This window comes from Gordonia sp. C13, assembly GCF_023218005.1.
Classification (GTDB): Bacteria; Actinomycetota; Actinomycetes; order Mycobacteriales; family Mycobacteriaceae; genus Gordonia; species Gordonia namibiensis.
Genome location: NZ_JALPSY010000002.1, coordinates 57,672 through 173,014, shown reverse-complemented (window position 1 = coordinate 173,014; position 115,343 = coordinate 57,672). Strand labels below are relative to the sequence as shown.

The 115,343-nt window shown below is 67.7% G+C and carries 98 protein-coding genes and 1 pseudogene (2 of these 99 cut by a window edge); 31 read left to right on the top strand and 68 right to left on the bottom strand.

Going from position 1 to position 115,343, the window contains the following annotated elements; all coding sequences use genetic code 11:
• The 3 genes from mftC to mftA all read right to left on the bottom strand — a co-directional run.
• Positions 1-452, bottom strand: the beginning of a protein-coding gene (gene mftC, locus M1L58_RS03255; protein ID WP_006360267.1) for a mycofactocin radical SAM maturase. 838 nt of this gene lie to the left of the window's left edge; 452 of the gene's 1,290 nt are visible here — the first part of the coding sequence; it begins with the start codon at positions 450-452; the stop codon falls past the left edge of the window.
• 69 nt (positions 453-521) lie between these two features.
• The gene (gene mftB, locus M1L58_RS03250) at positions 522-881 is read right to left on the bottom strand and encodes a mycofactocin biosynthesis chaperone MftB (protein ID WP_232718298.1); all 360 of its coding nucleotides are present in this window, start codon (positions 879-881) and stop codon (positions 522-524) included.
• Positions 881-988: a mycofactocin precursor MftA gene (gene mftA, locus M1L58_RS03245; protein ID WP_035753529.1), complete on the bottom strand. Its 108-nt coding sequence runs from the start codon at positions 986-988 to the stop codon at positions 881-883. The genes mftB and mftA overlap by 1 nt, the downstream gene beginning before the upstream one ends.
• Positions 989-1,148: 160 nt before the next feature.
• Between mftA and mftR the strand changes: the two genes are divergently transcribed.
• From mftR to M1L58_RS03230, 3 genes are all read left to right on the top strand, one after another.
• Entirely contained in the window at positions 1,149-1,778 is a 630-nt protein-coding gene (gene mftR / locus M1L58_RS03240) for a mycofactocin system transcriptional regulator (RefSeq protein ID WP_127962524.1), read from the top strand.
• Positions 1,779-1,905: 127 nt separating this feature from the next.
• Positions 1,906-2,964 carry a ferredoxin--NADP reductase gene (locus M1L58_RS03235; protein ID WP_154883278.1) on the top strand — a complete coding sequence of 353 codons (1,059 nt, stop codon included), beginning with the start codon at positions 1,906-1,908 and terminating at the stop codon, positions 2,962-2,964.
• 94 nt (positions 2,965-3,058) lie between these two features.
• On the top strand, positions 3,059-3,388 hold the full coding sequence (locus M1L58_RS03230; RefSeq protein ID WP_248657862.1) for a DoxX family protein: 330 nt from the start codon (positions 3,059-3,061) through the stop codon (positions 3,386-3,388).
• 1 nt (position 3,389) lies between these two features.
• Here M1L58_RS03230 and M1L58_RS03225 read toward each other — a convergent pair whose 3' ends face one another.
• From M1L58_RS03225 to M1L58_RS03180, 10 genes are all read right to left on the bottom strand, one after another.
• Complete coding sequence (locus M1L58_RS03225) at positions 3,390-4,136, bottom strand: DNA alkylation repair protein (protein ID WP_248657813.1); 747 nt, start codon at positions 4,134-4,136, stop codon at positions 3,390-3,392.
• A 5-nt stretch (positions 4,137-4,141) separates the two neighbouring features.
• Entirely contained in the window at positions 4,142-5,347 is a 1,206-nt protein-coding gene (locus tag M1L58_RS03220; protein WP_248657812.1) for an NAD(P)/FAD-dependent oxidoreductase, read from the bottom strand.
• Between the two features lie 70 nt (positions 5,348-5,417).
• Entirely contained in the window at positions 5,418-5,981 is a 564-nt protein-coding gene (locus tag M1L58_RS03215) for a hypothetical protein (protein ID WP_248657811.1), read from the bottom strand.
• The gene (locus tag M1L58_RS03210; protein WP_248657810.1) at positions 5,978-6,664 is read right to left on the bottom strand and encodes a hypothetical protein; all 687 of its coding nucleotides are present in this window, start codon (positions 6,662-6,664) and stop codon (positions 5,978-5,980) included. The genes M1L58_RS03215 and M1L58_RS03210 overlap by 4 nt, the downstream gene beginning before the upstream one ends.
• Positions 6,664-7,173 (bottom strand): hypothetical protein, encoded by a 510-nt coding sequence (locus tag M1L58_RS03205; RefSeq protein WP_248657809.1) that lies wholly within the window; start codon positions 7,171-7,173, stop codon positions 6,664-6,666. The genes M1L58_RS03210 and M1L58_RS03205 overlap by 1 nt, the downstream gene beginning before the upstream one ends.
• On the bottom strand, positions 7,170-7,772 hold the full coding sequence (locus M1L58_RS03200; protein ID WP_374112648.1) for a hypothetical protein: 603 nt from the start codon (positions 7,770-7,772) through the stop codon (positions 7,170-7,172). The genes M1L58_RS03205 and M1L58_RS03200 overlap by 4 nt, the downstream gene beginning before the upstream one ends.
• 8 nt (positions 7,773-7,780) lie before the next feature.
• Positions 7,781-8,680 carry an SDR family oxidoreductase gene (locus M1L58_RS03195; protein WP_248657808.1) on the bottom strand — a complete coding sequence of 300 codons (900 nt, stop codon included), beginning with the start codon at positions 8,678-8,680 and terminating at the stop codon, positions 7,781-7,783.
• A 75-nt stretch (positions 8,681-8,755) separates the two neighbouring features.
• A complete protein-coding gene (locus tag M1L58_RS03190) occupies positions 8,756-9,403 on the bottom strand; it encodes a TetR/AcrR family transcriptional regulator (RefSeq protein WP_006866103.1) in 648 nt (215 codons plus the stop codon).
• Between the two features lie 5 nt (positions 9,404-9,408).
• Positions 9,409-10,746: a cytochrome P450 gene (locus M1L58_RS03185; RefSeq protein ID WP_248657807.1), complete on the bottom strand. Its 1,338-nt coding sequence runs from the start codon at positions 10,744-10,746 to the stop codon at positions 9,409-9,411.
• A 104-nt stretch (positions 10,747-10,850) separates the two neighbouring features.
• Positions 10,851-11,837, bottom strand: a complete 987-nt coding sequence (locus tag M1L58_RS03180) for an o-succinylbenzoate synthase (RefSeq protein ID WP_248657806.1) — start codon at positions 11,835-11,837, stop codon at positions 10,851-10,853.
• Positions 11,838-11,938: 101 nt separating this feature from the next.
• On the opposite strand from M1L58_RS03180, the gene M1L58_RS03175 reads away from it, so the two are divergent.
• Positions 11,939-12,877 (top strand): oxygenase MpaB family protein, encoded by a 939-nt coding sequence (locus tag M1L58_RS03175; RefSeq protein ID WP_248657805.1) that lies wholly within the window; start codon positions 11,939-11,941, stop codon positions 12,875-12,877.
• On the opposite strand, the gene M1L58_RS03170 is transcribed toward M1L58_RS03175, so the two are convergent.
• From M1L58_RS03170 to M1L58_RS03135, 8 genes are all read right to left on the bottom strand, one after another.
• Positions 12,874-13,620: an alpha/beta fold hydrolase gene (locus M1L58_RS03170; protein WP_248657804.1), complete on the bottom strand. Its 747-nt coding sequence runs from the start codon at positions 13,618-13,620 to the stop codon at positions 12,874-12,876. The genes M1L58_RS03175 and M1L58_RS03170 overlap by 4 nt on opposite strands.
• Positions 13,621-13,823: 203 nt before the next feature.
• Entirely contained in the window at positions 13,824-15,014 is a 1,191-nt protein-coding gene (tuf, locus tag M1L58_RS03165) for an elongation factor Tu (protein WP_248657803.1), read from the bottom strand.
• Positions 15,015-15,127: 113 nt separating this feature from the next.
• Complete coding sequence (fusA, locus tag M1L58_RS03160) at positions 15,128-17,233, bottom strand: elongation factor G (RefSeq protein WP_005199939.1); 2,106 nt, start codon at positions 17,231-17,233, stop codon at positions 15,128-15,130.
• Between the two features lie 89 nt (positions 17,234-17,322).
• Entirely contained in the window at positions 17,323-17,793 is a 471-nt protein-coding gene (rpsG, locus tag M1L58_RS03155; protein WP_006434721.1) for a 30S ribosomal protein S7, read from the bottom strand.
• 6 nt (positions 17,794-17,799) lie between these two features.
• On the bottom strand, positions 17,800-18,171 hold the full coding sequence (rpsL, locus tag M1L58_RS03150) for a 30S ribosomal protein S12 (RefSeq protein ID WP_004020596.1): 372 nt from the start codon (positions 18,169-18,171) through the stop codon (positions 17,800-17,802).
• 411 nt (positions 18,172-18,582) lie between these two features.
• Entirely contained in the window at positions 18,583-19,383 is an 801-nt protein-coding gene (locus M1L58_RS03145; RefSeq protein WP_248657802.1) for a hypothetical protein, read from the bottom strand.
• Positions 19,384-19,392: 9 nt separating this feature from the next.
• The gene (locus M1L58_RS03140) at positions 19,393-20,055 is read right to left on the bottom strand and encodes a class I SAM-dependent methyltransferase (protein WP_248657801.1); all 663 of its coding nucleotides are present in this window, start codon (positions 20,053-20,055) and stop codon (positions 19,393-19,395) included.
• A 13-nt stretch (positions 20,056-20,068) separates the two neighbouring features.
• Entirely contained in the window at positions 20,069-20,989 is a 921-nt protein-coding gene (locus tag M1L58_RS03135) for an exodeoxyribonuclease III (RefSeq protein WP_248657800.1), read from the bottom strand.
• 23 nt (positions 20,990-21,012) lie between these two features.
• Here M1L58_RS03135 and M1L58_RS03130 point away from each other — a divergent pair, with 23 nt between their 5' ends.
• A complete protein-coding gene (locus tag M1L58_RS03130) occupies positions 21,013-22,683 on the top strand; it encodes a sigma-54-dependent Fis family transcriptional regulator (RefSeq protein WP_248657799.1) in 1,671 nt (556 codons plus the stop codon).
• 14 nt (positions 22,684-22,697) lie between these two features.
• On the opposite strand, the gene M1L58_RS03125 is transcribed toward M1L58_RS03130, so the two are convergent.
• Entirely contained in the window at positions 22,698-23,849 is a 1,152-nt protein-coding gene (locus tag M1L58_RS03125) for an HPP family protein (RefSeq protein WP_006866112.1), read from the bottom strand.
• Positions 23,850-24,109: 260 nt separating this feature from the next.
• On the opposite strand from M1L58_RS03125, the gene M1L58_RS03120 reads away from it, so the two are divergent.
• Both M1L58_RS03120 and M1L58_RS03115 read left to right on the top strand, forming a co-directional pair.
• On the top strand, positions 24,110-25,606 hold the full coding sequence (locus M1L58_RS03120; RefSeq protein ID WP_248657798.1) for an aldehyde dehydrogenase family protein: 1,497 nt from the start codon (positions 24,110-24,112) through the stop codon (positions 25,604-25,606).
• A gap of 52 nt (positions 25,607-25,658) precedes the next feature.
• Positions 25,659-26,777, top strand: a complete 1,119-nt coding sequence (locus tag M1L58_RS03115; RefSeq protein ID WP_248657797.1) for an NDMA-dependent alcohol dehydrogenase — start codon at positions 25,659-25,661, stop codon at positions 26,775-26,777.
• 37 nt (positions 26,778-26,814) lie between these two features.
• Here the strand turns inward: M1L58_RS03115 and M1L58_RS03110 are convergent, their stop codons facing one another.
• Positions 26,815-27,597, bottom strand: coding sequence for a hypothetical protein (locus tag M1L58_RS03110; RefSeq protein WP_248657796.1), 783 nt, complete (start codon positions 27,595-27,597; stop codon positions 26,815-26,817).
• Between the two features lie 100 nt (positions 27,598-27,697).
• On the opposite strand from M1L58_RS03110, the gene M1L58_RS03105 reads away from it, so the two are divergent.
• The 3 genes from M1L58_RS03105 to M1L58_RS03095 all read left to right on the top strand — a co-directional run bounded on the left by M1L58_RS03105 (position 27,698) and on the right by M1L58_RS03095 (position 29,165).
• The gene (locus tag M1L58_RS03105) at positions 27,698-28,084 is read left to right on the top strand and encodes a hypothetical protein (protein WP_248657795.1); all 387 of its coding nucleotides are present in this window, start codon (positions 27,698-27,700) and stop codon (positions 28,082-28,084) included.
• Positions 28,085-28,235: 151 nt separating this feature from the next.
• Entirely contained in the window at positions 28,236-28,529 is a 294-nt protein-coding gene (locus tag M1L58_RS03100; protein ID WP_248657794.1) for a hypothetical protein, read from the top strand.
• 21 nt (positions 28,530-28,550) lie between these two features.
• On the top strand, positions 28,551-29,165 hold the full coding sequence (locus tag M1L58_RS03095; RefSeq protein WP_248657793.1) for a Pr6Pr family membrane protein: 615 nt from the start codon (positions 28,551-28,553) through the stop codon (positions 29,163-29,165).
• 118 nt (positions 29,166-29,283) lie between these two features.
• Here M1L58_RS03095 and M1L58_RS03090 read toward each other — a convergent pair whose 3' ends face one another.
• The 5 genes from M1L58_RS03090 to M1L58_RS03070 all read right to left on the bottom strand — a co-directional run bounded on the left by M1L58_RS03090 (position 29,284) and on the right by M1L58_RS03070 (position 34,324).
• Entirely contained in the window at positions 29,284-29,928 is a 645-nt protein-coding gene (locus M1L58_RS03090) for a TetR/AcrR family transcriptional regulator (RefSeq protein WP_006866117.1), read from the bottom strand.
• A 10-nt stretch (positions 29,929-29,938) separates the two neighbouring features.
• Entirely contained in the window at positions 29,939-31,111 is a 1,173-nt protein-coding gene (locus M1L58_RS03085) for an acyl-CoA dehydrogenase family protein (RefSeq protein ID WP_248657792.1), read from the bottom strand.
• 47 nt (positions 31,112-31,158) lie between these two features.
• Entirely contained in the window at positions 31,159-32,322 is a 1,164-nt protein-coding gene (locus tag M1L58_RS03080; RefSeq protein ID WP_006866119.1) for an acyl-CoA dehydrogenase family protein, read from the bottom strand.
• A gap of 68 nt (positions 32,323-32,390) precedes the next feature.
• Positions 32,391-33,194: a TIGR03084 family metal-binding protein gene (locus M1L58_RS03075; RefSeq protein ID WP_006866120.1), complete on the bottom strand. Its 804-nt coding sequence runs from the start codon at positions 33,192-33,194 to the stop codon at positions 32,391-32,393.
• A 191-nt stretch (positions 33,195-33,385) separates the two neighbouring features.
• Complete coding sequence (locus tag M1L58_RS03070) at positions 33,386-34,324, bottom strand: PaaI family thioesterase (protein WP_248657791.1); 939 nt, start codon at positions 34,322-34,324, stop codon at positions 33,386-33,388.
• Between the two features lie 103 nt (positions 34,325-34,427).
• On the opposite strand from M1L58_RS03070, the gene M1L58_RS03065 reads away from it, so the two are divergent.
• The 5 genes and pseudogenes from M1L58_RS03065 (at position 34,428) to M1L58_RS03045 (ending at position 39,822) form a co-directional block, all read left to right on the top strand.
• Positions 34,428-34,889, top strand: coding sequence for a hypothetical protein (locus M1L58_RS03065; RefSeq protein ID WP_006360301.1), 462 nt, complete (start codon positions 34,428-34,430; stop codon positions 34,887-34,889).
• 208 nt (positions 34,890-35,097) lie between these two features.
• Positions 35,098-36,687 carry a fatty-acid--CoA ligase FadD1 gene (gene fadD1, locus M1L58_RS03060; RefSeq protein ID WP_248657790.1) on the top strand — a complete coding sequence of 530 codons (1,590 nt, stop codon included), beginning with the start codon at positions 35,098-35,100 and terminating at the stop codon, positions 36,685-36,687.
• A gap of 4 nt (positions 36,688-36,691) precedes the next feature.
• Complete coding sequence (locus M1L58_RS03055) at positions 36,692-37,774, top strand: TIGR03857 family LLM class F420-dependent oxidoreductase (protein ID WP_248657789.1); 1,083 nt, start codon at positions 36,692-36,694, stop codon at positions 37,772-37,774.
• The gene (locus M1L58_RS03050; protein ID WP_248657788.1) at positions 37,771-38,826 is read left to right on the top strand and encodes a phosphotransferase family protein; all 1,056 of its coding nucleotides are present in this window, start codon (positions 37,771-37,773) and stop codon (positions 38,824-38,826) included. The genes M1L58_RS03055 and M1L58_RS03050 overlap by 4 nt, the downstream gene beginning before the upstream one ends.
• Positions 38,823-39,822: pseudogene (locus tag M1L58_RS03045) on the top strand (NAD-dependent epimerase/dehydratase family protein). Before M1L58_RS03050 ends, M1L58_RS03045 begins: the two are co-directional and overlap by 4 nt.
• A gap of 93 nt (positions 39,823-39,915) precedes the next feature.
• Here M1L58_RS03045 and M1L58_RS03040 read toward each other — a convergent pair.
• Genes M1L58_RS03040 through M1L58_RS03005 form a run of 8 tightly spaced genes read right to left on the bottom strand, consistent with a single transcriptional unit; the run spans position 39,916 to position 46,857 of the window.
• Positions 39,916-40,809 carry an SDR family NAD(P)-dependent oxidoreductase gene (locus M1L58_RS03040; protein WP_248657787.1) on the bottom strand — a complete coding sequence of 298 codons (894 nt, stop codon included), beginning with the start codon at positions 40,807-40,809 and terminating at the stop codon, positions 39,916-39,918.
• Positions 40,806-42,074 (bottom strand): hypothetical protein, encoded by a 1,269-nt coding sequence (locus M1L58_RS03035; protein ID WP_248657786.1) that lies wholly within the window; start codon positions 42,072-42,074, stop codon positions 40,806-40,808. Before M1L58_RS03035 ends, M1L58_RS03040 begins: the two co-directional genes overlap by 4 nt.
• 6 nt (positions 42,075-42,080) lie before the next feature.
• A complete protein-coding gene (locus tag M1L58_RS03030) occupies positions 42,081-42,626 on the bottom strand; it encodes a nuclear transport factor 2 family protein (protein WP_040535748.1) in 546 nt (181 codons plus the stop codon).
• Positions 42,627-42,637: 11 nt separating this feature from the next.
• Positions 42,638-42,835, bottom strand: a complete 198-nt coding sequence (locus tag M1L58_RS03025; protein WP_154882151.1) for a ferredoxin — start codon at positions 42,833-42,835, stop codon at positions 42,638-42,640.
• The gene (locus tag M1L58_RS03020) at positions 42,835-44,202 is read right to left on the bottom strand and encodes a cytochrome P450 (RefSeq protein ID WP_248657785.1); all 1,368 of its coding nucleotides are present in this window, start codon (positions 44,200-44,202) and stop codon (positions 42,835-42,837) included. Before M1L58_RS03020 ends, M1L58_RS03025 begins: the two co-directional genes overlap by 1 nt.
• On the bottom strand, positions 44,199-45,032 hold the full coding sequence (locus tag M1L58_RS03015; RefSeq protein WP_248657784.1) for an SDR family oxidoreductase: 834 nt from the start codon (positions 45,030-45,032) through the stop codon (positions 44,199-44,201). Before M1L58_RS03015 ends, M1L58_RS03020 begins: the two co-directional genes overlap by 4 nt.
• Positions 45,032-46,276, bottom strand: coding sequence for a cytochrome P450 (locus M1L58_RS03010; RefSeq protein WP_154882148.1), 1,245 nt, complete (start codon positions 46,274-46,276; stop codon positions 45,032-45,034). The genes M1L58_RS03015 and M1L58_RS03010 overlap by 1 nt, the downstream gene beginning before the upstream one ends.
• Positions 46,276-46,857, bottom strand: a complete 582-nt coding sequence (locus tag M1L58_RS03005; protein ID WP_005201400.1) for a TetR/AcrR family transcriptional regulator — start codon at positions 46,855-46,857, stop codon at positions 46,276-46,278. Before M1L58_RS03005 ends, M1L58_RS03010 begins: the two co-directional genes overlap by 1 nt.
• A gap of 64 nt (positions 46,858-46,921) precedes the next feature.
• Between M1L58_RS03005 and M1L58_RS03000 the strand changes: the two genes are divergently transcribed.
• Genes M1L58_RS03000 through M1L58_RS02980 form a run of 5 tightly spaced genes read left to right on the top strand, consistent with a single transcriptional unit; the run spans position 46,922 to position 51,764 of the window.
• Positions 46,922-48,388: an aldehyde dehydrogenase gene (locus M1L58_RS03000; RefSeq protein WP_248657783.1), complete on the top strand. Its 1,467-nt coding sequence runs from the start codon at positions 46,922-46,924 to the stop codon at positions 48,386-48,388.
• Positions 48,389-48,410: 22 nt separating this feature from the next.
• Positions 48,411-49,151, top strand: coding sequence for an SDR family oxidoreductase (locus M1L58_RS02995; protein WP_005201404.1), 741 nt, complete (start codon positions 48,411-48,413; stop codon positions 49,149-49,151).
• Positions 49,148-50,029 carry an NAD(P)-dependent oxidoreductase gene (locus M1L58_RS02990; protein WP_248657782.1) on the top strand — a complete coding sequence of 294 codons (882 nt, stop codon included), beginning with the start codon at positions 49,148-49,150 and terminating at the stop codon, positions 50,027-50,029. The genes M1L58_RS02995 and M1L58_RS02990 overlap by 4 nt, the downstream gene beginning before the upstream one ends.
• Positions 50,026-50,415: a carboxymuconolactone decarboxylase family protein gene (locus tag M1L58_RS02985; RefSeq protein WP_154882145.1), complete on the top strand. Its 390-nt coding sequence runs from the start codon at positions 50,026-50,028 to the stop codon at positions 50,413-50,415. Before M1L58_RS02990 ends, M1L58_RS02985 begins: the two co-directional genes overlap by 4 nt.
• Positions 50,412-51,764 (top strand): alpha/beta hydrolase domain-containing protein, encoded by a 1,353-nt coding sequence (locus M1L58_RS02980; RefSeq protein WP_248657781.1) that lies wholly within the window; start codon positions 50,412-50,414, stop codon positions 51,762-51,764. Before M1L58_RS02985 ends, M1L58_RS02980 begins: the two co-directional genes overlap by 4 nt.
• 140 nt (positions 51,765-51,904) lie before the next feature.
• Here the strand turns inward: M1L58_RS02980 and M1L58_RS02975 are convergent, their stop codons facing one another.
• Genes M1L58_RS02975 through M1L58_RS02960 form a run of 4 tightly spaced genes read right to left on the bottom strand, consistent with a single transcriptional unit; the run spans position 51,905 to position 56,992 of the window.
• Positions 51,905-53,077, bottom strand: a complete 1,173-nt coding sequence (locus M1L58_RS02975) for an alpha/beta fold hydrolase (protein WP_248657780.1) — start codon at positions 53,075-53,077, stop codon at positions 51,905-51,907.
• Positions 53,074-54,522 (bottom strand): wax ester/triacylglycerol synthase domain-containing protein, encoded by a 1,449-nt coding sequence (locus tag M1L58_RS02970; RefSeq protein WP_248657779.1) that lies wholly within the window; start codon positions 54,520-54,522, stop codon positions 53,074-53,076. The genes M1L58_RS02975 and M1L58_RS02970 overlap by 4 nt, the downstream gene beginning before the upstream one ends.
• A 3-nt stretch (positions 54,523-54,525) precedes the next feature.
• Complete coding sequence (locus tag M1L58_RS02965; RefSeq protein WP_248657778.1) at positions 54,526-56,175, bottom strand: AMP-binding protein; 1,650 nt, start codon at positions 56,173-56,175, stop codon at positions 54,526-54,528.
• Positions 56,176-56,194: 19 nt separating this feature from the next.
• Positions 56,195-56,992, bottom strand: coding sequence for a 1-acyl-sn-glycerol-3-phosphate acyltransferase (locus M1L58_RS02960; protein ID WP_248657777.1), 798 nt, complete (start codon positions 56,990-56,992; stop codon positions 56,195-56,197).
• 193 nt (positions 56,993-57,185) lie between these two features.
• Between M1L58_RS02960 and M1L58_RS02955 the strand changes: the two genes are divergently transcribed.
• From M1L58_RS02955 to M1L58_RS02940, 4 genes are all read left to right on the top strand, one after another.
• Complete coding sequence (locus M1L58_RS02955) at positions 57,186-57,827, top strand: PaaI family thioesterase (RefSeq protein WP_154882140.1); 642 nt, start codon at positions 57,186-57,188, stop codon at positions 57,825-57,827.
• Positions 57,828-57,831: 4 nt separating this feature from the next.
• Positions 57,832-58,869 (top strand): alcohol dehydrogenase catalytic domain-containing protein, encoded by a 1,038-nt coding sequence (locus M1L58_RS02950; protein WP_248657776.1) that lies wholly within the window; start codon positions 57,832-57,834, stop codon positions 58,867-58,869.
• Complete coding sequence (locus tag M1L58_RS02945; protein ID WP_248657775.1) at positions 58,866-59,786, top strand: amidohydrolase family protein; 921 nt, start codon at positions 58,866-58,868, stop codon at positions 59,784-59,786. The genes M1L58_RS02950 and M1L58_RS02945 overlap by 4 nt, the downstream gene beginning before the upstream one ends.
• A gap of 175 nt (positions 59,787-59,961) precedes the next feature.
• Complete coding sequence (locus M1L58_RS02940; RefSeq protein WP_006866146.1) at positions 59,962-60,765, top strand: FadR/GntR family transcriptional regulator; 804 nt, start codon at positions 59,962-59,964, stop codon at positions 60,763-60,765.
• Between the two features lie 4 nt (positions 60,766-60,769).
• Here M1L58_RS02940 and M1L58_RS02935 read toward each other — a convergent pair whose 3' ends face one another.
• From M1L58_RS02935 to M1L58_RS02905, 7 genes are all read right to left on the bottom strand, one after another.
• Positions 60,770-61,516, bottom strand: a complete 747-nt coding sequence (locus M1L58_RS02935) for an amino acid ABC transporter ATP-binding protein (protein ID WP_248657774.1) — start codon at positions 61,514-61,516, stop codon at positions 60,770-60,772.
• Between the two features lie 3 nt (positions 61,517-61,519).
• Positions 61,520-63,301: an ABC transporter substrate-binding protein/permease gene (locus M1L58_RS02930; RefSeq protein ID WP_248657773.1), complete on the bottom strand. Its 1,782-nt coding sequence runs from the start codon at positions 63,299-63,301 to the stop codon at positions 61,520-61,522.
• Between the two features lie 241 nt (positions 63,302-63,542).
• Positions 63,543-64,184 (bottom strand): hypothetical protein, encoded by a 642-nt coding sequence (locus M1L58_RS02925; protein ID WP_248657772.1) that lies wholly within the window; start codon positions 64,182-64,184, stop codon positions 63,543-63,545.
• 112 nt (positions 64,185-64,296) lie between these two features.
• Complete coding sequence (locus M1L58_RS02920; RefSeq protein WP_248657771.1) at positions 64,297-66,501, bottom strand: TPR repeat region-containing protein; 2,205 nt, start codon at positions 66,499-66,501, stop codon at positions 64,297-64,299.
• Positions 66,502-66,694: 193 nt separating this feature from the next.
• Positions 66,695-66,991: a hypothetical protein gene (locus M1L58_RS02915; RefSeq protein ID WP_248657770.1), complete on the bottom strand. Its 297-nt coding sequence runs from the start codon at positions 66,989-66,991 to the stop codon at positions 66,695-66,697.
• 225 nt (positions 66,992-67,216) lie between these two features.
• A complete protein-coding gene (locus M1L58_RS02910) occupies positions 67,217-67,486 on the bottom strand; it encodes a DUF2277 domain-containing protein (protein ID WP_248657769.1) in 270 nt (89 codons plus the stop codon).
• A 57-nt stretch (positions 67,487-67,543) separates the two neighbouring features.
• Complete coding sequence (locus M1L58_RS02905) at positions 67,544-68,512, bottom strand: NADPH:quinone oxidoreductase family protein (RefSeq protein WP_006866149.1); 969 nt, start codon at positions 68,510-68,512, stop codon at positions 67,544-67,546.
• Positions 68,513-68,561: 49 nt separating this feature from the next.
• Between M1L58_RS02905 and M1L58_RS02900 the strand changes: the two genes are divergently transcribed.
• The 3 genes from M1L58_RS02900 (at position 68,562) to M1L58_RS02890 (ending at position 70,979) form a co-directional block, all read left to right on the top strand.
• Entirely contained in the window at positions 68,562-69,254 is a 693-nt protein-coding gene (locus M1L58_RS02900; RefSeq protein WP_248657768.1) for a class I SAM-dependent methyltransferase, read from the top strand.
• A 94-nt stretch (positions 69,255-69,348) separates the two neighbouring features.
• Complete coding sequence (locus M1L58_RS02895) at positions 69,349-70,707, top strand: DUF222 domain-containing protein (protein ID WP_248657767.1); 1,359 nt, start codon at positions 69,349-69,351, stop codon at positions 70,705-70,707.
• A gap of 68 nt (positions 70,708-70,775) precedes the next feature.
• On the top strand, positions 70,776-70,979 hold the full coding sequence (locus M1L58_RS02890; protein WP_248657766.1) for a hypothetical protein: 204 nt from the start codon (positions 70,776-70,778) through the stop codon (positions 70,977-70,979).
• Positions 70,980-71,074: 95 nt separating this feature from the next.
• On the opposite strand, the gene M1L58_RS02885 is transcribed toward M1L58_RS02890, so the two are convergent.
• The 3 genes from M1L58_RS02885 to M1L58_RS02875 are packed head-to-tail and all read right to left on the bottom strand — an operon-like array spanning position 71,075 to position 74,168.
• Complete coding sequence (locus M1L58_RS02885; protein WP_248657765.1) at positions 71,075-71,842, bottom strand: SDR family NAD(P)-dependent oxidoreductase; 768 nt, start codon at positions 71,840-71,842, stop codon at positions 71,075-71,077.
• Positions 71,839-72,780 (bottom strand): alpha/beta hydrolase, encoded by a 942-nt coding sequence (locus M1L58_RS02880; protein ID WP_248657764.1) that lies wholly within the window; start codon positions 72,778-72,780, stop codon positions 71,839-71,841. Before M1L58_RS02880 ends, M1L58_RS02885 begins: the two co-directional genes overlap by 4 nt.
• Positions 72,777-74,168: a flavin-containing monooxygenase gene (locus M1L58_RS02875; RefSeq protein ID WP_248657763.1), complete on the bottom strand. Its 1,392-nt coding sequence runs from the start codon at positions 74,166-74,168 to the stop codon at positions 72,777-72,779. Before M1L58_RS02875 ends, M1L58_RS02880 begins: the two co-directional genes overlap by 4 nt.
• A gap of 181 nt (positions 74,169-74,349) precedes the next feature.
• On the opposite strand from M1L58_RS02875, the gene M1L58_RS02870 reads away from it, so the two are divergent.
• On the top strand, positions 74,350-74,952 hold the full coding sequence (locus tag M1L58_RS02870; protein WP_248657762.1) for a TetR/AcrR family transcriptional regulator: 603 nt from the start codon (positions 74,350-74,352) through the stop codon (positions 74,950-74,952).
• A 25-nt stretch (positions 74,953-74,977) separates the two neighbouring features.
• Here the strand turns inward: M1L58_RS02870 and M1L58_RS02865 are convergent, their stop codons facing one another.
• From M1L58_RS02865 to M1L58_RS02840, 6 genes are all read right to left on the bottom strand, one after another.
• Complete coding sequence (locus M1L58_RS02865; protein WP_248657761.1) at positions 74,978-75,841, bottom strand: mycofactocin-coupled SDR family oxidoreductase; 864 nt, start codon at positions 75,839-75,841, stop codon at positions 74,978-74,980.
• 58 nt (positions 75,842-75,899) lie between these two features.
• Positions 75,900-76,757, bottom strand: a complete 858-nt coding sequence (locus tag M1L58_RS02860; protein WP_248657760.1) for an LLM class F420-dependent oxidoreductase — start codon at positions 76,755-76,757, stop codon at positions 75,900-75,902.
• Between the two features lie 188 nt (positions 76,758-76,945).
• Complete coding sequence (locus M1L58_RS02855) at positions 76,946-78,001, bottom strand: prenyltransferase (RefSeq protein WP_248657759.1); 1,056 nt, start codon at positions 77,999-78,001, stop codon at positions 76,946-76,948.
• The gene (locus M1L58_RS02850; RefSeq protein WP_006866160.1) at positions 77,998-78,726 is read right to left on the bottom strand and encodes a class I SAM-dependent methyltransferase; all 729 of its coding nucleotides are present in this window, start codon (positions 78,724-78,726) and stop codon (positions 77,998-78,000) included. Before M1L58_RS02850 ends, M1L58_RS02855 begins: the two co-directional genes overlap by 4 nt.
• Positions 78,713-79,990 carry a glycosyltransferase family 4 protein gene (locus M1L58_RS02845; protein ID WP_248657758.1) on the bottom strand — a complete coding sequence of 426 codons (1,278 nt, stop codon included), beginning with the start codon at positions 79,988-79,990 and terminating at the stop codon, positions 78,713-78,715. The genes M1L58_RS02850 and M1L58_RS02845 overlap by 14 nt, the downstream gene beginning before the upstream one ends.
• A 2-nt stretch (positions 79,991-79,992) precedes the next feature.
• Positions 79,993-81,681 (bottom strand): FAD-dependent oxidoreductase, encoded by a 1,689-nt coding sequence (locus M1L58_RS02840; protein ID WP_248657757.1) that lies wholly within the window; start codon positions 81,679-81,681, stop codon positions 79,993-79,995.
• A gap of 100 nt (positions 81,682-81,781) precedes the next feature.
• On the opposite strand from M1L58_RS02840, the gene M1L58_RS02835 reads away from it, so the two are divergent.
• The gene (locus M1L58_RS02835; protein ID WP_248657756.1) at positions 81,782-82,615 is read left to right on the top strand and encodes an acyl-[acyl-carrier-protein] thioesterase; all 834 of its coding nucleotides are present in this window, start codon (positions 81,782-81,784) and stop codon (positions 82,613-82,615) included.
• A 14-nt stretch (positions 82,616-82,629) separates the two neighbouring features.
• Here the strand turns inward: M1L58_RS02835 and M1L58_RS02830 are convergent, their stop codons facing one another.
• From M1L58_RS02830 to M1L58_RS02790, 9 genes are all read right to left on the bottom strand, one after another.
• A complete protein-coding gene (locus M1L58_RS02830) occupies positions 82,630-83,181 on the bottom strand; it encodes a DUF3558 domain-containing protein (protein WP_006866164.1) in 552 nt (183 codons plus the stop codon).
• On the bottom strand, positions 83,178-84,062 hold the full coding sequence (locus M1L58_RS02825) for a DUF3558 family protein (protein ID WP_248657860.1): 885 nt from the start codon (positions 84,060-84,062) through the stop codon (positions 83,178-83,180). The genes M1L58_RS02830 and M1L58_RS02825 overlap by 4 nt, the downstream gene beginning before the upstream one ends.
• A gap of 182 nt (positions 84,063-84,244) precedes the next feature.
• Positions 84,245-84,439, bottom strand: a complete 195-nt coding sequence (locus M1L58_RS02820) for a hypothetical protein (RefSeq protein WP_005201466.1) — start codon at positions 84,437-84,439, stop codon at positions 84,245-84,247.
• Between the two features lie 195 nt (positions 84,440-84,634).
• Positions 84,635-86,389: a hypothetical protein gene (locus tag M1L58_RS02815; RefSeq protein ID WP_248657859.1), complete on the bottom strand. Its 1,755-nt coding sequence runs from the start codon at positions 86,387-86,389 to the stop codon at positions 84,635-84,637.
• A gap of 215 nt (positions 86,390-86,604) precedes the next feature.
• Positions 86,605-88,275 (bottom strand): allophanate hydrolase, encoded by a 1,671-nt coding sequence (atzF, locus tag M1L58_RS02810; RefSeq protein WP_248657755.1) that lies wholly within the window; start codon positions 88,273-88,275, stop codon positions 86,605-86,607.
• On the bottom strand, positions 88,272-90,326 hold the full coding sequence (locus M1L58_RS02805) for a 5-oxoprolinase/urea amidolyase family protein (protein ID WP_248657754.1): 2,055 nt from the start codon (positions 90,324-90,326) through the stop codon (positions 88,272-88,274). The genes atzF and M1L58_RS02805 overlap by 4 nt, the downstream gene beginning before the upstream one ends.
• Before the next feature lie 51 nt (positions 90,327-90,377).
• Complete coding sequence (locus M1L58_RS02800) at positions 90,378-91,046, bottom strand: urea amidolyase associated protein UAAP2 (RefSeq protein WP_248657753.1); 669 nt, start codon at positions 91,044-91,046, stop codon at positions 90,378-90,380.
• A gap of 27 nt (positions 91,047-91,073) precedes the next feature.
• Positions 91,074-91,922 (bottom strand): urea amidolyase associated protein UAAP1, encoded by an 849-nt coding sequence (locus tag M1L58_RS02795; RefSeq protein WP_006866171.1) that lies wholly within the window; start codon positions 91,920-91,922, stop codon positions 91,074-91,076.
• A 129-nt stretch (positions 91,923-92,051) separates the two neighbouring features.
• Positions 92,052-93,596: an amino acid permease gene (locus M1L58_RS02790; RefSeq protein ID WP_248657752.1), complete on the bottom strand. Its 1,545-nt coding sequence runs from the start codon at positions 93,594-93,596 to the stop codon at positions 92,052-92,054.
• 218 nt (positions 93,597-93,814) lie between these two features.
• On the opposite strand from M1L58_RS02790, the gene M1L58_RS02785 reads away from it, so the two are divergent.
• Positions 93,815-94,456: a TetR/AcrR family transcriptional regulator gene (locus M1L58_RS02785; protein WP_248657751.1), complete on the top strand. Its 642-nt coding sequence runs from the start codon at positions 93,815-93,817 to the stop codon at positions 94,454-94,456.
• A 59-nt stretch (positions 94,457-94,515) separates the two neighbouring features.
• On the opposite strand, the gene M1L58_RS02780 is transcribed toward M1L58_RS02785, so the two are convergent.
• Positions 94,516-95,499: a hypothetical protein gene (locus tag M1L58_RS02780; protein ID WP_248657750.1), complete on the bottom strand. Its 984-nt coding sequence runs from the start codon at positions 95,497-95,499 to the stop codon at positions 94,516-94,518.
• 101 nt (positions 95,500-95,600) lie between these two features.
• Entirely contained in the window at positions 95,601-113,897 is an 18,297-nt protein-coding gene (locus tag M1L58_RS02775) for an amino acid adenylation domain-containing protein (RefSeq protein WP_248657749.1), read from the bottom strand.
• 880 nt (positions 113,898-114,777) lie between these two features.
• Between M1L58_RS02775 and M1L58_RS02770 the strand changes: the two genes are divergently transcribed.
• A complete protein-coding gene (locus tag M1L58_RS02770; RefSeq protein WP_005201490.1) occupies positions 114,778-115,281 on the top strand; it encodes a MarR family transcriptional regulator in 504 nt (167 codons plus the stop codon).
• Positions 115,282-115,333: 52 nt separating this feature from the next.
• Here M1L58_RS02770 and M1L58_RS02765 read toward each other — a convergent pair whose 3' ends face one another.
• A protein-coding gene (locus M1L58_RS02765) for a type IV toxin-antitoxin system AbiEi family antitoxin domain-containing protein (protein ID WP_248657748.1) crosses the window boundary here: on the bottom strand, positions 115,334-115,343 show its 3' end. The gene runs 899 nt beyond the window's last position; the window shows 10 of its 909 coding nt (coding positions 900-909); its start codon lies off the right edge, out of view; it ends in the stop codon at positions 115,334-115,336.

Below are 115,343 nucleotides of genomic sequence, written 5' to 3'. Positions count from 1 at the left end.
CCGTCGAGGGAGATCTGGACGTCGACGTAGTCCGACGCGGCCAGGCGTGCGGCGACCTTCTTGTCGATGCGCAAACCGTTGGTGGAGAACTTGACTCCCACCTGATGGCTGGTGGCGTAGTCGACGAGCTCCCAGAAGTCGGGGCGCACGGTCGGCTCACCGCCGCCGATGTTCACGTAGAAGACCTGCATGCGCTGCAGTTCGTCGATGATCGCCTTGCACTGTTCGGTCGACAGCTCGCGCGGGTCACGCTTGCCCGACGAGGACAGGCAGTGCACGCATGCCAGGTTGCAGGCGTAGGTGAGTTCCCACGTCAGACAGATCGGCGCGTCGAGGCCGCGCTCGAACTGATCGACGAGGCGGCCGACCTTGGGCACCTGGTCGGCGGGCGCGCTCGCCCGCGGGGAGGTCACGAGTTCGGCTGCGGTGGGCGGCATCTCGATGGTCGTCATCGTGTCGGTCCTAGGGTCGAGGCGGAAGCGGAGCGCCGATCGGGGCTGTCGATCGGCGGAGGTGGTCGGTCAGGCCGCGCGGGGCGTGATCATCGCGCTGTCGGCCAGCGCCGTGAGCGCCTGCACGTACAGGGGCCGCTGAGCAGGCGTGACGCCCGCTGCGAGGAGGGCTGCCTCAGCGGAGTCGTGATCGGCGAGCGACGAGACGATCCCGACCACGGTCAGGTTCTTGAGGAACGAGAGCTTGCGGGTACCGAAGTGGTACAGCAGGGCGCCGAACGGCTCGGGGCGCAGTGCCACCTTCGGGTTGAGTTCCCACGCGGCGAACGTGTCGAAGCCGGCGGGGGCATCGGGGGCTGGGGTGTCGAACCGGACCCCGGCGACCGCAGAACGGTCGCCGGAGGTCGGATTCGATGTCGGGGCTGACATCAGTAGACCCCGCACATCCCATCGATCGACACCTCTTCGACGAGCGACTCGGCGATGAGTTCGGTCTCGTTCGAGTTTGCAGCGGTAACCGCGGACTGGTCGGCCATGATCCATACCTCCTGATCTTCTAAGTGACTCGGATCACGATGGACTATAGTGGCACTCAGTGCAGATTTCTACCACTAGAGCAAAACTGCCCGTTCGGACAGGCGGTTCGGGCCCCTTCGACCCGCTGCGCGCGAACGGATCCCATATGGTGAGGTCTCGATGACTGCGACGACACAGCAGGATGCGGGCCCCGGGCGGGCCGCACCCGGGCGACGCCCGATCTCCTCGCGCGCCCGGATCAGCGCGCTCGCGATCGGCCTGTTCACCACCCGGGGTTTCGAGGAGACCAGCGTGGACGACATCGCCGAGGCCGCGGGCATCGCGCGTCGCACGCTGTTCCGGTACTACTCGTCGAAGAACGAGATCCCGTGGGGAGAGTTCGACGACCATCTGGGCGAGCTACGCGGGCTCCTCGCCCAGATCCCCACCGACATCCCCATGGCCGACGCCCTCGTGGATGCCCTGGTCGTGTTCAACCGGGTGCCACCGGAAGAGCTCGAGAACCACCGCCGGCGCATGTCCCTGCTGCTCGGAGTTCCGGCGCTCCAGGCACATTCGATGATCATGTACGCCGACTGGCGCCACGTCATCGCCGAGTTCTGCGCGGCCCGGCTCGGTCTGGACGAGAACGATCACCTGCCCCAGACCATCGGGTGGTTGTGCTTGGGCGCGGCACTCGCCGCCTACGAGCAGTGGCTGGCCGATCCCGACGCCGACCTCGAGAGACTGATCAGCGACGGCGCGCGGACCGTCGCCACCGGTGTCGCATCACTGACCCGCGTGCCATGATCGGCGGGGCCAACCACACCGGCTCCGAGAGGGCCTCGTGGGACACCCATCGGTTGGTCTATCCTGAAATAGAACGTGTTCTAATTCGGCCGGGTTCGCCCGGTCCTCGACGTCGGAGAGCTGCTACATGCCTGACCTGACCCCTCACGGCTCACGAAGCGTGATCCTCACGGTGGCCGAGGTGATCGATGAGACGTCCGATGCCAAGTCCATCGCATTCGAGGTCCCCGAGACGTCGTCGGCCGCATTCACCGACTACAAGCCGGGACAGTTCCTCACTCTGCGCATCCCGAGCGAGCAGACCGGCTCGGTCGCCCGCTGCTACTCGCTGGCCTCGTCGCCGTACACCGACGCTCGACCCAAGGTGACCGTGAAGCGCACCGTCGACGGATACGGTTCCAACTGGGTCTGCGACAACCTCGCCCCCGGCTCCCAGGTCGAGGTGCTGCCGCCGTCGGGCGTCTTCACCCCCAAGTCCTTCGACGACCCGTTGCTCCTCATCGCCGCGGGCAGTGGCGTGACGCCGGTGATGTCGATCCTCAAGGCGGCGCTGAAGAAGAGCAGCGCGCCGATCGTCTTCTTCTACGCGAATCGCACCGAGAGCGACGTGATCTTCGCCGCCGAGCTGCGCGACCTGCTCCACGCCCACGCCGACCGGCTCACCGTCGTCCACTGGCTGGAGAGCCTGCAGGGGCTGCCCACCGCGGCGGCTCTGGCCTCGGTGTTCGTGCCGTACTCGACCACCCACACCGCCTACATGTGCGGACCCGGCCCGTTCATGGATGCCGTCCACAAGGCCCTGGCACAGGCGAACTTCCCGCACCACAACGTCCACACCGAGGTGTACAATTCGCTGTCCGGCGACCCGTTCGCCGACGTCGAGCTCGAGGAGGTCAGCGAGGAGGACCAGGCGTCCGCCGCCACTGTCGAAGTCGAACTCGACGGTGAGACCCACACGCTGACCTGGCCGCGCAAGCGGACACTCATCGACGTAATGCTGGCGGCCGGTCTCGATGCCCCGTACTCCTGCCAGGAAGGCGAATGCGGTTCCTGCGCCTGCACTCTCACCGAGGGCTCCGTCGACATGGACAACGCCGGCGCCCTCGACCCCGAGGACATCGCGGACGGGTACATCCTGGGCTGCCAGGCCCACCCGACCTCGGACTCGCTCAAGATCGAGTTCTGACCGGCAGTTGGCGAACAACACGAAGGAGCACGACGTGACACCCATCCGGAAGTCCCGACCGAACCCGGTCCACCTCGCTCGCGGCCTGGCGGTGATGCTCCTCGGCATCGGCGTGCTCCATTTCGTCGCACCCAAACCGTTCGACGAGATCATCCCGGAGGAGATCCCCGGCGATCCGCGTACGCTGACCCACCTGTCCGGCGTCGCCGAGATCGGCCTGGGCGCCGGACTTCTCGTGCCGCGGACTCGCCGACTCTCCGGAGCGTTGTCGGCCCTGTTGTTTCTCGCCGTCTATCCCGCCAACCTCAACATGGTGCGACTCTGGTGGAACAAGCCGCTGCCCTACCGGGTCGTCGCCGTGGCACGCCTGCCGTTGCAGTTCCCGATGATCTGGGCGGCCATCCGCGTGGCACGCAGGGGCTGACTCACCTCAGCCCACGGAAGTACGCGCGTTCCTCGGGCGTCCGGTGCTCGATCGCGTAACTCAGTGCCGTGCGGCCCATTCGAGCCGCGTTCTCCTCGAGGTACGTCAGGAGTATCTGCTCGTCGACGCGCTTGCCCGTCTCCCTGAGCATCCACCCGAGAGCCTTCTGGATGAGGTCTCGACGATCGTCGCGGACGAGTGGGGCCACGGCGAGAAGTGCTGATGCATCGCCGTTCTTGATGTGGGCGAAGGTCGCGATGACTCCTACCCGACGGCGCCAGAGATCCTCGTCGGCAGCGTGGGAGAGGATCACCTCCATCCCACCGCGGAGTCTGCAGAACTCGCCCAGGACCGAGTCGGCCGACGAGTCCACGAGATCCCAGTTGTTCACCCGCCCTCGGCGCACCGCGTCGAGGTACAGCTCGACCCACCGCCCGGCCTCGTCCCAATCCGGCTCCGACCTCGGCTTCAGGGTGCGCTCGAACTCACCCCGGAGCAGAAACAGGGCGATGAGCCGATGTTCGTGGACCGGCGAATCCAACAGCGCGCCAACTTCATCGGTGTCGATACCGCGGAAGCGTTTGGCGATCGCACGTTGCTGCGGCACACGTAGGCCGATGAACTCGTCGCCCTCGCCGTAACCGCCTGGGCGGACCTGGAAGAACCTGGCGAGGTCGACGGCACGCTGCGGGTCGGCGACCTCGGCAGCGGCCGCGCGCACCGCCGCAGCCGTCAGCTCGGCACCCACCGGTGCTAGAGCAGGTCGGCGATGGGGGTCGGCGTCTGCAGTTTCGGCCGTGTCTTCATCACCGCACCGACCTTGCCCGCGCCGACGACGCCGGTGAGGATGCCGTCCCGGCTGTAGTAGGCCACGAACTTCTTGCCGTCGTCGGAGACGATGTGCACGGTGTCGTCGGCGCGAGGTGCACCGAGCACCTGGATCTTGACGTCGAACTGGTCGCTCCAGAAGTACGAGACCACCGCGGTCACGGCGTCGCCGCCGGTGATCTGGTGCGCGACGACGGAGGCCTGATCGACCGTGTGATTCCAGTGTTCGACGCGCTGCGGGGTGCCGTCGTCGTCGCGCCAGTTGGCGACGTCGCCGAGGGCGTAGACGTTCTCGGCGCTGGTGTGTCCGGTTGCATCGCAGGCGATCCCGCCGCCCGCCTCGCGCGGCGCCAATTCGATCCCGGAGCCATCCAGGTAGCCGGTGACGGGCGTGGAACCGATGCCGACGACCACGAGGTCGGCGGGGAGTTCGGTGCCGTCGGCGAGCTTCACCGCGTTGACCTTCGGCCCGCTCGCACCGTCGGTGACGACGATCTCGGCCACACCGACCCCCGTGCGCAGATCCACGCCGTTGTCGGTGTGGAGCCGCGAGACCAGCTTCCCGATCTCCTCGCCGAGCGCAACAGCCAGCGGGGTGGGGGCGGGTTCGACGAGGCTGACGCTCAACCCGCGCGAGGTGAGGCTCGCGGCCACCTCGCAGCCGATGAAACCGGCGCCGATGACCACGGCGGTCGAGGCGGAATCGATCTCCTCGCGCAGCGCGATCGCGTCGTCGTAGGTGCGGATCATGTGCACCCCCGCGACGGCATCGGCGAGGCCCGGGAACGGCCGCGGATCGAGACCGGTGGCCAGCACCAGGGTGTCGTAGGCGAGCGTGTCGCCGGACGCCAGGGTGACGGTCCTGTCCGCCGGCGACACGGAGGTCACCGCGGAACCCAGACGCAGGGTGATGTCGGATTCGGCGTAGAACTCCGCCGGTTTGAGGTCGACGCGATCGTCCTTGCCCAGGAGCACCGACTTCGACAGTGGCGGACGATCATAGGGCGGATGGTCCTCGGCGCCCACCAGGGTGATCGGATCGGCGAACCCGTTGTTGCGCAGGTTCTCCGCAACCCTGATCCCGCCCAGGCCCGCCCCGACGATCACGACGCCCGCGCCTGATCCACTCATCTTCCGTCCCCTCTCACCCCGCGCTCACCGTTCGCCTCGGGATGCCTGATGACATCCCGGCGTCGGCGCCTCAGCGGGTCACGTCTCCGACCGGTTGCAGGTCGGACAACAGCCAATTCCCGTCGACCTTACGCATAAGTGCCCACCTCGCGGTAGGGGTCGCCTCACCCTCCGCGTCGGCCGCTTCCCCAGAGCCCGTGGAATTTTCACCGTCCCCGACAGACACCGTCTGGTCCACGAACACGAGGACCCTCGCACGTTCGGCGGAACTGTCGTTCAGACCGGCACCGACGACTCGTCCGACCATCGACACCGAGGCGGCCCGCGCCCCCGGGACCACCACGTCGACGCCGCGATTGCGGTACTCGAGTCGCAACGGATCGGCGAGCAATGCGTCTGTCCGTCGGCGCTGGTCGGGTGGGTCGTCCGGCCCGAACGTCATGAGGGCGGCGACCGCCCCGCCCGCCGCGGACAAGATCGCGGCGCGCTCGTCCTCTCCGGGCTCCGGGTCCGATCGCAGTACCCCGATCCACGCGACCAGCGCGACGACGAGCGCCGTGACCGTGACGGCGGCCAGGACGGCGAGACGGCGACGCTGCCGGCGGGTGGGGCGCGGTTCCAGGAGGTCACTCACGGCTGACGCGCCCCCGCGATCTTCCAACCGTCACCGGTGCTTTCCATGGTGATCAGCGCGGTGATCCGTTCGGCGGTCGTGTCGACGGCCGCGGCCTCCTCGGCCGTTCCTTCGGAACCGAGCAGCAGCGGATTGGTGGCGTCGGCGACGACGAGTACATCCACGGTGACGCCGACTTCGTCCGACGCCGGATCGGTCACCAGCCCGGCCGAGACCACCTGCCCGACACTGCGTCCGGCCTGCGTACGCACCTCGGTGATCAGTGCGTCACGCGCGCTCTCGATGCGGTCGCGCTGCGCGCCGGTGCTCACCGCGAGTACGCCGTCCACGAAACCGACCGGGTCGGCCGGGTCGGCGGTCAGCATGGCCGCGACCCCCGCCCGCGCGGAATCGAGCACCTCGGTCTGGCGATCGACCTCGGCCCGCTGTCCCCGGATCTGCCATCCCAGGACCGCACCCACGACCACGAGGATCGCAACGGCGACCGCCGTGCCGATGAGGACTGTGCGTAGAAGTCGAGTGCGTCGCACGGCACGCGCCCGGAGAGCGGGTGCGGCGGCGATCCGGGTCGCGCGAGCGTCCCTTCGAGCCTCATCGACCCGATCCCGGGCGAGCTGCACTCGTGTGGTGGTCACCGAGTCGGCTGTGGCGGAATCGGTTCTCGCAGCATCGGTCATCGCCATCAACCGACCACATCGGCCGCGGCGAGGAGCCACTCGTCGTCGGCACGGATGAAGCGAGCCAGCACCGACCGGCGGGCCGTCGTCGTAGCGGCGCCGGTCCGGGCGAGGGCGTCGGACCGGACAGTCACCGCCACCCGGAGGAGTGCCTGCCCCTCGGTGGTATCGGCGTCGACCACGCTGACGACCTCGGGCCGCCACACCACGGACGCCGTCCCCTGTTCCGGCGGCCGGGTGAGCTGTGCACCATAGCTGTCGAGGAAGTCTCGGGCGACGAGCGCCCGGGCCCGTGTCCGATCCTGTTGCCACCGCGAGGAATCCACTGAGAAGACGTCGGCGACGATCGTTCCGGCGCGTTCACGCAGTTGTTCGCGGCTCTGCTCGAGCGCATCTCCTGCCGCGTGTACACGCCACGCGAATCCCACGGCGACGAGCGCTGCGGCCAGCACCAGCGCCGCCACCAGCAGCCGGAGGGCCCCGACGCGTACCGAAATGTATCCGGATGTGGTCATGGAAGGTATTGCACCGCCCCGAGTTTCAGTGCACCGTCGTCCGGGGTCACGAGCACACGAAGCCGGAACCGGCGGACCTGCGCTTCCCCGGTGTCTCCGGCGGCGTCGAACACGACGGTCGCCGCGACGAGAACCGTGGCGCTGTCACCGTCCCGGGCGGAGACCCCGGTACCGTCCACCGAGGACCTCGACACGGACCCGTTGGCCTGTACGAAAGCGCTGTAACTGTCGGCGGATTGGGCGAACTCGTCGTAGAAGGTACCGGTGGCACCGGCGAGGATCTTGCGCGCGCGACCCGGATCGCGGTGGTCCGGTGCGATCAGCACGGCCACGCGGTCGGCGGCCGCGCGCTCGAAGTCGTCGTCGGTGGGGGCATTCCGCGTGTCGGACCACGCCATGACCGCGATACCGGCCAGGACCACGGCTACGACCGCCACCAGCGTCGCCAGAATCCACCGGCGCCGCGGCACCCGCCGTCGTAGGCCGGCGTCGACCTCGCGCGCGTGCAACTCCTCGAGTGCCTCGCGCAGATCACGCCGGGCGCTGCGCTCCGCGGCGATCTCCGCGGCACCCGGCCGCGCCTGCCCCCTCAACGACACGCTCTCCTCTACGACGACAGTCGTAGGTTCGGCTTGTCCTCGATCTTCTCCCCGCGGATGCGACTCGCATAGGCGGCGCGCGCCTCCTGGTCGGGACGCAGGAAGATCGAATCCAGCTTGGTGAGTTTGCGGGTGAACCGCTTCATCGCCTGCGGGAACAGCGGACTGGAGTCGGCCCAGCGCATGGACCGCGGGGCGTACACCCGGGTCACCGGGCGGGCGATGGTCTCGACCACGATCGCCGCGACCTCCTCGGGCGCGACGGTCTGGATGAACCTGTTGGTCTGCAGGCCGGAGATCAGGGCGGTACGGGTGAAGGTCGGGAGAACGGCGCTGACGGTGACGCCCTCCGGCTCCAGCTCCGCGCCGAGGGCCTCGGAGAACTCGATCACCGCGGCCTTGGCACCGTTGTAGATGGTCAGACCCGGGGTCGGGATACGGCCGGCCGTCGACGCGATGTTGACGATGTGGCCGGTACGACGCGGGGCCATCCGGCGGGCGGCTTCCTGGCAGCCGATGATGACACCGAGGACGTCGATGTCGTAGGTGCGTCGGATGATCGTGTCGTCGTAGGACAGGAACGGACCGACCGGCATGATGCCGGCGTTGTTGACGAGGACGTCGATCGGTCCGAGTCGGGATTCGACCTCGGAGAGGAAGGCGTCGAAGGACTCCCGCTTGGTGACGTCGACCTCGACGCCCTCGATGCCGAGGTCGGCGGCGGCCTTGCCCACCGCCTCGCCGTCGACGTCCCCGATGGCGACCTTCGCACCCGCCTGGAACAGCTGCGTCGCGGTCTCGAATCCGATTCCGCGTGCACCACCGGTCACCACGACGACCTTGTCCTTCAGCGCCGTTCGGATGGCGTCGTGATCGGGCGTCCGGGACAGCTTGTCGCGCAGGCTCATTGGTTCCCCTCGGGTGGTTGTCGTTGGATCGAAAGCGAGTAACGGCGCCACGGGCCGTCGAAAGTCACGTGCTGATCACCAGATCATCGGGGCGAGGAATTTCGTGGCGAACGCACGGGCCTGTTGCGGATCGGTACGGGCCGGGTCCGACGGCGGGGTCTCCAGGAGCGAGATCACCAGTCGCACATGGATCTCGACGGCCTCGAGCAGGTCCTCCACCGGCATCTGCGCACCCTCGTCGCGCAGGGTGGCGGCGACCCGATCGGTGACCATGTCGATGAACAGCGACGTCATCTTCGCGGTGACGCTCTTGATCTCGGAGTCGGTGAGGACGATCCGGCTCAGCAACGGATCGGACTTGACCAGCTCGGCGCCCACCGCGAAGGCCTCGACCAGGGCATCCTTGGGGCCCATCCCCTTGACCGATTCCTCGAGTTTCTTCATGCCCCGCTCGTAGGCGTCGTTGGCGACGGCGTAAAGGAGGGCCTCCTTGTTGGGGAAGCGGCGGTAGAGCGTGCTGCGGCTGACGCCCGCACGGGCCGCGACCTCGTCGATGTTGGCGCGCCGCACCCCGACCTCGGCGAACTCCGAGCCCGCGGCGGCGAGGATCGCGGCCTCCTGGTCGGCCGGGCTGGCGGTGTTGCGCACCTTGCGGTTGGACGAGCGAACGCCCTTCCCCTTTGCAGCGCTGTTCACGGTGTCCTTCACGAGATTGTCCGACACGCGACTCACCGACGCCGGAGGGTCACGGGGAGCCTGTCCTTGGGCACGGGCAGCGCGCTGTAGTCCATGGGCAGGACGTAGTCGGCCGGAACCGACCACTCGTACCCGCGGAGCAGGTGGTGCATGATCGTCTTGATCTCCATCTGGCCAAAATACAGGCCGATACATTTGTGAACGCCACCACCAAATGGCATCCAGGCGAAGCGGTGGGACTTGTCCTCGGCGCGTTCGGGACCGAACCTCTCCGGGTCGAACATGTCAGGGTTGGTGAAGAACTCGGGATCCCGATGACTGGACAGGGATGACGTGGTGACGATGGTGCCCTCGGGGACGTAGAAGCCCTCGATCGAGGTGTCCTTGACCGCCATACGGGGCTGCGCCGGGACCGGCGGGCACAGTCGGAGCGACTCCTTCATCACCAGATCCAGGGCCGTCATGCCGGCGAGAGCGTCGTAGCCGAGTTCCGGTCCGAGTTCGAGGGACTCGGCGCGGGCGCGGTCCTGCCACTCGGGATGCTTGGCCATGTTGTAGGCCATCTGGCTCATCGTGATGGTCGAGGTGTCGTGCGCGGCCATGAGCACGAAGATCATGTGGTTGACCACGTCCTCGTCGGAGAAGCTGTGCCCCTCATCGCTTTCCGCGTGGCACAGGACCGAGAAGAGATCCGGCGTCTCCCGCGCGCGCTTGGCCGCGATGTTGGCGTAGAAGAACTCCTCGAGGACCTTGCGTGAACGCAGGCCCTTCCACCAGCGTCCACCGGGCAGGGGTTTGCGCACGTAGGCAACGCCTGCGCGGACGGTGTCGATGAATGCCTTGTTGATCCGGTCGGCCTCGTCCCGGGGCAGGTTCAACCCGAGGAAGACCTCGAGCGCGAGGTCGAGGGTGAGCGCCTTGAACTGCTCGAACAGCTTCACCGAACCGACCGGGAACTCCGCGACGCGCTCGGCGATCATCGGCTGCATCTCCTGCATGTAACCCTTGAGCGCAGTGGTGCTGAACGCCTGCTGCAGGATCTGCCGGTGATGACGGTGCTCGTCGAAGTCGAGGAGCATGACACCGCGGTTGAAGAAGGGGCCGATGAAGTAGCTCCACGCCGGGCCGTTGGCGAAGGCCCGGTCCTTGTTCATCAGGAGTTCCTGGGCGGCGCGCGGGTTCCCGGTCATGACCATCTGCACGCCGAAGGCGTTCAGTCCGGAGACGCTGCCGTACTGCGCCCGGCGACGGTCGGCGAAGGCGAACGGGTCACGCCGCATCGACATGATCTCGAGGAAGCTGTTGCGGTCAGAGCACGGAATGGCCTGGAGGTCGCTACCCGCAGGTGGGGTCGCCAGTACCGCTGCCATGACCGTCTCCTTCCATACGGAGCTCCGCTGAATGTGATCCACATCGCATACTAGACCATGTTGAGACAAATCAGCAAAGACGTTCCTAACGCGAGATGGATGCCTCAAATACCGGCGAGCAGTCCATGACACCGCCGCAGCCGATCCCGCCACCAGTTCTTCCGGTCCTCCGTGGCGGCCTGGGCGACGACGTCGACGTCGGCACCCGGACCGAACCACCGCGGTTCGACGACGCCGTCGCGCATCAGGAACGGCGGCGCGACGTCGGCGGTGAACAGCGAGCCGGTACCGAGTCCGCACGCGAGGTCGAGTCGGGGCAGCGCCGCGGCCGCCGCGACCCCGGCCGCGATGCCCACCGCAGAATCGAGGGCACTCGACACCACGACCTCGAGGCCAAGGGTGTCGGCCAGTTCGAGCGTGGCTCGCATCCCCCCGAGGGGTGCCACCTTCACGACCGCGACATCGGCGGCGTCCGCCGCCACCACGCGCAAAGGGTCGTCGGCCTTGCGGATGGATTCGTCGGCGGCGATCGGAACGTCGACCGCACGCCGCACCTGCGCCAGTTCTTCGACCGTGCGGCAGGGTTGTTCGGCGTATTCGACCTCGCCGATCGCCCGTAGGGCGGTGATCGCCTCACCGACCGACCAGCCGCCATTCGCGTCGACGCGGACTCGTCCGATCACCTCGCGCGTGGCCACCACCCGCGCGACGTCGTCGTCGAGGGTCTGCCCCGGTTCGGCGACCTTCACCTTCGCTGTCCCCGCGCCCGGGTACCGCTTCAGTAAATCGGCCACCTCGTCGGCCGGGATCGCAGGCACCGTCGCATTGACCGGCACGGTGTCGCGGACCGCGGGCGGCGGACCGAGATAGGCCGCCTCGATGCCGGCACGCAGCCAGGCGGACGCCTCCGCGTCATCGTATTCGACAAACGGACCGAACTCTCCCCACCCCGCGGGACCGGGGAAGATCATCGTCTCGCGGGCGGTCAAGCCGCGGAACCGGGTCCGCATCGGCAGGCGGACCACGACGGCCGTCGCGAGCAGGTCCTCCACATCCGGGAGCTGCCACTCACCGTTCACGCCGCGGGGCATCCACGTCCTCCTGGGTCAGTCGCGCCAACTTACAACGAGGGTTGTGTGAATTCGATGGAACAACCTTCCAACTTTGTTCCAAGTCCGCTACCCTCGCTCACATGTCAGTCAACCAGGGATTCGATGCCGGTATCCGCGAGGCGGAGCCGATGATCGTCGACGACACCCCGGACACCGCCGGCGAGATCGTGCGGCCTCGGCTCGGAGCCGACTCACTCGTGTGGAAGTTCTACGGCGACTCGCGGGGCATCCTCGGCTTCCAGCGCCTGGCCGGCACCGAGAACTGCATCGAGCAGCTCGGGCAGGCCGTCCTCGACCACTCGGTGATCTTCAGCGACTTCCTCGGCCGCGCCAAGCGCACCGGGCCGCCGGTGATGAAGACCGTGTACAGCACCGAACCCGAGAAATGGGGCCGCACGGTGCGCGACTTCCACCGCGACATCAAAGGCACCATCAGCGACGGCTCGCGCTACCACGCTCTGAACCCCGAGCTCTTCTACTGGGCCCACGCGACCTTCGTCGACCAGGTCCTCTACATCACCGACACGTTCATCCGCCGCCTCAGCTACGCCGAGAAGGTACAGATCTTCGAGGAGAGTAAGGTCTGGTACCAGCTCTACGGCGTCAGCGATCGTGGCCAGCCGGAGACGTACGAGGAGTTCGTCGCCTACTGGGAGGACATGCTCAACCGCTTCATCCCCCACAAGACGATCGTCTACGCGACCGGCTACATCCGTCAGGGACTGCCACGACCCAAGAAGATCCCGGCCCCGGTGTGGAAGGTCCTGTCGGCTCCGCTCAACGCGTTCATCCGCACGGTCATCGTGGGAACGCTCCCCCAGCAGATGCGTGACGTCTGCGACCTGGAGTGGGACGACAAGAAGGAGAAGAACTTCCAGCGCTTCGCCGCGTTCATGCGCGCGATCAACCCGCTGGTGAACCGTCTCCCACTCAAGTACCTCTACGTTCCTTGGGCCTACGAGGCCTGGCAGAAGGTCGGCATCGACCCCCGACCGTTGCACAACAAGCCTGCGGCCTAACGACCCAGAAACTCCTCGACGTGCCGGATGAACTCCGCACGGCGGTCCCGGTGCACGCTGTGCCCGGCGTCGAGGGTGATGAATCGTGAGTCGGGCAGGGCGTCGCTGACCGTCCGCAGGTGGCGGGGCGGCAGGAAGCTGCGCTCCCCACCCGAGATGACCATCGTCGAAGCGGTGACGCGCGGCAACTCCGACCACCACTCCGGGGCACACACGTCGAACTCGGCGACGATCTCGTCGCCCATCCGGCCGTCGTAGCGGATGACCGGCCAGGGGTTGCGCGCCAGCGCGACGAACCCGCGGATCTGCTCACCGAGCGTCGCCTTCATGGTGATGCCCTCGGACAGATCGGCCTCGTCCCGCGGCATCGGCGGGACCTCCTCGAGGACCATCCGACGCACGCGGGACGGTTCGTACATCGCCAGACGTAACGCGGTGTGGGCACCGAGTGAATGTCCGACGACGTCGGCCACGTGGACACCGAGATTGTCGAGCACGTACACCAGGTCATCGCGGAAATCATCGAGTCGGTACGGCCCCTCCGGCCGGCCACTGCGGCCGTGACCGCGCAGGTCGACACTGACCACACCACGACCCTGCCGACGCAACGACGCGGCGAGCGGCCGCCAGGTCGAATGATCCGACGCCATCCCGTGGACAAGGACCACCGGCACGCCGCGGTCGGGTTCACCGGCCACCCGGACCGCGAGGTCGGGTTCGGCACGTCGACTGAGCACACGCATGGAATCAAGCCTACGAAAGACGCCCCGACGGACCGCGTCACACTCGCGATCATCCCGACCGCAGATCTCGCTTCGCCGACGCGACGTCGATCGAGGTCGCGTCGTCGAAATGAGGTTCGGCGGTGCCGCAACGACAAAGGCGCCCGGCCGCTTTCGCGACCGGGCGCCTCTCGACTCAGTGAGTCAGTGCGTCAAAGCAAGAATCACTTGGTGATCTTGGTGACTCGACCCGCACCAACGGTGCGGCCACCCTCGCGGATGGCGAAGCGCAGGCCCTCGTCCATGGCGACCGGCTGGATGAGCTTGACGCTCATCTCGGTGTTGTCGCCCGGCATGACCATCTCGGTGCCCTCGGGGAGGGTGACGACGCCGGTCACGTCCGTGGTACGGAAGTAGAACTGCGGACGGTAGTTGTTGAAGAACGGGGTGTGACGGCCGCCCTCGTCCTTGGACAGGATGTATGCCTGGCCCTCGAACTCGGTGTGCGGGGTCGTGGTGCCCGGCTTCACGATGACCTGACCGCGCTCGACGTCCTCACGCTTGAGGCCGCGGAGCAGCAGACCGGCGTTGTCGCCTGCCTGTGCGGAATCGAGGAGCTTGTGGAACATCTCGATACCGGTGACGGTGGTCTTGGTGCTCTTCTCGCGGATGCCGACGATCTCGACTTCCTCGTTCACGTTGACCTCGCCGCGCTCCACACGACCGGTGACCACGGTGCCGCGGCCGGTGATGGTGAAGACGTCCTCGACGGGCATGAGGAACGGCTTCTCGGTCTCGCGAACCGGATCCGGGATCGACTCGTCGACGGCAGCCATGAGATCCTCGACCGACTTGGCCCACTCGGGGTCACCCTCGAGAGCCTTGAGAGCCGAAACCTTGACGACCGGAGCTTCCTCGTCGAAGTCCTGGGCGGCCAGCAGTTCGCGGACCTCCATCTCGACGAGCTCGATGATCTCGTCGTCGTCGACCATGTCGGCCTTGTTCAGGGCGACGAGGATGTAGGGCACACCGACCTGGCGGGCCAGCAGCACGTGCTCGCGGGTCTGCGGCATCGGACCGTCGGTGGCGGCAACCACGAGGATCGCGCCGTCCATCTGAGCCGCACCGGTGATCATGTTCTTGATGTAGTCGGCGTGACCCGGGGCGTCGACGTGAGCGTAGTGACGCTTCTCGGTCTCGTACTCAACATGCGAGATGTTGATCGTGATACCGCGCGCCTTCTCCTCAGGAGCCTTGTCGATCTGGTCGAACGCGAAGCTCTTGTTCAGCTCCGGGTACTTGTCGTGCAGCACCTTGGTGATCGCCGCGGTCAGGGTGGTCTTGCCGTGGTCGACGTGACCGATGGTGCCGATGTTCACGTGCGGCTTGGTCCGCTCGAACTTCGCCTTCGCCACTTGATTGTCCTCCTGGACTGTCGTTCTCTACTGGGCGGATCCCAGCAGGGGTTTTCATTTACGTTGTTGCGCCCGCTTGTCGGCCAGCGCGTGTCGCCAGGGCGACCGGGGAATTACTCTCCGGTGGCCTTCGCGATGATTTCCTTCGACACGTTCGCGGGAACTTCCGCGTAGGAGTCGAACACCATGGAGTAGTTTGCACGGCCCTGGGTCTTCGACCGAAGGTCTCCGATGTAGCCGAACATCTCCGACAGCGGAACCTGTGCCTTCACGACACGGGCACCACTGCGCTCCTCCATGGCCTGGATCTGGCCACGGCGGGAGTTCAGGTCGCCGATGACGTCGCCCATGTAATCCTCGGGAGTCGTGACCTCGACGGCCATGATCGGCTCCAGGATGACCGGGCTGGCCATCTTCGCAGCTTCCTTGAGGGCCTGCGAGCCGGCGATCTTGAAGGCCATTTCCGACGAGTCGACGTCGTGGTACTGACCGTCGAGAAGGGTGACCTTCAGGTTGACCAGCGGGTAACCGGCGAGGACACCGTACTGCATGGCGTCCTGGGCACCGGCATCCACCGACGGGATGTACTCGCGCGGGACTCGACCACCGGTGACGGCGTTGTCGAACTCGTAGGTCGCACCGTCCTCGGCGTCCACGAGGGGCTCGAGCTTGATGATGACCTTCGCGAACTGGCCCGAACCACCGGTCTGCTTCTTGTGGGTGTACTCGTGCTTCTCGACCGTCTTGCGGATGGTCTCGCGGTACGCCACCTGCGGCTTGCCGACGTTGGCCTCGACCTTGAACTCGCGCTTCATGCGGTCGACAAGGATGTCGAGGTGGAGCTCGCCCATGCCGCCGATGACGGTCTGACCGGTCTCCTCGTCGAGCTGAACCGAGAAGGTCGGGTCCTCTTCGGCGAGCTTCTGGATCGCGGTGCCGAGCTTCTCCTGGTCGGACTTGGTCTTCGGCTCGATCGAGACGTTGATGACCGGGTCCGGGAAGCTCATCGACTCGAGCACGATGGGAGCGCTCGCGTCACACAGGGTGTCGCCGGTGGTGGTGTCCTTGAGGCCGATCATCGCGTAGATGTGGCCTGCGGTGGCGTCCTCGACCGGGTTTTCCTTGTTGGCATGCATCTGGAAGAGCTTGCCGATGCGCTCCTTCTTGCCCTTGGTGGCGTTGAGCACCTGGGTGCCGGCGTTGATCTTGCCGGAGTACACGCGCACGAAGGTGAGCTTGCCGAAGAAGGGGTGAGCAGCGATCTTGAACGCGAGAGCCGAGAACGGCTCGTCGGCGGACGGCTTGCGCGAGAGGATCTCCTCCTCGTCGCCCACGGCGTGGCCCTCGACCGACGGCACGTCCAGCGGGGACGGCAGGTAGTCGATGACCGCGTCCAGCATCGGCTGGACACCCTTGTTCTTGAACGCGGAGCCGCACAGCACCGGGTAGAGCTCGCGGGAGACGGTCAGCTTGCGGATCGCAGCCTTGATCTCCTCGACGGTGAGCTCTTCGCCGCCGAAGTACTTCTCCATGAGGGCTTCGTCGGACTCGGCGACGGTCTCGAGGAGCTGCTCGCGGTATTCCGCGGCCTTCTCCACGAGGTCGGCCGGGATCTCCTCGATGGTCGGCTCGGCACCGGTCGGCACGACGCCGCGCCAGGTGATGGCCTTCTGCTCGATGAGGTCGACGACGCCGTCGAAGTTGTCCTCGGCACCGATCGGGAGCTGCAGGACCAGCGGCTTGGCGCCGAGGCGGTCCTTGATGGTCTGAACGGTGAAGTAGAAGTCCGCGCCCAGCTTGTCCATCTTGTTGACGAAGCAGATACGGGGAACTTCATACTTCTCGGCCTGACGCCACACCTGCTCGGACTGCGGCTCGACGCCTTCCTTGCCGTCGAAGACCGCAACTGCGCCGTCGAGGACGCGGAGGCTGCGCTCCACCTCGACGGTGAAGTCGACGTGTCCGGGGGTGTCGATGATGTTGATCTGGTTCTTGTTCCAGAAACAGGTCACGGCCGCGGAGGTGATGGTGATACCACGCTCCTTCTCCTGCTCCATCCAGTCGGTGGTCGAGGCACCGTCGTGGGTTTCACCGATCTTGTAGTTCACACCGGTGTAGAAGAGGATTCGCTCGGTCGTGGTGGTCTTGCCGGCATCGATGTGGGCCATGATGCCGATGTTGCGAACCTTGTTCAGGTCGCTGAGCACTTCCTGTGCCACTTAATCGCCTCGCAATTTCGCTAGAGAGCTGTTGGGTCTGAGGTGGGTCCGGCCGCGGCGACCCAGAAGGCCGCCGCGGCCGGCAGTGATCACCAGCGGTAGTGCGCGAACGCCCGGTTGGCCTCGGCCATCTTGTGGGTGTCCTCGCGGCGCTTCACCGAAGCACCCAGGCCGTTGGAGGCGTCGAGCAGCTCGTTGGCCAGACGCTCGACCATCGTCTTCTCGCGACGCTGACGGCTGAAGGTGACGAGCCAGCGGAGCGCCAGGGTGTTGGCGCGGCCCGGCTTGACCTCGATCGGCACCTGGTAGGTGGCGCCACCGACGCGGCGGCTCTTCACCTCGAGGGTGGGCTTGACGTTGTCGAGCGCACGCTTGAGGGTGACGACCGGATCGGTGCCGGTCTTCTCGCGGGCCTGCTCGAGCGCGCCGTAGACGATGCGCTCGGCGGTCGACTTCTTGCCGTCCAGCAGGATCTTGTTGACCAGCTGGGTGACCAGCGGCGAACCGTAGACCGGGTCGTTGATCAGGGGGCGCTTGGGTGCGGGTCCTTTACGTGGCATGACTTATCAGTTCCCCTTCTTCGCGCCGTAGCGGCTACGGGCCTGCTTGCGGTCCTTGACACCCTGGGTGTCGAGCGAGCCGCGGATGATCTTGTAGCGCACACCCGGGAGGTCCTTCACACGACCGCCGCGGACGAGCACCATCGAGTGCTCCTGCAGGTTGTGGCCTTCGCCGGGGATGTAGGCGGTGACCTCGACCGAGCTGGTCAGACGCACGCGGGCGACCTTACGCAGCGCGGAGTTCGGCTTCTTGGGGGTGGTGGTGTACACGCGGGTGCACACGCCACGACGCTGCGGGCTGCCCTTGAGGGCCGCGGTCTTGGTCTTCGCAGCCTTGTCGTGACGGCCCTTGCGGACCAGCTGATTGATGGTTGGCACTAGGTGTTCATTCCTCTTTGTTGTCTGTTGTGGTTGGTGCTCCGGGCAAACTCGCTGAACTCGGTCTCTCAACCGACTTCCGGCGTGCTTCCACAACTCGCCCCACCAGCGCATTCACACTGGTCAGTACATTTTCGCTACCCCGGGGTCGGGCGTGTCATACACTCGACAGCGGATTCGCTTGTCAGCCCACCGGCCGCCCGTGCCCCGAGTTCACTCGATCTCAGGGCCGGCTCGAGAGCCGTTGGCCGGGCATGCGGACTGGCCCAGCATGGGCCGGGCACCGACGATCCACTCTACCGATCGGGTTTGCACAGGTCAAAAAACGGATCCTCCGCGCGACCTGCGGAGGAACAGGTCGTGTGCGCTGGGGTCCGGCGACGCTGAGACATGGCATTACCTTGTCCACTCTTACACCCCGGAACCCGGCACGTCGAGACTTCGGCGAACCGCAGCCCGGCCGGTACCTGCCGGCACTTCGGCATGGGCCCGGACCTGCGCGATCGATGCCGCGAACGGACTGTCCGGATCCATCGGCCGTCCGGTCGGCGAACTCTGGCCGCCGAACCACCGGTCGACGATCGTCGCCTGGCGTTCGAGGTTGTGGCCGGCCCAGGCGTGGCGAGCATCACCCGACCCTCGGATGCCGTAGACGTCCTCACCGAGTTCGTGCCGAGCCTGGACCGCGAGCGCCTCGGCCAGGAACGATGCCGGGGACCGGGCTCCGACGATCTGCCGCGCGTGGACGAGTTCGTGGACCAGCAGCTGGCCGGGCGCCGGATAGACCCCCGGACCGGGCCCGAGAGGCGCGTCGAACGTCGCGCCGAGATTGCAGAGGATGCGCCCGTCGACCGCGGGCACGGTGAACGCGCGTCCCCCACGCCCGGCGAGATCGGTGAGGATCACGTCGTCGAGCCATCCGCCGGGCCCGAAGACCGATTCGACGGTTCGTCGTTCGTCGTCCGACAGGGGCCGGTACCGAATCCCGACGCGGGCGACGAGCCCGGCACCGACGGCGGCCACCCCGGCGGCCGCGAGACCCAGGGGCCCGAACCAGACCATGACCATCGCGACGTGTGCGTCAACCAGTACCCCGACCGTCGACGCCGGGCCCGCGGACCACCGCGGGCCGGCGCGCCGAGCGACCGACACCACGAGGCCGAGGAACCGCCCATAGCCCCGGGCCGCTGCGATCAGGAGTCGGTTCGGCACGAGTTGTCCTCAGTCCTTGGCCGCCATGACGACCAGCCCCGGCCCGACGTGCGCGTCGGCGGACAGTCGGAGTTCGGCGACCGGGCGCAGACCGGCCTGTTCGATCAGACCCACGTACATCTCCGGCGACCACTGATGGGTCGTCCACTCCACCGGACCGCCGTAGGCCTCGGTGCGTCGCACGTCCTCGTCACCGACGTGTGTGCCGGTGACGAGGTGGCCGCCCGGCCTCAGCGCGCGAGCGAACGACCCGAGCACCTGTGGGAGGACGTCGCGAGGGAGGTTGAACAACGACCACCACGCCACGATCCCGCCCAGCGACGCGTCGGCGAGATCGAGCTCGGTCGCGGAGCCCACCTCGAACCGGCAGGACGGGTACAACCGCCTCGCGTTCTCGACCATGCGCGGCGAGAGATCCACACCGGTCACGTCGAGCCCGGCGTCGGCGAGATATGCGGTCACGGTTCCGGGCCCGCACCCGACGTCGAGCACCGGACCGAGGCCCCGCACGGTGTCGACGAATGCATCGACCGATGCCTTCAGCCACGGCCGACTCCGGAGGTCACCGATCCCCGTCTCCACCACCATGCGGACGTAGTTGTCGGCGATCCGGTCGTAGGACTCGCGGACCGTGTCGAGGTCTGCGGGGCGATCGATCGAAGCGGCGCACATGTGTGGAACCGGATCAGTCCGGGGTCTGGGGAAGCTTGACCTTCGCGCCACCGGGTTTCGCCGGGTTCGACGGCGGCGGGACCACCGGCCCGATGTTCCCGTCGGGCGCCTCGTCGAGGTCGACGATGACCGGGGCGTGATCGCTGGGCTTGCTGCCCTTGCGCGCCTTCCGGTCGATCCAGGCCGCTTCGACCCGGCCGGCGGCGGACTCCCCCGCCAGGATCAGGTCGATCCGCATGCCCAGGTCCTTGTGGAACATTCCGGCACGGTAGTCCCAGTAACTGAAGACCCGGTCGTCCGGCCAACGGTCGCGGACGACGTCGCGCAGACCCAGCGCCGCGAACTCGGCGAGCGCGGCGCGTTCCGGTGGGGTGACGTGCGTGTGACCGGCGAAGGCTTCGGGATCGAACAGGTCCGCGTCGGCCGGAGCGATGTTCATGTCGCCACAGAGCAGCGTCGTCGACGGGTCGGCGACCGCCTTCGCGAGAGCGGCGAGCCATTCGAGCTTGTACGTGTAGTGATCGGAGTCGGGGCTGCGACCGTTCGGGACGTAGAGCGAGTGGATGCGCAGACCGCCGCACACCGCGGACACCGCGCGGGCCTCGAGCGTCTCCGGCGTCGGGTAGCCGGGCATGCCGTCGAAACCGACGCGCACTTCGTCGAGCCCGACCCGCGAGAGCAGCGCGACACCGTTCCACTGGCCCTGCCCCGCGTGCGCGATCTCGTAACCGCGTTCGGCCAGATCGGCGCCGAGGACCTCGTGGAAGGCGTCGTCGGAGAGCTTGGTCTCCTGCAGGCAGACGACGTCTGGGCGTCGTTCGTCGAGCCATGGGAGGAGGCGCGGAATCCGCTGTTTCACCGAGTTCACGTTCCAGGTCGCGACGCGCATGGGCCCACGGTAGTACGACGCACCGCCGCCGATCCGACGCGGCATCCGGGCTTTCCTTCGTCGGTGATGTGTGTCACGTTGGTCTCATCGACACTCTCCCGTCCCGCCCCGATCGCACGCCGCATCGCCCTGTCATCGAGCACTCGTGGCGTCGATCCGCGCTGTCCGGAGTACGACCGGAGGACAACACCCCCGCGCGTCTGCACGACATCGGTTCCGCCGACCCGCTGCTCGACGCGGCGCGTCCCGTCCTCGACGACGCGGCGGCCCGTCTCGCCGACACCGATGTGTCCCTGCTCCTCGTCGACCACGAGTGCCGCATGGTGACGCGGGTGGCGTTCGGGACGACCGTCGAACGCAGCCTCGACGCGATCGGCGCGGCGCCCGGGGTGCCGTTCGGCGAGGACATGGTCGGGACCACCGCGCTCGGGACACCCGCGGAGACGCGCGGCGGGGTGATCGTCAACAGCTCCGAGCACTACCTCGAGCAGTTCCGGTCGATCAGCTGCTTCGGACAGCCGATCATCCACCCCGCGACGCGACGTCTGGCCGGGATCATCTGCATGTCCGAGATCGCCGATCGCATCAACCCGCTCGCGGTGCCGGTCGTCAACGGCATCGTGGCCGACATCGCCGACCGTCTGCTCGACCGGTCGCGGGCGCATCAGCGCCGCGTGCTCGACGCCTTCCAACGCGCCGCCCCGCGCCGGGACGTCGCGGTGGCCGCGATCGGCGACGACCTGCAGCTCACCAATGCCCTGGCCGCCGAACTGCTCTCCCCCACCGACATCGGCGCGCTCCGAGCGATCGCCACCGACCCGGCGCTGCGTGCGACGACGCTGCCGTTGACGCTCGTCTCGGGTGCGGAGGTCGAGATCGCGGTCGAACCGGTGGCCGGCACCCGTGGGGCCGCGCTGTTCCGCTTCCGCCCCCTCCTCACGCCGACGCCGACCCGCTCGGCCCGGGTCCGGGCGTCGTCGACGACCATCGCCGTGTCCGGTGAGCCCGGTACCGGACGCACGACGCTGGCCCTCGAGCTGGCGGTAGAAGCCTCGAACCCCGAGGCGGTCGACACCGAATGCGCGGCGGTCGTCGTCGACGTCGCCGACCAGTTGATCAACGGCCGGCAGGTGGACGTCATCGCCGACCTCGCGCGAGCCCGATCGTCGGGCGCCCCACTGGTTGTCGACGGCGTGGACCTGCTCGACGACCGGTCGATCGCGCTGCTCAGCCGCGCCACCACGTCGACGCCGGCGTCGTCTCCCCTGATCCTCGTCAGTGGTCCTCGCGCGCAGGCATCACCCGCGGTCGCCGCCCTGCTCGGCCGCTGCGTGAGGCGCGTCGATCCCGCGCCCCTTCGCCACCGCAGCTCGGAACTCGCAGCCATCGCGAGCGGCGTCCTCGGCGACATCGATCCGGAGCTCACCCTGTCCGGACCGGCGACCGACGCCCTGCTCAGCCAGGACTGGCCGGGCAACTTCACCGAGCTGATCGCGGTCCTGCGCGACGCCGCGGCTGCGTGCCGGACTCGAATGGCACGCGTGATCGAGGCGGCCGATCTGCCGTCCGGTTACCGCACGACCAGTCGGGCGGCCCATCTCTCGGGGCGGGAGCAAGCCGAGCGCGCCGCCATCGTCGATGCTCTCGACCGGGCCGCAGGCAACAAGGTCCACGCCGCACGCGACCTCGGAATCAGTCGCACCACGCTGTACGCGCGGATGCGAGCACTCGGCATCTAGCCGACGACCGAACGTCAGTCGACGAGCGGGTCGGCCAGGGTCTGCCGGGCGAGCGCAGCAATGAGATCGGTCTGCGTGACGATGCCGACCAACAGGTCCCCGTCGAGCACGGGCACGGCGTCGCAGTCGCTACCCGCGAGCATCGGGAGCACCGCGGTCACCGGAGCATCCGGGGACGCGATCGGCAGGGTCGTGTCCATGACGTCGGCCGCGGTGAGAACGCTGCCGTCCCGGCGCAGCAACCGGCCGAACCTGCGATCAGGGTCGCGTCGTGCTGCTCCCCCGCGGAGCCGGGACACGAGATGGATCTGGAAGACGACACCGAGAAAGCGGCCGCCGCGCGTCACCACGGGCAGCGAGGTGAACCGGTGGGTGTCGAACATCTGCGCCAGCTCGGTGAGGGTCGCGTCCGGTCCGACCGTCACGAGGTCCCGGGACATGACGTCACCGGCGACGAGCGGGTCGGCCCGATGTCCGGCGACCTGGAGTTCGGCGGCCCCGATGAGTCGCGCGAGGTCGGCGACCCCGAGGTTGAGGGACTGGCTGTAGCGGTCGAGGATGTCGGTCAACTCGGCCTCGTCCAGCCCGATCCGCGCCGTGGCCGAGGACTCGTCGTCGAACCGGCGAGCCGGGTACCGGCGTCCGGTCAGACGTGCGTAGACCGCCGCGAGCGCGACCAGCGCGATCGTCCCGACTGCAACGGGAGCCAGGGCGAACCGGAACCCGAGAGCGTGGACCAGGTCCGGGCTGAGTCCGGCGGTCATCGCGACCGCGCCTCCGGGTGGATGCACCGCCCGACAGAGCACCATGGCCAGCACCGCCGCACCGACCGCAAGCGGCACCCGCAGCTGACTCGGCGAGACCAGCAGGGTCACCGCGACGCCGGCGAATGCCGACACGGTGTTGCCGACCACGGCCGGCCACGGCTGGGCCAGCGGACTGTTGGGCGCGGCGAACAGCAGCACCGCCGACGCCCCGAATGGCGCGATCAGGAACAGGCCCGTCGTCAGGTCGACTCCGGACGTGGCGAGCACGAGGCCGACCAGTCCTAGTCCCAGGGCCGAACCGACCCCGGCACGCGCCGCCTCGCGCGGCGACATCGACGCGCCCGACGGACCCCACGCCTGCAGCACATCGCGGAGACGATCGGCCATGCGCGCTGCCATCGGGTCCCTCTCTGCGTGAACGGGCGGCCTTCGCCGCCCCCGGACACGCTAGCGACGACGCGCCGTGCACTTTTTCCGACCTCCTGTTCACGTCAACCGTTCAGGACAAAGCGGAGGTGTTCAGTTTCTGGACACGGCGGGCACCGCGATAGGTGGCAGAAATGAGTCAGGTCACAGCTATGACCCAGATCACGCCTGACCGTCCCGTCTCGATCCGCTCGATCCGCCCCCGACGTCGAGCGCTTCACCAGGAGGTATTCATGACCGCCGTTGCCACCGAGCTGCTACCCAAGGTCCGCGACTTCATCGGCGCCGACCGTCCGATGCTGATCGGCGGTGAGTGGGTGTGGTCGGCGTCGGGCCGCACCTTCGAGACCCTCGACCCCGCCACCGCCCGTCCCCTCACCTCGGTCGCTCACGGCGACGCCACCGACATCGACCGCGCGGTCCGCGCCGCCCGCGAGGCCTTCGACTCCGGCCCCTGGACTCGGATGAAGCCGAACGAACGCGAACGACTGTTGTGGCGCGTCGGCGATCTGCTCACCGAACGGGCAGCCGAGTTCGGTCAGCTCGAAGCACTCGACAACGGCAAGGCCGCGACCATCGCCGCCGCCGTCGACACCGCCTGGTCCGCCGACATCTTCCGCTACAACGCGGGCCTGGCCACCAAGATCACCGGTTCCACGGTCGACGTGTCGATGCCGTTCGTGCCGGGCGGTGAGTTCCACGCCTACACCCTCCGCGAGCCGGTCGGGGTGTGCGGGCTGATCGTCCCGTGGAACTTCCCGCTGCTGATGGCCGCCTTCAAGCTGGCGCCGGCGCTGGCCGCGGGCAACACCGTCATCCTCAAGCCCGCCGAGCAGACACCGCTCACCGCTCTGTTGCTCGGCGAGATCTTCGACGAGGCCGGGTTCCCGCCGGGTGTGGTCAACATCGTCACCGGTTACGGCGAGGCCGGCGCCGCCCTCGCCGCCCACGAAGACGTCGACAAGATCGCCTTCACCGGGTCCACCGAGGTCGGCAAGAAGATCGTCGAGGCGGCCAAGGGCAACCTCAAGAAGGTGTCGCTCGAACTGGGTGGCAAGAGCCCCAACATCGTCTTCGCCGACGCCGATTTCGAGAAGGCGGTCGCCGGCTCGGTGGCCGCCTGGATGTTCAACCACGGCCAATGCTGCGTCGCCGGCACCCGGCTCTTCGTCGAACGTCCCATCTTCGACGACTTCACCGCGGCGGTCGCCGAGGCGGCATCCCAGGCGAAGATCGGGCCGGGCCTCGATCCCGCCACCGAGCTCGGTCCGCTGGTCAGTCAGGAACAGTTCGACCGCGTGTCCGGCTACCTCGCGGCCGGTATCGCCGACGGCGCTCGTGCGCTGACCGGCGGAAAGCGTTGGGGCGACGAGGGATTCTTCATCGAACCGACGGTGTTCGTCGACGTCGAACCGGACTTCTCCATCGTGCGGGAGGAGATCTTCGGACCGGTCGTCGCCGCGCTGCCCTTCGACGCCGACACCGGTGTCGCCGCCGCCGCCAACGACTCCATCTACGGTCTCGCTGCGGGCATCTGGACCACCGACCTGTCGAAGGCCCACCGGACGGCCCGGCAGATCAAGGCCGGTTCGGTCTGGGTCAACCAGTACAACGGCTTCGACACCGCGATGCCCTTCGGCGGCTACAAGCAGTCCGGCTGGGGCCGCGAACTCGGTTCCTCGGCCATCGACCTCTACACGCAGACGAAGGCCGTGAACATCGCACTGTGACCGGCCGTTTCGCTTCCATCCAGAGTTTCCCCCGAGTGCAAAGGAGCACACCATGACACTGACCACCAAGGCCGCCGTTCTCACCGCCCCCGGAAAGCCTTTCGAGATCGTCGAACTCGACCTCGACGAGCCCCGCGAGGGTGAGGTTCTGATCAAGTACACCGCTGCCGGTCTGTGCCACTCCGACCTCCACCTCACCGACGGCGACCTGCCGCCGCGCTACCCGATCGTGGGTGGTCACGAGGGCTCCGGGATCATCGAGGCCGTCGGCCCCGGCGTGACCAAGGTGCAGCCGGGCGACCACGTCGTGTGCAGCTTCATCCCGAACTGCGGCACCTGCCGGTACTGCTCGACGGGGCGGCAGAACCTGTGCGACATGGGCGCGACCATCCTGGAGGGATCGATGCCCGACGGCACCTTCCGATTCCATTCGGGCAAGGACGATTTCGGTGCGATGTGCATGCTGGGCACCTTCTCCGAGCGGGCCACCATCTCCCAGCACTCGGTGGTGAAAGTCGACGACTGGCTGCCGTTGGACAAGGCCGTCCTCGTCGGCTGCGGTGTGCCGTCCGGTTGGGGCACCTCGGTGTACGCCGGCGGTGTGCGTGCCGGTGACACCGTGGTCATCTACGGCATCGGTGGTCTCGGCATCAACGCCGTCCAGGGCGCGGTGTCGGCGGGTGCCAAGTACGTCGTGGTCGTCGACCCGGTCGCCATGAAGCGCGACGCCGCACTGAAATTCGGTGCGACGCATGCTTTCGCCGACGCGCAGGAGGCGGCCGCAAAGGTCAACGAGCTCACCTGGGGGCAGGGCGCCGACCAGGCGCTCATCCTGGTGGGCACGGTCGACGAGGAGGTCGTCTCGAACGCGACGGCCGTCGTCGGCAAGGGTGGCACGGTGGTCATCACCGGGCTCGCCGATCCGGCCAAGCTCACCGTGCACGTGTCGGGCACCGACCTGACGCTGAACCAGAAGACGATCAAGGGCAGCCTGTTCGGCTCGGCCAACCCGCAGTACGACATCGTCAAGCTGCTGCGTCTCTACGATCAGGGTCAGCTCAAGCTCGACGAACTGGTCACCACCACCTACACCCTCGACCAGGTCAACGAGGGCTATCAGGACCTCCGTGACGGAAAGAACCTGCGCGGGGTCATCATCCACGGCGAATGAGCCGATGACCGGAACACGCGAACAGCTCGTCGGCAGGTCACTCGCCGGCGAGCTGTTCGTCTGTACGAGGAGAGTGGGCGGGCCCGGCGATCGCCTCGCGCATGCGCTGCACCGATGCGATGAGTCGTCGGGCCTGCCGGCCCGGTGAGGAGTCGGCGGGCTCCGTCGCATGGACGGTGTTCTCGACCTTGACGTCTTTCGTCAGCTTCCCGATCGTCGACGCCGCGGCACCGCCGTGTTCGATCGACGACACCGTCGCGTCGGCGGCACCCCGGAGCTCGTCGACGAGATCCTGTTCGCTCTCCGGGTCGACTCGGTCGGTGTCGATGTTCCCGGTGTGGTCCGTGGGCCGTGCCAGACCGATCGCCGACCACGCGAGCCCCCTTGCCTCGCGTGTCGTCTCATGGAGGTGCGGCCGCAGACGACGCAGCATCGATCGGTGGAACCGACTGAGCGAGAACACCGCAGACGTCGCGGTGTCGAGCATCGCGGCCTCGGCCCCGTCGAGCACCCGGACGGCGGCCAGCGCCGCGTCGGAATCGACCTCCCCCGGCCGGTTCTCGCCTCTGCGCAGGGCGACGGAGGCCATGTCGACGAGGGCGTCGAAGTACGCCCGGAGCTTGGTGTCGAGGACGGGTGAGGTCGGCGTGCTCAAGATGAGGAAGGCCGCGGCCGCGCCGACCAGGGCACCGCACAGGGTCTCCTCGATGCGCCACTCGAGGACATGACGGTTCAGGACACCGAGCAGGTCGTAGCTGTTGGTGAGGACGATCGTGATGAACGGATCGTCCACCGACGAGCGCGCAGGACGCAGCGTCACCCGGCGACCTCAGCGCAGTGCGAACCTGCGACACCGCCTGAGCGACGGCGGGATCCGCGCTGCGCTCGGCCACCCGGAAGGCGGCCTGTTCGCTCGACAGATGCAGCATCGAGACCCGGCGCGACAGGGTCGTGTCATCCAGATCCGTGTACTGCTCGGCGTCGTAGTTCTTCTGCCATCCGGCGACCGCGCTCGTCGCGGCCGACAGTCGGGTCACCGCCGCCGCCACCCGCTGCGGCCCGGTCCCCGGTTCGCTCGCGACCCGGAGCAGATCGTCGGCGCAGACCTCCACACTCCGCAGGAGGCGCCTCAGTTCCTCACCCGGCCGGTCGGGGACCAGAACCAGGCGTACGAAGAGTGCGCTCGCCACGGCGATGACGACGAGGCCGCAAAGCACCGGCAACGTGTGCAGGTCGGCCCCCATCACCACGGCGAAGAAGAAGGCGAAGAACCCGAAGAAGCCCAGTGCACTCCCCGCGGCCCGTAACGCGTCGTCCAGGCGGCGAGACCGGCGATCGCGACGAAAGCGACCGCCCGCGGCCGGCCACGGATGCAACAGGCACGCGAGGAGCGCCGCCGCGAAGCCGGGGACGAGCAGCGCGACGGTCGTGATGATCCGGGCCCGCGCGGTCGTGTCCTTGACCGCCCCGACCGTCGCCCACAGCGACAGGAAGCCGGCCGACAGTTCCGCCGCGACCGGGATGCTCACCACCGATCGGATCGCGAGGACCACCAGTGCACCGATGGCCATCGCCGACGCACCGCGCGCGGCCTTCAGCAACCTCGCCGCACCCGGATCGTGCGTCGTCAGCAGTGCGGTCAGTGCGAAGGGCGGCGCCATGGGAGGAATCCTCTCATCGCCGACGCGGATCGCAGGATGGCGGCGACGCATGTTCGTGCCACCGACGGCGGGGTGCACGCGCCGCGCGTGATCCCGGTGCTTCAATCAGCGTGTGACAGCGACCTGGTGGATTCGTGTTCTCCGCATCGTCTTCGCGGCTCTCGGTGCCGCCGCCCTGATCTATCAGGTGGCGGTGCGATGGGGCGATGCCGACTTCTCGCTCGGGAACTTCTTCGGCTACTTCACGGTGCTCAGCAACATCGCCGCCGCGGTGGTGCTGCTCGTCGGCGGACTGCTCGCCCCCACCCGGCCGGTGTGGGAGTGGGTGCGCGGAGCGGTGACCACCTGCATGGTGATCACCGGCATCGTCTACGCGCTGTTGCTCAGCGGGGTCGACGTGGACGTCACCTACAGCTGGGTGAATGACGTGCTCCACCGCATCATCCCGCTCGTGATGCTGGTGGACTGGGCTCTCGTGCGCGCCAAACGGCTCCCCGAACGCAGTTGGCTGACCTGGCTGGCCATCCCGCTGGTCTACGGCATCTACTCGCTGATCCGCGGCCCCATCGTCGACTGGTACCCGTACCCGTTCCTCGACCCGCGCGAGCAGGGTTATGTGTCGATGGCCATCTCGCTGGTGGTCGTGTTCGTCGGTATGACGCTCATGTCTTTCGGCGTCTACCGGGTCGGGACACGAGGACGGTCGAGGGACGTGACCCCGGCCTGATCGCCCCCCTCGCCGCCTGATCCGAAAGAACGCGACGAACCCAGCTCTGCTGCCTGAGGTGCGAGGAGCGCAGCGACGAGCCTCGAAGGCCTGGTGAGACAACGCCCGACTCTTCGAGTCAGGCCGTCCCGTCCGCGCCCAATGCGACGGCTATCTGTTCGCACCACGTGTCGACGACCTGCGCACGACGCGCCGAATCGTCGGTCAGGGTGTCGGCCAGGCCGAGCCCGCGCGCGAAGTCGAGGGTCGCCTGCACGAGACGATGCCCCTTCTCGTCGGCCGGCGAGACCCCCATCGCCGACATTGTTCGCTGGTGGGCCGCACGGGCGAACTTGGCCTCCAGCGGCAGGATCAGGGTGCGCAGAGCGGGGTCGGAGGCCGCGGCCGCCCACACCTGCAGCGCCGCCTTGAATTCCGTTCCGGTGTAGACCTCGACCACGCGTTGCACGGCGGCCAGCACGCGCGCCGGGGTGATCTCCCCGTCGGATGCGGCCGCCGCCCCGAACTTGCTGTCCGCGGCCGTCGTGAGGTCGTCGAAGACCTGCTCGAGTGCCGCGGTGATGAGCGACTCCCGCGTCGGGAAGTGGTGCTGCGCCGCGCCTCGCGAGACGCCGGCGCGCTCGGCGACCGCGGCGACGGTGGCCGCCGCCCAGCCGTCCGCCGCGAGTGCGTCGATCGTCGCCCGCAACAGGCGTTCACGTGTCAGGCGTGAGCGTTCCTGCTGCGGTTCACGACGATTGGACGACACTCGCGCGGACACCATCGGTGCTACCTCAGTACGACTTCGGGAGGCCGAGGCTGGCCTGCGCAACGAAGTTGAGGATCATCTCGCGGCTGACCGGTGCGACGCGGGCGATGCGGACGAGACTCAGCATCGGCGCGATGCCGTATTCGGTGGTCAGACCGTTGCCGCCCATCGAGTGCACGGCCTGGTCGACGAGCTTCACCGCGGCCTCGGCGGCGGCGTACTTCGCCATGTTCGCCGGCTCGGCGGCACCCCAGTCGTCGCCCGCGTCGTACATCGTCGCAGCCTTCTGCATCATGAGCTTGGCCATCTCGAGCTCGATCTTGCCCTGCGCCAACGGATGTGCGATGGCCTGGTGCGCACCGATCGGCGCCTTCCACACCGTGCGCTCCTTGACGTACGACACAGCCTTGTCGAGCGCGAAGCGACCCATGCCGACGGCCGACGCCGCGGCCATGATCCGCTCCGGGTTCAGGCCGGCGAACAGCTGGCTGAGGGCCGCGTCCTCGTCGCCGACGAGCGCGTCGGCGGGCAGCCGGACGTCGTCGAGGAACAGCTGGAACTGCTTCTCCGGGTTCTGCAGTTCCATGTCGATCATGGTGTAGGAGAAGTTCTTCGCGTCGGTCGGCACGATGAAGAGCGCCGGCTTGAGCTTGCCGGTCTTGGCGTCTTCGGTGCGTGCCACGATCAGGACGGCCTGGGCCTGGTCGACGCCGGAGATGTAGACCTTCTGACCGGACAGCAGCCAGTCCGAACCGTCACGACGGGCGGTGGTGGTGATGTTGTGCGAGTTCGATCCGGCGTCGGGTTCGGTGATGCCGAACGCCATCGTGATCGAGCCGTCCGCGAGGCCCGGCAGCCAGCGCTGCTTCTGCTCGTCGGTGCCGAAACGTGCGATCACATTGCCGCAGATGGCCGGCGAGACCACCAGCATCAGCAGGCCGGTGCCGGAGGCGGCGATCTCCTCCATGACGATCGCGAGCTCGTACATGCCCGCACCGCCGCCGCCGTACTCCTCGGGCAGGTTGACGCCGATGAAGCCGAGTTTGCCCGCCTCCTGCCAGAGTTCATCGGTCTTGCGTCCCTCACGGGCGCATTCGCGGAAGTATTCCTGACCGTACTTCGCGGCCAGACCGGCGACCGCGGAACGCAGCGCGGCGCGCTCCGGGGTCTCGACGAAGGGGTTCTCCAAGGCTGTCATCGCGTCTTTTCCTCTGCGTGGGTTCGGGTTCGGATGGGGGCGTCGACTCAGGCGTGGAAGCCGAGTCGCTTGGCTGCCAGACCGTTGAGAATCTCGGTGGTGCCGCCGCCGATGCCGATGATGCGCATGTCGCGGTACTGGCGTTCGACCTCGGTGCCGGTCATGTAACCGAGTCCACCGTGCAGCTGAACGGCCTTGTTGGCCACCCATTCTCCGGCCTCGACCGCGGTGTTCTTGGCGAAGCACACCTCGGCGATGAGGTCGTCGTGCGAGGTCACCTTCCGCTCCACCACGGCGCGGGTGTAGACGCGGGCGATGTCGATACGACGCGCCATCTCGGTCAGGGTGTCCTGGACCGACTGACGCGCGATGATCGGCTTGCCGAAGGTCTCGCGATCACGGGCCCACTGCACGGTGAGGTCGAGGCATCGCTGGGCGCTGGCGTAGGCCTGCACGGCCAGACCCGAGCGTTCGGTCACGAAAGCCATGGCGATCTGGGCGAATCCGGAGTTCTCCGGTCCGACGAGGTTCTTCACCGGAACGCGTGCGTCGACGAAGGACAGCTCCGCGGTGTCCGAGCAACGCCAGCCCATCTTGTCGAGCTTGCGGGTGACGGTGAATCCGGGGGTGTCCTTGTCGATGACGAGGAGGGAGACGCCACCGGCGCCCGGGCCGCCGGTACGGACGGCCGCGACAACGAAGTCGGCCCGGACGGCCGAGGTGATGTAGGTCTTCGAACCGTTGACGACGAAGAAGTCGCCGTCGCGCTCGGCCTTGGTGGTCAGATGGCCGACGTCGCTGCCGCCGCCGGGCTCGGTGATCGCGAGGGAGCCGATCTTCTCACCGGCGAGGGTCGGGCGGACCCAGCGATCGATCTGCTCCGGATCGCCGGCGGCGATCAGGTGCGGCAGGGCGATGCCGTGGGTGAACAGGCCGGAGAAGATGCCGCCGGCCGCACCGGCGTAGTGCAGTTCCTCGGCGAGGATCGTCGTATCGATGATGTCGCCACCCGAACCGCCGACCTCCTCGGGGATCCCGAGGCCGAACAGGCCGAGCTTGGCGGCTTCGAGGTGAAGCGAACGCGGGATCTCGCCGTCGCGCTCCCAGTCGTCCTGGAAGGGCAGGATGTGCTTCTCGACGAACTTGCGGACCATCGAACGCAGTTCGAGACGTTCCGGCGTGTCCCAGACGTTGGGGCTGGCAATGGGCACCCGAGGCTCCTTAGGTGATGTGACGGTGAGAGGTGGTGTTGAACGAGCAGAGGGTTCGACGCGAGGGTTCAGGCGCCACGCGGTTCGCGGCCGGCTCCCGGAGGACCGGCGAAACACTGTGCGATGCCGGACCATTCGAGCGCGTCGTGGCCGACGAACTCCAGGTCGAGGTCGGCGACGGCACGTCGCTGCGTGACGAGCTGGCAGAAGTCCAGTGCCGAGCCGCGCACGATGTTCGACGCGTCCTCGGGACCCCAGGTCCACAGCTCACCCGACGGCGAGGTCAGGGCGTAGTGGAACGGTTCGGCCGGCGGGACCTTGTTGTTGACGATGTAGGCGAAATCGCGTGTGCGCACGCCGATGTGCGCGACGTGGCGGATGCGGTCGCTGGGCAGCACCGTCACCCCGAGGGCGTCGGCGACGTCGAGACCGTGCGCCCACGTCTCCATCAGCCGCGCGGTCGCCATGGACGCCGCCGACATCGGCGGGCCGAACCACGGGATCTTCACACCCTGGGGCACTTCCCGGAGCGCGTCCGCCAGCTTCGTTCGAGCGAGCCGCCAGCCGGCGAGGATCTCCTCGACCGGCGCACCCGCTCCGGCCTCGGCGGCATCGTCGACGTAGGTCTCGGGGCTGTTCTGCAGGGCCTCGGTCACCAGCTCGGTGAAGCGATCGGGATCGGTCGCCGCGATGGCGGCGACCTCGTCGGTCCACGCGAGGTGGGCGATCTGGTGGGCGATGGTCCACCCCGGGGCTGGTGTCGGCGTGGCCCATCCCGCGTCGTCGAGGTCGGCGACCAGCGCATCGAGCTGGTCGGACTCGGCTTCGAGGTCTGCCACGACGCCGTAAACGGCCGCTGCTCGATCGGTCATGCGCCATAGCGTCACACAGGACCGTAGAAGAATCAAGCGCGCTTGATTGTTTCATTGGCGACGCACAGTGAACCGCCCCTGCGATCAACCCTCAGAAGCGAGTCCGCCGACGATATGTCGGCGACTCCGCTACCGGGGGCAGATCCCAGGGGCGGTCATCAGGGGCGGTTATCGGAGCGGAGCAACCGCCGTCAGTGGTAGTGAACGTCCAGCGTGGCGCGGCTCAGCAGGACATCGTCGTATGAGGTCATGGCCGCCTCGAAGGAGGAGATCCGACGCCCGGTCTTGATCGGCGTCACCTCGACGGTGACCTCGCTGCCGTCGACCGCCGGCGATCGGTAGAAGCCGATCGCCATGTCACCGATCGAGTACTCCTGCCCTGCCCCGGCGTGCAGGTGCCCGGCGAAGGACCCCGCCTGGCCGACGATCGTCGCGATGACGCCGCCGTGCATGGTGCCGAACATGTTGCCCATCCAGGGGTCGGTGGCGCTGCGGAACCGAATACCGGCGTCGCGCTCGGTGGCCCCGTCGAGCACCTCGACCGTGCCGTTGAGCATCTCGACCAGCGGTCCGGGGTCCCGCTGCTTGGTGGCGATCTCCTCGACCACCGCCCGCCCGGTCAGATCCGCGGGGATGGCGGCCGGGAGCGTCACGCCGTGGTCGTCGTCGCAGCTGGGCATCGCCATCCCGATCTCGGCGGACGGAGTCTGACCCGTCAGGGCACGCCCGACGCGAACATTGCGGGCGGTGCCCACACAACACAGTTGCCCTGCCCCGGAGCGGATCTCGACGTATGTCGAGCCCCAGCCGTCGTCGTGCATCACCACCTCGGCACGCGCCGCGAGCAGGTCACCGATGTTCGCGCGACCGTGCGTCGACAACGACAACCGCGCCTGCAGCGTGGCGGCCGCCGGGTCGTCGTGGGTGCGATGGAACGGGATGCCGCCGCAGTGATCGAACAGAACGGCGAGCGCGGGCAGCTCGATCAGGCCGCGATGGTCGGCGAACTGCGAGCAGAGCAACTGAGCGGCGCGCACGCCCTTGCCCTCGACGAGGTCGCCGAGATGGAAGGCGGACAGCGGGTCGTGTGGCCCCGGGTTCGATGACTCGGCGTGATGCGGATCGCTCATACGTCTTCTGTATCAGCAGAATGCCGCCGACCTCACCTTGAGGAGTCCAACATCACTCCCGTACGCTGTGGATTCGAAGTGTCCAAAGTGACGGGAGATACACATGGGACGCAAGACCATTGCTGGACTCGGAGCCGTTGCGGCATTCGGTGCGATGACGCTGGGCGCTGCGACCGCGCAGGCCGCCCCGGGTGAGCAGGCGCTGAGCGTTGAACAGGTCCCGAACACGGGCATCACCGTCGGCTCGAACGGCGTCAGCGGAGGCTTCCTCGCCTCGATCCTCGCATCCGCGACCGAACCGGGTGTCACCCAGGTCGCACTGAACACGACGCCGACCGAGGCCTGCGCGACCAATCTCAAGGACGCACGCGTCGGCATCAGCTGGACCAACAAGTCCACCGGCCAGTCCGGCAGCGACGTCTTCGACGCCTGCAGCGACGCACGCCCGTCGGACGGCGTGGCCCTCGCGACCGGCGCCGGCTCGATCGAGTTCACCACGACGATCATCGGCAAGAACGACCGCACGTTCACCGTCGTGCCCGGTAGCGGCTCGTTCAAGCGCTAGCAGCAGACAGCAACACCTGTTCGGTCGGGGACGCTTCGGCGTCCCCGACCGAGTTGTTTCCGGGGACCCCGGCCGTGGTGCGCGAACGTCTCCGACGGTCACACCCAGGCGTCTCCGACGGTCACACCCAGGCGTCTCCGACGCGGCGCAGTAGACAATATTTCAGATCTGTACACGCACCTGGTGAACACGTTCTAGATTTGGCCGCATGGCCGAGACAGTGACCCAGCTCCTCCAGGCACGAGCCGACGACGACAACCTGGCGATCACCTACGAGGGACGCCGCTGGACGTGGCGCGAGTACGTCCGCGATGCGGAGAAGACCGCTGCCGCAATACTGTCCGTGGCCGACGCCTCTCGACCGATGCACATCGGCACCCTGCTGGGGAACACCCCGGACATGCTCATCGCCCTCGCGGCCGGAGCCCTCGGCGGTTACGTCACCGTCGGCATCAACAACACCCGACGCGGCGACGGCCTGGCCGCCGACATCCTGCGCGCCGACTGCCAGATCCTGATCACCGACGCCGAACACCGCCCCCTGCTCGAGGGCCCGGAACTCCCCGGCGTGACGGTCCTGGACACCTCGACCCCGCAGTGGACCGACCTCATCGCCGGGGCGGGTGACCTCACCCCGCACTCCGTGCCGGGCGCGATGGACACGTTCATGCTGATCTTCACCTCGGGCACCAGCGGCAACCCCAAGCCGGTTCAGTTCGCGCACATGATGATCCCGTTCGCCGGTCCCGTCCTCGCCGACAAGTACGACATCGGACCCGGCGACGTCTGCTACCTGTCGATGCCGCTGTTCCACAGCGCCGCGCTGATGGGTGGTTATTGCGTCGCACTGTGCGGCGGTGCCGCGATCGCACCGGCCAAGTTCTCCGCGTCGACCTTCCTCGACGACATCCGCCGCTACAACGCGACGTACATGAACTACGTCGGCAAGCCTCTCGCCTACATCCTCGCCACCGAGGAGAAGCCCGACGATGCCGACAATCCCCTGCGCGTCGCGTTCGGCAACGAGGCCACCGACCGGGACATCGACGAGTTCTCGCGCCGCTTCGGCTGCACGGTCTGGGACGGGTTCGGCTCCACCGAGCTCGCGATCATCATCACCCGCGAACCGGGCACCCCGCACGGTTCGATCGGCCGCGGCTTCCCCAACGTCGCGGTCTACGACTCCTCCACGATCACCGAGTGCCCCGCAGCCGAATTCGACGACACCGGAGCACTTCTCAATCCCGACGAGGCGATCGGCGAGCTGGTGAACGTCGAGGGCGGCGGGATGTTCATGGGGTACTACAACGACTCCGCTGCCACCAACGAGCGTCTGCGTCACGGGATGTACTGGTCCGGCGACCTCGCCTACAAGGACGCCGACGGGTGGATCTACCTGGCCGGCCGGACCGGCGATTGGATGCGGGTCGACGGCGAGAACCTCGCCGCCGGGCCGATCGAGCGAATACTTCTGCGAGTGCCCGAGATCAACCGCGTCGCGGTGTACGCGGTGCCCGACGAACACGTCGGTGACGCCGTGATGGCCGCCGTCGTGCTGCAGGACGGCGTCGAACTGAGCCCGGAGTCCTTCACCGAACAGCTTGCCGCACAGGCGGACCTGTCGCCGAAGGCCTGGCCGCGATACGTCCGGATCGCCGACGACCTGCCCACCACCGCCACCAACAAGATCCTCAAGCGCACCCTGAAGCAAGAAGGTGCGACCGCCGGCGACGGCACCCTCTGGGTGCGCGAGGCGCGGTCGCAGGAATACCGCGAGGCCGTCAGCGCGAGCGCCTGAGCCCATGGAACAGCTCACCGAGCTCGGCTACTACACACTCTCCCGGCACCCGGTCACCCCCCGCGAGCTCGCCGGCGAGGCCCGGTTCGCCGACGAGATCGGACTCGGGACGGCCTTCGTCTCGGAGCGGTTCAACGTCAAGGACGCGGCCGCCCTGTGCGGTGCTCTCGCCGGTGCGACCGAGAACCTCGGGATCGCCACGGCCGCAACAAATCACAACACCCGGCACCCCATCATCACCGCGACGATGGGCGCCACCCTGGCCGAGGTGTCCGACGGTCGCTTCGCTCTCGGACTCGGGCGCGGGATAACCCCGCAGTGGCAGATCCTCGGCGTCCCGCTCGTCACCGGCGCGGCCCTGCGCGACATCACCGGGCTGCTCCGCAGGCTGTGGGCCGGCGAGATGGTCGTCGGCCACGACGGGCCCGCCGGCTCGTACCCGTTGCTCAGCCTCGGGGTGACCCTGGACTCCCCACCGCCGATCCTGCTCGTGACGATGAGTCCGAGGACACTTGAGCTGGCAGGCGAGATCGCCGACGGCGTCGTGCTGCACACCTACTTCAGCGCAGATGCCACCCGACGGGCCGTCGCGCATGTGCGCGAGGCCGCCGAACGTGCCGGCCGCGATCCGGCGTCGATCCGGATCTGGTCGGTCGTGGCGACGGTGTCCGACGATCTGGACCCGGCCGACCGGATGCGCCGGTTGTACGGGCGCCTCGCGACCTACCTGCAGGGCTACCCCGACCAGCTCATGGGTGCCAATCAGTGGGACCCCGCCGATCTCGAACGAGTGCGGGCGACAACCGCTTTCACCGGCGCCCGCGGGCCGATCGATGCCACCGCTACCGACAACGAACTCGCCGAACTGGCCGAGACCATCCCCGAGGCGTGGGTCGCCGACTCCGCGACCGGTTCGCCGTCGGACTGCGCGAAGACCATCGCCGAACAGTTCGACCTCGGCGTCGACTCGGTGATACTGCATGGCGCGACGCCGACCGAACTGGCACCGGTGGTCTCGGCGTACCGCGACATTCGTCCCGACCGCGCGGTCGGACTACCGGCCAACCCCGGAAGGATGCCCTCGTGACGGAAACCCTCGAGATACCCACGAGCGTCGAGCAACTCACGGCGACGTGGCTCACGGATTTCCTCGGCGAGAACGGCCACGACGCGGCGATCACCGCGGTGACCTCCGAGGCCGTCGGGACCGGACAGATGGCCGGGTCCTATCGCCTGAAACTCGAGCACTCCGGTCCCACGGACCTGCCCGACACCATGGTCGCCAAGCTGGCCACCGGCGCGCCCGAGCAGCGGGAGTTCGGGTCCGGGGTGTTCCGCAACGAGGTCCGCTTCTACCGCGATCTGGCCGCCGGCTTCACTGTCCCGATGCCGCGGTGTTACGCGGCCACGATCTCCGATCCCGGCACCGAGTTCGTACTCCTACTCGAGGACATCGGCGAGGCGGTCCAGGGCGATCAGATCATCGGATGTACACCTGCGCAGGCGGAGTCGGTCGCTGTGGCCGCTGCCGGTCTGCACGCACCGCGCTGGAACGACGCCGCGCTGCTGGAGGAGATGCCGCTTCCCGGTGCCGCCGAACGCGAGATGATGGAGTCGATCCTCGAGCCGATGGCCGACGTCTACCGCGACCGATTCTCCCCCGACGCACAGGGTTCTGCCGCCATCGACTGGCTGGTCCGCGAGGCCGGCGACTGGCTCGTCGCGCCACTGCGGAACACCGCACTCATCCACGGCGACCTCCGTGTGGACAACGTGCTGTTCGGCCCGTCCGGCGAGGTCACCGTCATCGACTGGCAGACCATCACCACCGGTAACCCGCTGCGCGACATCGCCTTTCTGCTCAGCACCAGCCTGACCACCGAGGATCGTCGGAAACACGAGCGCGGCATCGTCGCGTCGTATCACCGTGCGGTCGTCACCGAAGGCGTCGCCGACTACACGCTCGACGAGTGCTGGGACGACTACGTCGCCAACCTCATCCAGGCACCGCTGATCATCGTCTTCGGTTCGGCCGCCGCGCAACCCACCGAACGCGGCACCGCCATGTTCGACGCAATGCTGTCGCGCAGCGCAGCCGCGATCGAGGACCTCGTGCCGGGTGGTCTGGCCGGCCGATGAAGCTCGTCATCGGCGGCAACGGTTTCCTCGGTTCCCGACTGGTCCGGCAGCTCGTCGAGAACGGCGAGGACGTCCGCGTCCTCACGCGAGAAACCAGCGATCTCCGCACACTGTCCGGCCTCGACTTCGACCACGCCACCGGCGACCTCTTCGACGCCGCCTCGGTGCGCACGGCGATGAACGGTTGCGACGTAGTTTTCCACTGCGCCGTCGACACCCGTGCGTGGCTGCGGGACCCGGCACCGCTGTACCGCACCAACGTCGACGCCCTGCGGGCGGTGCTCGAAGTGGCCGCCGGTCAGCCGCTGCGCAAGTTCGTGTTCACCAGCACCGCCGCCACCATCGGGCGGGTGCAGGGGCGCCGGGCCACCGAGGACGACGCCTTCAACTGGGCGGACCACGCACCCGAGTACGTGAAGAGCCGTGTCGCCGCCGAGGACCTACTGCTGGACCGCGCCCGCGACGGGGCGGTGCCGGGGGGTCGCGATGTGTGTCGCCAACACCTACGGTCCCGGCGACTGGCAACCCACTCCCCATGGTTCCTTCGTCGCCGGTGCGGCACTCGGCAAGCTGCCGTTCACCATTCGCGGCTGCCGAGCCGAGTCGGTGGGCATCGACGACGCGGCGCGCGCACTCGTCCTGGCGGCCGAGCGAGGTGAGGTGGGCGAGCGGTACATCGTCGCCGAGCGATCCATCGACACCGGCGAGATCGTGGAGATCGCCGCCCGCACCGCCGGGCGCGAACCACCCCGGCTCGTCCTCAACCGGGCAGCGCTGTACGCCGCCGGCGCGGTGGGTTCGGCACGGGCCGCCCTCACCCGCAAGCCCGTCCAGCTGACCGTGCCATCGGTGCGGCTGATGCACTTCATGTCCGAGATGGACCACGGCAAGGCCGAACGCGATCTGGGCTGGCACCCGCGGCCCGTCACCGAGGCGATCGCCGAAGGCGCACGGTTCTGGCTGGAGCGTAAGCGACCTGCACCCTCTGCTGGTTGAGTAGGTCCGAGCCGCCAGGCGAGGACCGTATCGAAACCAGTTACCAAAGATCTTCTGCGCGCCAGTTGGTTTCGATACGAACCAGCAGGATACTCAGCCGAGCAACTCCGCCAGCTCGCCGAGGCTGTACGGCGAGGTGTCCTTGTGGTCGCGGTAGGCGACGAAGCTCGCCTGCTGCGTCTCGAACCGACCGATGAAACCACCGGCTGCGCTGAAAATCTGACCGGTGACGTGCTCGGCCGCGTCACTGGAGAGGAAGACGTACAGCGGCGCAACGTACTCCGGCGGCGCCGGGTCCAATGCCGCTTCCCGGGTCAGATCGTCGAGAATCCCCCGCCGATGCAAGCCCTCGATGTGGGCGACGTAGTCGTCGCCGGTCGACAGGCGCGACTTGGCGCCGGGCATCACGACGTTGACGCGGACGCGATGTTCGGCGAGGTCCGACGCGGCGGCGAGGGCCAGCGCGTTGACGCCGCCCTTCGCTGCGGGATAGCCACTGCCACCGAACATCCCGAGCGACGCGGCCGAGCCGGTGAGCACGATCGAACCCGAGCCCTGCTCGACGAAGACCCGTCCTGCGGCCTGGAGCAGGTGGAATGCAGACATGAGGTGTGCGTCCACCTGCGCCCGGAACTCGTCGGGAGTGATGGTCAGCACCGTCGACCCGGCGGGTTCGGCGATGCCCGCGCAGTTGATCGCGATGTCGAGTGCGCCGAACTCGGTGAGCGCGGCGTCGACCATCCGCTGGGCGACGCCGTCGTCACCGGCCGAGCCTCGGACGCCGACGGCCTGTCCCCCACCGCCGCGGATCTCCGCGACGGTCTCCTCGAGCGCATCTGCGTCGCGCCCGTTGACGATGACCGAAACCCCCTGTCCCGCCAGTGCGTACGCCACCGCGAGGCCGATGCCGCGGGTGGAGCCTGCGATCACGGCGACCCGGCCGCCCAGTCCGGCAGCCCCGGGGGACCAGCCGCCGTCCGGATTCACGCCGAGCTGCCGACCGGCGTGATCGGGATCGAGCGGCCTCGGTCGACGAACTCGAAACTCGCACCGCCGCTGAACCGCGCGACGGCCACCTCCCCGCTCTCCTTCTGGGCGGTGTCCGACCTGACGATCCGGATCTCGAGCGCATCGTCGGTCTCGACGGCACCCTCCACGCTCAGGTACGGGCTCACCCCGGTGGCGGCGGCTTGCAGCGGTTCCAGATGATCCGGTGTGAGGATCGACATCCAACCGCCGTCGGTCATCGCGTCGGACTTCCGCGGCAACCGTACGACGACGGAATCTTCGTCGGCGACAGCGATCAGACCGGTGTACTGCGCAGGCCCGAAGCACGGATGCAGGGCCAGCACCTGCGCCAGGCCTTGGGCGTCGGTGGACAGATCGAGGGCCGCGCGGATACGGTCCGCCGCGAGTCCGGCGATCCCGATCAGCTGCTTACGGAAGATCTCGACGACCTGCTCTTCGCTCTCGGCATACCGCCGCAGGCTGATCAGGAAGCCGAGGGACAGCAGCTGATGTTGCAGCGCCACCTCTTCGGCGATCCGTACGAGCGCTGACGTCGACCACTCCGCGAACTGCAGATCCTCGACGAGTGGGCCTCGGTAGTCGACCCAGCCGTCAGTCGCCGACGGGTCGATCGCGGACAGTTCGATCTGGCCGGCACGCGTCCCGAACATCTCCTCCGCGTCCGGCGGAAGCGGCAGCTCCTCGCGGTCCGGTTCGATGGTGACCGTCCACTCGCAGTGCGGCGTCCGGTCGACGGGGCGTCGGGGCGGCCGATGCACCGGTCGGATACGCGCGCGGCGGTTGGTCGCGATGGCGGTCGCGTCGAAGGTCGGGTCCTCGATGTCGTGGCACATCGTCGTGACGTAGTCGTCGCCGAGCGGTTCGACGTCGAGTAGGGCGCCGCAATGATCGAGGACGAACGAGCCGTGGTATTTGTCGTCGACCCGGTACCGGAAGTCCATGAACTGCGGCGGTGCACCGATGTCGAGCTGGAGACACTTGAACATGTCCTCGACGCCGTCGCCGTCGACGCCGAACACGGTCCGGACCCGGCTCGTGTAGACCGGGCTCGCGGCCATCCATTCCTCGATCGCGATCCGGCCCATGATGTCTCGCCCGAAAGCACTGATGAGGTGCGCCATCCCGCTGCGGTCGATCATCTGACCGGACAGCAGGAGTTCGGGGACCAAGACGGCGAGCTGTTCCTGACCCAGACCTTGATACGTGGGGGCTGTGGTTGTCATGTCAGGTCACCAGAACGCGACCGGCGCCTTACCGAAGTCGTACCACCCCGGCAGGTTGCCCGGCGCGGCCTTCTCCACCCGCTTGAGCATTCCGTCGCTCATGGCGTTGTTCTGCATCATCTCGATGAACAGCGCGGAGACGTTGCCGTAGTCGAAGAAGTCACGCTGCCAGGAGAATTGGAAGTTGCCGCCGTACTTGAACCAGCTGCCCTGGATGCCCTCCAGCGCATAATGACTGCCGTCCTCACGGGTGCCCTCGTAGATCTGCTTCCAGAGTCCGATCATGTCGCCGGTCTTCTCGTCGATGACCCATGCCTGATACGGATACTCCCAGCCCTCGAGACCCTCCATTTCCTGACCGAGCGCGAGTTCGCGGATCTCCTCGCGACCCACGGCCATGAAGTCCTTCTTGGGGCCGTAGTTCCAGCCGTAGGTGGCGTCCTCGGTGTAGAACTCGGCGAGCGGCTTCCAGTCCCCCGCCTTTTCTGCCTCGATGTTGGCGGCGAGCCACCGCTCCTTCATCTCTTCCAGTTCCGCACGGTCAAAAGACATGTGTTCCACCTTCACTCGTCATCTTCGATGAGACGCAATGCTTGCGTCGGGCAGTACTGCACGGCGGCCTCGACCTCGGCTCGCCGGGATTCGTCGGGGTTGGCGTCGAGGATCTCCACGTGGTCCATCTTCGCGGCGAAAACCTCGGGGGCCTCCAGCTCACACATGCCGTGCCCCTGGCACAGATCCAGATCGACCTCGATGCGCATCAGCGATCCTGACGCTTACGGTAGGCAACGCGGCACGGCTGCTGCAGCTGAACGACCATCTTCGAGTGGTCGTTCCGGTAGGTCTCCGAGGGCTGCAGCATCTCGAACTCGTAGTTCTGGAACAGGACCGAGAAGATCGCCTTGAGCTGCATGATCGCGAATTGCGCACCGACACAACGATGACGACCCGCACCGAACGGAATCCAGGTCCAGCGATTGACGAGATCTTCCTGACGAGGCTTGTCGTACCGATCAGGGTCGAAGGTTTCCGCATCCGGGAAGTCCTCGGGAAGGCGGTTCGAGATCGCCGGCGACACCGCGATCGATTGACCGGCGGCGATCTCGTAGTCCTCGACGTGGAAGTTCTTCTGCACCACGCGCATCAGGATGATCAGCGGCGGGTGGAGTCGCAGCGCCTCCTTGAGCGCGTTCTCGAGCTGCGGCATCTGCCGGGTGTGGGCGAAGGTGTACTCGGGACGTTCACCGTCTGGAGTGTCGCCGTAGATCTCGTCGAGTTCGTCGTAGACGCGCTTCATGTAGTCCGGGTTGCGCAGCAACTCGATGAGCGTCCATGCCGCGGTGCCCGACGTCGTGTGGTGGCCGGCGAACATCATCGAGATGAACATGCCGGTGATCGTGTTCGCGTCGAAGCCGACCTGGACGAGGACGTCCATCAGGTCGCGATCTTCCTTGTCCTCGGTCGGATTCGCGATCCGCTCGTCCATGACGCCCTGGATGAACTCCACCAGCTCGGCACGGGCCTCGTCGCGTTTACGGAAGCTCTCGATGTCGGCCTTGTAATCGACGTAGGCGATCGGGTCGGTGCCCTTCTCCAGGTCGTGGAAGAGGTGCGCGATGTGCCCGTTGAGCCGCTCCCGGAACTTGCGTCCGATGAGACACGCCGACGAGGTGTACAGCGTGAGTTCGGAGAAGAAGTCGAGGAGATCGATCTCTCCCTCGTCGCCCCACTCGGCGATGATGCGTTCCGCCTCGTTGGGGATCGTCACCGCATGCTGCTTCATGTGGGCGCCCTTGAGGGCGGAGTTGTGGATCGCCTTGGAGCGTTCCTCGGGACTCGCGTCGAACACGACGCCCTCGCCGAACACCGGGGTCATGAACGGGTAGGCGGCCGCCTGGTCGAGGTCTTCCTCGGGTGCCCGGAAGAACTCCTCGTTGGCCGCGGCCCCGGACACCAGGACCACCTCGCGGTCGGCGAGCTGGAACAGGCCGACGTCGCCGCATTCCTCGCGGACGCGCCAGAACAGCGAGATCGGGTCGGAGGCGAGTTCGTCGAGATGCCCGTGTTCGCCCTCGCCGCCGGAAACGCGAGGCGGCTTCTTCAGGCCTGATTCGGTGATGGCGGTCATCGATCGGTCCCCTTGTCCTTCGTCGACTGTGGGTCTGCTGTCTTGCCGGAACTCCGGTCGCGGGGGACGGCCCCTTCGGCCTCCACCTCGACCGCGCGCATGTGGGCACCGCGCGGCATGGTGACCATGGCTGCGACGGCGAGCGCGATGTGGTGCGGTTCGAGGAAGTTGCCGTGGCGCGCCAGACCGTGCTTGATCCAGTCGTTGAGCATGTCCTCGGTTGTCTTCGGATCGAGGTTCATGCCCATGCCGGTCAGGGTCTGTCCCGGCCGGACCACGCCCGCACGCACGCCGGTGCCCTCGAGTTCGAGCTGGATGGTCGCGACCAGGCCGTCGATGCCCGACTTCGCGGCCACGTAGGCCGACGACCAGGGTCGCGGATGAAGCACCACATCGGAGCCGATGAAGACGAAATCGCCGCGCGCACGGTCGATCATGCCGCCGATGACCGCGCGGTAGATGCGGTAGGCGCCGGTGAGGTGGATGTTGACCTGGTCGGCGAAATGCTCCGGGCTCGTCTCGTAGGAGAGCCCGACCGCGAGGTCTCCAGCGCCGGCGACCACGATCTCGAGTTCACCGAGGGCGGCCTCCGCCTTCGCGACGCAGTCGACGACCGACTGCTCGTCGGTCACGTCGAGCGGCACCGCGACCGCTTCGCCACCCGCCGCGATGATCTTGTCGGCCAACTCCTGGAGCTTCTCGACGCGCCGGGCCGCGAGGGCAACCGGATGGCCGGCGGCGGCGAGGTGTTCGGCGGTTGCCGCGCCGATACCCGAGGACGCTCCTGCTACGAGGACCGGTCGACGCTCGGGATGGGGACGAAAAGCCATCAGCGCACCGTCACTTTCACGGGGAGTTCGGCGAAACCGCGCACGTTGACCGAGTGCACCCGGACCGCCCTGTCGATGTCGATGTCGACCGCGCGGATCGACCGGATCACCTCGCCGAGACCGATGTTGGCCTCCAGACGGGCGAGGTGGGCGCCGAGGCAGAAGTGCGCACCGAGGCCGAAGCTCATCAGTGCCTGCCCGTTGTCGCGTCCGATGTCGTACTTGTCGGCGTCCGGACCGAAGACCTCTTCGTCGCGGTTCGCCGAGCCGACGAGGAGGAGCACGCGGTCGCCGGCCGGGATCACGTGATCACCGTAGGGAGCGTCCTCGAGCACGCGACGCACGACGATCTGCGTCGAATTGTCGTAGCGGAGCGTCTCCTCGGTCCACTGCGGGACGGCGAGCTCGGGGTCGGCGAACACCTTGGCCAGCTCGTCGGGATTGCGCCAGCCCCAATACAGCGCGTTGGCAAGGAGTTTGGTGGTCGTCTCGTTGCCCGCGACCACCATCAGCACCATGAAGCCGACGATCTCGTCCTCGGTGAGCTTGATCCTCTCACCGGTCTCGTCGTCGTCGATCTCGGCCTCGATCAGCGCCGAGACCAGATCCTCGCCGGGGTTCTTCCGCCGGTCGGCGATGAGTTCCGAATAGTACTTGTGCAGTTCGATGTACGCGTAGATCGCGGCCTCGGGGATGTCGAGGACGCCGTCCTCGCGGTGGAGTAGCAGATCGGACTGGTGACGCAGGTGTGTGCGGTCGGCCTCGGGGACGCCCAGCAGCTCGGAGACCACATCCATCGGCAGGAGCGCGGCGAAGTCGTGGACGTAGTCGAACTCGCCCATGTCGAGGCACTTGCTCCAGTGCTGGTGGGTCAGCGCCGTGATCCGGCCGGTGAGGTCGTTGACCCGGCGCGGCGTGAACCCCTTCGACACCAGCTTGCGGATCCGCATGTGCTTCGGGTCGTCCATGGCGAGGAAGGACATCGACTTGTGGGCGTCGGGTCCGTACGCCGACGGGTCCATCGACACGCCCCAGCTGTTCGAGAACCGTTGCACGTCACGGAATCCCGCGCGGACGTCGGCATGGTTGGCCAGCGCCCAGAAATTCATCTCGGCGTTGTAGTAGACCGGCGACTCCCGGCGGAGCCGCGCGTAGGTCGGATACGGATCCTCGTGAAAGTCGTAGGCATACGGGTCGAAGGGGAGCGCTCGCTCCATCCCCGGCACCGATGTCGTTTCGGTCATCACTTCTCCATCAGTAGATGTGCTGCGGCAACAAGTCTTTCGGAGGTCTGCTCGTAGGTCATGTGGCCCATGCCGGCGTAGACGAGGCCGCCGGAGTAGATCATCTCCAGGGCGTCGAGCAGCGGTCCGGGATTCTCCGGGTCCACCTCCAGCGCGGCTGCGAGGCGTCGGCGGATGAACACACCGATGCGCACGCGGAGGTGCTCGACGTCGGGATCGGTACCCAACAGCGCGACGGTGACCGCGCCACCGAGTTGCCCCTCGCCGGCGACGACCAGCGCGACCTCGCGGAGCACCTGGGCGACCCGCTCCGCGGGCGTCGCAGCGGGGTCGGGTTCGGAGACGCCCGCGGACAGCCGACGCCAGAACACCTCGGCCACAAGGTGACTCTTCGACGAGAAGTAGGTGTACGCCGTGGCGGGCGCGACCCCTGCGAGCTTGGCCACCGAGCGCACGGTGAGCCCGTCGAACCCCTCGGCGTTCAACACGTCCACCGCCGCATCCGTGAGTCGCGCGACCGTCTCGGCTTGCTGCTGTGTCAGGCGGCGACGTGTGGATTCCTGGGAGACGGGGCTGGACATGTGAGCCACGCTACACTAGGTTTGAACGCGAGTCCAGACACCTGTCCAGATGGAGTTCCAGCTCATGCCCCTTCGCCCCGAATCCGCGTCGGACCTGTTGATCGACGGCAAACTCACCCCCGGCAGCGGTGGTGTCTTCGACGTCGTCAATCCGGCGACCGAGGAGGTCATCGGGCAGGCCGCCGAGGCCACCGCCGCCGACATGGACGCCGCGATCGCCGCCGCGCGTACCGCCTTCGACACCACCGCTTGGTCGCGCGACCACGCCTTCCGCGCCCGCTGCCTCCGCCAGCTGCGCGACGCCCTGCTCGCCCACGCCGACGAGTTCCGCGAGCTGACGATCGCCGAGGTCGGCTGCCCTTCGTTCCTCACCCACGGCCCGCAGTTCGAGGGCCCCGTCACCGACCTCGGTTACTTCGCCGACCTCGCCGAGAGTTACGAGTGGACCCGCGACCTCGGCACCGCGAAGCCGATGGGCATCAAGAACCATCGCGAGCTGCGGTCGGAGGCGATCGGCGTCGTCGGCGCGATCACCCCGTGGAACTTCCCGCACCAGATCAATTTCGCCAAGATCGGGCCCGCCCTCGCCGCCGGATGCACCGTCGTCCTCAAACCCGCCCCGGATACCCCGTGGTGTGCGGCACTGGTCGGCAAGGTGGTCGCCGAGGAGACCGACTTCCCGCCCGGCGTGCTCAACGTCGTCACCTCGACCGACCATCGACTCGGCGAACAGCTCAGCACCGACCCCCGCGTCGACCTCGTCTCCTTCACCGGCTCCACCGCGACCGGCAAGAAGGTGATGGCGGCCGCCTCGGAGTCGCTGAAGAAGGTGTTCCTCGAGCTGGGCGGCAAGTCCGCGTTCATCGTGCTCGACGATGCCGACATCGGTTCCGCCTGCGCGATGGCCGCTTTCAACGTCGTCACCCACGCCGGCCAGGGGTGTGCGATCACCACCCGACTGGTGGTCCCCCGCACCAAGCTGGACGAGGCGATCACGGCGACCCGAGATGCACTGGCCGGACTCCCGGCCGGGGACCCGACGAGTTCGGGCACCATCTGCGGTCCGCTGATCTCCGAGCGCCAGCGGCAACGCGTCGAGTCCTACATCGAACTCGCGAAGCAGGAGGGCGGGACGATCGAGATCGGCGGGGGTCGCCCGAACGACAAATCCAAAGGCTTCTTCGTCGAACCGACGCTCATCTCCGGACTCGACAACTCGGCACGCGTCGCGCAGGAGGAGATCTTCGGCCCGGTGCTGGTGATCATCGCCCACGACGGCGACGACGACGCCATCCGCATCGCGAACGACTCCCCCTACGGACTGTCGGGCATGGTCTACGGCACCGACGGGGACCGGATCAACAACGTGGTCAACGGTGTTCGCACCGGAACCATGGGCATCAACGGCGGCATCTGGTACTCCGCCGACGTCCCGTTCGGCGGCTACAAACAGTCCGGCATCGGTCGCGAGATGGGCGTCGCCGGGTTCGAAGAATACCTGGAGACCAAGGCCGTCGCCCGGCCCGCCTAGTACCCACACAGAAAGCAGGACAATGAGTTCCAAGCGTTTCGAGAACAAGACCGTCATCGTGACCGGGGCCGCGGGGGGTATCGGTGAGGCCTATGCGCGGGCACTGGCCGCGGAGGGCGCCAACGTCGTGGTCGCCGATCTCGCCGACGAGAAGGGCAAGCAGGTCGCCGCCGACATCGGTGGCCTGTACGTCAGCACCGACGTCGCCGACGAGGAGTCGGCGAAGGCCCTCGCCCAGGCGACGGTCGACGCCTACGGTTCGATCGACGGCCTGGTCAACAACGCCGCCATCTACGGCGGCATGAAGCTCGACTTCCTCATCACCGTGCCGTGGGACTACTACAAGAAGTTCATGAGCGTGAACCTCGACGGTGCGCTCAATGTGACCCGCGCGGTCTACCCGCACATGACGAACGGCGGCGGTGCGATCGTCAACCAGTCCTCCACCGCCGCATGGCTGTACAGCGGTTTCTACGGTCTGGCGAAGGTCGGCGTCAACGGCCTGACCCAGCAGCTCGCCACCGAGCTCGGCGGCCAGAACATCCGCGTCAACGCCATCGCACCCGGCCCCATCGACACCGAGGCCACGCGCACGACCACCCCCAAGGAGATGGTCGCCGACATCGTGAACCGGCTCCCGCTCAAGCGGTTCGGCACGCCGGAGGACCTCGTCGGGATGTGCCTGTTCCTGCTGTCCGACGAGGCCGGCTGGATCACGGGGCAGATCTTCAACGTCGACGGTGGGCAGGTCATCCGGTCATGAGCGAGGACACCCCGATCCGCCTGGGGTATGTCGGCCTCGGCAACATCGGCGGCCCGATGGCCGGCAGCCTCGCCGCATGGCCGGGCGGTCTCACCGTGTTCGACCTGTCCGACGAGGCAACCGCGAAGGTCGTCGACAAGGGCGCGAAGGCAGCCGGATCACTCGCCGAACTCGCCTCCGGAGCCGACATCATCGGCATCTGCGTTCTGAACGACGAGCAGGTCCGCTCGGTGGTCACCGGTCCCGATGGCCTGTTGTCGACGGCCCGCCCGGGCACCATCATCACCGTCCACTCGACCATCGGCCCGGACACCGCGATCGACCTCGCGAAACAGTGCGCCGAACGCGAGGTGATCCTGCTCGACGCCCCGATCTCCGGCGGCGCGATGGGCGCGGCGTCGGGACGACTCGCGATCATGGTCGGCGGCCCGCGCGACGCCTACGAGAAGCTGAAGGAGCCCTTCCGGCTCACCTCGGACATGCTCGTGCACGCGGGAGCCGAGGTCGGCGCGGGCACCAAGATGAAGCTCGCCCGCAACCTCCTGCACTTCATCTCGTTCACCGCCACCACCGAGGCGGCTCGTCTCGCCGAGGCTGCCGGGCTCGACATCACCAAGCTGGGCAAGGTCGTTCGGCACACGGACGCCATCACCGGCGGTGCCGGCGCGATCATGCTGCGGGAGACCACGGCGACGCTCGACGCCGACGATCCGTGGTACGGCATCTTCACCGGCGTTCGTACACTGGGCGAGAAGGACCTGTCGTTGGCACTCGCACTCGCCGACGACCTCGGCGTCGATCTGCCCCTCGGCCGGATCGCACTCCGCGAGCTGGCCCCCGGACTCGGTGTCCCCCATCTCGAAGGAGAAACCGCATGACCCGATCCAACATCTCCGACGAAGCACCCGACGAGGTGCGCAAGCGCGGTCTCAGGCGGATGTCCGAGGTCTACGGCTGGGAGATGAGCGACGGTCCCGGCGACTACTTCGCACACACCGCCGATCAGGTGTTCGCCAACGTGTGGGCGCGCGAGGGCCTCTCCGACCGGGATCGGCGACTCATCCTGCTCGGCGCTCTGGCAGCGAGCAACAACATCGACGTCGCCGAGATCCAGGCCGGCGCCGCACTCGGCAACGGCGAACTGACGCCCGAGCAGCTCGAGGAGATCAGCCTCTTCCTCTGCTACTACATCGGCTGGCCCCAGGGAACCAAGATGCACTTCATGTTCGGTGAGGTCATCAAGAAGCACCGGAAGCAGAAGTGAACCAACAGATCACGTTTCGACCCCTGTCCGACGGCAAGGGCTCCTCACTCCTGAGCGCCTCGCCGCTCCCCGACCTCGCGGCCGCCGGATACACCGACGCCGAGTACGCGGCGTCGGGAGTTGCCCGTCGCCTCGTCGGCGACGCCGACGCCCCGCCGGCCGAGTTCACGACCCGGCTCGTCGTCCGACGCCCCGCCGACGCCGCAGCGTTCAACGGCTGCGTCGTCGTGGAGTGGCTCAACGTGAGCAGCGGCAGCGATGCCGCACCGGAGTACTCGTATCTCGCCGCCGAGCTGGTGCGTGCCGGCTACGCCTGGGTGGGGGTGTCGGCGCAGTACGTCGGCATCGAGGGCGGCGCCGGATCGGTGGGCGTCGCCACCGGTGAACCCCAGAGCCTCGCCGCCAAGGACCCCGATCGCTATGCCGGATTACATCATCCCGGCGATGCGTACTGCTACGACATCTTCCGTTCGATCGTCCTCGCAGTCCGCGGTGACCACTCCGGCGAGAGTCCTACCCCGGACCACCCGCTCGCCGGGCTGGCCGTCGGCTCGGTGCTCGCGGTCGGCGAATCCCAGTCCGCGATGGCCCTGACCACCTACGTGAATACCGTTGCTGGTGACGGAGATTTCGACGGGTTCCTCATCCACAGCCGTGCCGCTGCAGGGTTGCCCGCGGGCGAGGTCGGCACCGGTATCGACGTGAGCACCGTGTTCAGCGGCGAACCCACCACGATCCGCACCGATCTCGACGCACCGGTCCTCGTCGTGCAGACCGAGACCGATGTGCTGACCAACTTCCGCTACCACCTGGTGCGCCAGCCGGACACCGACCGTCTACGCGTCTGGGAGATCGCCGGCACGTCACATGCCGACCTGCATCAGATCGGCGACTTCGAGGAATTCCTCGGCTGTCCCGACCCGGTGAACCGCGGGCAGCAGCGCTTCGTGCTGCGCGCCGGACTCCGCCACCTCCGCGCCTGGGCCGACGGCGGGGATCCGCCACCGTCCGCCGAACCGTTACGTCTACGCGGCGTGACGACTCCCGAGCCCGAGTTCGAGGTCGACGACATCGGCAACGTCCTCGGCGGCGTCCGCACCCCGTGCGTCGACGCACCGACCCAGGTGCTGAGCGGTGTTGTTCCCGAGCCGATCTCGCGGATCTGCCTGCTCTTCGGGTCGACCCACCCGGTGCCGGAACACCTCCTCGCCGAACGCTACGGAACCCGCGACGAATACGAGAAGCACTACCGCGACGCCGCCGACGCGGCCATCGCCGCAGGGTTCGTACTCGTCGAAGACCGCGACGAACTGATCGCCGACGCGAACCCGGAGTCGGTTCCCGAGTAGGCGAACCCCCGCCGAAATCCGCCCCCGAAAAGCACCCTGTGCAGCGACGCCGGCGACATATCGTCGCCGGCACTCGCCTGGAGGGTGGTTATCGGGGGCGGATTTCAGCGCGCATTTCAGGGGCGCATTTCAGACCAGGCTCAGAACGCCGCGCGCTTGCCTTCCTCGGCCGGTCCTGCGGGGCGGGCGGGTTCGCTGAGGAAACCGTCCGTCGCGTGCCGAATGCCGGTCGAGATGGCGTGGCCGACATGGCTTCCGGGGTACCAGTGGATACGGCCGCCCCAGTGTTCGTGGAGTTGTTGTGCCGCCGACACCCAGGTCACGCGGTCGTTGAGAGCCGCGACGACCATCCGACGATCCGGCGGCGCGATCGGCGTGACCCGCAGCGGGCTGATCACACTGGCGACCTCGCGTACCGACTCGTCGCGCATCAACGACGCCAGGTGCTCACCCTTGGGTCCGCCGCGGGACATGTGGTGGGCCAGCGTCGCATGCATGTCCAGCATCGGGACCACCGCGAGGACGGTGGCGACCCGCGGGTCCATGGAGGCGACCAGGGCGGCGATCGGACCGCCGAGAGACGTTCCGGCGATGGCGATCTCGGCGGGTTCGTGCTGCTCGATCCAGGAGATCAACGACCGGATCTCGGCGACGGCGCGGATGGTGATGAGCGTGTTCACCAGCGGGTCGAAACCCGGGTACGACACCGACGGCACGCGCCGACCGCCGTGTGCGGGCAGCACCGGGAAGGCGACGTCGTAGCCGAGCTTCTTGTGCAGGTGGGCAGCCCGGAAGGCGTAGAGATCGTCCGGCCGGCCCTGCGCCGCTCCGTGCACCCAGATCAGCCACCGGGCCCCAGACCGGTTCTTGGTCATCACCCGGACCGACGAGATGCCATCGGCGTACGGGTCCAGTGACGCCACCGACGCCGGCAGCTTCGCGTCGACGGAGTAGTCGATGTGCTCGAAAGACGTGGTTCCGAAGATCTTGCGATCGCGCGACAGGATGCGGGGCGGACCCGGATCCCGGTGTACCCCGGCAGGTCCGAGGCGTACGAACTCGTCGGCGACGTCGGCGCACCGCGCCACCATCTCCTCGACCGACTCCATCGGCGGGATGTCCCGGATCACGGAGTTGATCGCGATGAACATCTCGTCGATCGCGGTCTCACCGACCTGTCGCGGTCCGCAGCCGGCAGCCGGGATACCCGTTTCCGGATTCCCTCGTCTCGCGGCCAGCGAGCTGCCGATCGCGCGGGGCAGTACGCCCGCGAACAATCCCAGCCGGGCGCGCTCGGTCTCCCAGTCGATCAACTGGCCTCCTGTGCCATGGCACCGATACCGAGCGCATCGGTCGCCTCGTCGACGGCCTCGACGACCCGCCGGAGGAACCCGGCCGGGTCCGGCATCGATTCCGGTGTCGCGATGAGTCCCATGCTCAGCCGTCCGGCGTAACTGTAGGTCGTCAGGTTCACATCCGCGGGCGCAATGGCCAGGGCGAAGGAGATCCAGTCGACCACTTCGATGTCACCGATCCAGCGCGTCGTCCGCGGGCCGGGCATGTTGGCGGTGGTGATGTTGTTCATCACCAGCGGCATCACATTGGCGGCCAGCCCGCGGAACAACGGGCCGAGCCGGCCGGTGTAAGTCGAGAGCTTCTCGGTCAGTTCGAAACCGACCTCGCGACGGCAGGCGACGGTGGCCCCGCAGCTCTCGCCCGTCGCGACGATCCGCTCTACGGGATCGGCGAGGTCGGAGCGCAGATACGCCATGGCGGTGGCGATCTCGTTGCCGTGCACGCGGTTCGACGCGAGGTCCTTGCAGACCCCGAAAATGGTCACCGAGTTGCCCGGCTCCTCGCCGCGGGCGAGAAGCTCGTTGCGGATCGCACCGGCGATCACGCCGTGCAGTGCACCGTTCACCGTGGTGCCGGCGGCCAGGGCGATTCGTTGGATGTCGGCGAGCGCGATGTCGGCCGAGGCGCACACGCGGTCTGCCCCGCCGCGGGCGTTGAAGCTGGTACGACGCACCGTCAGCGGCTTGGGGATCAGGTCGCCGCGTGCCGCTACGCGGCGTGCCCACACCGCGCGCCGCCCGGCCGAGATCACCGACGGCACACCGCGGAACAGTCGCCGCGACTCGGCGCGGGCCGCCTTCGTGAGGCTCTTCGTGTCCGGGTCGAGGGCCTCGGGGATCGGTGCCGGGTGAACCCGCTCACCGGGTTCGGCGGTGGCCGCCATGAAGGTGTTGAGCGCAGCCAGCCCGTCGGCCACCGCGTGGTGGACGCGGACCACGATGGCCTGACGGCCTCCCTCGAGACCGTGGACGAGGGTGAGCCCCCAGAGCGGTAGTTCGCGGTCGAGCTGCCGCACGGCGAGTTCGGACAGGACCGCGTCGAGCTCGGCGCGCCCTCCCGGGGCTGCGGCCGCCATCTCGTCGATGTGACGGGTGACGTCGAAGGCGTTGTCCTGCACCCAGAACGGGCGAGCAGAGCATCCGGGTACCCAGCGCACCCGCTGGGTGGCGCGCGGGAACATGCCGAGATAGCGCGGGATCACGTCGCCGATCTCGTCGAGGGTGAGCGGACGGTCACGCCGGCTCGTGTCGAGCACCGCGACCTTCAGCGTGTGCATCGGATTCGACGGGGATTCCATGTTGAGCATCAGCGAATCCGGGCCGGTCATCCGCTCGGCGTCGTGCGGGACGCCGCCGGCGCCGGCGAACAGCTCGGTGACGCGGGGCGTGTTGCGTGCGTTCATCGTTCAGCTCACCTTTCGTTCCGGGGCGGCGGAGAGCAGATCACGCTTGAGGATCTTGCCGGTGGCGTTGCGGGGCAGCTCGTCGAGGTAGTGGACGTCGCGGGGGACCTTGAACCCGGCCAGCTGTTCCTTGACGTGCTGTCGGATCTGGTCGGCACCGATGAGGGTCTGCGGGGCGCGCACCACGTAGGCGGCCAGGCGCTGTCCGAACTTCTCGTCGTCGACGCCGATCACCGCGACCTCGTGGACCTCGTCGAGCGCGCCGATGACCTGCTCGACCTCGAGCGGGTAGACGTTCTCGCCACCGGACACGATCATCTCGTCGTCGCGGCCCACGACGAACAGCCGGCCGTTCTCGTCGATCCGTCCGACGTCACCCGACACCATGTGCCCGTCGCTGAACGCCTTGGTGTCGGCGGTGGTGTAGCCGTCGAATCCGGAGTTGTTGGCGACCACGATGCGACCGATCTCGCCGATCGGCAGCTCCCGATCGTCGTCGTCGAGGATGCGGACGCTGGTGCCCGTCAGCGGGCGACCCGCGGTGTCCGGCGCGACGCGCAGGTCCTCCGGGGTGGCGGTGCTGATCAGGCCGGCCTCGGTGGCGTTGTAGCTGTTGTAGACGACGTCGCCGAAGCGGTCGAGGAAGGCGATCAGGGCGTCGGTCCGCATCCGCGAACCGCTGGCCGTCGCGAAGCGAAGACTCGGCATCGGGTGGGCGTCGAGAACGTCGTCGGGCAGGTCCATGATGCGTTCGAGCATCACGGGCACGACGGCGAGCCCGGTCGCCTCGTGGTCGCGGACGAGATCCAGTGTGGCCTCGGGGTCGAAGCGCCGGCGCATGATCATCGTGCACGTCATCGTTGCCGAGATCGCCACCTGCCCGAATCCCCAGGCGTGGAAGATCGGTGCGGCGATGACCGTGGATTCCCCGGCGCGCCAAGGGATGCGGTCGAGCATCGCGGCCAGCGAGGCGATGTCGGTGCTGCCACCCCGCCGCGCGCCCTTCGGGGTGCCGGTGGTGCCCGAGGTGAGCAGCACGATACGGCCGGCACGCTCGGGGCGCGCGGGGCGTCGACCGAGGTTCGCCTCGATGAGCGAGTCGGTCGTGTCACCGGCCACCGGGCCGGTCTCGGTCCAGGCGTGGATGCGTCGGACATTCGGAAGACGTTCTGCCGCAGGGGCGATGACCGCGTCGAACTCGTCGTCGGCGATGAGGACGTCGGCGCCCTCGCGTTCGAGGACGTCGGCGAGCTGCGGTCCGGCGAACCCGGTGTTGAGCAGCACCGCGTCGGCGCCGAGACGTGATGTCGCGGCAAGGGCCTCGATGAGGCCGCGGTGGTTGCGGCAGAGGATGGCGACCGTGTTCACCGATGTGCCGGGGAGCTCGCGCAGTCCGACGGCCAATGCGTCACAGCGCGCGTCGAGTTCGCCCCAGGTGAGCTCGCCGGCCTCGTCGACGAGGGCGAGTCCCTTCGGGGCGCGGGCTGCGGCCAGGCCGATGCCGCTGACCGGCGAGGCGCCGCCGTGGCGTCGCAGGTTGAGTCCCATGCGGATGTAACGGTCGAGTCGCAGTGTGCCGAGGAAGCCACTGCGGATGAGGGTGCGTACGAGCCACGTGTAGGTGGTGACGCGATCGCGAAGCCGTGTGATCATCGTCGATCTCCTTTTGTGGTCAGCCGAGAACCGGGAACCGGCGCTCGCGGGCGAGCCCGTCGAGGGCGTGCTGCATGCGCTTGCGGATCATCTGGTCCACCTCGTCGTGGTCGGGATTCGTTCCGAACTCGGCGGTGATGTCGATGGGGTCGAGCACCTCGGTGACGAGCTTCGAGGGCAACGGGATGTTGGGCGGGAAGTGAGCTGTGAGCCCGAACGGGAAGCCGAAGGCGAACGGCGCGCTGTCGATGCGCAGCAACTTGTCCAGCTTGAGCAGCTTGGCGAGCGCGTCACCGCGGTTGAGGAAGAGTTGGGTCTCCTGGCCGCCGATGGTGACGATGGGGACGATCGGGACGCCCGCCTCGAGGGCCGTGCGGATGTAGCCGGTGCGGCCGTGGAAGTCGATGGTCGCGGACTCGCTCGTGGGACGCAGCACCTCCCACTCGCCGCCGGGGAACACGATGGTCGCGGCGCCCGCCTTGAGCGCGGCGACGGCGTTCTTCGGATGGGCCGGAAGGAAGCCGAACTTCCCGAAGACGTCCTTGCCCGCGCCGGTGAAGATCAGGTCGTGGGCCAGCGTGTAGAGCGGGCGTTCGGCACCGAACTGGTCGGCGAAGGCCACGCTGATCACCGGGACGTCGAAGGCCATCAGGCCGCCCGAGTGGTTCGAGACCAGCAGGACGCCCCCGTCGGGGACCTTGTCCATGCCCCGGACTTCCGAGCGGAAGTACTTCTTGGCCACGAGCTTCAGGACGGGCAGGACCCGCTTGACCCATGTCTCGTCGCGGGCGGTGAGGTCGAAGGTGCCGGCACTCATCGTCGTAACTCCTGTGATTGCGTTTCCGGGTTGCGGATCACCGCCCTGGATGTCACCCACGGGCTGGATGACCTGGTGGTCGATGTCCACGAAAGCGGAAAACTAGAACACGTTCTAGTGTTGAATTAGAACACGTTCTAGTGGGAGTCGCCACTCGGCGTTACCTATGCCACACCTACTGATGGGTAGCCATATGCAGTTCATCCTCGAGGACATCACCGAATCCGAGGTCGAGCGCCGTCGCGGGGTCTACGCACCCCTGACCGACACCGTCCGCGACCTGGTCGACGCCGTGATCAGGACAGAAGTCGGCGAGGACGCCCTCGCCGACGCCCAGCGGCGGATCGCCGAGATCGTCGCCGATCTGCGGACCGAGCAGATGGACGGGCCGTACGGGGTCCGGCACACGCGCGAGAACACCGGGATGGCCTGGGGCAATGCGGTCATCGGGGTACGCAACGCCATCGCGCCGCCGCTGAACGTCGAACATGTGGACGACGGGGTGCGCTGCGAGTTCACCCTGGGCGCGGCCTACGAGGGTCCACCGGGATGTGTGCACGGCGGGGTGTGCGCGATGCTCCTCGACCATCTCCTCGGCAACGCCGCCAGCTACGAGAGCGCCTGCTACACCGGGACCATCACCATCCGCTACCTCCGTCCGACGCGGCTGGGCGCACTGACCGCGCGGGCCTGGGTCACCGAGGAGACCGGCCGCAAGCGCATCGCACGCGGCACCATCTCCGACGCCGAGGGCGTGACCTGCGAAGCCGAGGGCGTCTTCATCGTGCCGCGATCGGCGGTCGACACCCCGCGGGTGCGCTGGTCGGCGGGCTGAGTCCGTGAGGGCGGCAGTCACCTCGCCGGACGGATTCGAGGTCGTCGAACTCCCCGATCCGACGCCCGGCCCGGGAGAGCTCGTGCTCCGGGTCGCCGCGAACGGCATCTGCGGTTCCGACCTGTCGACGGCACCCTTCTTGCCCGCCGGCACCGTGGTGGGTCACGAGTTCGCCGGTGAGGTCGTCGCGATCGGTCCGGATGTTCCCGACGTCGCGCCGGGGTTCCGCATCGGTGACCAGGTCGCGTCGATGCCCGTCCGTGGCTGCCACCGGTGTCGTTCCTGCCTGACCGGCGACGTCGCGCGGTGCCCGTCGGCGCGAACGCTAGGACTGGGTGTGTTGCCGGGCGCGCTGGCCGAGTATGTCGTCGTCGGTGCCGCCGAGAGCGTGCGGGTCGGCGGCATCGACCCGGCCGAAGGTGCACTGGTCGAGCCCCTCGCGGTCGGCCTGCACGCCGTGACGCGCGCCGGGATCGAACCCGGCGACCGCGTCCTCGTGCTCGGCGCCGGGCCGGTGGGAACGGCTGTGCTGCACTGGGTGTCGCGCGGTGTCGCGGGCGAGGTGATCTGTTCCGACCCCTCCCCCGGTCGTCGCGCCGCGGCACTCGACGTCGGCGCATCCGAGGTGCACACACCGGAATCGGTGACCGAGCAGATCCGGGACGGCTTCGACGTCGTGATCGAGTGTGTCGGCAAACCGGGGATGATCGCCGCGGCGCTCGATGCGGTGCGCACCCACGGGCGCATCGTCGTCGCCGGCGTGTGTCTGCGCGACGACCACTTCATGCCCGTCGCCGGCATCGTCAAAGAGGCGTCGATGGACTTCGTCTCGTACTACACGAAGGCCGAGTTCGGGAGCGCTGCCGCCGAACTGAACCGCGGCGCGGTCGGCTCGTCGACGCTGGTCAGCCAGATCGTCGGGCTCGACGCCGTAAACCGCGTCTTCGCCGAACTGTCGGCGCCCAACGACCATCGGAAGGTGCTGATCCTGACCGGCCTCCGTGTCCCGGGTCAGGCGCCGGGCGTACCGTCGTACGGGTGAACAGTGCCGTTCCAGAGTCCCCAGTGCCGTTCAGTTCCCACGAGGCGGATCGCGTCCGCGCCGTCTGGCAGGACCTCGACCTGCCGGGCATCGTCGACGTCCACACGCATTTCATGCCGCGTCCGGTGATGGACAAGGTGTGGGCCTACTTCGATTCCGCGGGTCCGCTGGTCGGACGCGAGTGGCCGATCACCTACCGCGCCGACGAGGACGTCCGGGTGTCGACACTGCGCGATTTCGGGGTCCGCGCCTACTCGTCGCTGGTCTACCCCCACAAGCCCGACATGGCGGAGTGGCTCAACGGCTGGGCGAATGATTTCGCCGCCCATCACGAGGACTGTCTGCACACCGCGACCTTCTATCCGGAGGAATCGGCCGCCGCGTACGTCTCCCGTGCGATCCAGGCCGGCACGCGTGTGTTCAAGTCCCACATCCAGGTCGGCGACTACTCCCCGATGGACTCGCTGCTCGACGGCGTGTGGTCGCAGATCGCCGACTCGCAGGTACCGGTGATCATCCACTGCGGTTCTGGCCCTGCACCCGGGCACCACACCGGCCCGGAACCCATTCGCGCTCTGCTGCACCGGTTCCCGTCGCTGCCGCTGATCATCGCGCACATGGGCATGCCCGAGTACGAACCGTTCCTCGACTTCGCGCTCGAGTACCCCAACGTCCACCTCGACACGACGATGGCGTTCACCGACTTCGCCGAGGAGGACGCCCCTTTCCCCGACGATTTGCGGTCACGGCTGGCCGACGCCGGGGACAAGGTCCTGTTCGGCAGCGACTTCCCCAACATCCCGTACGGCTACACGCATGCGCTCGAGGTGATCACCGGCCTCGGCATGGGCGATGACTGGCTACGCAATGTGTTCTACCGCAACGCCGCTCGGTTGTTCGGCCTCGAGGGGCAATGACCCGCCGGTTCCCACGTCCTCTGCACGGATGCGGGCGCGTGCTAGAACCGTAGCGGGGGTTTCATCCACTCATACGATTTTTCCGGGTCTCGTCCCGGTGACCACGTAGAGTGCAACCGATCGGATTCCAGCCAGCGGCTCCGTGCCAGTTTCACCGAATCTGAAGAGGTCGATGATGACACGCGAAATCGTCCGCGCGGGCCTGCCGATCATCTACCGGCCGGGCGACATCCATTCGTCGGCGAAACCCGGCGAGACCACCCGTGCCCCGAAGGCCTCGGAGACCACCGCTGCGGCCATCGTCTCCGACATCGTCAGCCTCGGGCTACGACGCGGCGACCGCCTCCCCGCCGAGAGCGACATGCTCGCCAACTACTCGGTCAGCCGGGAGAGCCTGCGCGAGGCCCTGCGCATCCTCGAGGTCCAGGGCCTGATCACACTGAAGCGCGGCCCCGGCGGCGGCCCGTTCGTGAGCGCGCTCAACGCGTCGTACCTCGCACGGACCGCGACGCTCTACTTCCACCTCGCCGGTGCGACGTACGACGAGGTCTTCGACACCTGGAGACTCCTCGAACCGCAGCTGGCGGCGAAAGTCGCCCGGAACGAGGACCGCAAGATGAAGGAGGCCGCCTTCGCGCGGTTCCTCGATCACGACGTCGAAGCGCTCCGCGACAGCGAGATCCTCGGCGACCTCACCAACTTCCACGCGGTCATCGCCGAACTCAGCGGCAACCGTGTTCTGACCCTGCTGACCCAGGCCATCAACCACATCGTCGTCGAACATGTCCTCGCAGCCGGCCGCGACACCGCAGCCGGGGACGACGCGGTGCGACACGACCACGCCGACATCGCCAGGGCGATCATCGCGGGCCGCCCACGGAAGGCCGAGACACTGATGCACGATCACATCAGCGAGGTCGTCGAACGGTTCCGGGAACGACACCCGGAACGGTCCGACGAACTCGTCCAGTGGATGTGAGGTCTCAGAGCACCTGAGACAGGAAGGTGCGCAGGCGGTGCGACTTGGCGTCGTCGAAGAGCTGCCCGGGGTCACCGGTCTCCACCACGGCGCCGTGGTCCATGAACAACACGTTGTCACTCACGTTGCGGGCGAAGCCCATTTCGTGGGTGACCACGACCATGGTCATCCCCTCGGACGCGAGGTCGGCCATCAGCGCCAGCACGCCCTTGACGAGCTCGGGATCGAGGGCCGAGGTCGCCTCGTCGAAGAACATGACCTCCGGCGTCATCGCGAGCGCCCGGGCGATGGCGACGCGCTGCTGCTGACCGCCCGACAGACGCGCCGGCCGCACGTCGGCCTTCTGGGTCAGGCCGACGATCTCGAGCTGCTTGAGCGCGACCTCGCGGGCCTCCTCCTTGCTGAGCCCCTTGAGTTTCCGGGGTCCCAGGGCGACGTTCTCGACAACCGTCTTGTGAGGGAACAGGTTGAAGTGCTGGAACACCATGCCGATTCGGCGGCGCAGTTCATCCGGGTTGTCCTTCAGGACGGACCGGCCGTCGAGCAGGATGTCACCCTTGTCGGGCTCGTGCAGGCGGTTGAGCACGCGCAGGAGCGTCGACTTGCCCGACCCCGACGGCCCGATGACGGTGGTCGTCGTCCCGGCGTCGACCTGGATGTCGACGCCGCGCAGCACATGATGCTCGCCGAAGGACAGGTGTAGGTCGGTGCCGGTCAGTGACACCGCTTTTCGTGTGGTGGTGGCAGTCATGGCCTATCCCTTCTCGACGGCGGTGGCGGGCAACGGGTCATCGTGGACCTCGGTGGGCCTGCCGGTGCGGAGGCGACGGTCGATGTAGTTGACCAGGTGCGTCAACGGGATGGTCAGGATGAGGTACATGATGCCCGCGGCGACCAGCGGCGACAGGTTTCCGGTCTGCGCGTTGAGGTCTCGGCCGACGGCGAAGAGCTCTCGCTGGCTGGCCAGCAGTCCGAGGAAGTAGACCAGGGAGCTGTCCTTGATCAGGCTGATGAACTGATTCATCAGCGCGGGCAGCACCCTCCGGACGCCCTGCGGCACCACGACCAGCCGCATCGACTGGCGGTAGCTGAAGCCGATGGCACGGGACGCCTCGAGTTGACCGTCGTCGACGCTCTGGATACCGGATCGGAAGATCTCGCCGATGTAGGCGGCCGCGAGCAGGGCCAGGGCCACCGCTCCGAGCCAGTACGGGTTGTTGCCGGTGATGCCCTTGACCACCGGGCCGACGCCCAGGCCGACGATGAGGATGACGACCACGGCCGGCAGACCGCGGAAGATGTCGGTGTACACGCGTGCGGGCCAGCGCAACCAGCGCGATCGGGAGATGCCGCAGATCGCCAGGATCATGCCCAGGATGGTGCCGAGCACACCGGACACGACCGAGAGGATCAGCGTGTTCACCAGGCCGGTCTTGACCAGTTCGGGGAAGGACTTCCCGTACAGGTCCCAGTTGAAGAAGGTGTCGCCGAGCTGCTGGAGCGTGCTCTTCGGCTTGGTGGTCTCGGCCGGGCCGGCCTTCTCGGCGTTCTCCGCGGCGATGGCGGCGATGTCGGAGAGTTCGGGTGTCGGCGCGGCCTTGCTGCCCGGCTTCCAGCCCTCCGGCAGTTCTCGCGGAACCCAGTCCTCATAAAGCTTCGCGTAGGTGCCGTCGGCGATGATGGCGTCGAGTCCGGAGTTCAGCGCCTCGACGAGATTGGGCTTGTTCTTGCCGACCGCCCACGCGATGAAGTTGTTGACGCTGAAGGTGTTCTCGACGATCGCAGTGTTGTCGCCCTCGCGGACCGCTCCCTCGGCCTGCTGTGACGGCGCCACCCAGGCGTCGACCTGACCGCTCTTGAGGTTGGCGTAGGCCGTCGCATAGTCGGGGAACTTGACCGGATCCAGGCCGAGGGTGTTGATGACGTAGTCGTCCTGCACCGTGCCCTGCACGACGGCGATGCGGGTGGCTTCCGAGAGGTCACCGAAGCTCTTGACGGAACCGTTCGTGGGTGCGACGAGTGAGAAGTAGCCGAAGTCGTAGCCGTTGGTGAAGTCGACGGTCTTGCGGCGGTCGTCGGTGGTGGTGATCGACGACGACCCGACGTCGAACCGGTTGTTGGCGACCTGCGAGAGCAGACCGGCGAACTCGGTGCCGTTGAACTCGACCTGCAGGCCCAGCTTCGCGGCGACGGCCTTCAGGAGCTCGTTGTCGAAGCCGGTGAAGACGCCGGCGCTGTTGACGCAGATGCTGGGTCCGGCGTCGGACAGCGTGCCGACGGACAGCTTGCCCGGCGCGAGCAACTCGAGAGCATTCAGGTCGAGCTGGTCGATCGGCGTGGTGTTCGGGGTGGTGTACTTATCCTCCCCGCCCTGCTCTGCAGCCGCCAGGTTGACCGGTGCGGCCGACGCGGACGCGAGACCAGCCGGGGCACAGCTGTCGTCGGGGGCGGCCTGTGCATGGGGCGCAGGTCCGCCGAGGATGGACAGGAGGCCGATGATGGCGGCCGTCAGCGCGAGCGCGAGAAGACGAACCACGCGCGGTACGGGTCGCGCGCGATGAGATCGGTGGTTGGACACCACTCCGAGACTATCCGCGGCGCCACGCGAGGTCCCAATTTTTCGCTCGCCGGTGGTTCTAACCGCGCTGAACTGGGGTTTGTCCGGGATGCCGGGTTGCCCCGTCGCTCAACCATCAAGCAGCCCCACCGAGCGAAACCTCTGGCTGGGGTTCTGCTCGGCACGCTGGCAACTCTCATCTACCGTGGCGCGCTGAGATTCAAACTTCGCTCCCCGACCACCCGGGATAGGACGGGCCGGGAGCGGTCAAGTCGCCCATGTCACCGCAGATACTCGGGTCAGGCATCGGTTCCCGCCCCCACTCGTCCTGACCCGACGTCGGCGACCAGGAATCCTTGTACTCCGAGATCCACCAGTCTCCGAATACGTCGTACCCGGGAAACAACTTGGGACCGGGCCGACTTTCCGGCGGCGACTCGCCCTCCCGGTGAAACGTCAAGCGGCCGACCGCCACGAATCTGTCTTGGGCATCGGGGATATTTTTCGAATCGAAATAGGGTGGAAAACTCGTCGGATCGGAGCTTACCTTTCCGGAGGTGCACACAAGCGCGACAGCTGAATTGTCGCCGATGTCACGAACGTCAGCTATCTTGTGGATCTCATCTACTGTCTGGTAATCGCTGCTTCCCAGTGGGGGCATCCAATCCTTCCGCCCAGGGATCGCGTCTTTGATGCCCGGAAACTCGCCGTCAACATTCCAATCGAAGAGCAGAAGGGTCTCTCCTTCGATTACTCCACGAATGAACGTTCCCGTCGGGGATGACAGGTCGACAGCACCGTTCTCAAGCCATCGGGTTCTCCACTGCAAACGGTCGGCTGCACGGGCTTCCGAGGGGGACACCGTTCGGACTGAACTCGACGTGGTGCTGCCTGCAGACCCCGAGGACGGGGATCGATCACTGTCACCGCAAGCAGTCACAACCCCAAGACACAGAACAACTATCGCAGCAACGTCAGCGCGGCGCACGATCCACTACCTCCATGGACTGGTCAGAATCGTTGATCGTCGGGTCTTCGAGTGATTCACCGAAGTGGTCGTTGTATTCGAAACGAATACTCTCCGCACCGATTTCCTTCGAGAATCTCGTGAATTCTCGGCCGTTGGCCTGAACTATTTCCAGGTCAAGGGAACCGTCTGGCCTCACGAACGTTATCTGAGCACCGTCGCGCGCAGTCCACGCCTTACCCCAAAGATCTGGCCGATCCTCGACGTATCCGGACGTCACATGAACAACTCGGTCCTGCCCGGCGGTCAGTTTGTCGAGGCTGGTCCCCATGTTCCCAAGCTCGGTCTTCCAGGCAGCCTCGTTGTCTTGCGGATCGGCAGTTGGCAACGCGACCTCATCCATCTTCACGAGCGGTACTGCCAAACCGGCAACCTCCGAAAGCCCAGGAACTTTCAAGCCGCCGGCAGCCAAGAGTCCACCTGCTGAATCGATCAGAAAAGACTTCTCGTTGTACTCGCGCACCCGCTCCCATTGGTCGTTGTCGGCGAGGGTTGTCAACGCATTGGTAAGGCCTTCATCCATGGATTTGTGCATCTTCGCCGCTGCAGTGGCCAACTCCGCGTTGTCTGGGTCGCTGCTGTACTCATGCGCAAGGAAGTTCTCCCACTGCACCGCAGCACTCAACGCCACTCGACCGGCACCAGGATCCGTCGACAGAACCCCGATCAGCTTCGAGAACTCGACCGTGTCTTCAAGCTGACCGGCCGAGTGGTTGGTCAACACCTCGTCCGGAGCACCTGCAAAGTTACCGAAGTACGGCGACAGATTCTTGGCAAGTACTTGCGATAGCAGGGCATTCCGGTCACCGAATGTCTCGTACTTGTTGTTCCCCGCGGAGTCTCGTTCGACAACCAAGGAGTCGAGTTCGTTCTCGTGGTCAATTATGGCGCGTGCCAATGCATTTGCTGCCTTGCCACCTAGCTGTCCCTCGAACCCGTCTGCAGGCGCCGCAGCTCCGATCCAATCGAACAGATCTCTACCGCCCGACAAGTCGCCCTCTTCACCGATCTTCGCACCGTCGATAGACCACCGCTCAGACAGAATGTTCAACACGTGCGCGTCGGCGTCGTACCTATGCCCCTCGGCAACAGTCACGGCCATCCGTTCCCCTGTGAGAAAGTCCGTCACCGCCTGCCGGTCGTGACTCGAGTTGGTGAGCATCGAGCTCGCAAGCTTCCGAACATCCTCGACGCGCTGGTTCTCATCACGCATGCCAAAGAGCTTGTCTTCGTCGTCCGGAAGAGCCCCGACGATCTCAGAGGCCTGTTTGAGCATCCCGCGATCGACATCCGTTCCGAGTTGTAGACCACGGTCGGTGCGGTCACTCAGTATCGTGTTCAGAATTTTGAAATCATCCAGGCGTGGGACCCCAGCGAAAGAGTACGGAAATCCCGTCGACATACCCGCGGTCGTGTACTCAATCGGGTTGTCGCGCAGTAGCGAGACAACCGAGTCAGGTAGGCGGTCGAGCCCGCCCGTTGAACCCGCGTTCGTGTGCAAATTCGGATTCGACATGATGCGGAAAGCATCTCCGAGTAGCCCCGGCGCAGCGTTGTTGATACTGAGTAGCTCGTCCATGTTCGCCGTCTTGAGCTCGTTCATGATGCTGCTCAGGTAGTCGTACTGCCCCTGAGGGATCACCGTGGCCTGCCCATCACTCAGTGCTTCGAGCTGCTCAGGACTCAACGACGTCGCTTGCCTCAGTCGATCTCGGGCCGCGGGAGACAGCTTGCCGTCCCTGAGTGCCTTCAGGTCGATCTCTGACTGGCGGACACTGAATCCCGCGGTGATGGGCGTAAGTGTTCTGATGAGTTCTTCTGCTTCACTGATCGCGCGCTTCGTGTCGAGGTCAGCGGCGTGCAACTCTTGGGCGAGTCTTTGCAGTCGAATGGTCTCGTTGGTAGCTTCTTCGCCCCGAATTCGACGGGCTTCGGCGATCGCCGACAGTGCTGTGGGGTCGCCCTCGTTGCGTTTCTCTTCTGATGCGTAGTCTCGCAAGTCGCGGACTGTCCACTCCTCCGAGACTGAGAACTGGTCGTTTTCGAGGTTGGTAGCCGACGTATTAAGGCTCGCGACCATCGGAGCCATCCGGCTGCCACCCGACTTCAACGCTTCGCCGAGTTGGTCGACGGCGTCCGCTGCCCGGGTCATCTGTGTCTTTTCTCGGTCCGCGCGGGTCAACGCCCCGTCACGAGCGGCCCCTTCCAGTCGAGGCCGGTAACCTTTGCATGCAGCTCCTCGGCTTTACCCTCGATTGCGGAGGACACCGGTACCAGTGCGGACGCCGCATGAGCGAGTATCTCGGGGTGTGCATCGCGGACAACACTGCGCGTCTTCGCCACCATCACTCAGGACGCTGATTGAGGTCGCCAAGCGACTCTAGTAGTCGGGCGGCTACATAGTCCGCGTTGATTATCGCGATCGAAGCGGACTCCAGCGCATCGCCAAACTGCTCGTGTCGACCTGCAATCGTTGTCAGAGCCTGCTTCACCGACCCGTCGACCCTGGCCGCGGCGGATGCGGTCTCGAAACCCGCCAATGAGTCCCCGATCGCTCCAAACGCCGGCGCTTCGATTCCCCGAATCGACGCTCCCAACGAATGCAGGTGTGTCGCCGTGTCAGCAAGGCTGCCCGTGTTCACCTCTACAGGCTTCGGTGCCACTATTCCCCCACCCAACCGCATGGCCACGCACGGCATGCCCATGATCAGCACAAATGTCTTCGCGATCCTAACCCGGCCAGAACGCGGGTGCACCCAGGTACTCCCCAGGGCTGGCGGCGGACATGCTTTCGTTGCCCGCCCGGCTCCGATTCGCAGGTGTCGCGATTCGTATCGGTGCCCGATACGAATCGCGACATCTGACTGCTAGCCCCGCGCGGCGATCCGCGCCTGGACCTCGGGGCGTCGGAGCGGGGGCACCGTCTTCGGCGGCTGACGCCGTTCGGGCAGGGCGTCGAGCAGGGTGCGGGTGGCCGCGGTGACGGCGGTGACCGCGGCCTCGACGGCCTCGGCGTTGGCCGGCGAGGGGTGCCGCACGCCGCTCACCTTGCGGACGTATTGCCGTGCGGCCGCCTCGACCTCGTCGGCCGTGGCGGGCGGTTCCAGTCCGCGGAGTTCGGTGATGTTGCGGCACATGGCGGTTCCCTTCGCAGGTGGGTTCTCCTGCGGTCGTCGCCGGCCGAGCCGATGTCCTCAGTCACCGATCTTGACGACCGCCTTACCCAGGATCCGCCCTTCGGCGAGATCGGTCAACGCCTCGGGCAGCTGATCCAGCGAGTAGGTGACGTTGACCTGCGGGGTCATACCGTCGGCGATCATCTGGGCCAGCTCCTCGTGCAGGATCGCCGGGAGCTCTGGGTGGGTGCGCACGTATTCGCCCCACGCAGCACCGACGACGGCGATGTTGCGGAAGAGGACACGGTTGAGCTTGACCGTCGGGATGCCTCCCGCGGCGAAGCCGATCACGACGTAACGGCCGTCCGGCGCGACTTGGCGCAGCGCCTCGTCGAAGACCTCGCCGCCGGACGGGTCGATCATGACGTCGACGCCCTTGGGCGCGACCTCCCGGAGCTTGTCGCCCCAGCCCTCTTCGAGCTGCACGATCTCGTCGGCGCCCGCGCTGCGCAGCAACTCCTCGGCCCCCTTGCGATGGACGATGGCGACGACCTTGGCGCCCATGGCCTTCGCGACCATGATCGAGGCGGTGCCGACGCCGCCGGCCGCGCCCAGAACACCGACGACCTCGCCGGGCTGGGTGTGCGCGCGGGTCTTCAGGGCGAACAGGGCGGTCTGATAGTTGATGCCCATCGCCGAACCCTGCTCGAAACTGAGCCCCTCGGGCAGCGGCAGCAGCTGCTCCGGTGCGGCGGCGACCTGTTCGGCGAAACCGCCGACGATCGATGCGACGAGGACCTTGTCCCCCACCTTCACCGACGAACCCTCGGGCGCCGACCGCACCACACCGGCGACCTCGGTACCCGGGGTGAACGGGGTGGGCACGCGGAGCTGGTACTTCCCCTGGCTCATCAGGAGGTCCGGAAAACACACACCGCAGGACTTGACGTCGACGACGACCTGACCGTCGGCGGGAGTGGGATCGGGGACCTCGGTCAATTCGAGTCCGGAAGGGCCTGTCTCTGCACTGAGTACCTGAGCTTTCATACCGGTCACCCTACGCGGCGCCGCTCACACACCCGATAGGATCTGTGCCATGTCACAGTCCACGGCGCCGTCGCCGAACGCACCGTCCCCCGAACGCCGCAAAGTCGCCGACGAAGCACCCGGCTTCATGCCGCTCGACGAGGCACAGACGCTGTTCGAGATCGCCGGAGAGTATCTGTCCCAACCGGATTCGACGAAGGTCGGCGTGGAGATCGGCACCTACTGCGGAAAGTCCACGGTCTTCCTGGGTTCGGCCGCCGAGGCCAACGACGCCGTCATCGTCACCGTCGACCATCACCGCGGTTCCGAAGAGCATCAGCCGGGCTGGGAGTACCACGACGAGTCGCTGGTCGACCCGCACACCGGCACACTCGACACCTCGGCTCGATTCCGCCGCACCATGTTCGACGCCGGCCTGGAGAAGACCGTCGTCGGACTCCTCGCGCCGTCGACCGTCGCCGCCCGGATCTGGGGCAAGCCCGCCGACTTCGTCTTCATCGACGGCGGCCACAGCATGGAAGCCGCCCAGAACGATCTCGACGGCTGGGCGCCGTGGGTCCGCATCGGCGGCGCCCTGCTGATCCACGACGTCTTCCCCGACCCCGCCGACGGCGGGCGCCCGCCCTACGAGATCTATTGCCAGGCACTGGCAACCGGCCAGTTCACCGAGGTCCGGGCCGAGGGCTCACTACGCGTGCTGCGCCGCGACTCGGGTGAGGTCGGGGCGCCGCTGAAGGCCTGACCGGAGGCCCTACTACCGAAAGTCGTTGCCACACCGTCTGACAACCCGCTCGGCACCGAACAGAATTGTCGGTGACCGATCGTATGGTGTTGTCATGGCCTTCGAGTTCGGCGACACCACCCCCACCGGGGACCTCCCCGGCGAGGGTTTCGACGTGCTCGAACCCTTGGCCGGACTGTCGGCCGAAGCACTCGTCAGCACCGCCGCGTACTCGGCCTCGATGAACGCGGTCAACACCTGCCGCACCCTGATGGCCGCCAGCCTGCTGCACGAACAACGCGAAGAGGAATACCTCCTGCATCGCAGCGGGCTCCACACCGGACAAGCACAATCGGTCGACGAACTACTCAACAAGACCGCAAACGCAGCCGCAGGTGTGGACCCCTACGCCGAGCACGGACCCAACGGATTCGAACAAGCCACCGCCGAACTCGGTGCCGCACTGAACCTAACCGCCGCCGAAGCCCGCGACCTCATCCGCACCGGCGACGCCATGCGGTACCGACTCCCACTCACCGGCACCGCGCTCGCCTGCGCACGAATCGACTTGCGCCGATTCACCATCGCCCTCACACGCACCGACTTCGTCGACGACGCCACCATGCCGATCGTCGATGCGCACCTGGCCGAAGCGATCCTGGCACGCGACCCCATGTCCACCACACGATTCACCGCACTCGTCGACCAGATCGTGCACAAACACGCACCCGATGCGGTCCGCCGACGCAACGACCACGCCACCCGCGACCGCGAAGTGACGATCCGACCCGACCGGTTCCAGCCCGGCCGCTCCCGCATCACCGGCAACCTGCCCCACACCGACGCCGCCGCCCTCAATGCCCAGCTGACCGCCATCGCCACCACCGTCCACCCGAGTGATGGGCGCACCATGTCTCAGCGCCGCGCCGACGCCCTCCTCGCTCTCGCCCACGGCCGGCGGGCACTCGACTGCCACTGCCCCGACTGCGCACCCGAACCCGCCGAGCAAGACCTCGACACGCTCGAGCCCACCCAGCCCGTTGAAAGCGAGGCTCCGGCAGATGAACCCGCCGACACCTCACCGTCCTGCTCGTGCGCGGGTCACGGCCCCCGGCCGACCTTTCACATCATCGGCAACCTCTCGACGCTCGTCGGCCTCGACAACGACCCTGGCATGCTCGACGGCCACGGCCTCATCGACGCCGACACCATGCGCAGCCTGCTCGCCGATGCCATCTGTGATGTCGTCACCGCCGGGGTCGGCAACGGACCAACCGACGCCGACGCCCAAGCAGCCGCAGCCGCGAGCCGGTATGTACCCAGCCGCAAACTCCAGTCACTCGTGCGGGCCGGCGAACTGTGCTGTACCTTCCCCGGCTGCAACCAGCCCGTCTGGATCTCCGACCTCGACCACACCCACCCGTTCGATCACACCACCCCGACCACGGCGGGAAAACCAGCGAGCGCAACCTGAAACCGTTGTGTCGGTTCCACCACCGCATCAAAACCTTCGGGGCGTGGCAGGACTCTCAGGACGAGTACATGTCGATCTGGTTCGAATCGCCCACCGGCCACGTCTATCAGGGCAACTCGTTCACCGGACGGGACCTCTTCGGCGCCCTGACACCGCGAAAGCCACCCGATCACCCAGCCCGGCAACGGATCGCCAACGACCGGGCCGCCCGCACCACAACTCATCGTCGAAAACTCGACGAGTGGGACATTGCCAACCCACCTCCCTTCTGAGCGGGAGCAGGTGGGTGGGTGGAGGCTGACTCGATACGCCTCGTCGCAAGCTCCTCGGCTACTCAGCCAACAGTCCGGGGGCCTCGTCGCAAGCTCTACTCAGGGAGCGGAGAGCCCAGCATCGCGCGCGCCTTTCCGAGGACGTCGGGGTACCGCTTGAGGTGGGCGCCACCGTTCACGTCGAAGGCCGCGCCGGTGATCCATCGGGCCTTGTCGGAGGCGAGAAAGACGATGGTGTCGGCGATCTCGGCCGGTTCGCCGCTGCGTCCGAGCGGGGTGTTCTCGATGTACTCCTCGGTGAGACCCGGCACGAATCCGATGCCCTCGGTCAGCGGCGTCTGCACCAGTCCGGGCGACACGGCGTTGACCCGGATTCGACGGTCCGCCAACTCGAGAGCCGCGACCTCGACGAGCATCAGAACACCCGCCTTCGACGCGCAGTACGAACCCATCCCGGCACCCGGCTGACGCCCGTTGAGCGAGGCGATGCAGGTGATCGAGCCGCCGTCGGCGATCCGACGACCGGCGTGCTTGATCACCAGGAACGTGCCCGTCAGGCAGACATCCACGGTGTGTTGCCAGGCGCTGAGCTCGAGTTCGGTGAGCGCACCGGGATCGGACAGCCCCGCACAGTTCACCACCGTGTCGAACTCCCCGATCGCATCGAACGCCGCGACCACCGAGTCCTCGTCGGTGACGTCGAGATGCAGTGCGCGGACGGTGTCGCCTCGCTCGGCGGCGATCGTCTCCGCACGCGCGGCATCGACGTCGGCGACGACGACCTCCACCCCCTCGGCCGTCAGGGCGTCGACCGTCGCGAGCCCGATGCCCGACGCCCCGCCGATGACGACGGCGCGCTTCACCGGGCGCTCACCGTCTGGTCGGCGAGGTGGCGGGTGAGGAACGAGATCGCGTGCCCGACACACGGTTCGAACCAGTCGTTGCCCTCGAAGACGTCGAAGTGATCGCACGGGTAGTGCCGGACCTCGGCATGTGCCTTGAACGCCGTCTTGGCCGCCGCATGTGGTGGTGCGGCGGAGTCGTGATCGGCGATCTGGACAAGAACGGGGGCGTCGATGTCGCCGACGTGCTTGTCCGCGCGGAAACCACCGATCTCCAGGCCCACCGACGCATCGACCTCGTTGCGCCACGACGGTCCGGCGATCGCGAGGTAGCTCTCCAGGAATCCCGGTGCGGTCAGTGCCGCATCGCGATCGCCCGGCTTTCCGACGACCCGCATCATCTTCGGGCCGCGACCCAGCTTCGAGGAGACCGCGCTCGCCACCGCCGATGCCGTCGAGCGCGCGATGGCCGCTCCCCCGACCTGCTCGTAGGCCACGCGACCGGCGGCGAGGCCGTTCACCAGTGGGATCACCGAGATCACCGCGGCGATGTCGGTGCGGCCGCTGGAGACCGTCAGGGCGTGACCGCCCGACTGCGAGACGCCCCAGAGGATGACCCGATCCGGGTCGACGCCGGCCTGCTTCTTCGCCGCGACGATCGCCGCGCGGTAGTCATCGGCCTGGCGTTCGAGCGAGATCTGCTGTCGCGGCTGCCCTCCCGACAACCCGAAGCCGCGGTAGTCGAAGGCGAAGACCGCCAGCCCGGCCTCCGCAAAGCGCTGCGCGAACGGCGCAAGACCCGAATCCTTGGTGCCCGCGAAACCATGCGCCATCACGACGACGGGGCGTTTGCCGTCGACCTCGAAGGGCGAGTCCGACGATCCGACGAAGAACCATGCGTCGCAATCGATGCCGGACGACGGGAAACGAACGGTCTGGGCTCCGGACGGTGTGGTCATGCGGTGGCCTCCGCTCCCGAGATGGTACCGACGGACACGGACTCCGCGACACCGGCCCAGGTCATCGGCCCCTGCTCCTGCGCGCGGCGTCGACCGTCGGGAATCTCCTTGGTACGCATGTTGTGTTCGTACAGATAGTGGTCGAGTTGCTGAGTGTGCCGGGCGCTCTGAACCATGTGACCGGTGAAGAACTCGGTGTCGGCCGCGATCGTGGCCCGCATCTCCGCCACTGATGGCGGCCGATAGTGGCCGGTCGCGTACGCGCCGATCAGGCGCGACTGGCATTCGACGAACGGGAAGAGCGTCGGGACCGCCTGGGCGAAGCCGGCGAAGACGAGATCGTCGATACCCGGGTAGAACATCCGCTTGTAGAGGTCGATGCGGTTGTCGGGGGCGGAGATGAAGTCGGGGTCGAAGAACGGGAAGGTGATGTTGTATCCCGTTGCGTAGATGATGATGTCGAAGTCGTCGGACGTGCCGTCGTCGAAATGGACCGTCGACCCGTCGAGGCGACTGACGTTCGGTTTGGCGATGACGTCGCCGGATCCGAGTCGTAGCGGCAGCTCCACCGACTGCGTCGGATGGGCCTCGAAGAACTTGTGATTCGGCGTCGGCAGGCCGTAGTCCTCGGGACGGCCGGCGGTCACCGGCTGCATGATCTGCACGAACTTGCGTTGCCAGGCCATCGGGATGTGCGGTGAGGTCCTGTAGTACTTGTCGGCGGGCTTGCCGCCGAAGTACTTCGGCACGATCCAGGCACCCGAGCGGGTCGACAGCGTCAACTTGTTGTCGAGAGCCTTCGACGACAACTCGACCGCGATGTCGGCTGCGCTGTTCCCCAGGCCGACGACCAGGATGCGCTTGCCCATGAAGTCATGCGGCGTCCGCGGATCGATGTAGTGATGGGCGTGCATCTCGATGCCGTCGAACTTGCCCGGGAAGTTCGGGAACCGCGGGTCCCAGTGATGCCCATTGGCGACGATGAGGAGGTCGAAACGGCGTCGTTCACCGCGCTGGGTCTCCAACTCCCAGCCCCCGCCGTCGAGTCGACGGGCGTGCTCGATGCCGTTGGTGAACTCGATCGACCTCGTGAGGTCGAAGGCCTCCGCGTAGGAGTCGAGATAGGCCTTGATCTGTGTGTGGTGCGGGAAGTCGGGGTACACGTCGGGCATCGGGAAATCCCGGAAGGACAACTGATGCTTGGAGGTGTCGATGTGCAGCGACCGGTACGCGCTGCTGTGGCCGTTCGGGTTACCGAAAGCCCAGTTGCCGCCGATGCGGTCGGAGCTCTCGAAACAGGTGTACGGGACGCCGTAATCGGTGAGCATCTTGCCCGCGGTCAGGCCACTGATCCCGGCTCCGATGATCGCGGTGGTTGGTAACGGCACACTGCCCCCTCTGGACAAACATGTTCTGTAGACACAATCTGGTTTGTGTCTACACCCACGACCACGGCCGTGTACACAGATTCCGCGAACTGTCTACGGGCTTGTTAGTCTTCGGCGGAGCGCTGACGACAGAGCACCGACCGCAGAGCAAGCCCAGGCGACGAGCGACGCAGGAGACCCCGTGACCGAGACAACCAACCCGTCGGTTCACGACCGGTTGCTCGACGCCACCGAGAAGTTGCTGGCCGAGAAGGGCATTCGGGCTACGACGATGCAACAGGTCGCCGAGTCCGCCGGCGTCTCCCGGGCTTGGTTGTACCGGCACTACCCCGACAAACCGTCGATGATCGGTGCGACCATCGTGCGGCTGACGGAATCGTTCTGGCGCGACGCACGCGCGACGCTCGACGGCATCGGCGATCTCGCCGGACAGCTGACCGCCGGCGTACGGATCGGGCGCGGCGCCTACGACGACCCCGGAACCCTTCTCATGCGACTGCGCAGCGACGAGCCGACGGAGTTCGCCGAATGCGCGGGCGTCGGCGTCGTGAAACTGGTCCCCGACCTCGCCGGCTTCTGGTTCCCGTACGTCGAGGCAGCCGCGCGGCGCGGGGAGATCCACGCCGGACACGATCTGCACGAGGTCGCCGAATGGGTTGCGCGCGTGCTGATCAGCCTCGGTACATCGCCGGGTGAGACCGTAGACATCGACGATGCCGAAGAAGTCCGGCGTCACCTCGACCGTTTCGTCCTGCCCGGCCTGCGTACCGACCCGAACTCCTGACGGCCCGGGCGTTTTCCGGGTGCCGTCAGTCGGGCACGCCGGGCGGGACCGAGTTCAGCAAAGCACCCGCCTCCAGGCGCAACTGCTGTCCGGTCATGTAGCGGGAGGCGTCGGACGCCAGATACACGACCGCCTCGCTGATGTCCTCCGGCGGGATGAGATCGACCGGCATGCCGTGCAGCGCCGCGAAGACGCCCTTGACGTCGTCGTACGTCGGTTTTTCGAGGTCGGGACGGAACAGGTGGTAGATCTCGTCGTGGTGCACCATCGGGGTGTCGACGTTGCCGGGGTGGATGGCGTTCACCCGGATGCCCTTCGGCGCGAGGTTGCGCGCCAGGTCGTTGACCAGCCGCGCCACCGCCCGCTTCGAGTGGCTGTATCCCGAGGCTCCCGGTCCGGCCTCCTTCGACTCGAATGAACCCATGAACGCCGCCATCGATCCGATGCAGATGATCGACGCGCCCGACTCCAGGTGGGGCACAGTCAGTTCGAGGGTGTTGATGACTCCGCCGAGGTTCACCGCGACCGTGTTGAGCCACGTCACGGATGGACTGTCGGGACCGAGCGGACTGACCCCGGCGTTGGCGACCACGATGTCGAGACGCCCGAACTCGGCCACCGCGTCGTCGATGGCAGCCTTGAGCGCATCCCTGCTGCGCACGTCGGCGATCTTGGTGATGACGCGGCGATCGAAGGAGTCGACGATCTTCGCGGTCTGCGCCAGATCGTCCGGTGTGCTCATCCCGTAGTTCACCGTCGGGATCTGGTCGCAGATGTCGATCGCGATGACATCGGCGCCCTGCTCGGCGAGCCGGACGGCGTGGCTGCGTCCTTGCCCGCGCGCCGCGCCGGTGATCAGGGCGACCTTGCCGTCGAGCCGTGTGTCCACGTGCTTCTCCTCTGGTGTGCAGACTCTCGGCCGAACGACGCCGACCGCGTTCGGTGATTCAGACGGTTGCGGGGACCAGGTCGAGCTTGCCGGCCAACTTCGCGAGGTAGCCCGTCGCGCGTTCGACCGAGTCATCGGGCAGGCCGTAAAGCACAGTGGTGACGCCGACCTCGCGCCACTTCGCGAGCTTCTCCGGGACCGGCTTGAAGTCGAGGACGACGATCTCAGGCTGACCTTCACGACCGGCGTCGGACCAGATCTGCTTGAGCAGTGCGACAGACCCCTCGATGTCCTCTTCGCCCGGCGTGGTGATCCAACCGTCGGCACTGCGAGCGATCCACTTGAAGTTCTTCTCGTTGCCGGCCGCACCGACCTGCACGGGGATGTGGCCCTGCGTCGACTTGGGCCACGCCCAGCTCGGCCCGAAGTTCACGAACTCACCGCTGTACTCGGCTTCTTCCTGCGTCCACAGGGCCCGCATCGCCTCGAGGTATTCGCGCAGCATGGTCCGACGCCGCTTCGGCGGCACGTTGTGATCCGCGAGTTCGTCGAGGTTCCAACCGAATCCGACGCCGAGCGTCACGCGACCGCCGGAGATGTGGTCGAGGGTGGCGATGGTCTTGGCCAAGGTGATCGGGTCCGACTGGACCGGGAGCGCCACGGCGGTCGCCAGTCGGATGCGTTCGGTGACCGCGGCCGCGGCGGCGAGCGACGTCCACGGGTCGAGGGTGCGCATGTACCGGTCGTCGGGCAGGGTCTCGTCACCGGTCTGCGGGTGGGCTGCATCTCGGCGGGTGGGGATGTGCCCGTGCTCGGGAACGTAATACGACGCGAAGCCGGCGTTCTCGATCAGCGGTGCCAGCACATGCGGCTTGAGCCCGCGATCGCTGGTGAACTGCACGATTCCGAAATCCATGAGGCCTCCCCGGGCACCGTTGCTGCCGCCCGGAACAGAGCCGGACGGTTGACTGGACACTAGTCTAGGTGATGGGCACCACAGAGACCAGGGGTTCTCGGGTCACCAACCCTTCGTGGCTCGTCGCTATCGCTCCTCACACCTCAGGGAGCAAGGGAGCCACCATGGCTTGCCGTCTGCGAGGATGCCTAGGGCGCGACGGTCAGGCGCTGTCGGACGTCACGGAAGATCCCGTTGGCGACACTGGTGCGACTCACGGCATCGGCCGCCAGGACGACGGCCGCCGAGGTCCAGCAGCTCTTCTCCACCGGCCAGCGTTTGCCGTCGGCGAAAACCAGTCCCGTCCAATACGATCCGTCGGGATCGCGCAGGTGCTGGATCGAGGCGATGAGCCGGATGGCGTCGTCGGTGTCGCCGAGCGCGTCGAGAGCCAGTGCCAGCTCGCAGGTCTCGGCACCGGTGACCCAGGGCCGGTGGTCGACGCAGCGCACGCCCTTGCCGGGTACGACGAAGTCATTCCAGCGGCGGGCGATCAGCTTATGACCGGCTTCTCCGCGCACCGCGCCACCGAGGATCGGGTAGTACCAGTCCATCGAGTGCTCGGACGGGGGCGTGAAGATCTCCCACTCGGAGTCGCGCGCGGTGTCCGTGCGGATGGCGTCCCCGAGCTTGGTGTGCGCGGCGGTCCACGCGTCGTCGGGCTGATCCAGCTCGGCGGCGATCCGGATCGCGCAGTCGAGGGCCTGGAAGATGCTGGCATTACCGGTGATCAGGGCCTCGCCGAACATCGCGCCGGTGCGGTGGTCGCCACCCCAGCGGAAGGCGCCGTCGTCGCGCTGGAAGCGCAGCACACAGTCGATGGCCGACCAGACGACCGGCCACATCCGTTGCAGGAAGGCATCGTCGCCGGTGATCAGGTAGTGGTGCCAGACCCCGACCGCGATGTAGGCACAGAAGTTGGAGTCGGTGCCGGCGTCCTCGACCTTGCCGCACACGGTGCGGATCGGCCACGAGCCGTCGGCGCGCTGCTTACGACGCGACCAATCGTAGGCCGCTTCGGCCTCGGCGTGAAAACCGGTCACCGACAAGGCCATCGCCGATTCGATGTGATCCCACGGATCGGTCTGCCCACCGGGGAACCAGGGCAGTGCGCCGGATTCCTCCTGCATGCCGACGATGGCAGCGCCGGTGGCGCGCATCTGCTCGGCGGTGACCACTCCAGGGACAGCCGGAGCGGCCGTCATGAAGACGCGGCGGTCTCGGGCTTACGGAGATACAGTGCCACGGACTTGCCGATGATCGGGTTGAGCACCTGCTCGCCCACACGGGTCAGCCACGGCTTGCTCATCATGTCCCAGACGAGCAGCTGGTGGTATCCCTTGACCAGCACGTTGTCGTTGTTCTCCACGCCGACAGCACATTTCAGCCACCAGTACGGAGCGTGGAGGGCATGTGCGTGATCGGTTCCGGTGACCTCGAGGCCCGCCTTGCGCAGCTTGTCGGACAGTTCCGAGGCCTTGTAGATGCGGACGTGTCCGCCCTCGACCTCGTGGTATTCGTCCGACAGGGCCCAGCAGACCTTCTCCGGCCAGTACCGCGGCACCGTCACGGCGGCCACGCCACCGGGCTTGAGGACGCGGACCATCTCGCTGATCGCACCCTCGTCGGTCGGGATGTGCTCGAGGATCTCGGACATGAGGACCACGTCGAAGCTGTTGTCCGCGTACGGGAGACGCAGGGCGTCACCGACCTCGGCGCGAGCCTTCGCCGACGCGGGCACATGGCCCTCGGCCGTCATGGCGTCGAACATCTCTGCGACGTCGGCCATGTCGCTCTCCGACATGTCGAAGGCGATGACATCGGCTCCCCGACGGAACATCTCGAAGGAGTGTCGTCCCTGACCCGCCCCGATGTCGATCGCCTTGGTGCCCGGGCCCACGCCCAGACGGTCGAAATCAACTGTCAGCACTCGATGTCCCTTCTGTTGCTCGCCGATGACCGGCCAGCACGGTTTCGTAGTGAGCCGCCGTCTTCGCGGCCACTGCGGCCCAGCTGTAGTTCTCCTCGGCGCGGCGTCGTCCGCCCGCACCGAGACGAGCCCGCAGCTCGGAGTCGTCGAACAGTCGCCCGATCGCCTGGGCCAGGCGTCCGGAGTCCCGTGGCGGGACCAGCAGCGCGGCTTCCTCTGACGTGCCGACGACCTCCGGGATCGCGCCGGCGCGAGTGGCCACGAGCGGTGTCCCACAGCTCATCGCCTCGACCGCAGGCAACGAGAAGCCCTCGTACAGCGACGGCACGCATGCGACCTCGGCCGAGGCCAGGAGTTCCGCGATCTCGGAGTCCTCGAGTCCCGAGACCACCGACACCCGGTCACCGATCGCGAGATCCTCGATCATCTTGGCAGAAGGGCCATTCGGGTCCAACTTGGACACCAGTACCAGTTTGACGTCGTCGCGCTCGGCGGCGAGCTTCGCCACCGCCTCCAACAGGTAGGACACACCCTTGAGCGGTGCGTCGGCGCTGGCGACACAGACGATCCGGCCCGGGACGCGATCGGCACGGGGAGTGAAGATCTCGGTGTCGACGCCGAGCGGGATCGTGGTGATGCGGCCCGACGGGATGTCGAAGGCCTTGCGGATGTCGACCTCGCTGCTGCGAGAAACGGTGAGCAGCTCCGGGATCCGGCGAGAGACACGCCCCTGCATACGCAGGAAGGAGTGCCAGCGCCACGCGGTGATCTTCCGCCAGCCCTTGGCCGCCTTGACCGCGAGGGTGCGGTCACGCGTGATCGGGTGGTGGATCGTCGCGATCAGCGGGAAGCCCGCCTTCTGGATCTCGAGCAGTCCGTAGCCGAGGCACTGGTTGTCGTGCACGATGTCGAAGTCGGCGCGCCGTTCCTTCAGCAACCGGGCGACCCGCAGGCTGAACGTGAGCGGTTCGCCGAAACTCGCCGTCCACATCGATCCGACCTCGAGCAGATCGATCCAGTCGCGGTACTCGTTCAGCTTCGGCGTCCGGAACGGGTCCGGCTCGTCGTAGAGCCCGAGGCTGGGCACCTTGGTGATCGTGACACCGGCGTCGATGGCCGACTGGTCCAGCTCCGGATACGGCTGGCCAGAGAAGATCTCGACGCTGTGTCCGAGGAGCGCGAGCTCGCGGGAGAGGTGACGGACGTAGACGCCCTGCCCACCGCAATGAGGTTTGCTGCGGTAGGACAGCAGTGCAACCCGCACGGTTACTGCGCTCCGGCGGTGGCAGCCGCCTCGAACTCGGAGATGCTGACGAACTTGGCCCGCGCACGACCGGCGGCCTTGCCCGCGGACTTCTCGGCCGCGTCGATGGCCTTCCATCCCGCCAGGTCGATGCGATTGGCACCGCGGTCGGCGCACAGGGCGGCGACATCGTCGCGCGGGGTCGACGGATCGCCGATGGTCCCGGCGACGAAGTCGTCGATGACGGCGCGTGCCGTCTCCTGACCGCACAGTCGATTCATGCCGATACCACCTGTCGCTCCACGTTTGATCCAGCCGGTGACGTACAGCCCCGGCATCACATCGCCCTCCGTCGCCGCCTGCACGCGTCCCTCGGCGTTCGGGACGACGCCGCGCCCCTCGTCGAAGGGGAGGTCGGTGACCGGGACGCCGCGGTACCCGATGGCCCGCAGGACCAGGCCGGTCTCGAGGTCGAATCTCTCGTCGGTGGCCTTCACGGCCACGCGGCCGGCGGCGTCGTCGTCGGCTTCGGTGTAGGCGTTGCGCACGCACGTCAGCGTAGTCACTTCGCCGTCACCGGCAATTTCTACGGGAGAGGCGAGGAACCGGAAGACGATCCGCTTGTTGCCCGGGGTCTGCGGACGTTCGGCGAACTCGCGGGCCAGCCGGATCTTGGTGGCGATGGTCGAGTCGAGCGTGTCGTCGGCCAGTGCTGCCTCGGACGACTCGTCGAGGACCAGGTCCTCGGGATCGATGACCACGTCGACGCCCTCGACGTCGCCGAGGGCGAGGAACTCGCTGTTGGTGTAGGCCGCCTGCGCAATGCCGCGTCGCCCCAGCAGCACGACTTCTCTGATGTTCGACTCGCGCAGCTTCGCCAGGGCGTGGTCGGCGATGTCGGTCCTGGCCAGTTCGTCGGGATCGGTGACGAGGATGCGCGCCACGTCGAGCGCGACGTTGCCGTTGCCGACGACGACCGCCCGTTCCGAGGAGAGGTCGACGTCGAGGTCGGCGAAGTCCGGGTGGCCGTTGTACCAGGCGACGAACTGGGTGGCCGCGACGGAGTTGCGCAGGTCCTCGCCCTCGATGTTCAGCCGCTTGTCGGTCGCGGCGCCCACCGCGTAGATGACCGCGTGGTAGCGGGCGACGAGTTCGTCGTGGCTGATGTGCTTGCCCACCTCGACGTTGAGGTAGTAGTCGAAGTTCTTCTTGGCGGCGACCGACGCGAAGGTCTTCTCGACACCCTTGGTGGCGGCGTGGTCCGGGGCGACGCCCGCGCGGACCAGGCCGTAGGGCGTGGGCAGGCGGTCGAACATGTCGACCTTGATGGACGGTTTACGGACGAGTTCCTCGGCGGCGTAGAACGCGGCCGGGCCGGCCCCGACGATGGCGACGTGCAGTTCCCGGTCGGGCAGCTGTGGCGCCTTGCGCGGCGGGACGAGGCCGCCCTCGACGTCGTGGTCCTTGTAGTAGTCCGCATTGATCTGCAGATAGGGCTCATCGCGCTCGGTGAGCTGATCGTCGGGAACGATCGCCTCGACCGGGCATTCGTCGATGCACGCGCCACAGTCGATACAGGTCTCCGGGTCGATGTAGAGAGCCTCGGCAGTCAAGAACTCCGGCTCGTCCGGCGTCGGGTGGATGCAGTTCACCGGACACACGCTCACGCAACTGGCGTCGTTGCAACATGGACGGGTAATCACATGCGCCATCTGCTGTTTCTCCGTAATTCCACACGTAGAACGTGTTCTAGTTTCAGCCTTGACTGTATCTTAACTGCAAAGATACCTGCGACCCATCGAAGGGACCCGAGTGAGCCAGGTTACGTCAGACGTGAGAGCGGGGTCACTCCCCGACCGCAAGGAGGGCGCCCGGTTCTACCAGGCGGAGTACCGGGTCCGGACCGGTGATGTCGACCAGGACATGCGGGTGCGGCTCGACGCCGTCGCGCGGTACCTGCAAGACGTCGCCAACGACAATCTCGAGGCCACCGAGTTCGGGAAGACCGAGCCCTTCTGGATCGTCCGGCGCACCATCATCGACGTCATCCGGCCCATCTCCTGGCCGGCGACGGTCACCGCCCAGCGCTGGTGCGGCGCGCTGTCGACGCGCTGGACCAACATGCGGGTGCGGCTCACCTCCGAACACGAGACCAACCGCTTCAATCCCGACGACCGTCCCGCGGGCCTCGTCGAGACCGAGGCGTTCTGGATCAACGTCAACGACAAGGGCGTGCCGTCCCGACTCTCCGACGAGGCCTTCGAGATGTTGTCGTCGATGACCGACGAGCACCGTCTGCGATGGAAGTCGATGAACCCGGAGAAGGCGCCGGCCGCCGAGGACATCCCGTTCCCCGACCGCGAGCACGTCCTGCGGATCACCGACTTCGACCCCTTCAAGCACCTCAACAACGCCGCCTACCTCGAGGCCATCGAGGACGAACTCGTCGAACACCCCGACCTCGTCGACATGCCGCACCGCGTCGTCATCGAGTATCTGCGGCCCATCGTGCCGGGGACGCGCCTGACCCTCCGTCGTGTCCGCGAAGGCGATCAGCTGACCGTGTGGCTGATGATGCCCGGCACCGGCGACGAGCTGGTGGTCGCAGCGAGTGTGGTGGTGGGTCCGCTGCCCACCGATCAGTAGAAGAAATCCCGGGGCTACTGACCGCCCTGGAGCAGTAGCTCCATCAGCTTGATCGGCGCCTCGCACGGGTCGCCCGCGGGAGCGCTGCGGGGTTCGACGAACCAGGTGAAGACCCCGCGGCTGGGAGCCCGCGCGGTGACCCCGCAGACACCGGGACGGTTCGGGTCGCGTTGGGTGAAGGCGGACTGGCTGGCGACCTTGATGTTCTCGGTCTGGAAGCCGAGCTTCTTGGCCGTCTCCTTCTCGAGGTTGACGTTGCCCCACTCGAACCAGTTGAACGTCACGCTGACAACGTCGGTCGCACCGGACACCAGCCACCGGCAGATCGCACCGCTGAAGGACCGTTCGGCGAATCCGCCGCCGGCCACCACGTCGGCGATCATCGCGTCGGGTAGCACGTCGCATTCGAGGAGCAGTTTGTCGAACTGATCGGTGTCGATGTCGCTGCTGCCGGACTGTCCGGCGGCACCCACCGGCACCGGCTCACCGTCGACCGTGCGCGCACAACCGACGAGTGCGGTCAGGCCGAGGAGGACCGCAACGAGGACCGCCAGTGCCCGCCTCATGAGGCACGCTCGATGGACAGCTTCGCCAACTCCCGTGCGGCGTCGCAGATCTGCTCGATGGGCCGCGCCTGGACCGCATCGCCCCGGATGGACCACTCGAAGAAGTCGGCGCCGAATCCCATACCGACCTCGCAGATCTGTCCGGACTGGGTGTAACCGATGAACCCCTGGTGGCCGTCGATCTCGAGTTTGTTGGTGACGTCGCGCGACAGCTTGACGTTGGCCTCTTCGCGGCCGATCGGCGAACCGCGGTACCAGTTGAACGAGGCGACGGCACCCGTCCGCGAACCGGTGGTGTCCCACTCACAGACCGACGTGTTGTTGACGGTCTCGGTGAGTCCGCCGAAGCCGGTGATACGGGTGACCTCTTCCAGCGTCACCCCGCCGCACTTGCCGAAGAACGGTCCGGACCCTGCCTGCGCAGGAGCCTCGGGGGTGTTCGGCCGGTTCGGGTCGGCCGGCTCGTCGTCCGAACAGCCCCCGACGAGTAGCACGACGACGGCGAGGAAGACGACGAGAAAGCTCGAGTCACGGAGCCGATCGAGTTGTCGCCGTTCGCGTTTGGTGGGCCGGCCGGCACCACGGTCCCGGCGCGGCTGACTCGCCAGGATCTCCTTGGGCGGCGGTGGCGGCGACCGGTCGATGAAGCATTCGGCGGCCATCGGCGCCGACACCCGCTTGTTGATGGTCTTGGTGACCTCGACGATGCGTTCGCGCCCGGCGAGCCGGACGCGGATCTCGTCACCCGGCACCACCGGCTGGGCGGGTTTCGCGGTCACGCCGTTCACACGGACATGGCCTCCGCGGCATGCGGCGCCGGCCGCGGATCGGGTCTTGGTCAGGCGGATGGCCCAGATGTAGGCGTCGACGCGCGTGAACATGGTCAGTGACCCGGCCGCCCGGCCGCCCGGCCGTGGTGACGTCCCGAATCGTCGATCATGCGCCCGCACTCCCTTCACCCGCATGCGCCCGCCGGCACCGCGCAGCGATGCGGTCGCGCTCATTGGCCACCACTGTAGCCGCGCCGATCGTCGAGTCGGGGTTCACCGCGCGGGCGTCGTGCTCAGCGCTTGCGGGACAGCAGGTACACCCCGCCGCCGACCGCCAGGATGGCGAACAGGATCGCCAGGAACGTCTGGTCGAGCAACAGCAGGACCACGAACACGGCGATACCCGGCGACACCGCGACCAGGCTCATCACCGGATGCTGCCGGACGACCTCCGACACTGCTCTGCTTCTGTCGCGATCGATCGCCATCACGGCCTCCCTGCTCGGCTCCGTTGGTCCAGCTCCGGTTGCGTCCAGGGTAGTTCCTTCCCACGCGCGCCCGCCGGAGGCCGATCCGTCGACCGACGGTGAGCCCCCGAGCTCAGGGGTGGGGGTCGGAAGATGGTCGACGCCCCGGCACGAATCAAGTCCAGTGCCGGGGCGCCGGTCTGTGGGCGGCCGGTGTCAGGCCGCTTCTGCGCCGGAGCCGCTCGACGAACCCGAGTCGCTGTCGGAACCGCTGCCCGAGCCGGAGTCGCTGTCGGAACCGCTACCCGAGCCGGAGCCGCCGGCCGAGTCGGTTCCGCTGTCCGAACCGCTGCCGGCGTCGGAGCCGGAGTCAGAGCCGCTGCCCGAACCCGAATCACCGCCGCTGCTGTTGTCAGAGTCGTTGTCCGAGCCGGCGTCGGAATCCCCGGCGGCGGGCGCCTCGGGGGCGCGGTGCTTGCCCTCGTAGCCGTCGTCGGCCGCGCGATGCTTGCCGACGTACTCCTCGACGATGTTGCTGCCGGAGTCGTCGGATACGACCTCGGACGCCTCGTGATCGGGGCCCACGAACTCAGCGGTTTCCGGTTCCGCGAAGGTCGACGCCGCGAACTCGGCGGGAGCCGAGGCCGCAACCCGGGCGACGGTGTTCGACTGCGGGATCACGGCGTCGTCGGTTGCCGGGATGCCGAAGGGGAACTCGTAGCTCGGGATGTGGATGACCGGGATGATCTCGCCGGTGTCGAGCTGCCCGAACGTGATGACCGGGAGGCCGAGGCGGTTCGGGCGGTACTCGCCGTTCACCTCGACCAGCGGACGGAACGCCACCTGGGAGCCCAGCCAGTCGACGGTGATCGGACCGGTGAAGCCGTAATCACTGGTGAGACGGAGGAAGTTGCCGCTCAGCAAGCCGTAGTCGCCGCCGATGCTCAGGCGGGCGAAGTCCTTGGAGAGGGACATCCAGTCGCCGTCGAAGTCGATGCCGGAACCGCTGAGGATCGCCGCCAGGATTCCCTGCAGCGCTTCCTGTCCGGCGTCACCGAGGACACCCGTCGGATCCGAGAACAGTGCCGTCGGATCGGTGAGCGCGAACTGCACCTCGCCGTTGGGCTGCTGGTAGCGGAAGTCGAAGGTGCCCAGCACATTCGCACACGCTCCGACGCCATCGGCGTAGGCACCGGTGAGACCGCCGTAACAACCGACGCCCTTGATGCCGGGAATCGTGGTGACCTTCTGGCCGAGAACCGTCACGTCGAGCGCGCCGGTGTTCCAGGCGTGCGCCATGCCGAGGAGAGCGAAGGACTTCGCCGTGCGGCCGTCACTCGCCCCCGCGGTCGCGATGCTGAGCGGGAGGTACGAGATTGCGGTCGCGTCGCCGTCGCGGAACGCCACCGCCAGTTGGAAGCCGTTGCCGATGACCTTCGCCGAGCCATCGGTACCCGGCGCGTCGGCGATGGAGCGCGGGACGTCCAGCCCGATCCAACGCGCGATGTCGCCCAGGATCGAATTGGAGATCGACTCGATGGTGCCCTTGACCGGGTCGTAGATCCCGACCGGCACGACCTCGATCCGGTCGGGCAGCACGATGGCGATACCGATGCCACCGAGATCGGTGCTCGACTGCGAGCAGTCGGCGCCATCGCGGGAGCCGCCGGAGACACACGACTCGATACGCCAGGCTTCGGCGATGTCCGCGAGCGCACCGTTGCCGATACCGCTGACCAGTTCCCCGAGAGGGTTACCCGTGTTGAAGCCCTTCGACCACGTCTCGAGCTTCTGAATGGAATCCGGGAGCAACGCCGCCTCGGCCGCCGCCGGTTCCATCGCCTGCCCGGCGCCGATCGCGGCCACCGTGGCGATCGCGGCAGCACCCGCGACGACGCGATGCTGTCGCTTCTGCTTGCGGTCCGCGCGTCGCGCGACCTTCTCCGAACGCTGAGTTCCGTTCCGCCCCAAGCTGGTCACTCGTCCAACTTTCTTTCTTCCCACCCCTTGCGCTGAGCAAGTTAAGCATCGGAAATCGAAAATTGGTAGCCGGAACGAGACACGTGCACAAAACCGTCCCCTTGGACAAACGACCAGGTGGGCGCGCTGGAAGGCACCCGGTTCCGTATGACACCGAGCCCGGTTTCCGGGTTCGACGTCATACGGAACTCACCTGGACACGCGCTCTACCAGCGGTCGCGATCCAGTTCCGTTCCCGCAGCACCGGCGTCGGCCGCGCAGCCGAAGCCGACGATCCACCGCGCGGGTCCCGTCTCCCCGGCGGTCACCTCGACCTTGCCCAGCATCATCGGTTCCGGCAGGGCAGCGAGGAACTCCCCCAGCGCGGCCGGGGACAGGCGCCATACCTCGCCCCGGATCGCCCGTCCCGCAGCGGGATCGCGGATCAGTCCCGGCTTCGGCGGGATGGTGTCGAGCGCGACCAGGCGATAGGTCGGGGTCGTCGTGATCTCCCCCGCCCAGCGGGCACCCCGCTCGCTGAGCTCATGGGTGAGCGGGCCGCCCCGCATGTGCGCACCGAAGACCGCGAGCTCGATCGATTCCTCGGTCTCCACCCACGAGGCCCCGACATCGGGAACGCCGAGGAACCGGGCCGCCACGTCGACGAGAACCGCGTCCTCGTGCGCAGCGCCGAGGAAGGTGACACCGAATTGCGCTCGGCTACCATCGCTTTCGGGGACCTCACCACTCGGCACGGCGAGTCCGCACAGGTCGAAGAGGTTGCAGAAGTTCGTATACGTACCCATCCGCGAGTTGACGCCGACCGGGTCGGCGGCGACCGAGGCGATCGTCGGGTGCGCAGGCGCGGTGGGGACCATCAGCACGGTGGCGTCGCCCCACTCCCCCATGGCCTCTGCCCGGAGTTCGGCGAGGCGGCGTCGGGCGCGCAGCAGGTCGACGGCACTGAATCGCGAAGCGGCACCGATGATCCCGGCGACGGTGCGGTCGATTCCGGCGGCGGCCGGGTCCGCCGAGTCCAAGAAGTCGCCGACGGCGTCGTGCCGTTCGGCGACGAGCGCGTCCTCGTAGAGCAGCTTCGCCGCCGCCAGGAACGGCGACAGATCGATGGTCTTGATCACGAAGCCGGCTGCCTCGGCCCGCATCACCGCCTCGGCGAACGCGGCACGCCACGCCTCGTCGAGCTCGGGCAGTACGGCGGGCACGGCGACGACGGGTCGTTCCGGCGCGGCCAGCGGCACCGACGACTTGAACGGCCGGGGGCCCTGCGCGGCGGCCATCGCGGCCATCGCCCGATTGGCGAGCGGCAGGTCTGCGGCGAAGATGGTCACGGCGTCGTAGCTCGCACAGGCCGGCACGACGCCGTCGGTGGAGATCGCCCCGACCGTCGGCTTGACCCCGACAAGCCCTGCGAATCCGGCGGGTACGCGGCCGGATCCGGCGGTGTCGGTGCCGATCGCGATGTCGGCGAACCCGAGTGCGACGGCCACCGCGGAACCGGAGCTCGAACCGCCCGAGACGCGGTCGGGTCGTCGTGCATCCCGCACTGCGCCATACGGACTGCGTGTCCCGACGAGGCCGGTGGCGAACTGGTCGAGGTTCGTCTTGCCGATCACCACCGCACCGGCGGCCCGTAGTGCCGCGACCACGGGGGCGTCGGTGGCGGGTGTGTAGGCGAAGCCCGGGCACGCGGCCGTGGTCGGCAGCCCGGCGACGTCGACGTTGTCCTTGACCGCGAGGACCGTGCCGGCCAGGGCTCCACCCGTTGCGAGGGCTGCGTCGAACTCGGCAGCGACCTCCGCCTGCGGACGCAGCGTGATGAAGACCTCCGGACGGTCCGCCTCGGCGATCCGCGTGTAGATCTCGTCGATCTTGCTCATGCCACCCGCTCCTCGTTCTCGGCCCCGACCGTGCTCAGGTCGGCGACGAACTCACCCTGCGCAGACCATCTCTGACGTTCCTCGGCGCGGGCGATCTCCATTTTTTCCCGCCGGAAGGCGATGTCGTCGGAATTGTCGTCCAGGAACCGCTGGTGTTCGGCCAGCGAGAAGACACCGTCGGCGATCTTCGTGCTGTCCCCTCGGCCGGCCGCGACATCGGCACGCATGTCGAGAAGTTCCTCCGCACTGACCGGGTACCAGGAGATGCGGTCGAAGAAGCGCAGCAGCCAGGGATGCTCGGGATCGAAGCCGGGAGCCGGCTGCGGGTGGCGGTGATTCCACACCTGCGTGGTGCGTCCGACGAACTGATAACCGCCGGGGCCCTCCATGCCGTAGATACACAGGTAGGCGCCGCCGATGCCGACCGCGTTCTCCGGGGTCCAGGTCCGGGCGGGGTTGTACTTCGTGGTGACGAGCCGATGCCGCGGGTCCAACGGGACCGCAACGGGCGCACCGAGGTACACGTCCCCCAGGCCCAGCACCAGATAGCTGGCGTCGAACACGGTCCGGTAGACGTCGTCGACGGAGTCGAGTCCGTTCATGCGGCGGATGAACTCGATGTTCCACGGGCACCACGGAGCGTCGGAGCGGACGCCGAGCATGTAGCGCTCGATGGCCTCACGGGTGGCCGGGTCGTCCCAGGACAGCGGCAGATGCACCGTTCGGCTGGGCACCACGAGATCCTCGGCCGCGGGCAGCTGGCTCTCACATTCGTTGAGCCACTCGAGCATCCGGGACTGTGACCACACGTCCGGGTCGGCTTTGACCTGGAGCGACCGGATACCCGGTGTGAGATCGATGAGGCCACGGGGTTTTTCGGCGGCGATGCGTTCGCTCAGTGCGTGCACACGGGCGCGCAGGGCCAGATCGAGCTGCATGTCGCCGTATTCGACGAGGATGTTGTCGTCACCGGAACGCCGGTAGGTCACCGAGGTGGTCCCGTCGGCGGTCGTCGTCGAGCCGAGGATGCCGTTGTCGGCGTCGCCGCCCGAGGACAGGACGTCGACGAAGCTGGCACGCCGGCCGAGACCGGTCTCCTTGGGCGACGCGGTCTCCTCGCTGCGCACGGCCACGAAGCGGATCGTGTCACCGGGCTTGAGCTGGCCGAGCTTCCAGCGCTGGGCGGTCACGACCGTCACCGGGCACACGAACCCGCCGAGGCTGGGGCCGTCGGGACCGAGCAGGATGGGGGTGTCACCGGTGAAGTCCAGCGCACCAACGGAATACGCGTTGTCGTGGATGTTCGACGGGTGCAGACCTGCCTCGCCGCCGTCGTTGCGCGCCCACCGTGGCTTGGGACCGATGAGTCGGATGCCGGTCCGATCGGAGTTGAAGTGCACCTCGTAGTCGGTGGCGAAGACGTCGGCGATGTCGGCCTCGGTGAAGAACTCCGGTGCGCCGTGCGGACCGACGGTCACCGCCAGCTGCCAGGTGTTGGTGAATGCCGGCTGCTCGTCACCGAGGATGCGCCGCGCCGGGCCGGACGGGGCGCCGAGCAGCGCGAGCCGATCACCGGCCGCAAGCGGACGGCCGGCCAGACCGCCGAATCGACCCATCGTGAACGTCGAACGGCTCCCGAGGTAATCCTCGGCGTCGAGACCACCGGACACCGCGATGTACGCCCGCATGCCGAGCGCCCCCACCGTCCCGACGTCGAGGACGTCACCGGCCGACACCGTCAGCGGAACCCATTGCGGCGCGGTCTTTCCGTTGAGGGTCACGGTCACCGGCGCGCCGGTGACCGCCACGACGGCGTCGGCGTCGAACCGCAGCGCCGGACCCATCAGGGTGACCTCGAGACCGGCTGCCGTCTCGGGGTTCCCGACCGCGAGGTTGGCCAGACGGAATGACAGGTCGTCCATGGGCCCGGACGGCGGGACCCCGACCTTCCAGTACCCGATACGACCGGGCCAGTCCTGGATGGTGGTCAGCGGACCGGACCGCAGGACGGTGACGGGGGCGGGCGTGGCGGCCCCGGTGGCGGCAGACATGGTGTGGTTCCTCGCAGGTCGGTGTGCGGTAAGGGTTTCGGCGCGACGGCCCTAGGCCGCGGGTCGGGTCACGATGACGCGGACCGCGGTCGGGTCGAATCCGTTGCAGGGGTTGTTGATCTGCGGGCAGTTGGAGATTAGAACCAGGGTGTCGACGTCGGCCCGCAGGGCGAGGCGCTTGCCGGGCGCCGACAGACCGTCGACGATGCCGAGGGAGCCGTCGGGATCGACTGGCACGTTCATGAAGAAGTTGACGTTGCCGACCAGATCGGCCTTGCCGAGTCCGTGGCGACTGCCCTCGATCAGGAAGTTCTCGACGCACGCGTGCTGATGCTTGGTGTGGTGGCCGTAGCGAAGCGTGTTGGATTCCTGCGAGCAGGCGCCGCCCACGGTGTCGTGGTTGCCGACCTCGTCGGCGACGATCGTCATCAGCGGTTCGCCCTCCTGGTCGCGGATGACGGTGCCGGTGGTCAGGAAGATGTTGCCCTGCGCGGCGATCGTGGCCTGCGCCGAGTAGCGCTTGGCGTGGTCGGCCGCACCGTAGAAGAGGGTGTCGACGGCCTGGTTGCCGTAGAGGTCGACGATGGTGAGCACGTCGCCGGCGGCGACGACTCCCGACCAGGGGCCGCGTTCGCCGACCAGTCCGTCGTAGACGACGGTTCCGGACACGAGCGCGAGTTCCGCGGCAGAGGCGGTGGCGAAGTCGATGGTGGTGGTCATGAGTGTGTTCCTCTCGGGTCGGGACGCTCAGAGAAGAGCTGCGGCCCAGGCATCTTCGGAGTTGGCGACGGCGCGCTGGTACTCGGGATCGGTGTCGGCGACGCCGGCGAGCAGGGCGTCGAGATCGGGCCGGGCCTTCCACGCCAGCACCTCGAGCGAGGTGGTGTCGAAGGTCGGCGACGGATCTACGGGATGTGCGGTGTTCGCGATCGCCACGACGCACGGCAGGTGCAGGATCAGGTCCACCGACTTGGCGGCACCAGCTGACCCGGTGGAGCGCAACGAGCCGTCGTCGTCGACCTTCACCCCGTGGAAGAACGACACCGACGGGGCAACGTCGGTCGGGGTCAGGCCGTGCTTCGCCGCGGCGAGGGTGAACATCTCGCGACCGGCCGGGCTGGCCGAATGAACGTGTCCGTCCCCGTATTTCGCGGTGTTGGCGGCAAGGGTCGTGGTGCCGCAGAGGGCGTCGTGGTGTCCGGAGCCGTCGGCGACGATCGTCGCGAGGACGCGGCCCTGGTCACTCAGCAGCGGGTGCCCGGTGCCGAGGTAGGCCTGCCACGGAACCTTGACGGTGTCGGCGACATTCAGACGCTCCCAGGGTGCGTCGGCGCGCCACAGCAGAAGGTGCGCGCAGGCCGATCCGGCGACGTCGTGCAGGCGCAGCCGGGTGCCACGGGCCAGGACCTTGCTCGTGTACCGCCCACCGGGCACGGTCTCGGCCCAGGTGAGGTCGGCGGGGTCGACGTCGGCGGGCGGGTTCGGCCAGTTCGACGCCGGCACGACGGGCATGCTGTCGGTGATGCGACCGGCCTGCGACCGGGCGTGTTCACGGGCTCCCGCGGTGGTGCCGGTGCCGGTGGCGGTGATGGTCATGTCGGATGTCTCCTCGGATGTGGTTGTGGTTGCGGTAGGGGAGCTCGGGTCACCGGGCCTTCGAGGCTCGTCGCTAACGCTCCTCGCACCTCAGGCAGCAAGGGGGGCGCCGCTAACGCTCCTCGCACCTCAGGCAGCAAAGGTGACGGGCTTCGGGTGTTCCTTGCCGCGCGGGAAGCACGCGATGCCGGCGAGGACGGTGACCGCGATGACGATCGGTCCGGCCCAGCGCAGGACCGGCATGTCACCGGCCGGGTCGAAGACCTCGGCACGCGGCCAGGCCAGGTTCACGACCATCAGCGCGCCGTAGAGCACGGCGAGGAGGTTCACCACGATCCCGAAACGGCCGAGGCTGAACAGTTTCCGGCCACCGGCGTCGACGCCGCCTTTCTGCGGCCAGCCCTGGAACCGGCGGTAGAGCATCGGACCGGTGACGGCGAGGTAGGCCAGGTAGATCAGGATGATGCACACGCTGGCGAGCGTCGCGAAGATCGCCGAGTTGCCGACGTTCACCACCAGGACGCCGATGCAGAGCACGCCGATGAGGATCGACGGTGCGATCGGGGTGCCCGTCCGCGAGTTGACGTGTGCCAGTTGCTTCGAGAACGGGAGGCGGCCGTCGCGGGCCATCGAGAACATCAGGCGGGAGCATGCGGTCTGGATGGCGAGGGTGCAGATGAAGATCGCCACCGCGACGTCGCAGAGCAGGACCTTGCCCCAGAAGCTTCCGAGCACCGAGTCGAGCACGTAGGGCAGGCCGCCGATGGCGAGTTCCTCGCTGAGCGTCGGCGCGGCCATGAGAGCGCCCAGCAGCATCAGGCCGCCGCCGATGGCCGAGACCGTCAGTGCCATACGGATGGTGCGCGGTGCGACGCGACGCGGGTCGCGGGTCTCCTCGGCGAGCTCGCCGGCCGAACCGAATCCGACCATGACGTAGGCGGCCATCAGGCCCGAGACGATGAACGCCCAGATGTAACCGGGCTGCTGACCGGGGGCGCCGGTGTCGAAGACGACGCCCGGACCGCGCTGTGCGTGGGTGAACAGCGCCAGGATCACCGCGACCACGCCGACGAGTTCGCAGACCACGCCGATGCTGTTGACGCGGCTCATCCAGGTGACACCGACGCAGTTGATGGCGGTGACGATCACCAGCAGGATCGAACCCAGCAGGACCGCGTTCGACGCGCCGCTGGTGCTGGTCAGCGTGGGATCGTCGCCGACGAGCTGGAAGCCCATCCACACCGAGGGCAGCACCACCTGGAGGGCGATGGCCGCCGCGGCGGCGGTGACGACCTGCGCGATCATCATGAACCAGCCGCCGAACCAGCCGATGACCTCACCGCCCATGCGGCGCGACCACTGGTAGATCGCACCCGAGATCGGGTACCGCGCAGCGATTTCGGCGAAGCACAGGGCCACCAGGAACTGGCCCGCGTAGACGATCGGCCACGTCCAGAAGAAGGCCGGGCCGCCGAACCCGAAACCCAGGCCGAAGAACTGGAAGACCGTGGTCAGGATCGAGACGAAGGAGAAACCGGCCGCGAAGGAGGCGAACTTGCCCAGCGACCGGTGAAGCTGCTGGTCGTAGCCGAACTCGGAGAGGTCGTCGGCGTCGTGGTTGCCGGCCGGAGCGGTGACCGGTTGCACGACGGTCTTTTCCGGGGTTGTGGTCATGATGCGTTCTTTCTGTCGAGGAGCTCCTCGTTGAGCGCGTATCTGTCAGGTGACAGATAAGCGAACGCACATTTCTTTCGGTTGACAGTTTTGTTCCGTCCACGAAAACGTGGGTAACGACTGCGTTAATCGGCCCAGGTCGCGGGATCGCACCGACATCCGGGAGTTCTCGGGCATGGTCAACTATGTCGAGAACATCCACCACAGCAGGAGGAATCATGGCGACCGGCACGCGCACGGCCACCACATCCGGCGGTCCCGGACGCCCGCGTCTGGTCCCGTCGAGACGCCGTGGCGAGACCGCCCGCGACGAGATCCTCGACGCCGCGGCCGAACTGTTCACGCGTCACGGTTACACCGGGACGTCGACGCGGATGATCGCCGAGGCGGTGGGCATCCGCCAGGCGTCGATGTACCACTACTTCGGCACCAAGGACGACATCCTGGCGCACCTCCTGGAGACGACGGTCCTCGGCTCGGTCGAGCAGGCACGTGCCCTTCTCGATGCCGACGGGCCGGCACTCGAGCGGCTCCTCACCCTGGCGCGCTACGACGTGGAACAGCTCGCCCGTGCCCGCTGGAACCTCGGGGCGCTGTACCTGCTCCCCGAGGTCGGCGAACCCCGCTTCGTCGAGTTCCGGGCCGCGCGACAGGAACTCGCCGCCGCATATGCCGCACTGACGGCCACGGCACTCGGCGATCCGGCGGACAAGCGTTGTCTGCTGCCGTTCCGCCTCGTGGAGTCGGTCATCATGATGCGCGCCGACGAACAGCGCGGCGAACTCGGCGGCCAGACCGCCGAGGGGCTCGTCGACACGATCGTCGGCGCGATCCGGATGCTGATCGAACACCGGGCCTGAACAGATGTCAGCCCCGGCGTGGTCGGTGACCACGCCGGGGCTGCTCTTGTCGGGTGCGCTCAGCAGCTGCCGATGACACCTCCCTGCAGTGCGACCTCGGCCATCCGTCCCCAGGTGCACGGCACCGCATCACGACGAGCCGGCTGGGACGGCGCGATCTGCTTCACCGCCGGCGTCGGCGTCACGCGCTTGACCGCGGGAGCCGGGGCCAACTGCTTGACGGCCGGCAGCGGGGTCAGCCGCTTGACTGCGCCCGCCGGTACCGGCGGAGCCACCTGCGCGGGCGCCCGGTCGAGCGAGACCGACGTCGGCGCAGGCCGCTTGGCGGGCTTGCGATTCAGCGGCACCTTCCATCCCTTGTCGTAGCCGTGTGCCGCGCCGATGGCGACACCGGCCGCCACCGCCGGCAAGGCGACCAGCGTTGCGACGAGAGCGGTTCCGACCAGCGGCCCGACGACGAGACCGGTCGGCAGGAACGGGATTCCGAACAGGAGCCCGAGTCCGCCACCGACCACACCGCCGACGGCGAGGGCCAGCGGAGCTGCCACGCCGACGCCGATCACGCCACCGACCGCGGCGTCGCCGACCATCTGTTCGGCGACCTTGTCCGCACGGGCGGTCGAAACCCCGTTGCTCCGAAGGACATCGGAGATACCGGCCACCAGTTCACCCGAGCCGGCACTGATGTCGGCGGCCAGCTGCTTGGACACCGCACGCGGGCGGCGGAGCTCGAGATTTCCGATCCGCACGACGTCGCCGGATGCCGCGGTCTGATCGGCGACCGGGCGGGCCGGCCCCAGGGGCGTCGGACGGAACGTCCGTTCACCCGCCGTGACCCGCGGCCAGGCCGATGTCACCACCGATTCACGTTCGGAGCCAAGCGATGTGGACACCACCACCTGGGACACCGGACGGAGATCCGGCATCGACCCCACCGGCAGCGCGACCGTCGGAATCCCGACCGACGGCAAACCCGGTGTCGGTGGGCCGGCCGCCGGAGTGGCGGCGTGGGAAGGCACGGTCACCGCGAACGACGCGGCCATCGCACACCCCAACATCGCGACCGCTGGGCGTCGAACACGCAAGCCCTGGAGGCGCGTTCGGCGTAGCTCGGTCGAAGTCCTTGACCTGCTCATGGACTACCTCATTTCTGGATGGTGAATCTCCCATTGTTGAAAACGCTAGACCCGGAACGGCCGGCTTCGTGACCGTTTGCGCGAGTCATGTATTCGTCGAGAATCCCTGCGATCGCGATGATCGCCTCGTTCTCGGTCATCCCGAGGTGGTGCACGTCGACGTCGACATTCGAGATGTCGCCGCGGACGTAGGGCGCCCACCCGTCGTGACCCACCGCATCAGCGCGCCGATCGCGAACCGCGGTGAAGTACCGCAGGTCGACGTCGACGGCCGGTGGCTGCCAGTCACCCAGTGCCCGGAGCAGCATGTTGTATGTCTCGGTGAGGTTCTCGATGGATTCGGCGTCGATGCCGAGGCCGCTCCCGAGACGCTCGGCGATCTGTTCGGCCGCCTCTTCCGCGGTCGCGTCGGCACTGACGAAGTCGATGCCGAGAACCGGGCCGAGGTTGCTAATCAGTTCACCGGCCGTGATCGTCTGGATCGCGTCGGTGTCGACGGCGTCGGCCTCGGTGTCGAGCATCGCGAGCAGCGCGACCTCTTCGCCGGCGGCCCGCATCTCGGCGGCCACGGCGTGCGCGATGGTGCCGCCCAGCGACCACCCCATCAGGTGGTACGGCCCGCGCGGTTGCACCGTCCGGATTTCGTCGAAGTAGCGACGCGCGAGACCGGACACCGTTGTGGGACCGTCCTTCTCGCCACCGATCTGCGGTGCCTGCAGACCGTACACCGGCCGTCCGGACGCGAGGTGCCGGCCGAGGGTGTGGTAGGCCCACGAGAGACCGGATGCGGGATGGACGCAGAACAGCGGCGGCTTCTCCCCACCCGGCCGGATGGGCAGCAGGACGTCGAACCCGAGCGGCGGCAGCGCATCGAACTCCATCGACGCGTCGGCGCCTTCGCCGTTGCCCATCCAGTCCTCGATCCGCCGGGCCAGATCGGCCGGGCTCGAGGCGGAGAGCATCCACCGGACCGGGATGTCCATGTGCAGTTCGCTCTTCAGGTCGTTGACCACCTGCACCGACCTCAGCGAGTTGCCGCCGAGTTCGTAGAAGTCGTCGTCGACTCCCACCCGCTGCACGCCCAGGACGTGTTCGAAGGTGCGGACGATCTCACCTTCCAGCCACGTGGACGGTTCGCGGAATTCCGCCGTGTTCAGCGTCGGCATGGGCAGTCGCTTGCGGTCGAGCTTGCCCGACGCGGTCAGCGGGACCGTCTCCAGCACCAGCACTGCGGTCGGCATCATGTAGCCCGGCAACTCCGTCGACGCGAACGCCGTCACCTCGTCGGTGTCGAGCGATTCTGCATCGCCGTTTGCCGGCACGAGATAGACCGCGAGGAACTCGACGGTCTCGGTCGAGGTGACCGTGGCGACCGCGCGGGCGACCTTCGGGTGTTCGGCGAACACCGCCTCGATCTCCCCGAGCTCGATGCGCAGACCGCGCAGCTTGACCTGGAAGTCGCTGCGGCCCAGATACTCCAGGTCACCGGTCGGGCGTCGACGCACGAGGTCGCCGGTGCGGTACATCCGCTCCCCCGGTGCGAACGGGTCGGCCACGAACCGTTCCGCGGTCAGACCGGGCCGTCCGTGGTAACCGCGGGCCACCTGGGTCCCCGACAGGTACAGGTCTCCGGTCACCCCCATGGGCACGGGCTGCAACCGCGAATCGAGGACGTAGGCCCGGGCGTTCCAGACCGGCTTGCCCATCGGCACGGCACCGGTGTCGCCGGGTTGGGCGGCGTACGCGGTGGCGTGCACCGTGAATTCCGTCGGACCGTAGAGGTTGTGCAGTTCCACTCCCGGCAGCATCCGCCGCGCCGCGGCCACCACGTCCGGACCGAACGCCTCGCCCGCCACGAGCAGCGCCCGCAGCGATTCCAGCGCAACGGTTCTCGCGGAGTCGGCGAACACCGCGAGCATCGACGGCACGAACGAGGTGATGGTCACGCGCTCACGGGCGATCGTGCCGGCGAGGTAGTCGGGGTCGGTGTGCCCGTCCGACCGTGCGATCACCAGGCGGGCTCCCACCATGAGGGTGGCGAAGAGCTCCCACACCGAGACGTCGAAGGTGGCGGGGGTCTTCTGGAGGACGACGTCCGCGACGTTCAGGTCGTATTCGTCGCTGATCCAGAGCACCTGGTTCACCACTGAACGATGCGACACCGCAACGCCCTTCGGCCTGCCGGTGGACCCGGAGGTGAACAGCACGTAGGCGAGATTCGCCGGGGTCAGCGGGCCGAGCCGGTCCGCGTCGGTCAGCGGCGCGTCGTCGAAAGCGTCGAGATCGACGCCGTCGAGCGAGGTGAGGACCACGACCGGATCGGCGGACTCGAGCATGTAGTCGATCCGCTCGGTCGGGTGATCGGGGTCGACCGGCACGTAGGCGCCGCCGGCGGCGTGCACCGCGTACATCGCGGTGACCTGATCCAGCGAACGCCGCATCCGCAGCGCCACCAGCGAATCCGGCCCGACCCCGCGGGAGACGAGCCACCTCGCCAACCGGTTGACGCGACCGGCGAACTCACCGTAGGTGAGGGTGACGTCGCCTGCCGTGATCGCGGGGCTGTCGGCGAATCGGGTTGCCGAGTCCGCGAAGAGCGACGCCAGCGTGGCGGTGGGGTCGATGGCGTGAGCGGTCTCGTTGCACCGCACCAGGACCGCATCGCGTTCGTCGTCGTCGAGCAGGTCGACCTCGTGGACCAGGCGTGCCGGGTCCTGAGCGAGCGCGCTGAGCATCCGCACCAGGCGTTCACCGAAACCGGCGACCGTCGATGCGTTGAACAGGTCGGTCGCGAAGGTGATCCCGCCGCGGAGTCCGGCCGGCGCGCCGCTCGCGTCGTAGGTGTCCGACACCGTGACCTGCAGGTCGAACAACGACATCCCGGTGTCGGGTTCGACGGCGGACACCGACAGATCCGGCAGTTCAATGTCTGCCGAGGAGATGTTCTGGAACGCCAGCATCACCTGGAACAACGGGTTGTAGGCGTCGGACCGGACCGGGTTGAGCTCCTGCACGAGTCGCTCGAACGGGACGTCCGCGTGCCCGAAGGCCGCCAGATCGGTGTCCCGCACGTCGTCGATCAGTTCGCGCAATGTCATGTCCTGGCGCAACCGCGTGCGGAGGACCAGCGTGTTGACGAACATGCCGATCAGATCGTCGAGTTCGCGCTCACCGCGTCCGGCGTACGGGGTGCCGATTGCCACGTCGTCGGTGGCCGCGAGCCGCGCCAGCAGTGCGGCCAGCGCCGCGTGGACGACCATGAACAGCGTCGTGTTGTGGGCACGGGCGACCTGTTGCAGCGCCGCGTGCAGGTCGGCGTCCACGGTCAGCGGGACATTGCCGCCGGTGTAGGACTGCGCCGGCGGTCGCGGGCGGTCGGCAGGCAGTTCCAGCAGGGCGGGCGCGTCGGCCAGTTGCTTTGTCCAGTAGTCGATCTGCGCGCGGAGCAACGAGTCGGGGTCGTCGGTGGCACCGAGGACCACCCGCTGCCAGATCGCGTAGTCCGCGTACTGCACCGGCAGCGGTTCCCAGCCGGGTTCGCCACCGTTGGTGCGGGCCGCGTACGCGTTCATCAGGTCCCGGGCGAGCGGCGTCAACGACGAACCGTCGGCGCCGATGTGGTGGATGACCACCGCGAGCACCCACTCGTCGTCGCCGAGCGAGAACAGCCTGATCCGTACCGGGACCTCCGCCGTCACGTCGAAGGGCTGGGCCAGCAGCTTCGACATCGCCCGCGGCATCTCCGACTCGGGCACCGAGGTGACGACCACCGGGACGCGGTCGGCGGCCGGCGGCAGGATCACCTGTGTCGGCTCGGCATCCATGTACGGGTACACCGTGCGCAGGATCTCGTGGCGGTCGACGACGTCGCCGATCGCCGCCTGCAGGGCGTCGACGTCGAGGTGCCCGGACAGCCGGACGACGATCGGGATGCTGTACGCAGGTGATTCGGGTTCGATGCGGCTGAGGAACCACATCCGCTGCTGCGCATACGACAGCGGGATGCGTTCCGGCCGGTCCAGCGATCCCAGCGGGATCCGGCCGATGGCCGTGTGCGATTCGGCCCGAGCCGCCAGCTTCGACACGGTCGACGCCTCGAAGATCATCGACACCGGGACGTTGGTACCCAGCGCTGCGCCGATCCTCGACACGACACGGGTGGCGGCGAGGCTGTTGCCGCCGAGGTCGAAGAAGTCGTCGTCGGCACCGACGCCGCCCTCGATCCCGAGGACGTCGGCGAAGACACCGGCCACGATCTCCTCCACCGGGGATGCCGGGGCGCGGAAGCGACGGGTCGTGATGAGCGGCGCGGGAAGAGCCTTGCGGTCGAGCTTGCCGCTCGGCGTCAGCGGGATCTCGTCGAGGACCATGACCGCCGCCGGGACCATGTAGGGCGGCAGCGAGTCCAGGAGCAGGGCCCGCAGCTTCTCCCCCGAGATGACCTCGCCGGGAGCCGGCACCACGTAGGAGACCAGGCGCATGCCCACCCCGCTGTCGCGCCGCGGCACCGTGACCGCGTACGACACCCCGGGATGATCACCCAGCGCCGAGTCGATCTCGCCGAGCTCCACCCGGAATCCGTGGATCTTCACCTGGAAGTCATTGCGTCCCAGGAACTCCAACGAACCGGCGGCATTCCAGCGGACGACGTCGCCGGTGCGGTACATCCGCTCGCCGGGCTCGCCGAAGGGATGGGCCACGTACCGCGACGCGGAGACGCCCGGGCGGTTCAGGTACCCCCGGGCCAGTGCCGGGCCGGCCAGGTAGAGCTCACCGGCCACACCGACCGGCACGGGCTGCATCCGCGGGTCCAGAACCAGTGCCTGCATCCCGGCCAACGGCGTGCCGATGGTCGAACGCTCCCCCGCGTCCAGAGGTTCGGTCGCGGTCGCGACGATCGTGGTCTCGGTGGGGCCGTACAGCACCCGGAATCGGCGGGCCCGGGCCGGGTCGTCGCCCACCCAGCGGGTGATCAGATCGGTCGGCACCTCGTCACCGCCGGACATGACCTCGCGCAGGTCGTCGAGGCCCTCAGGGTCGACCGACGCCAGCGCGGCGGGCGTCACGAACGCGTGGGTGACGCGCTGATCGCGGAGGAAGTCGCCGAGCTCGTTGCCGCCGCGGACGTCGGTCGGCGCCACCACGAGTGCCGAGGACGAACTGATCGACAGCAGGATCTCGAGCAGGGAGGCGTCGAAGGACGGAGACGCGAAGTGCAGGACCCGGGAGGTGGGACCGCTCTCGGGATCGACGAACAGTGAGGACAGGTAGTCGGCGACACCGGCGTGGCTGACCGCGACGCCCTTGGGCACGCCGGTCGATCCGGAGGTGAAGACCACCCATGCCGTGTTCTCCGCACGTACCGGCCGGATGCGTTCGGCCTGCCCGATCTCGGCGTCGTCGAGCGCATCGATGCGTTCGGCGTCGGCGGGATCGTCTACGACGACCCAGTCGATGGTCCCGGGGAGCCCGGCGCGTGCCCCGAGCGTCGTGATGCCCAGCGTCGCACCGGAATCGGTGACCATCTGGTCGATGCGTGCGGTCGGGTAGTGCGGGTCGACCGGAACGTAGGCGGCACCCGACTTGACCACGGCCCACCAGGCGATCACCGAGTCCAGGGACCTCTCGACCGCGACGGCCACCGGCCGCTCCGGCGCCGCGCCCAGTCGAATGAGGTGGCGTGCCAGACGATTCGAACGACGATCGAGTTCGGCGTAGGTCAGCTCGACGCCGCCGGCGATCACCGCAGGTCCGCGCGGGTTGCGGCGGACTGCAGCGGCGAAGACCTCCGGTAGGAGCACCGGCGACGGTCCCTCGGCGACGAGACGCGGACGACCGACGCGCGAGAGCAGGTCGGTACGTTCGGCGGCGTCGAGCCAATCGATCTCGCCGACCGGGGTCTCCGGATCGTCGACGATCGCCTCCAACATCCGGCACAGTCGCTTGACGAAGCCCTGGACCGTTGCCGGGTCGAACAGGTCGTTCGCGAACATCATCGCGCCCGAGATACCTTGCGCAGTGCCGTTTTCGCCGTACGAGTCGGCGACGACGAGCTGCAGGTCGAACTGGCAGACACCGGTGTCGGCCTGCGCCCGGGACACGGTCACCTCGGGCAGCACCACGTCGGTCTTCGAGAGGTTCTGGAAGGCCAGCGCCACCTGGAACAGCGGATGGTGTGCCGTCGAGCGCTGCGGATTCAGCTCTTCGACGATGCGCTCGAACGGGACGTCGCCGTGTTCGTAGGCGTGCAGGTCGGTGTCCCTGACCTGACCCAGCAGATCGACGAAGGACTGCTCACGGTCGAGCGACGTGCGCAGGGCGAGGGTGTTCACGAACATCCCGACCAGCGGTTCGAGTCCGGGCTCACCGCGGCCGGCGACCGGTGTGCCGACGACGATATCGTCGCCACCGCTCAGGCGGCCGAGAAGCGTTGCGAGCGCGGCGTGCAGGACCATGAACAACGATGCGTTCCGCGAGCGTGCGAGGTCCATGAGGCGGTCGTGCAGCTGCGCGCCGATCTCCACCGGGACGTGGCCGCCGGACAGGCTCGCGACCGCGGGGCGCGGACGGTCGGTGGGCAGATCCAGGACATCCGGGATCTCTGCCAGCGTCGACCGCCAGTAGTCCAGCTGGGCGTGCATGAGGGACTGCGGATCGTCGGGCTCACCGAGGACCCGCCGCTGCCACAGGGCGTAGTCGGCGTACTGGACCTCGAGCGGCTCCCAGGCGGGTTCCTGTCCTTCCAGCCGGGCTGCGTAGGCGATCATGACATCGCGGGCCAGCGGCGCCATGGACTGCCCGTCACCCGCGATGTGGTGGACGACGAGGACCAGCAGGAATTCTCCGGCCTGGTCCAACCGACCGCCGGCCGGCATGCCGGGCTCGTCGATACGCAGCAGGCCCACCCGGATCGGCACCCTGGTGGTCACGTCGAAACCGCGTCGGACGAACTCGGTCACCACTTCTTCGACCGCGCTCTCCGGCACGTACCGCACCTCGACGGCAGCCGCGACGTGGTCCAGCACCACCTGATGCGGTTCACCCGCGTCGTCGGGGTAGATCGTCCGCAACACCTCGTGCCGGCCGATCACGTCGGCGAGCGCATCCTCGAGTGCTGCGATGTCGAGGCGTCCGGTCAGCTTCAGCAGCACCGGGATGTTGTAGGCGGGTGACTCCGGCTCCATGCGGTTGAGGAACCACATACGCTGCTGTGCGAGCGACAGCGGAATCCGCTCCGGTCGCGGGCCGGCGACCAGCGGTGCACGTTGCCCTTCCTGCAGCGATCCGGCGAGGCCGGCCAGGGCCGACACGGTGGGCGCCTCGAACAGGGCACGCACCGGGACACGAACTCCCAGCGCCGAACCCACCCGCGCCGCCACCACCGAAGCACTCAGCGAATCGCCGCCGAGGGCGAAGAAGTCGTCGTCGGCGCCGACCCGGTCGATCTCCAGCACCTCTTCGAAGGCGGTGGCCACCGCGGACTCCGCGGGAGTCGACGGTGCGCGGAATTCCGTTGCCGCGAACACCGGTTCGGGCAACCGTCCCCGGTCCAACTTGCCGGTCGGGGTCCGCGGGACCTCGTCGAGGACGACGACCGCAGCCGGGACCATGTACGCGGGCAGGCTCTGCGAGAGGAAATCCCGCAGCTCGTCGCCGGACAGTTCCTCGCCCGGCGTGGCCACCACGTAGGACACCAGCATCTGCGGCATCCCGTTGTCACTGCGGGCGATGGTGACCGCGTAGGCGATGTCGGACCGGCCACCGAGAGCCGCGTCGATCTCTCCGATCTCGATGCGGGTGCCGCGGATCTTGACCTGGAAATCGTTGCGTCCCAGGTACTCCAGCTGATCGTCGGCGGTCCGCCGGACCAGGTCGCCGGTGCGGTACATCCGCTCACCGGTGTCGCCGAACGGACATGCGACGAACCGGGCCGCGGTCGTCGTCGGCTTCCCGACGTAACCGTCGGCCAGTCCGGGCCCGAAGAGGTAGAGCTCGCCGACGACGCCCTGGGGCACCGGGCGCATCCACGTGTCGAGCACGACTCCGGCGACCGGTCCGATCGTGCGGCCGATGGTCACCGGCCCCTGCGGATCGAGCGGTTCGCTCGCCGTGGCCCAGACGGTGATCTCGGTGGGGCCGTAGATGTTGATCATCTTGCGTCCCGGCGCCCACCGCGCGACCAGCTCCGGACCGACGGCCTCACCGGCGGGAGCGAGCACGCGCAGCGTGTCGAGACCCGCCTCGGGCACCGTCGACAGAGCCGACGGCGTCACCACCGCGTGCGTCACGTGTTCGCGCCGGATCAGTTCGGCCAGTTCGGGACCGCCGTAGACGTCGGGTGGTGAGACCACCAGGCGGCCGCCGGCGCCGTGGGCCATCAGCAGCTCGAACACCGAGGCGTCGAAGCTCGGCGAGGCCACCTGGAGAACGCTCGCGGTGTCGTCGGCGAAGAGAACGCGGTGCTGCGCCTCGACGAGCCGCGCGAGGCCGCGATGACTGACGATCACGCCCTTCGGCATGCCGGTCGAGCCGGAGGTGTAGATGACGTAGGCGGTCTGACCGATCCGGATCGGACCCCCGCGCTCGGCATCGGTGATCGGTGCGTCCGATTCGGCGTCGAGCAGGCACGGGTGCCGTTCGTCGTCGAGTTCGAGCCACTCGATGCCGGGGGGCACGCCGGGACCGTCCAGGGTAGCGGTCCCGGCGTGCGTGAGACCCAGCCTGACATCGGCATCGGAGAGCAGGTATCCGATCCGTTCAGCAGGCAGGGTCGGGTCCACCGGCAGGAATGCCGCGCCCGTCTTGGCCACCGCCCAGATGGCGACGACCGCGTCGAGCGATCTCGGCAACACACAGGCGACCACATCTTGTGATCCGACTCCCCGGCGCAGGAGGAGTCTGGCCATTCGGTTCGACCGCTCGTCGAGCCAGCGGTACGACACCGACGCGCCGCACGTCACCGCGATGGCGTTCGGGTGGCGGGCAACGGAAGCAGCGAGGATCTCGGGCATCGTCGCCGGCCGGAGGTTCTGCGGCGAGGCGGGCAGATCCAGAGCACCGCCGCCGTGCGCGAGGACGCCCACCCGGGTGTCCGGGTCGTCGGCGATCCGGGCCAGGCACTCGACGAAGAGGTCGAGGATCTCCCGCGCCCGGGCGGGGTCGAAGTCGCCGCGGCGGAAGCGCAACGTGATCGACAGCCCCGGTTCCCCGTCTCCGACATCGTTCTTCGGAGCGACGACGAGACTCAGCGGATACGGCGTGGCGTCGACTCCGGTGATCCCGTCGACGCGGAGTCCCGCCGAGGACACGAGCTCCTGGAGGGTCGACTCGCGCAGCGGGAAGGACTGGAAGGCCAGCGCGGTGTCGAACATCTCCGAGAGACCCACCGCCCGGTGGATGGCCGGGAGGCCCACGTAGTGATGGTCGAGCAGTTCGGCGTTGCTGTCCTGGGCACCGACCAGCAGGTCGCGCAGCGAGGCCGCAGGGTCGAGGCGGACGCGGACCGGGACGGTGTTCAGGAACATCCCGAGGGCCCGCTCGACACCCGGCAGTTCCGGCGGTCGCCCGGCGACGGCCGAGCCGAGGATCACGTCGGTCTCGCCGGTCAGCATCCGCAGGACGAGTGCCCACGCAGTCGACACCGCGGTGCCGACGGTGACCGCGGAATCGGCTGCGACAGAACGCAACCGCAGGTACTCCTGGGCCGGCAGCTCCGCACCGACCTCGCCGGCCAGGTCGCCCGACATCGCCGGATCGCGCCGGCTGACGCGGGTGGGCCCGTCGACGTCGGCGTAGGCCCGTGTCCATGCGGCGAGGGACGCTTCGTGGTCCTGCTGCGCCAGCCAGCGCAGGTAGTCGCGGTACGACGGTGCGGACCCGGCGTGCTCGATCCGCTCGGGTTCGCCGTAGAACTCGAGGAGTTCACCGATGAGCAGCGGCATCGACCAGCCGTCGAGGATGACGTGGTGGTTGGTGATGTGCAGTTCGAACGCCTCGGCGTCGAGACGGATCAGGGTGAACCGGATGAGCGACGGGACGCTGAGGTCGAATCCTGCCTCCGCGTCTTCCGCGGCGATTCGCTCGGCGTCCGCCTGCGCACTCTCGCGGGACCGGTCGGACAGGTCGATCTCGCGGAAGGCGACCTCGACGTGGCCGACCACGACCTGGCGTGGGCCGCGGGAGGTCTCGACGAAACCTGCACGCAGGATGTCGTGCCGGTCGACCAGTGCCTGCGCGGCCCGACGCAACCGTGCTCCGTCGAGATGGCCCGACAACCTGATCGTCGACTGCACGGTGTAGTTGTCCGCCGAGTCGGGGTCGAGCGTGGAGTGGAAGTGGATGCCGGACTGCGTCGACGACAGTGGCCAGATCTCCGACAGGTCCGGGTACCGATGACGGAGGTTTTCCGCGTCGGAGTCGCACACGTCGGCGAAGTCGTCGGCGGAGAGCGCCTCGTGATCCGCGAGACGGGCCTCCACCGCGGCGCCCGGCCGGCCCGCGACGTCGTGTCCGGCGTCGTCCGGATCCACGAGCGCTGACAGCGCGGCGACCGTCTTGGCCTCGAAGACCTGGCGACCGGTGATGTTCAGTCCGGCCGACTTGGCCAGGGCCACCAGTTGCATCGAGACGATGGAGTCGCCGCCCAGGGCGAAGAAGTTGTCGTCGGCGGTCACCGTCTCGAGGTTCAGGGCCTCGGCGAACAATCGTGCGATGAGCTCCTCGGTGGGTGTCGAGGGCGCTCGGCCGCCGGCACTCTCGGCGCGGAAGTCCCACGCGGGGAGAGCCTTCCGGTCGACCTTGCCGGTGCGGGTCACCGGCATCGCGGGCAGCTCGAGAATGGCGGTCGGGACCATGTAGCGCGGCAGCGATTCCGCGAGATCGGCTCGTAGCGCGGTGACGTCGAGCTGCTCCCCCGGGGTGCCGACGACATAGGACACGATGACCGGCTGGCCGGTCGGTCCTGGCTGGACCAGGGTGACGGCCTGCGCCACGGCGTCGTGCCGTGCGAGGTGGGCGTCGATGTCCCCGGTCTCGATTCGCAGTCCGTGGATCTTGACCTGCTGGTCGTTGCGACCCAGGTAGTCCAGTTCGAGTCCGTCGCGTCCGTGGATCCATCGCACCTGATCACCGGTGCGGTAGATGCGTTCGCCGGTCGCCGACCGCGGGTCCGCCACGAACCGGGAGGCGGTGAGGCCGGGCCGGTCGAAGTAGCCACGGGCCAGACCCGGTCCGCCCAGGTACAGTTCGCCGGCCACGCCGACCGGGACCGGACGCAGCCACGCGTCGAGCACCACCGCGGACACTCCGCGGACCGGTTCGCCGATGGTCACCGGTTCCCCGGGCTGCAGGTCGTCGGCCGCAGTGGCCCAGATGGTGGTCTCGGTCGGTCCGTAGTGGTTCATCAGCCGACGGCCGGGTGCCCAGCGGTTCACGATGTCGGCGCCGGTGGCCTCGCCGACCACTGCGATCGTCGCCAGCGACGGCACCCGTGCGGGGTCCATCGTGTTGAGGGCGGTCGGGGTGATGATCGCGTGGGAGATCTGTTCCGCGCGAACCAGTTCCTCGAGATCGACGCCGCCGTAGACATCCTGGGGCGCCACCACCAGGCAGGCCCCGTTGCCATGGGCGAGCAGGACCTCGGAGACGCAGGCGTCGAAGCCCGGGGAGGCCACCTGTAGAACTGCCGAACCCGGCTGTACCCCGAAGTAGTCGGCGAGTGCGGTGACCCGGTCCCGCAGCCCCCGATGGGCGATGTGGACCGCTTTCGGCCGTCCGGTCGATCCGGAGGTGAAGATCAGGTACGCACTGCTGTCGGCCTCCACCGGGATCGTCGACCGGTCCGCCGTCGCCCCTTCGTCATCCGACCGGCCGGCGGCGTCGAGGACAAGCCAGTCGACGGAATCCGGCAGGTTCTTCGTGACCTCCTCGACCGTCACCCCGAGCACGCACCGCGAGTCGGCCAGCAACTCGGCCAGCCGGTAGGCGGGGTTGCCGGGATCGAGGGCGACAAAGGCCGCACCCGACTTGGCGATCGCCCACATCGCGACGATGAGTTCGACCGACCGCGGGACGGCCAGCGCGACGAATCGCTCGGGGCCGGCGCCACGGCGAACGAGCTCGCAGGCGACGCGATCGGCCCGCTCGTCGAGTTCACGGAATGTCAGGGTGTCCCCGCCCGACCGCACGGCCGGGGCGTCCGGATACCGGCGTGCGGTGTCGGACAGGATGCCCCGGAGCGTGCGCGGTGTCATGGCCGGCGGCCCCTCGACGCGGGCCAGCTCCGCCCATTCGGTGTCCCAGCACGGGGAGACCGTCGCGACCTTTCGGCCCGGGTCCGCCGCGATCTGACCCAGCAGCATCGCGAAGCGCTCGAGCAGCAGTCCCGCGGACTGGGCGTCGAGCCGATCGGATGCGTACTTCAGGATGAGCTCGTAATGTCCCGGTTCACTCCCGGCCCGCGACGGCCGCGGCGGCGTGACCTGGAGGCTGACCGGATACGGCGTCGCATCGTGGGCGACGATGCCCTTCCACTGCAGCCCGGCGTCCGCGAGCGCACCCGCCACTCCCTCGGCGTCGATGGGATAGGACTCCAGAACCGTTGCGGTGTCGAAGATGTCGGCCATCCCCGCGGCCCGTTGGAGTTCGGCGAGACCGATGTTGCGGTGGTCGAGCATGGCGGCCTGCTCGGCCTGTGCCCGCGTGAGCAACTCGGTGACCGTCTCGTCGGGGTCGAGCCGTACCCGCACCGGCAGGGTGTTGATGAACAGACCGATCATCCGCTCGATCCCCGCGATGTGCGCCGGGCGATCGGAGACGGTGTTGCCGAACACCACGTCCGACCGGCCGGTCATCGTGGAGAGCAGCAGCGCCCAGGCCACCTGGATGGCCGTGTTGGGGGTGACGCCGTGCGCACGACCGAGTCCGAGGACCGCGTCGGTGGTGGCGGCGTCGAGGTCGAGGTCGACCTGTGCGACCTCGGCGGTGGCGACCCGCTCCGGGTTGCCGGCCAGCCGGGTCGGGCTCTCGATGTCGGCCAGCATCTCCTCCCAGGCCTCCACCGTCGCGGCGTGGTCCTGGGAATCCAGCCACTGCAGGTACTCCCGGAACGAACGCGGCGTGGGCAGACCCGCCGCGGCACCGTCCGTCGATTCGGTGATGTAGAGCGCGAGCAGTTCCTGGACGACCAGCGGCATCGACCAGCCGTCGAGCACGATGTGGTGGTTGGTCAGCAGGAGCATGAACTCGTCGTCGTCGACGCGGATGAGGTGGAACCGCATCAGCGGCGGCCGCATCAGGTCGAAGGGGGTCGCCGAGTCGGTGATCAGTCGACGCAGCTCACGGTGCCGCTCCTCGCGATCGGCGATGCCGGTGAGGTCGGAGTCCGTCCAGTCGACGGCCACGTCACGCAGCAGGATCTGACGCGGACCGGCCGCGGTCTCGACGAATGCGACGCGCAGGCTGTCGTGACGGTCGACGAGAGCCTGTGCGGCGCGCCGCATCCGCTCCGCTTGCAGCGAGCCGCCGAGGGTCAGTTCGGCCTGCACGACGTAACCGTCGGCGTCACTGACACCGCCGGCAGCATTGGTGTCGATGCCGTCGTAGGTGGCGTGGAACAGGAGCCCGGCCTGCAGCGCCGTCAGCGGCCAGACATCGACCATCGACGGATGATCGCGCAGCCAGCCGTCGATCTCGTCCTGTGTGGTCTCCACGAGCGGGAAGTCCGACGGGGTGTACCCGCCGGCATCGTCGGCCCGGGCATGGCGGGCGAGCGCCTCGAGGGCCTGCACCCACAGTTGCGACAGTTCATCGACCTCGGCGCGATCGAGCACCAGCGAGGCGAACTCCCATACGGCGTCGAGTTCGAGTCCGTCCGGGCCCGGTTCGGCGATCGCGTTGATGTCCAGGACCGCCGGGAGGGCCATCCACGGGTCGGCGGTGCCGGCCAGTGCGTCGAACTCGCGCGACGGCGTCCACGGTCCGAAGACATCGCGGGTACCCGCGCGGCCCAGGTAGTTGAAACTGATCTGCGGTTCGGGACGGTTCTGGAGTTCGTTGCAACCGACCGGGTCCAGGTGCCGGACCATGCCGTAGCCGATGCCGTTGTCGGGCACCGCGCGCAGGAACTCCTTGACCCGCTTGATCGCCGTACCGGCGGCCGCCCCGCCGGCGAATGCGTCGTCGAGGTCGATGTCGTCGAGGTCCAGCCGGACGGGGAACCGAGAGGTGAACCAGCCGACCGTCGCGGTCAGGTCGGCGCCGGGGACGGCCGACTCCTCGCGGCCGTGTCCTTCGAGCGCGATCAGTTCGCCGCCCGGAGCGTCGCCGTGCAGCGACCGCCAGCGCGCGAGGGCGAGTCCCAGGGCCGCGAGCAGCGGGTCGTTGGGGCTGCCGTGGAACCGGCCGGGGATGGTCGTGACGATCGTCTCGGTGACGTCGGCGGGGATGCGCATCCGCACTCGTCCCGCCGTGGCGGTGATGTCCCGGTCGGGGTCGAGCGCCCGTGCGCCGAGCGGACGATCGCCGGCCGCGAGGGTGTTCGACCAGAGGTCGAGCTCGGCGGCGGTACGGCCCGAGGACCGTTCGACCAGGCCGTGAACCCAGCGACGCACGGAGGTCGTCGGCGTGCTGAGCTGCGGGTCTCCGCCCGCAGCGATCTGACCGTGGGCGACCGCGAGGTCGCTCAGCAGGATGCGCCACGACACGCCGTCGACGGCGAGGTGGTGGATCACGAGCCACAGCAGGTCCGGGTTCGTGCCGGTGCGGTCCCGCAGCCAGACGAAGCGCGTGAGCAGCCCGGCGCGCGGGTCCAGCAGATCGGCGGCCGCCTGCAGTTGCTGATCGATCTCGTCGGCGTCGCGACGTTCGAGCCACACCTCGGTCAGCGTCTCCTCGACGTCGACCGAGCCGTGCTCACGGACCTCGACGAACCCCTCGCCCGCGTGGTCGTCGCGCAGGACCGCACGCAGGATGTCGTGACGGTCGACGAGCGCGCCCAGGGCGCGCACGAGGTCGGCGCGACGGAGGTCGTCGGGGAGCTCGATGAGCGCGGCCTGCGCGAAGCGGTCGATGTGTCCCCGCTCGAGCATCGCGTGCATGATCGGCGCCAGCGGGAACGAACCCACACCGGCACCGGGGAGCTCGTGCAGCGTGTCGTCGGTCGACGCCTCGGTCGCCCGGACCGCGAGAGCCGCGACGGTCTTGCACTCGAACACGTCCTGGGTCGAGAACGCCAGTCCAGCGGCCTTGGCCCGGCCCACGAGTTCGATCGAGGAGATGCTGTCGCCGCCGAGGACGAAGAAGCTGTCGTCGGCACCGACCTCGTCGACACCGAGGACCTCGGAGAACAGCTGTGCCAGCCGGTATTCCGCGGGCGTCGACGGCGGCCGTCCGGTGCGGGCGGACGCAAAGACCGGAGCGGGCAGTGCCTTCCGGTCGACCTTGCCGAACGCGTTGAGAGGCAACGCGTCGAGCGTGGTGATCACCGCCGGGACCATGTGCGGCGGAAGCGATTCGCGAGCGAACCGGGTCAGGTCGGGCACCTCGATCCGATGGTCGCGGACCGGCGACACGTAGGAGGCGAGAACGGTTGCGCCGGCGTTGTTGCGGACCGGCACGGTGATCGACGCCTCGACGTCGGGGTGGCCGATGAGAGCCGCGTCGATCTCGCCGGGCTCGATCCGGTAGCCACGGATCTTCAACTGGAAATCGGTGCGACCCAGCAGTTCCAGCGACAGCGCGGAGGGCTTCCCCACCCAGCGCGCCAGATCGCCGGTGCGGTACATCCGCTCACCGGGTTCACCGTGGGGGTTGGCGACGAACCGGCCGGCGGTCTGGCCGAACAGGTTCGCGTAGCCGCGTGCGAGACCCCGCCCCGCCAGGTACAGCTCCCCCGCGGTGCCGACCGGGACCGGCTGCAGCGCGGGGTCGAGGATCATCATCGACGCACCGCACACCGGCCGGCCGACGGTCAGATCCTCGGCGGGGTCGATGACACCGCTGGCCGCGGTGATCGTCGCCTCGGTGGGTCCGTACTCGTTGATCATCCGCGCACACCGCGTCCACCGTTCGACGATGCGCGGCGCGGTCTTGTCGCCGCCGACCATGACCGCCCGCAGGTCGGTCAGGGCTTCGGGCTCGACGGTGGCCAGCATCGCCGGCGTCAGCGTCAGGTGGGTGACACCCTCGTCGGCCAGCAGTCGGGTGAGCCGCTCCCCGCCGATCACGTCCGGCGGCACGACGATCAGCGCGGAACCGTTCGCGAAGCAGGTCAGCAGCTGTTCCATGGACGCGTCGAAGCTCGGCGAAAGGGCATAGGACACCCGTGATCCCGAGTCCAGGCCGTAAACCTCGGACCGATCGGAGATGAGGTTCGCGAGCCCGTTGTGCGTGACCTGGACACCCTTCGGGACACCGGTCGAGCCCGAGGTGTAGGTCATGTACGCCACGTTGTCCGCACGCAGCGGACGAGTGCGGTCGCGGTCGGTGATCACCTCGTCCGGGGCGAGGGCGGCCCCCTCCCCGAGACCGCCCTCGCCGTCGACGAGCACCGTGGGCATCGACTCCGGGAGTCGGTCGGTGAACTCGTCGGCTGTGATCGCCACGTCGGCGCCGCTGTCGGCGACGATGTGCTCGATACGCTTGCGTGGGTAGTCCGGGTCCACCTGGACGATGGCAGCCCCGGACTTCGCAACCGCCCACGCGGCGGTGACGGACTCGGCGGACCGTCTGAGAAGAATCGCCACCGCCGTGTCGGGCCCGCAGCCCAAGTCGATCAGGCGGCGCGCCATCCGCGACGAGACGGCGTCGAGTTCCCGATACGTCAGCCGGCGACCGTCCGACGAGATCGCGACACGGTCGCCGTGACGGGCCACACTGTTGGCGAAGATGTCCGGGAGAAGCCGCGGCACAACACCTTCCGAACCGCGCACCGGTAGGAGAGCATTCCGCTCGTCCGCGTCGAGCAGCTCGAGCAGACCCACCTGATCATCCGAGCCGCCCACGAGGAACTCGTGCAGGAACATCAGGAACCGACGGTGATGGTCGGCGAGCTCGGCGGGCGTGTAGACGTTCGGGTTGCCCTGGAAGTCGATGTGCGTGCTTTCGTGTCCCGCACCGGGGTAGATGTTCACGAACAGGTCGGAGGTCGGACCGGACGTCAGCACGTGCAGGCGCCCCGCCACGTCGCCGAACACGACCTCGCTGTCGATCATCATCAGGTTCACGGCCGGACCGAACGACGACGCCTCGTCGCGCGCGATCCCCATGTCGCGGAAGATGTCCTCCTGGCGGTAGCGCTGCCGCCGGAGTGCGCTCAGCAGCTCACCCTTCACTGCGGTGACGACCTCGTCGAGCGTGCGGCCCGCGACCGGGACGCGCAACGGCACGACGTTCGCCACCATGCCGCCCGAGCGGCGCAGCACGGCCGAGTGCCGGCCCGAGACCGGCAGGCTCAGGAGGACTTCCGGGCTCCCGGCCATCCGGGCGAGGTAGACGGCGAAGGCCGCGACGATCACCGGGGTGACCCCGCCGTCGTGCGACGCGTCGTCGAGCAGACGTGCGGTTTCCTCCGGCAGCGGCGTGGACACGAGCGTCGGGTGCAGCGTTGGCTTGCCGAGCCGGCCGGCGAGACTGACCACCGGAGGGGCACCGTCGAGATGTTCGCTCCAGTACTTCCGGTCGTTCTCGTAGCGGGTCGACCCGGGATAGGACGCGTCCTGCTCGATGATGTCGGCGAGATCGCTTGCCTTACAAGGTGGCGGCTCTTCACCGCGGAGGCCGGCGTTGTACCGCTCGGTGATCCGGCGGACCATCGTGACCGCACCGAATCCGTCGAGCGCGATGTGGTGCGCGCGCAGATACCAGAAGTAGTGGTTCGTCCCGACCTGATAGACGATGCTCGTCATGAGGTGGTCGACGAGAAGGTCCAGCGGCCGCGAATAGTCCTCGGTCATCAGACGATGCGCGGTCCCGATCGGGTCGGGATCCTCACGCAGGTCCACGCTGTACACCGGGGCGCCGTACGCCTCGTCGACGTACTGCCGCGGCTCGCCGTCGACCTCGATCAGCCGCAGATACCCGGAACCGAACTCTCTTCCGGTCGCCCGTGCGGCGTCCTCCAGCACGTCGGTGTCGAGGTCGCCCTCGATCTCGACATACTGCGCCACCGAGATCGGCAGGTCACCCGCCACGTGCTGCGCGAACCAGATGCCCCGCTGCGCCGCGGACAGCGGCAAGGTGCCGACCCGTGACCGAGCACCCGACTCGTCGTCGAAGGTTGACTCGAAATTTCTCTCTGAGATGGTCACGCGGCCTCCCCATGCGTCCTCATCGACTGCGTCCACCGGGCCTGGGGGCATAACCCGGACGGAATCGTCAGACCACAAATTGCTCGTCTCGCGCCTGAAGCGAGAATGGGCAATGCAGCCCCCCTGGATAGTTGTCGCCCCGCCGACAAGAACTGACCGTACTCTCGCGAAACTTTCCGCCACAACGATTTCCGAGAAGCTAGATCAGTCGTACGACCCGGGAGAGAAAGGTCTCGGAATGATGACATTCGGCAATTGGTCCGATCGGATGACATTCGCCAGACACAGTGTTTTTCGCGGATATCTCTGCATGTCGCGTGCTACAGAAGCAGATTCGGATCCAGATTCACATCCAACCGGGTATGGTGCTGAATCCGTTTGCAAGGGCATGGTTTTCGGTTGATCCATGAACTGGGACAAGACTCCCGAATCGCCCATAGTGCCCAAACCGCGATTTAATTAGAGAGATTAGCTAATGGGTATGGAGAATCCAGCTAACGACGCCGTGACCTTTTCGATATTCGAGCTACACCTTCATTCCCGGTTGGCCCGGATGGTCTCGATTCGGGGGTTGTCGTTCCAGGAAACGACAAAGCATCAAGAGATCCTCTCGAGATGACAAACACTTTGTTTCGTTGCCGCGGAGGCCATTTGTCACTTCCGTAGGGACCTTTGTCACTCGGGAGGGGCCGTTGGTCATGGGCACCCACGGTGCGCCGAGTCGATTCCGCCGACGCGGATCGCGGCCGCGTCGTCGTCGGATCTGTTCCGCGGCCCCCTCTCCTGCCCGGCCGGAGCTGCCCCAGACGGCATCGCACGCGGGCGGCGACGGCTGGCGCGCCATCGATCGGCGACGCGACAACCCGATTAGGGTGTGTTCATGGCAGGGCGCAGCATGGACTTCGATCCCATCGCCGAGGCACGGGACAACTGGACCGAGGCCGGGTGGGGCGACGTCGCCGACGGCATGGTCGCGGTGACCTCGGTGATGCGTGCCCACCAGATCCTGCTGGCCCGCGTCGAGGCCACGTTGCGCCCCTTCGATCTGAGCTTCTCCCGGTTCGAGCTTCTCCGACTGCTCGCGTTCTCACGCCAGGGCGCACTCCCGATCACCAAGGCGAGCGACCGTCTCCAAGTTCACGTCACCAGCGTCACCCACGCGATCCGGCGCCTCGAGGAGGGCGGCCTCGTCCGCCGCGTCCCCCACCCCACCGACGGCCGCACCACCCTCGTCGAGATCACCGACCTGGGCCGCTCCACCGTCGAAGACGCCACCAAGACCCTCAACGAGAAGGTCTTCGCCGACGTCGGCATGACCGACGACGAGATGGCCGGCCTCGTCGGGGCCATCCAATCGCTGCGGAAGCACAACGGCGACTTCTGACCTAACGCCCCGTTGCGTTTTGTCGCGGTAAGCGGGACAAAACGCAACGTCGTCACGACGCG

What these genes read in the sequence shown, in the direction of transcription:
- M1L58_RS02880 (WP_248657764.1), bottom strand. Translation starts at nt 72,780, where the DNA reads ATGACCACACCGTCCGGAGCCCAGACCGTTCGTTTCCCGTCGTCCGGC.
- mftA (WP_035753529.1), bottom strand. Translation starts at nt 988, where the DNA reads ATGGCCGACCAGTCCGCGGTTACCGCTGCAAACTCGAACGAGACCGAA.
- M1L58_RS02795 (WP_006866171.1), bottom strand. Translation starts at nt 91,922, where the DNA reads ATGACCATCACCGCCACCGGCACCGGCACCACCGCGGGAGCCCGTGAA.
- M1L58_RS03185 (WP_248657807.1), bottom strand. Translation starts at nt 10,746, where the DNA reads ATGGCAGCGGTACTGGCGACCCCACCTGCGGGTAGCGACCTCCAGGCC.
- M1L58_RS02955 (WP_154882140.1), top strand. Translation starts at nt 57,186, where the DNA reads ATGCAGTTCATCCTCGAGGACATCACCGAATCCGAGGTCGAGCGCCGT.
- atzF (WP_248657755.1), bottom strand. Translation starts at nt 88,275, where the DNA reads ATGAGCAAGATCGACGAGATCTACACGCGGATCGCCGAGGCGGACCGT.
- M1L58_RS02860 (WP_248657760.1), bottom strand. Translation starts at nt 76,757, where the DNA reads ATGGATTTCGGAATCGTGCAGTTCACCAGCGATCGCGGGCTCAAGCCG.
- mftR (WP_127962524.1), top strand. Translation starts at nt 1,149, where the DNA reads ATGACTGCGACGACACAGCAGGATGCGGGCCCCGGGCGGGCCGCACCC.
- M1L58_RS02785 (WP_248657751.1), top strand. Translation starts at nt 93,815, where the DNA reads ATGGCGACCGGCACGCGCACGGCCACCACATCCGGCGGTCCCGGACGC.
- M1L58_RS03210 (WP_248657810.1), bottom strand. Translation starts at nt 6,664, where the DNA reads ATGGCGATGACCGATGCTGCGAGAACCGATTCCGCCACAGCCGACTCG.
- M1L58_RS03020 (WP_248657785.1), bottom strand. Translation starts at nt 44,202, where the DNA reads ATGACCGCCATCACCGAATCAGGCCTGAAGAAGCCGCCTCGCGTTTCC.
- M1L58_RS02910 (WP_248657769.1), bottom strand. Translation starts at nt 67,486, where the DNA reads ATGTGCCGCAACATCACCGAACTCCGCGGACTGGAACCGCCCGCCACG.
- M1L58_RS02940 (WP_006866146.1), top strand. Translation starts at nt 59,962, where the DNA reads ATGACACGCGAAATCGTCCGCGCGGGCCTGCCGATCATCTACCGGCCG.
- M1L58_RS02820 (WP_005201466.1), bottom strand. Translation starts at nt 84,439, where the DNA reads ATGGCGATCGATCGCGACAGAAGCAGAGCAGTGTCGGAGGTCGTCCGG.
- M1L58_RS03015 (WP_248657784.1), bottom strand. Translation starts at nt 45,032, where the DNA reads ATGGCTTTTCGTCCCCATCCCGAGCGTCGACCGGTCCTCGTAGCAGGA.
- M1L58_RS03065 (WP_006360301.1), top strand. Translation starts at nt 34,428, where the DNA reads ATGGGACGCAAGACCATTGCTGGACTCGGAGCCGTTGCGGCATTCGGT.
- M1L58_RS03170 (WP_248657804.1), bottom strand. Translation starts at nt 13,620, where the DNA reads ATGCGTGTGCTCAGTCGACGTGCCGAACCCGACCTCGCGGTCCGGGTG.
- M1L58_RS02935 (WP_248657774.1), bottom strand. Translation starts at nt 61,516, where the DNA reads ATGACTGCCACCACCACACGAAAAGCGGTGTCACTGACCGGCACCGAC.
- M1L58_RS02900 (WP_248657768.1), top strand. Translation starts at nt 68,562, where the DNA reads ATGTCACAGTCCACGGCGCCGTCGCCGAACGCACCGTCCCCCGAACGC.
- M1L58_RS03135 (WP_248657800.1), bottom strand. Translation starts at nt 20,989, where the DNA reads ATGCCGCGTCGGATCGGCGGCGGTGCGTCGTACTACCGTGGGCCCATG.
- M1L58_RS03005 (WP_005201400.1), bottom strand. Translation starts at nt 46,857, where the DNA reads ATGTCCAGCCCCGTCTCCCAGGAATCCACACGTCGCCGCCTGACACAG.
- M1L58_RS03010 (WP_154882148.1), bottom strand. Translation starts at nt 46,276, where the DNA reads ATGACCGAAACGACATCGGTGCCGGGGATGGAGCGAGCGCTCCCCTTC.
- M1L58_RS03030 (WP_040535748.1), bottom strand. Translation starts at nt 42,626, where the DNA reads ATGTCTTTTGACCGTGCGGAACTGGAAGAGATGAAGGAGCGGTGGCTC.
- M1L58_RS02840 (WP_248657757.1), bottom strand. Translation starts at nt 81,681, where the DNA reads ATGGCGCATGTGATTACCCGTCCATGTTGCAACGACGCCAGTTGCGTG.
- M1L58_RS03125 (WP_006866112.1), bottom strand. Translation starts at nt 23,849, where the DNA reads ATGGCAGCGCGCATGGCCGATCGTCTCCGCGATGTGCTGCAGGCGTGG.
- M1L58_RS03070 (WP_248657791.1), bottom strand. Translation starts at nt 34,324, where the DNA reads ATGAGCGATCCGCATCACGCCGAGTCATCGAACCCGGGGCCACACGAC.
- M1L58_RS03220 (WP_248657812.1), bottom strand. Translation starts at nt 5,347, where the DNA reads ATGAGTGGATCAGGCGCGGGCGTCGTGATCGTCGGGGCGGGCCTGGGC.
- fadD1 (WP_248657790.1), top strand. Translation starts at nt 35,098, where the DNA reads ATGGCCGAGACAGTGACCCAGCTCCTCCAGGCACGAGCCGACGACGAC.
- M1L58_RS02780 (WP_248657750.1), bottom strand. Translation starts at nt 95,499, where the DNA reads ATGGCCGCGTCGTTCGCGGTGACCGTGCCTTCCCACGCCGCCACTCCG.
- mftB (WP_232718298.1), bottom strand. Translation starts at nt 881, where the DNA reads ATGTCAGCCCCGACATCGAATCCGACCTCCGGCGACCGTTCTGCGGTC.
- M1L58_RS02855 (WP_248657759.1), bottom strand. Translation starts at nt 78,001, where the DNA reads ATGACGGCCGCTCCGGCTGTCCCTGGAGTGGTCACCGCCGAGCAGATG.
- M1L58_RS03140 (WP_248657801.1), bottom strand. Translation starts at nt 20,055, where the DNA reads ATGTGCGCCGCTTCGATCGATCGCCCCGCAGACCTCGACACGGTCCGC.
- M1L58_RS02920 (WP_248657771.1), bottom strand. Translation starts at nt 66,501, where the DNA reads ATGACCCGGGCAGCGGACGCCGTCGACCAACTCGGCGAAGCGTTGAAG.
- M1L58_RS03035 (WP_248657786.1), bottom strand. Translation starts at nt 42,074, where the DNA reads ATGACAACCACAGCCCCCACGTATCAAGGTCTGGGTCAGGAACAGCTC.
- M1L58_RS02965 (WP_248657778.1), bottom strand. Translation starts at nt 56,175, where the DNA reads ATGATCACACGGCTTCGCGATCGCGTCACCACCTACACGTGGCTCGTA.
- M1L58_RS02985 (WP_154882145.1), top strand. Translation starts at nt 50,026, where the DNA reads ATGACCCGATCCAACATCTCCGACGAAGCACCCGACGAGGTGCGCAAG.
- M1L58_RS03085 (WP_248657792.1), bottom strand. Translation starts at nt 31,111, where the DNA reads ATGACAGCCTTGGAGAACCCCTTCGTCGAGACCCCGGAGCGCGCCGCG.
- M1L58_RS02895 (WP_248657767.1), top strand. Translation starts at nt 69,349, where the DNA reads ATGGCCTTCGAGTTCGGCGACACCACCCCCACCGGGGACCTCCCCGGC.
- M1L58_RS02800 (WP_248657753.1), bottom strand. Translation starts at nt 91,046, where the DNA reads ATGACCACCACCATCGACTTCGCCACCGCCTCTGCCGCGGAACTCGCG.
- M1L58_RS03000 (WP_248657783.1), top strand. Translation starts at nt 46,922, where the DNA reads ATGCCCCTTCGCCCCGAATCCGCGTCGGACCTGTTGATCGACGGCAAA.
- M1L58_RS03230 (WP_248657862.1), top strand. Translation starts at nt 3,059, where the DNA reads ATGCTCCTCGGCATCGGCGTGCTCCATTTCGTCGCACCCAAACCGTTC.
- M1L58_RS03075 (WP_006866120.1), bottom strand. Translation starts at nt 33,194, where the DNA reads ATGACCGATCGAGCAGCGGCCGTTTACGGCGTCGTGGCAGACCTCGAA.
- M1L58_RS02995 (WP_005201404.1), top strand. Translation starts at nt 48,411, where the DNA reads ATGAGTTCCAAGCGTTTCGAGAACAAGACCGTCATCGTGACCGGGGCC.
- M1L58_RS03025 (WP_154882151.1), bottom strand. Translation starts at nt 42,835, where the DNA reads ATGCGCATCGAGGTCGATCTGGATCTGTGCCAGGGGCACGGCATGTGT.
- M1L58_RS03115 (WP_248657797.1), top strand. Translation starts at nt 25,659, where the DNA reads ATGACACTGACCACCAAGGCCGCCGTTCTCACCGCCCCCGGAAAGCCT.
- M1L58_RS03120 (WP_248657798.1), top strand. Translation starts at nt 24,110, where the DNA reads ATGACCGCCGTTGCCACCGAGCTGCTACCCAAGGTCCGCGACTTCATC.
- M1L58_RS02825 (WP_248657860.1), bottom strand. Translation starts at nt 84,062, where the DNA reads ATGTTCACGCGCGTCGACGCCTACATCTGGGCCATCCGCCTGACCAAG.
- M1L58_RS02905 (WP_006866149.1), bottom strand. Translation starts at nt 68,512, where the DNA reads ATGAAAGCTCAGGTACTCAGTGCAGAGACAGGCCCTTCCGGACTCGAA.
- M1L58_RS02770 (WP_005201490.1), top strand. Translation starts at nt 114,778, where the DNA reads ATGGCAGGGCGCAGCATGGACTTCGATCCCATCGCCGAGGCACGGGAC.
- M1L58_RS02790 (WP_248657752.1), bottom strand. Translation starts at nt 93,596, where the DNA reads ATGACCACAACCCCGGAAAAGACCGTCGTGCAACCGGTCACCGCTCCG.
- M1L58_RS02990 (WP_248657782.1), top strand. Translation starts at nt 49,148, where the DNA reads ATGAGCGAGGACACCCCGATCCGCCTGGGGTATGTCGGCCTCGGCAAC.
- M1L58_RS02805 (WP_248657754.1), bottom strand. Translation starts at nt 90,326, where the DNA reads ATGTCTGCCGCCACCGGGGCCGCCACGCCCGCCCCCGTCACCGTCCTG.
- M1L58_RS03205 (WP_248657809.1), bottom strand. Translation starts at nt 7,173, where the DNA reads ATGACCACATCCGGATACATTTCGGTACGCGTCGGGGCCCTCCGGCTG.
- M1L58_RS02970 (WP_248657779.1), bottom strand. Translation starts at nt 54,522, where the DNA reads ATGAACGCACGCAACACGCCCCGCGTCACCGAGCTGTTCGCCGGCGCC.
- M1L58_RS02890 (WP_248657766.1), top strand. Translation starts at nt 70,776, where the DNA reads ATGTCGATCTGGTTCGAATCGCCCACCGGCCACGTCTATCAGGGCAAC.
- M1L58_RS02830 (WP_006866164.1), bottom strand. Translation starts at nt 83,181, where the DNA reads ATGAGGCGGGCACTGGCGGTCCTCGTTGCGGTCCTCCTCGGCCTGACC.
- M1L58_RS03195 (WP_248657808.1), bottom strand. Translation starts at nt 8,680, where the DNA reads ATGAGCCTGCGCGACAAGCTGTCCCGGACGCCCGATCACGACGCCATC.
- rpsG (WP_006434721.1), bottom strand. Translation starts at nt 17,793, where the DNA reads ATGCCACGTAAAGGACCCGCACCCAAGCGCCCCCTGATCAACGACCCG.
- M1L58_RS03235 (WP_154883278.1), top strand. Translation starts at nt 1,906, where the DNA reads ATGCCTGACCTGACCCCTCACGGCTCACGAAGCGTGATCCTCACGGTG.
- M1L58_RS03180 (WP_248657806.1), bottom strand. Translation starts at nt 11,837, where the DNA reads ATGCCCCGCGGCGTGAACGGTGAGTGGCAGCTCCCGGATGTGGAGGAC.
- M1L58_RS03090 (WP_006866117.1), bottom strand. Translation starts at nt 29,928, where the DNA reads ATGGTGTCCGCGCGAGTGTCGTCCAATCGTCGTGAACCGCAGCAGGAA.
- M1L58_RS03055 (WP_248657789.1), top strand. Translation starts at nt 36,692, where the DNA reads ATGGAACAGCTCACCGAGCTCGGCTACTACACACTCTCCCGGCACCCG.
- M1L58_RS03175 (WP_248657805.1), top strand. Translation starts at nt 11,939, where the DNA reads ATGTCAGTCAACCAGGGATTCGATGCCGGTATCCGCGAGGCGGAGCCG.
- M1L58_RS03105 (WP_248657795.1), top strand. Translation starts at nt 27,698, where the DNA reads ATGCAGCATCGAGACCCGGCGCGACAGGGTCGTGTCATCCAGATCCGT.
- M1L58_RS02960 (WP_248657777.1), bottom strand. Translation starts at nt 56,992, where the DNA reads ATGAGTGCCGGCACCTTCGACCTCACCGCCCGCGACGAGACATGGGTC.